A 114,082-nucleotide genomic window follows, 5' to 3' on the forward strand; every position below is an offset into this window, starting at 1 on the left:
CAGCGCGTGCCAGGCCTTGGACAGCGCCTGCCGGAACTGCTCGCCCTGATGTGCCGTGAGCTGGGCGACCATCCGATCCTCCAGCTCCTGTACCGGCCCGGCGCACCCCGTCAGCAGCTCGCGCCCCTCCTCGGTCAGCAGGATCAGCAGCTCGCGGCGATTCCGCGGATTGCGCTCCCGGCGGATCAGCCCGCGCCCCTCCAGGGAGCGCACGAGGTCGGCGATGGACTGCGCGGTGACGAAGGAGTCCCGGGCGAGCTGCGCCGCGGACAGGCCGTCGTGTCGCTCCAGGACCGTGAGCGCGGTGTACTGGAGTGCGGTGATCCCGTACGGCCTGACCAACTCGTCCAGGCGTGAGCGGACGACCAGCTCCACCTGCTTGACCATGTACAGCAGGGACGGGGGTGCCTTTGTCGCTGGGGTGCCGACCACGGATTCAGCCATGGATTCACCCTAGAGCATTGACAGGAAACCTGTCTGTAACGAGACTGCGGACCAGACGAGAAACCAACAGGAATCCTGTTGGTTGAAATCTTGGCAACGATGCTGAGGAGTGGCGATGACCGCCTTCGAGATCGAACCCGGCCGCCTGTTCGTCGGGGGCCGGTGGCGTGAGGCCGCCGACGGAGCGCGCACCGAGGTGGTCGACCCGTCCCGGGGCCGGGTCGTCACCACGGTCGCGGAGGCGGGCCCCGCCGACGTGGACGCGGCCGTCCGCGCCGCCCGCGAGGCCTTCGACAGCGGCCACTGGTCCGGGCTCAGCGGCCGCGAACGCGGCCGGATCCTGCACCGCGTCGCCGAGCTGATCCGCGAGAACGCCGACGAACTGGCCCAGTTGGAGAGCCTGGACGTAGGCAAACCCATCACCCTGTGCCACGCCGTCGACGTGACCAACGCGGCCAACGACTACGAGCACTACGCCGCCCTCGCCTTCTCCCTGGACGGCTCGACCCGCGACACCCCGCTCAACGCGCTCGCCTACACCAAGCGCGAGCCGCTCGGCGTGGTGGCCGCGATCACCCCCTTCAACTTCCCGCTGATCCTGGCCGGTTCGAAACTCGCCCCCGCTCTCGCGGGCGGCAACACCGTGGTCCACAAGCCCGCCGACGAGACCCCGCTCAGCGCCCTCTACATGGCCGGGCTGCTCCAGCGGGCCGGTGTCCCGGACGGCGTCGTCAACGTCGTCACCGGCGCCGGACCGGTCGCCGGCGAGGCACTGCTGCGGCACGCGGGCATCGACAAGATCGCCTTCACCGGCTCCACCGCCGTCGGCCGGCACGCCGCGAGCGTCGCGGGCGAGAACCTCAAGCCCGTGACCATGGAACTCGGCGGCAACGCGGCCCACCTCGTCTTCGAGGACGCCGACCTGGAGAAGGCCGTCGGCGCGGTCATCAAGGGCTTCGTCTTCAACACCGGCCAGTTCTGCATGGGCGGCCCCCGCCTGCTGGTCGCACGCCCCGTCTACAGCACCCTCCTCAACATCCTCGCCGACGCCGTCCCCGGAGTGCCGCTCGGCGACCCCCGGCTGCCCGAGACCGTCGTGGGCCCGATGGCGGGGGAGAGGCACCTGCGGAAGGTCGAGGAGTACGTCGACCTCGCCCGCAAGGAGGGCGCCCGCATCGTCTGCGGCGGCGAACGCCTCGACCTGGACGGCGGCTACTACTACAAGCCCACCGTCATCGCCGACCTCACCAACGACTCCCGGGTAGTCCAGGAGGAGATCTTCGGCCCGGTCCTCACCGTGCAGCCCTTCGACACCGAGGACGAGGCCGTCGAACTCGCCAACTCCACGCCCTACGGCCTGGCTTCGGGCATCCAGACCGGAAACCTCGGCCGCGCCCACCGCATCGCCGACCGGCTCCAGGCAGGCATCGTCTGGATCAACGACTGGGCGATGCTCGACCCCAACGTCCCCTTCGGCGGCGTCAAGGACTCCGGCTTCGGCCGCGAGTACGGCCCCGAGGGCCTCGCCGCCTACACCCGGACCAAGTCCGTCGTCGTCTCCCTCGACTGACCACGCCCACTTAGGAGTTCGTACGATGTCCACCACCACGCGCGCGGCCGTCGTCGAGTCGGGCGGCGCACCCTTCACCCTCACCGACGTCGAGCTGACCGAGCCTGGCCCGCACGAGGCACTGGTCCGGGTCGTCGCAACCGGCCTGTGCCACACGGACCTCGGCGCGGCGAGCGGCGGACTGCCCTTTCCGCTCCCCGGAGTTCTCGGTCACGAGGGCGCCGGGGTCGTCGAGGCGGTCGGCTCGGCCGTCACCGGTGTCGTACCCGGCGACCACGTCGTCCTGTCCTTCACGTCCTGCGGCGACTGCCGCAACTGCCAGGGCGGACACCCCGCCTACTGCGCGACCTGGCTTCCGCTGAACCTCATCGGCGGTCGCCGCGCGGACGGCAGCAGCACCATCAGCCGCGACGGCGAACCCCTCGGCGGGCACTTCTTCGGTCAGTCCTCGTTCGCCGAACGCGCGTTGGTCGACGAGCGCAGCCTGGTGAAGGTCGACCCGGACGTGCCGCTGGAGTCGATCGCCCCGCTGGGCTGCGGAGTTCAGACCGGCGTCGGTGCCGTCTGGAACGTCCTCAAGCCCCGGCTCGGCGACACGATCGTGGTGCTCGGTGCCGGAGCCGTCGGCCTGTCCGCGGTGATGGCCGCCGCGCTCACCCCGGCCACCCGGATCATCGCCGTCGACCGCGTCGGCGAACGCCTCTCGCTGGCAAAGGAGTTGGGGGCCACCCACACCGTCAACGCGGGCGAGGCCGACCTCGGCGAGACCCTCGCGGTACTGACCGACGGCCAGGGAGCCGACGGCGTCGTCGAGACCACCGGCAACGTCGGCGTCCTCCGCCAGGGCGCCGACGCGCTCGCCGCCCGGGGCACCCTGGTCGTCGTAGGGGCACCGCCGTTCGGCAGTGAAGTCGCCCTGGACGTCAACGGGTTGCTCCCCGGAAAGCGGATCGTGGGTCTCACCCTCGGCGACAGCGAGACGCAGAGTTTCATCCCGGCGCTGGTGCGACTGGTCAAGGAGGGGCGGCTGCCGCTGCACCGCCTGATCACCACGTATCCGTTCGCGGACATCGACCAGGCGGTGCGGGACATGAGCGCGGGCAAGGCGATCAAGCCGGTGCTCACCTTCTGACCTGTCCGGTTGGTCAGTCGACCGTCAGCACCAGCTTGCCCGCGGTGCGGCCGGTGGCGCCGAGCGCGTGTGCCTCGGCGGCATCGGCCAGCGGGAACGTCCCGGCGATCGTCGCGCGCAGCTTGCCCGCCTCGACGAGGTCCGCGATCGACTCCATGTCGGCACGGTCGGCGTCGACGAGCATCCGGACCGCCCGGACACCGAGCCGCTCGGCCTCCTCGTAGAAGTCCGGCTTGCCCATCGGCACGATGGAGACCACGATCCCGCCCGGACGCAGCACCCGCAGCGACTTGAGCGCGGTCTCACCGCCGAGCATGTCCAGGACGACGTCGACGTCCTTCACGGCCTCGGCGAAGTCGGTCTCCCGGTAGTCGATCACCTCGTCGACGCCGAGTTCGCGCAGGAAGTCGTGCTTGGCCGCGCTCGCCGTGCCGATCACATGGGCGCCGCGCGCCTTCGCGATCTGCACGGCCACATGCCCGACGCCGCCGGCCGCCGCGTGGATCAACACCCGCTGCCCGGGCTGGACTTGGGCGTTCTCCACCAGTGCCTGCCACGCGGTCAGCGAGACCAGGGGCAGCGCGCCCGCCTGGACGTGGTCGATCCCGGCCGGCTTGTGGACGAAGGCACGGGCCGGGGCGGCGACGTACTCGGCGTGCGAGCCGTGGCCCCACGGATAGGACAGCATCCCGAAGACCTCGTCGCCGGGTGCGAAACGGGCCACACCGACGCCGACGGCCTCGACGACGCCGGAGACGTCCCAGCCGAGGGTGAACGGCGGCTCGCCGAGGAAGCCGCCGGTGGCCCGGTGCTTCCAGTCGGTGGGGTTGAGCCCGGCGGCGCGGACCCGGATCAGGATCTCGTTGGCGCGCGGCGCGGGGCGCTCGACCTCGGCGACTTCGAGGACCTCGGGACCGCCGAGGGTGTGCTGGGTGATGACGCGCATGGTGTTCACAGTGCTCATGGTCAGTCAGCCTGCCGGGTCCCGCGCGACAAGGAAATGGCACGATGGCCAACCTTCGATAGAATCGTGCCATGCAGCATGTGGAACGGGTCGTGGTCCTGGCGCTCGACGGCGTCTACCCCTTCGAGCTGGGCATCCCCAGCCGGATCTTCGGCGCCGCCGACGGCCACTACGAGGTGCTGACCTGCACTGTCGACGGCCGTCCCGTACGCACCAACGCCGACTTCTCGGTCGCGGTGGAGCACGGCCCCGAGATCCTCGAAACGGCTGACACGGTCGTGGTCGCCTCCATGGCGACCCCGCGCATCCCCATCGGGCTGCCCACCGAGATCGCCGCCGCCCTCGCCCGGATCCGCCCGGACGCACGGATCGTCTCCATCTGCACGGCCGCCTTCGTGCTCGCCGCCGCCGGTCTCCTCGACGGCCGCCGCGCCACGACCCACTGGCAGGTCGTCGACAGCTTCCGGGCCTTGTATCCCCAGGTCGACCTGGACCCGGACGTGCTCTTCGTCCAGGACGGCCGGATGCTCACCTCCGCCGGCGCGGCCTCCGGAGTCGACATCTGCCTGCACATCGTGCGCACGGACCACGGCAGCGAACTCGCCAACAAGGTCGCTCGCAGCTGCGTCGTCCCGCCGTTCCGCGACGGCGGCCAGGCCCAGTACATCCAGCAGCCGGTGCCCGACTGCGGGGTCACCAGCACGGCCGCCACCCGCGACTGGGCCCTCACCCGCCTCGACGAGCCCCTCGCCCTGACCGACCTCGCCCGGCACGCCGGCATGAGCCTGCGCACCTTCGCCCGCCGCTTCAACGACGAGGTGGGCCTCAGCCCCGGCCGCTGGCTGATCCAGCAGCGGGTCGCCCGCGCCCGCGACCTCCTGGAGGCCAGCGACCTGTCGGTCGACCAGATCGCCGGCCGCGTCGGCTTCGCCACGGGCGCGTCCCTGCGGCAGCACCTGCACGCGGCGATCGGGGTCTCCCCGCAGGCGTACCGCCGTACGTTCCAGGAAGCCCGCTGAACCCCAACGTTTCGGCCCGCCCGTGCGTCGTAGGAACAAGACGCGAGGGGGAATGGCATGCGCAGAGGACTTGCAGGGGCCGCCGTGCTGGTGGCCGTGACAGCGGTGGGATGCGGCACCGCGGACGGGAACGACGTCGTGGTCGCGGGCACCCCGCCGGCCACGCCCTACGCCGGACCGCTGTACGTACCGGCCACCGGCTCCGACAAGTCGGGTGCCGCGGGCCGGGCGCTGGAGTGCGACGGCGCGATGTACGCGGGCGGCGGCGCCGAGACCTGGAGCAAGGGCGACGGCGGCAAGACCCCCGAGGGCGGCCTGCGGGCGTACTTCGACATGGAGCAGCCGGACGTGCCGCGCACGGGCTACCGCGTCGAGCGCAAGGCGGACGGTCGCGTCCTGTTCTCCTACGACGTCGACGGCCGCACGAAGGTCGCCGTCGTCGTCGCCAAGGACCGTAGCAACAGGCCGGGTTGGGGCCCGGAGACCAGCGCCTCCTGCGACCCGGCCGAACTCCCGGAGAGCTTCACCAAGGCGCACGGCTACGAGATCTGGACCGACAGGAACGGGAAACGCGTGCCGACCACAGTCGTGAGCAGTTCGGTCGGCGCCGCGCACTGCGACTGGCAGAAGGCGCACTTCCTGCAGACCGGCGAAGGTGAGAAGCGCAGGCTGTACGCCCGCGATCCGGACAGGGTGCTCCCGTCCGAGATGCTCACCGCCCCCTACGACGGTGACGTACGGATGCCCGCGAGCGCCCGTGACACCGGATATCGGTACCAGGACTGGCAGTTGTGGCTCACGCCCGACGCGTCGAAGGCCTACGTCCGCACGCCCGACGGCGTGGAGGCGTGGCCGTCGGTGAAGGACGGCCAGGCCTGTCAGTGAGCCCTCGTCACCGGCTCATGTGCAGGGCGACCAGCAACTGCCATACCTGGTCGGCGATTTCCTCCGCCGTGCCCTCCAACAGCCCGTGCAGCCAGTCGGCGAGGACCCCGCCGAAGGTCCCGGCGACGGCCGAGGCGACCAGCGGGGCGTCCGCCGCGCCCGCGAGTTCGCGCTCGCGGAGGCTGTAGGCGCGCAGGTCCCGGTGCAGGACCCGGCCGAGCGGGCCGCCGCCGCCCGGGCTCAACAGGGCGCGGTACAGGGCCGCGTGGGGGAGCAGGCCGGCGAAGAACTCCGGCAGCGCGGGCGGCGCGTGCACCGGGTCGGGCCGGCCGCGCCACGCGTGCAGTGCCTCCACGGCCTCCCGTACGACATCCGCGCAGGCGTCGACGGCAAGCGCTTCCAGGCCGTCGTAGTGGACGTAGAACGTGGCCCGGCCGACCCCGGCTCGGCGTGCCAGGGGGGCGACGCCGACTTCCTCCAGGGGGTGTTCGGCGCACTCGTCGAGGAGGGCCTGGCGCAGCCGTGCCCGGGTGCGGGCGGCCCGCCGGTCCTCGGGCTCGGCGCGGCTCACCGGGCGATCAGGACGGCGGCCAGGGCCAGCGCGCCGGGCAGCGCCTGGGCGAACAGGATGCGCCGGTTCGCCGTCACCGTGCCGTAGACGCCCGCGATCACGACACAGCTGAGGAAGAAGACCTGGGCGCGGAAGCCGGTCGGGTCGGCGGCGATCAAGCCCCAGACGAGACCCGCGGCGAGGAAGCCGTTGTACAGCCCCTGGTTCGCGGCGAGTGGCGCGGTGGCTCTGGCCAACTCGGGGTCGAAACCGTGCAGACCGCGCCCCGGCTTCTTCTCCCACAGGAACATTTCGAGCACCAGGATGTACAGGTGCAGCGCGGCCACCAGTCCGACCAGCACGTTCGCGAGCGTTTCCATGATCGATCGACTCCTCGTCAACTTGGACAGGTGTCTACTGTAACTGGACACATGTCCATGTTCAGACTTCTCGGAGAGTGACGGAACCCTCACTTCCGCACCGCCTTGAGGTTGATCTTTTACCGTTCAAACCCGATAAGCTCCCCTGCGGCGCAGCGAGTTGACGTGATCGTGACCGGTCGGCTCCTGGTGCGTCCTCGTGAGTGCGGTCTGTCCTCGCACACCCCCCTGTACGTTCGTGTCGCTTCGAAGGATGCAGATGGAACTCGCCACTCCGCCACCGGCGGCGCGGGCACCTGTCGCCTGGTACAGCTGGTGGCTGATGCCGCTGGCCTTAGGAGGCGGGACCGTCGCCGCCACGTTCATGAGCTCGGAGCGAATAGCCGCGACGGCGGCCGGAGCGGCGGCCACGGTGGCCAGTGCCGTGTGCGTGCGCCTGCTCGTCCGTACCCAGGCTCAACTGCGCCGTTCCGAAAGCGGTTTCCGCACCTCGCAGGCCGAGCACTCCCATCAGTGGCAGCAGCATGTGGCGGGCCTGGAGCGGAAGTTCAGCGCCGACCGCGCCACGCTGGAGGCGCAGCTGACCGAGCACGCCGGTGTCTACGAGACCCGGCTCGCCGACACCTCCGGCGCCTACGAGGCCCAACTCGCCGAGCAGGCACGGGCGTACGAGGAGCGGCTGACCGACCAGGCCACGTCCTACGAGGCGCAGCTCGCCGACCAGGCCGAGGTCTGGCAGGAGCAGCTGGCCCACCAGCTCGCCGCCGTGGCCCGCCTCGCCGACGAGCAACTCCCCGAGGCGCTCCAGCAGTTGCGCGCGGGTGACGCCATCGACGACCTGCTGCCGGTGACGAGCCAGTGCGCGAAGGTCAGCGCCGAGCTCCAGGCCGAACTGCGCAAGGTGCTGCGTCTCTCGCTCATCGGCGTCGAGGAGGAGTTCAACCGCTCCACCGCCGCCGAGCAGGCCGTCATCAGCATCGGCAACCGCATCCACGTACTGACCAGCAAGCTTCGCGGCCGACTGCACGAACTGCAGGGCGAGCACGGGCGGTTGCCCGCCGTCGCCCGCGGTCTGATGGAGCTGGACCAGGAGATCGGCCCCGCCGACTGTCTCGCCGCGAGCGTCGGTGTGCTCGGCGGCTCGGACCGGCCCGGCCGGCAGTGGCAGGAACCGCAGCGCCTGCTCAGCGTGGTCCGCGGCGGCATCGGCCGCATCAAGGACTTCCACCGCGTCGACGTACGCCATCTGCCCGAACTCGGCGTCGACGGCGGTCTGGTGGACCACCTCACGCTGATCTTCGCCCACCTCCTGGACAACGCGGCCCGCTACTCGCCGCCCACCGAGCCGGTCATCGTCTCCGGCAAGGAGGTGCCGAACGGCGTCGGCATCGAGATCCAGGACTCCGGCAAGGGCCTGAGCGAGGAGTCCAAGCGCGAGGCCGAGCACGCCCTCGCCGGCACCGGCGCGGGCCCCGGACTCGGCGGTGTCTCCGAGGACGCCAGCATCGGCCTGCGCGTCGTCGGCACCCTCGCCCGCCGCTACGGCATCCGCGTCACCTTCGCGGACTCGCCCTGGCTCGGCACCTCGGTGGTCGTCGTGGTCCCGCACAAGTACTTCAGCCAGCTGCCCGCGTCCGCCGTCACCGGCACCCCCTCGTTCCAGGCCGCCGCGACGGCCGCGACCGCGGCGGCGAGCCGCGGCACCGCCGTCGCCCAGGCTCCGGCGGAGACCGTCGAGGCGGAGGACACCACACCCGGCGGGCTGCCCAGGCGCCGTAGCAAGCGTGGCGAGACGGCTCGGCCCCAACCGGCCGGGCGGACCGGGGAGATGGCCGTCTCCGCCGTACCGCCCGACGCCTCCTTCACCGGCCTGGCGGCCTTCGCCACGGCCGGCCGGGAGGCCCCGGGGGAGGAACCGGCGTCCGCAGGCCGCGAGTTCACCGAGCACAGCACTGAAGAGAGCGACGAGTCCACATGACGCAACAGGGAACCGACGTGAGCTGGGCGCTCCGCGATCTGGTGGAGAGCATCCCGGAGATCCGCTTCGCCCTCGTGGCCTCCAGCGACGGCAAGGCGATCACCTCCTTCGGCGCGGAGGACCCCGACGACGTGGACCGCTTCGCGGCCGTGGTGGCCGGCCTGCAGGCGCTGGCCCAGCCCGTCGCCGAGCAGTTCCCCAAGTACGCCGGGCAGTTGCGGTTGGCGATGATCGAGGTCGACGGCGGCCATCTCTTCGTCGTCCGCGCGGGTGTGGAGACGTATCTCGGCGTGCTGGCCCGGGAGGGCCTCGACCAGGGCCTGCTCGGACACCAGATGCGGGACCTGGCCCGCAGGATGGGTGAACTCCTCGGCACCACCGCGCGCCTGGAGGAGCACTCTGGATGAGTGCTCCCCGCCGGCCAGTAGACCCCTCCGGTCTGGAGCGTTACTACGTCCTCACCGGAGGGCGGAGCGGACCGGGCGGTTCGGCGTCGAGCCTCGACGTGGCGACCCTCATCGTCTCCCGCGCCGCACCCGTACCGGGCATGCAGCACGAGCACGAAGAGATCCTCCGGCGCTGCCGCGAGCCGCTGTCGGTGGCCGAACTCGGCGCCCACCTCGGACTGCCCTTCAACATTCTCGCGGTGCTGCTGGCGGATCTGCTGGAGGCAGACCGCGTCGAAGCCCGTGACCCCATCCCGGCGCACGACGCCGGTCGCGGGCCCGACCTCGCGCTCCTTGAGGAGGTACTCAGTGGACTTCAAAGGCTTTGACCATCCCGGCTCCCCGGCCGGGGACGGGACCCGCTCGGTGAAGGTGATGATCGCCGGCGGTTTCGGCACCGGGAAGACCACGATGGTCCGCTCGGTCAGTGACATCAAGCCGCTCACCACCGAGGAGACCCTCACCCAGGCGAGCGCCGGCGTCGACCACCTCATCGGGGTGACCGACAAGACGGAGACCACCGTCAGCCTCGACTTCGGCAAGATCGGCATCAACGACGAACTGGTCCTCTACCTGTTCGGGACCCCGGGCCAGGAGCGGTTCTGGTTCCTGTGGAACGGCCTGTTCAAGGGCGCGCTCGGCGCGGTGGTCCTCGTCGACACGCGCCGCCTCGCCTCCAGTTTCCGGGCGATCGAGGAGATGGAACGGCAGGACGTCCCGTTCGTCATCGCGCTGAACGTCTTCCCCGACTCCCCGGAGCACCCGGTCGACGAGATACGGGACGCCCTCGACATCTCCCCGGACATCCCCGTCGTGGCCTGCGACGCCCGCGACCGCTCCTCCAGCCGTGACGTACTGGTCGCGCTGATACGGCACTTGAAGGAACGCTCGGCCGTCGTCGCACTGGAGCCCCGATGACCGACCAGACCTTAAACGGCCCCGATGCTCCGAGGGGTTGCCCTGTCGCCCATGGCTCGGATGACGACCTCACCCGGCTGTACGGGCCGGACGCGGCGACCGATCCGCGCGGCATCTACGAGCGGCTGCGCGAGCAACACGGGTCCGTGGCACCGGTGTTGCTCGAAGGGGACGTGCCCGCCTGGCTGGTGCTCGGGTACCGCGACAACCGGCGGGTGCTGGACAGTCCCCGGCAGTTCTCCCGGGACGCGCGGATCTGGCGGGACTGGCGGGAGGGGCGGGTCGCGGAGACCTCGCCGATCATGCCGATGGTCGGGTGGCGGCCGGACTGCGTCTCGCAGGACGGCGAACCGCACCGTCGGCTGCGGGGCGCGGTGACCGACGGGCTGCTGGCGGCGGCCGGGCGGGGTGTCCGGCGGCACGCGACTTACTTCGCCAACAAGCAGATCGACGCGTTCGCGGACGCCGGCCGCGCCGATCTGGTGGCGGACTACGCCGAGTATCTGCCGATGCTCGTCCTCACCCGCATCCTCGGGCTTCCCGCGGGGGACGGGAACCGGCTGGTCGAGTCCAGTGCGCAGGTTCTCAAGGGTGGGGAAGACGCCCTGCTGCACAACGACCGCATCATCGAGATCCTCGGTGAACTCGCCGAGCGCAAGCGGGCCGAGCCGGGTTCCGACTTCACCACCGCGCTGATCGAGCATCCGGCCGGGCTCGACGCGGAAGAGGTCGTCATGCATCTGCGGCTTGTGCTGATCGCCGCGCACACCACCACGAGCAACTTGCTGGCTCGGGTGTTGCAGCGGATCCTCACGGATGCGTCCCGGCTGTCCGGTCTGGTGAGTGGGCAGTTGACCGTCTCAGCCGTTGTCGAGGAAGTCATGTGGGACACCCCGCCGTTGGCCGTTCTGCCGGGGCGGTTCGCTACGGCGGATCTTGAGCTCGGGGGGCATCGGATCGAGGAGGGCGACCTGCTCGTCCTTGGGCTGACCGCGGGCAACGTTGATCCCGAGGTTCGGCCCGATGCGGGGGTGTCCGTGCAGGGCAACCACTCGCATCTGGCGTTCAGTTCGGGGTCGCACGAGTGTCCGGGGCAGAGTATCGGGCAGGCGATTCTTGAGGTCGGGGTGGATGTGCTGCTGCATCGGCTGCCAGGGTTGCGGTTGGGTGTGACCGCGGAGGAGCTGACTTCTACGGCGTCCACGTGGGAGTCGCGGTTGGACCGTCTGCCTGTTGAGTTCGCCGTGTGAGCCGGTCGTCATGTGTACGCGGCGGAGCCGTAAATCGATACAGCTCCGCGCCCCTGGAAGCAGGCGAGCTGCCCAGCCCTTGGCCGGGCAGCTCGCCCCCGTCTCAGACGGCCAACAGATCGTCCACCGAGCCCTTGCCCGCCAACTCCGCTTTCGCCGCCGGGCCTTCCTTCGCCGCCGTGTAGCGACCCGACACCAGCGCCCACTCGTAGTTGCCGTTGATCCAGTGCTGGATGGCTTCCACGCCCTGTCGCACCCGGAGGCGTTCGTCCTCGTTCAGGGCCAACTCGTCGCACATCTGGGGGACTTGGGCCTCCAGTTCGAGGTACTCGGTGAGGCAGGCGGTTGTCATCCGGTAGGCCTCTTCGGCTGCCGCTTCCCAGGACAGGCCGCGGTCCCGGTGGAGGACGGCTATCAGGTTGTGGCCGTCGCCTCGGCGGCGTTCGCGTTCGAAGGAGTGGATGTCGTTCATGAAGCCGATGGTGTCGGCGGCGAGGTCACGCATGCGTTCCATCAGCGGATGCGCCTGCACCTGGGCCGGGACCTCGAAGCCCCGGCTGCGTTCGCCGGCGTCGATGCTGTGGTGGATGCCGACCGTGCGGCGCCGGAACTCCGTGTACTCGTCGAGGTCCAGCGTGCCCGCGATGCCCCGCGCCGCCAGGTCGACCTCCTCGCAGTGCGCCACCAGGAACCGGCCCCAGGACGCGGCGAACCGGGTCCGCCAGGTCAGGGACATGCCATCCGAAAGGTGGTCCCAGACCTGCGCCCAGGCCACGGTGATCGGGCAGACCACCCGGGGCCTGCTGCCCGCCGGACGCAGCGGCGTGACGATCAACTCCCGTGCCACTTCCAGTATTCGGTCGGCGCGGTCCGGTTGGCTCGCATCGAACTGGTCGTCGAAGAGGAACGCCAGCGAGAACCAGTTCATCAGGACGACCATGTCCGCGGCCGACGCGTGCGGATAGGTGCGGGCCGCGGCCTGCGGGAGATCCCACGACCGGTACTCCTCGAACCCGGCCTGGCTTCGCACCAGGCCCATGTCCCAGATCCAGCGCAGATGACGGGCTCGGGCGTACTCCAGATGGTCACTGACGGGAGTGTCGAAGGGGAGGTCGAAGGTGACGTCCTGAGGCATGCGCTTCCTTTCGGGAGACGGAACACTGAGGCCCCCCACTGCGAGCGGGCGGTCCGTTCGACCGCCCGCGCCCTCGAACTACGCTTCGTGGTACGAAAGTTGGTCCCACAAGCGGTTACGAGGCTGCCCAGAGCCTAGATGATCTACACCGCGCCCCGATCGTGATCCCCGTTACTGCTCATGCCTCCTGAGCTGCGTACACTCCCGTCCCTCCCACATAAGTAAGCGCTACCTGCGTCTCCCCGATCTCCTCCGGCGGAGCGGCGAACGGATCGCGGTCCAGGACCACCAGATCCGCCAACGCCCCTTCCGCGATGCGGCCTGTGTCGTCCAGATGGTTCGCGTACGCCGAACCCGCCGTGTACGCCGTGACCGCCGCCGCGAGGTCGAGGCGCTCGCCCGGCAGGAACACCGGCCCGGCGCCCCCGGGTTCGACCCGGTTCACCGCGACATGGATGCCCTGGAGCGGATCGGGACTGCTCACCGGCCAGTCGCTGCCTGCGGCCAGCGTGGCCCCGGACCGGAGCAGCGCCCCGAACGGGTACTGCCACAAGGCCCGTTGGGGCCCGAGGAACGGAATCGTCAGCTCGTCCATCTGCGGTTCGTGCGCGGCCCACAGCGGCTGGATGTTCGCCACCGCGCCGAGGCGTGCGAACCGCACCACGTCGTCCGGGTGCACTACCTGAAGGTGCGCGAGGTGTGGCCGGGTGTCGCTCGGCCCGTTCGCGGCCCGCGCCGCCTCGACCGCGTCCAGAGCGTCTCGTACGGCCCTGTCGCCCAGCGCGTGGAAGTGGCACTGGAAGCCGAGCGCGTCCAACTCGGTGACGTACTTGGGCAGTTGGTCTGGATCGATGAAGCTGGTTCCCCGGTTGGCCGTCGCGCAGCCGCACTTGTCGAGGTACGGGTCGAGCAGGGCGGCCGTGCCGGTCTCGGCGACCCCGTCCAGCATCAGCTTCACGCTGCTCGCGCGGAATCGGCCGTGGCTCAACTCGTCCCGCCGCTGGACCAGTTCGGGAATCTGCTCGGCCCCGCGCTCCCGGTCCCACCACAGCGCGCCGACGACCCGCGCGGTGAGCGAGCCCTCCCTGGCGGCGGCGAGATACGCGTCCGAGGGATCGTCCATCCCGAGGAACTCGCCGACCAGCGCGTCCTGCCAGGCCGTGATGCCGAGCGCGTGCAGATGTCGTTGGGCGTGCAGCAGTGCGGCGAGTCGGTCGGCCTGGGTGGCCGGTGGCGTGAGGCGACCGACGAGCTGCATCGCCCCCTCCTGAAGCGTCCCGGCCGGTTCGCCGGACGCGTTCCGCTCGATGCGGCCGTCCGCCGGGTCGGGCATGTCCCGTGTGATGCCCGCGAGTTGGAGGGCCCGGCTGTTGACCCAGGCGCCGTGATGGTCCCGGTTGGGCAGATACACCGGCCGGTCCGGTACGACCGAGTCCAGCAGCTCCTTCGTCGGCGTACCACCCTCGAACGCCTCCATCGACCACCCGCCCCCGGTGATCCACTCCCGCTCGGGATGCGCGTCCGCGTAGGCCCGCACGGCGGCGATCGTGTCCTCCGCCGTCTTGGCCCGCGTCAGATCGCACTGGGTCAGCTCCAGCCCCGCCGGCACCGGATGCACATGCGCGTCCTGGAACCCGGGCAACAGCAACCGCCCGGCCAGATCGACGACTTGGGTACGCGGCCCGGCGAAGTCGTGCACCTCGGCATGGCCTACGGCGGTGATCCGGTCGCCCGTGACGGCCACGGCGGTCGCGGTGCGGCCCTCGGGGGTGAGGACATGGCCGTTGGTGAAGAGGAGGTCTGCGTGCATGGTTCGTATCCTTGCGGGGTTAGCGGGAGGTGGCGAGGAGCTGCGGCGCGTCGGCGTCGGTGCCTCGGCCCGAGTGGAAGTACGGGGACCTGCGCACCCACTTCGCCCACGCGGCGGCCAGGAAGCCGGACGCGATCATCGCCAGCGGGGTGAGCAGGAGGAACCAGCCGTTGTCCGCGCTGACTTCGAGGTGATCGGTGGAGGTGTAGAAGGACCAGCAGAGGTAACCGCCCAGTCCCAGCAGGGAGATGGCGCTCAGCGTGGGCAGGACGACCGCGCGCACGCCCTGCCGCCAGTCCTCCCGCAGGAGAGCGCGGAAGCGGACGGCGGCGGCCAGGGCGGTCAGGGCGTAGGAGAGCGCTACGACGATTCCGACGGCGTTCACCGTGGCCATGATCATGTCGGCGAGGCGGGGTATCACCAGCGCCAGTGCCGCGACTGCCGTTGCCAGCGCGCCGATCAGCAGGGTGCCGAGGGCAGGAGTGCCGTAGCGGGAGCTGACCTTGGACCAGATCGGGCCGAGGGTGCGGTCGCGGCTCATCGCGAACATGCCTCGGGCGGTGGGGATGACGCCCGCCTGGAGGGATGCGACCGCCGAGAACATCAGGGCGACCAGGGGGAGCGCGGCCAGGGGTTGGGAGGCGAGGCGGTCGCCGAAGTACGCCAGGCCCTGGGCGCCGTGGCCCGCCAACTCGTCCTCGGACAGCACCCGTTGGAAGGCGATCGAGCCGAGCAGGAACAGGCCCAGCATCGTCACCAGGGTGATGAGCCCGGCCCGGGACGCGTCGCGCGGGTCGCGGACCTCCTCGTTCACGGTGAACGCGGCCTCGAATCCCCAGTAGCAGAACACCGAGAGCAGCAGGCCCTGCGCGAGTGCCGACGCCGAGGGGATCGCGAAGGGGTCGAACCAGCTCAGGCTGAACGCGTGCGGGCCGGTGACGATGCCGTAGCCGCAGAAGCCGAGCAGGACGACGTACTCGAAGATCAGGAGTCCGGTCTGGAGGCGGGCGGCCGTGCGGACGCCGGTCACGGCGGTGAGGGTGACGGCGACGAGGATCACGATGCCCACGGCGGTCGTCTGTGCCGTCGAGCCCGGGTCGAGGGTGAGGCCGCCCGCCTTGTGCACTCCGGCCTCACCGGCGAGCTGGATCATGGCCGAGCCGGTGACCGCCGTGGTGTAGGCGAGGAACGCGATCGTCGCGACGATGTTCACCCAGCCGACCAGGAAGCCCAGCCACGGAGTGAGTGAACGGCCCACCCACACATAGCCGTTGCCCGCGTTCGGCTCGACCTTGTTCAGCCGGGAGTAGGCGCCCGCGATGCCCAGGATCGGCAGGAACGCGAGCAGCATGATGGCCGGCAGATGCAGCCCGACCACCCCGGCGGTCACGCCCAGACCGATGCCGATGCTGGTGGTCGCGGCGGTGCTGGACGCGGCGATGGCGACGCCGTCCAGCAGACCGAGGGACTTGCGCAGTGCGGGCCCCGACGGGGGTGGCGTGTCGATCATGGCGTGCTCTCCGCTCGCACCGGGGGGCCCGAACGGCCCCGGTGAACGCACATGAAACTGCCCGTGCCCTTAACAGGTCAACGGTGTTGTCGTAAGGTGCGGCCACCCGGACCCGAGCAGAAGGGATGGTCCTCTAATGAGCGAGCGTGTCGTGCCGGCCGCCGACCGGCGGCGCAGACGCCCCACCAAGCAGGGCGTCGTCCTGTCCGAGGAACTGATCGTCGAGACCGCCCTCAGACTGATCGAGGAGCATGGGACCGATGCCCTGTCCGTGCGCCGGCTCGGGCGCGCCCTCGGTGCCGACCCCAGCTCCCTGTACCGCTACTTCCGGCACACCGACGACCTGATGCTGGCCGTCGCGGATGAGCTGATCGGCCGGACGCTGCGCACCTGGCGGCCCAGCGGCGACTGGCGGGCCGACCTGCGGGACCTGGGCCTGCGCATGCACGCGGGCGCGCTCGCGCATCCGAGGGCGGCGGTGCTCAGCGCGTACCGGGTGACCGGGCGGGTGTACGAGATCCAGGCCGTGGAGGCGATCCTCGGGGTGCTGCGCGGGGCCGGGTTCCCCGACGCCGAGGCGGTGCGGATCTACCACGCCTACGTCGACCAGGCCCTCGCCTTCGGTGCCCTCGACTCCGCGAACACGGCCATGCCGAAGCCGGCCCGCGAGGCGGAGGCGGCCGTATGGCAGGCGACGTACGCGCGGCTGCCCGCCGACACGTACCCGCACATCGCGGCCACGGCCCGGCACCTCGTGGCCACCATGCGGCACAGTTCCTACCCGGCCGCCCTGGATCTGCTGCTGACTGCTGCGGGGGCGCGGCTCGCCGAGATCCGGGCGGCGGCGGAGGAGGGCTGAGCGGCAGACTGGGGCCATGACTCAAGAGCCCGCACGTACCGCGAAGCAGCGCCTGCAGGACACGCTCCGTCGGCTGGAGCACGACGAGGACGCCTGGGTCGCCACGGCCGGTGAGGACGGGGGAGCGCCCTATCTCGTTCCGCTGTCGTTCGTGTGGGACGGCACGACCCTGCTGTTCGCGACGCCGGCCGCGAGTCCCACCGGCCGCAACCTCGTCTCCACCGGCGTCGCCCGGCTCGGCATCGGGCCCACCCGGGACGTCGTGATGATCGAGGGCACCGTGGTGATGCTGACGCCGGCCGACCTGCCCGAGGAGGACGCCGAGATCTTCGCCTCGAAGACCGGCTTCGATCCGCGCCAACTGACCACGCCCTACCTGTACTTCAGGATCCGTCCGCAGCGGGTGCAGGCATGGCGGGAGGCCAACGAGCTGAAGGGGCGGGACCTGATGCGCGACGGGGAGTGGCTGGTAGCCGACTGAGCCCGATTGAGCCCGATCGCTATGAGGAGCGCGGGGCTTGTGAGGAGCGTGGGGCGAAGGCCGTCGTCGTGAACGTCGTCTTGTTCGCGGTCGTCGTGCCGTCGGTGATCCACCAGCGCGTGGGGTCCTCGCCGTAGGTGCCGAACTTCGCGTCCGCGCCCCAGTTCAGGACCAGTTCGTCCGTGCCGTCACCGTCGAAGTCGGCGGCTCCCGCGGGCCGGGCGTGCCGCCACGTCGCCGGGATCTTCCTGCCGTCCTCCGCGGCGGGCCCGTCGCGCAGGACCGTGGTCCGCCGGGTGCCGTCGATGAGCGTCGCGCCCTCGTACGTGCCGACGAGGATGCCGTCACGGCCGTCGCCGTCCGGGTCGGCGGACAGGTAGCCACCGGGCCCGTACGGGGTGCGCGCGGACTTCGGCGCCTCGGGGAGCCGGTACGTCACCGGTGCGCCGCCGGCGCCGGGATACACGGCGAGCGAACCGTCGACGTCGGCCGGCTCGGTCTCGTAGCCGGGCTCGTCGTTACGGCTGCCGTCGTCGCCGACCGCCACATCGCGCTGCCCGTCGCCGTCGAAGTCGCCGAACGCGTGGGCGTTGCCGCTCCTCAACTGCCTTCCGGTACCAGAGAGTTGGGAACCTCGATGGGCGGTGTGGAGCGTGTTGCCGGACTGCTCGCCGTCGCTCACCGCGTGCATCAGGAGCGAGGTCGCGCGGGGCGTGCCGGACGGGGCGATGGCGTCGGCGGTGAGATCGCCGTCCGCCCAGGGGAGGCTCGTGTCGGTGCGTGCGGGTGCGCCCGAGCGCGTGAACGGGCCGTACATCACCACCATGGACGAGTGGTTGTAGGCGAACCCGGCGAGGTCGTGGTGCCCGTCGCCGTCGAAGTCGCCGCGCACCACGGACTTGATGCCCAACGTCGTGGCGCTCTGCGGGAGTTGGACCGGTGTGGCGGAGGTCTTCGCCGTCGGTCCGCCCGGGCCGCCCCACGCTATGTACGGGAGGGTGCGCGGGGCGGTGATGTTGTTGTCCGAGGTCATCGCGCCCTGGACGGTGGTGACGAAGTCCGGGAAGCCGTCGCCGTCCAGATCGGCGGTGGTGAGGTCGGCGGAGGACAACGAGCCCTTCGGGGCGAGGAGTTGCCTGCCGGGTTCGGGCAGGCCCAGGTCGGCGCGGCGGTAGACCGTGCGTGTCGACGGGTCGAGGCCCTGGGCCGATCCGTAGACCACAGCGACGCGTTCGTCGGTGGCGCCCTCGCCGCCACCGACGACGATCGGCACCACGAGGTCGCGGTGACCGTCGCCGTTGATGTCGTCGGGGTCCTTGGAACCCTTGCCCGGAGCGGGAGTTCGGCTCGCGGCGGCCGTCGTCGGTCCTCCTGAGGACGGGGCCGGTCCATGGGCGCCGGTGCCGCTCCCGCATCCGCTGAGTGGAGCGAGCGCGGTGCAGAAGGCGAGGGTCACTACGGCGATACGGGGCTTCACCGGCCTCACTCTTGCATCCCGTGTCCCACCCGAACCAGGGGAGCCGTGCGGTTGTTGCAGGTTCGTTGATCGACTCCGGTTCTCGGCATCAACTGGCCGAACGGGGATATCCGTTGGGGGCGAGGCAACCGGACTCGACCCTTGCCCGCCTGAATCTTCGGAGGACCCATGGCATTGGTCAACGCTGGCTTCGTGGTGCTCGACGCGGTCGAGCCGGAGAAACTCGCCGTGTTCTACACGGAGTTGCTGGACGGCGAGCAGACGGACATCACCCTCGACCAGGTGGAGATCAGGGGCGCCGACGGCACCCGGCTGGCGTTCCGCCGGGACCTCAGCGCCACCCCGCCGAGCTGGCCCCGCGCCGAGAACAACCAACAGGTCCACCTCGACTTCCTGGTGGAGGACCTGGACGAGGCGGAGCGCCGCATCGTCGGACTCGGCGGCCGCCCGCTGGAGACCAAGGACATGCCGGGCCCGTACGAGGAGCGCGTGTACGCGGACCCGGCCGGCCACTCCTTCACGCTCCGCCCGGTACCGCCGACGGCCGCCGATCCGGCCTGAGCGACCTCTCTCCCGGCCGCCCCGGTCCCAACTGCCTTACTCCCGGCCGCCCTTGTCCTTCGCCGGCCAGATCCCGGTCGAGCGTTCGATGGCCTTCGCGCCGGTGCGGTCCGCCGCGCTGCGCGCCACGGCGAAGAGGGCGCCCTGGAGCGCGGCGGCGAGCAGGATCTCGGCCCAGCCGCGGTCCCGGTCCAGCGGGTCGGGGGCGTTGTCCTCGTGCCGTATCGCCTTCCACGTGGCGCGGAAGGCACGGCCGGCGAGGGCACCGCTCACCAGGCCCAGGACGAGGCCGACGGGCTGGTAGACGAGGGGGAGTTTCTTCTTCTTGATCTTGGCCACGCGGATCTCCTTCTGCGGACGAACGGGCGGGTCGGCACGGTCGCCGTCCCGACGGTGTCATCGAAACCGGTCCTTCGGTAGAGGGTGTGAGCAGCACCCTCAGGGGCAGTCGGCGTGGATGAGCGACACAGCTGCCGACCCTACGAAGGATCACCCGCCCGACCGTGACCGTGAGGCGGACCACGCATCCGACCGGAAGACCCGCGTCACCGTCCTCGTCGCGCTCGCCGCCAACCTGGTGATCGCGGCCGCCAAGGGCGTCGGGGGTCTGGTCGCGGGGTCGCCCGCGCTGCTCTCGGAGGCCGCGCACTCCGTGGCCGACAGTCTCAACGAGGTGTTCCTCCTCGCGGCCCTGCGCCGCAGCCGCCGTCCCGCCGACAGCCGGCACCCCTTCGGGTACGGCAAGGAGCGGTTCTTCTGGTCGCTGCTCGCGGCCGTCGGGATCTTCGTGATGGGTGCCTGTTTCTCCGTGTTCCAGGGGATCGAGGCCCTGCGCGACGGCGCCGAGGAGTCGTCCACCGGCTATGCGGTGGGCCTGATCGTGCTCGCCGTCGCCCTGGTCGTGGAGGGGATCTCCCTGCTGCGGGCCCTGCACCAGGTGCGCGCCCAGGGCGGTGGCATGGACGCGCTGCGCGACCCCGCGCTGCGGACCGTCGTGGCGGAGGACGGCACGGCCGTGCTCGGCGTGACCCTCGCCGTCATCGGCATGGCGCTGCACATGATCACCGGGCAGGTGGTGTGGGAGGCGTCCGCGTCGATCGCGATCGGAGTGCTGCTCGGCTACGTCGCCTACCGCCTGGGCCGTGACGCCCGCGACCAGCTCATCGGCGAGGCCGTCGACCCCGAACTGAGCGACAGGATCCGCGAGTTGCTGGCGGCGGAGCCCGAGATCGACAGCGTCGAGGCGCTGTTCACGATGCGGATGGGGCTCGACTCGACGATGGTCGCCGCGCGGATCGACCTGGTTCCCGGGATGGACAGCGAGCGGGTCGAGGAGGTCTCGATGCGCATCAAGCGGTCGCTCGGCGAGGCCGTGTCCGAGGCCGGCGAGATCTTCCTGGACATCACCGACCGGCCGGTGGAGGAGGCACGGAAAAGCCCCGCCGCGACGGGGGAGCGCGGCGGGGCCTGAACGTCGGATGCCCGACGGTCACCGGTTCATGCGCCCCGGAGACAAGAAAATCTCTCCGGGCCGGTCAGCCCCCGGTACTCAGCTTCCGGCGGCCGGTTCGAGGACGAACACGGGGATCTGCCGGTCCGTCTTCGTCTGGTACTCGGCGTACGGGGGATACGCGGCGACCGCCCGCTCCCACCACGCGGCCTTCTCGTCGCCTGTGACCTCGCGGGCCGTCAGGTCCCACTTCCCCGGTCCGTCCTGCAGCTCGACGTGCGGATCGGCCTGGACGTTGAAGTACCACACCGGATGCGTGGGCGCGCCGCCCTGCGAGGCGACGACGGCGTAGACCCCGTCGTGCTCGACACGCATCAGCGGGGTCTTGCGGATCTTCCCGCTCTTCGCGCCCACCGTCGTCAGCAGGATCACGGGCAGACCCGTGTCCATCAACGTCGTCCCCTTGGTGCCGCCGGAGCTCTCGTACAGCTCGACCTGGTCGCGTACCCACTGCGACGGGCTGGGTTCGTACTCGCCCTCAAGAGGCATGGCATTCGTCCCATCTCGCGTTCTACGGCTGTCTGGCACCGAGATTCAACACCAGCCGGTGCGTGATTCATCCATACCGCGACTCTCTTCGGCCATGCCCCCTCCACCGGGTGACGACCTCGGAGGTAATCGCACCGGAAGGACCTCTCCGGCACAGTCGGCACCCCGCACGACCACCGGCCGAGGGAGAGCGCCCGATGTCCACGACCCCGACCACCCGCACCGTCGTAGCCGACCTGCTGCACCGGATCGGCCACACCGAGCCGGAGGGCATCGCCGAGTTGTACGCCGAGCACGTCGACTGGCGGCTCGACTGGCCCGAGGACGAGCACGGCCGTCCCGCCACCCCGTGGATCCGGCACCGCGCCACCCGCGCCGACGCCGCCGGCCACTTCCGGGATCTCGCCGCCCACCATGTGCCGGGACAGGTGGGCACGGAGATCGAGCGCATCCTGGTCGACGGCGAGGACGCGGTGGTGCTCGGCGAGATCCGGCTGACCGCCAGGCCCACCGGACGGTCGTATCGCGCCAGGTTCGCCCTTCATCTGACCGTCCGGGACGGGCTGATCGTCCGTCACCACGTGTACGAGGACAGCCTCGCCGTGTCCCTGGCCTTCGCCCCGGCGGACGGCGGGACTCCGGTCGCGGGCGGGTGACGTTGGACCGGTCCCGCGACCGTGATCGTCGGGTCGGCCGGGGCCATCAGGTTCGGCCAGATTGTAGGCACCACCGATCTGGCCGAACTTCAGGTGGCCCCATAGGTGCCTCGGGCATCTAATGAAGATCGGCAAGACGCACTCTTCGTCTGCGAGGTCTTCCATGACGGATCTGACGGAACTGACGGATCTGACCGACCAGCCCGAACCCGTCTCCTTCCCACAGGACCGCACCTGCCCCTACCACCCGCCCGCCGGCTACGACCCCCTCCGCGGCGCCCGCCCTCTGACCCGCATCACGCTCTACGACGGCCGCACGGCGTGGCTCGTCACCGGGCACACCGCCGCCCGCGCACTGCTGGCCGACCAGCGGCTGTCCACCGACCGCAGCCGGCCCGATTTCCCCGCGACCAACGAACGGTTCGCGGCGGTCCGGAACCGCAAGGTCGCCCTGCTCGGTGAGAACGACCCCAAGCACCGCACCCAGCGGCGGATGATGATCCCCGCCTTCACCGTCAAACGCGCCACGGCGATGCGGCCCGACATCCAGCGGATCGTCGACGAACGGCTCGACGCGATGATCGCCCAGGGTCCGACCGCCGACCTGGTGCCCGTGTTCGCGCTGCCCGTTCCCTCGATGGTGATCTGCGCGCTGCTCGGCGTCCCGTACTCCGACCACGAGTTCTTCGAGGCCCAGTCCCGGCGCCTGCTGCGCGGTCCGAAGGCCGAGGACAGCCAGGACGCCCGCGATCAACTGGAGGCGTATCTGGGCGAGTTGATCGACCGCAAGCAGCGGAGTCCGGGTGAGGGGCTGCTGGACGAACTCGTCCGGGACCAGCTGAGCGAAGGGGCGCTGGACCGCGAGGAGTTGATCTCTCTGGCGATCATCCTCCTCGTCGCGGGCCACGAGACGACCGCCAACATGATCTCCCTGGGCACCTACACGCTGCTGCTCCACCCCGAGCGGCTCGCCGAACTCCGGGACGATCCAGGGCTGTTGCCCGACGCGGTCGAGGAGCTGATGCGGTCGCTGTCCATCGTGGACGGGCTGATGCGGCAGGCCCTTGAGGACATCGAGGTGGACGGCACGACGATCCGGGCCGGTGACGGCGTGATCTTCTCGGCCGCGGTCATCAACCGCGACGAAGACGTCTACACCGCCCCGGACACCCTGGACTGGCACCGGCCCACCCGCCACCACGTCTCGTTCGGCTTCGGCATCCACCAGTGCCTCGGCCAGAACCTCGCCCGCGCCGAACTGGAGATCGCCCTGCGCAGCCTCTTCGAGCGGCTGCCCACGCTGAGCCTGGCCGTCCCTGCGGAGGAGATCCCCTTCAAACCCGGCGACACGATCCAGGGGATGCTGGAACTCCCCGTGACCTGGTAAGAGGCTGCGCTCCATGCACACGGAAATCCACATCGACAAGGACATCTGCATCGGGGCGGGCCAGTGCGCCCTCGCTGCCCCGAGCGTCTTCACCCAGGACGACGACGGCTACAGCACGGTGCTGCCGGGCAAGGAGGACACCGACGACCCGATGCTCAGGGAGGCGGCACGGGCCTGCCCGGTGAGCGCGATCACGGTGTCGGACAGGGCGGTGGGCTGAACGGGCTGCTCCGTATGGGGGCGGGGCTGCTGGGTGGCCGGTTCCTGAGTGCGGTGGCGGGCGGGCCGGGCTGAGCGGTTCCTGAGGAGGCGGTGGCCGGCCCGTCGAGCCACTTCCTCCTGCCGCGAAGCCGATCCCTCCAGCCCGCCTGCCTCAACCCACCACCCCGAGCACCCCGACCTCGACTCCCCGCAACCCCTCCCGCCCCGCGACCACCTCGTACGCGGCAACTCGCCCGCCCTCGACCCGCACCCGGAGAGCCAGCAGCAACCGTCCCCCCGGCGCGACCACGATCCCCACGTCCCCGTCGACGAGGGCGACGGTCGCGAACCGGGTCCGGTGCCGCAGCAGTACCGTCCCCTCCGCGACCGCCCGCGCGCCGCGCAGCTCGGCCGCCACGCCCGGCGGCAACACGGCGGGGTCGGCGTACCGGACGACATCGGGGGCGAGTACGTCGAGGAGCGCGCCGAGGTCACCGCCCCGCGCGGCGGACAGGAACGCCTCGACGACCTCTCGGTGCCGGCCGAGTTCGGCGCCCGGCACCACCGGCGTGCCCCGCACCTTGTGCCGGGCCCGGCTGGCGAGCTTCTTCGCGGCGGGCTGGGACCGGTCCAAGACCGCCGCGACGCTGTCGAACGGCACCGCGAACAGGTCGTGCAGCACGAACGCGACCCGCTCCGCCGGACCCAGCGTGTCCAGCACCACCAGCAGCGCGAGCCCCACCGAGTCGGCGAGCACGGCCTCGTCCTCGGGCAGGTCGTCGGTGCTCGGCTCCGGCAGGTCGTCGCCGTAGGGATCCTCCCGCCGGGACGCGCGTGTGCGGAGCATGTCCAGGCAGATGCGGGAGACGACCGTCGTCAGCCAGGCGGTGAGGTTGTCGATGCCGTCGTCGCCCGTACGGCTGAGCCGCAGCCAGGTTTCCTGCACCGCGTCGTCCGCCTCGCCCAGCGAACCCAGCATCCGGTACGCGACCGCCCGCAGCTGCCCGCGCCGCTCCTCGAACCGCTCCGCCAACTCGTCGTGCCCCCGCATGGGTCACCTTTCCTCGCCGTGCTCCGTCACCTGTCCGACGAACCGGAACCGACCGAGGTGACCACACCATGCTGCTGCACATCGACTCCAGCGCCGACACGACCGCCGACTCCGTGACCAGGCAACTCACCGAGACCTTCGCGCGGACGTGGCGCACCGAACACGGCAGCACGGCGGACTGCCGCCACCGCGATCTGTCCGCCGCACCGGTGCCGCCGATCACTGCCGCCTACACCACCCTCGGCCGCCGTGTGGAACGCGAGGGGTTCGTCGCGCCCGCCAAGGTTCCCGCGCTGATCGAGAGCGCCGCCGAGCGGCACGAGTGGGAGCTGACCCTGCCGCTGATCACCGAACTGCTGGGCGCCGACACGCTGTTGCTCGGTGTCCCGATGTACAACTTCTCGGTGCCCGCGACCCTCAAGGCATGGATCGACCGCGTCACCTTCCCCGGTGCGCTCACCGACCCGGACACCGGCGAGAGCCTCCTGCGCCACACCCGCGTGGTCGCGGTCATGGCACGCGGCGGCGGATACGGCCCCGGCACCCCGCGCGAACACTTCGACTTCCAAATGCCGTACCTGAAGGCCTACTTCGGCAACCTGGGCGTACCGCCGGAGCACCTCCACCTCGTCGCCGCCGAACTCACCCGGGTCGATGTCCTGCCCCAGCTGGCCGGCCTGGAGGATCTGGCGGCGGCCTCGCTCACCCGGGCCCGTGCCACGCTCACGGCACTCGCCGCGGCCTGATCTCAGCGCGCCCGCGACAGCGCCAGGGCCGCCTCCCGCGCCTCCGCCGCAGGCTCCGCGCTCCCGGTGATGCCCGCCGTGACCATGGCTCCCTCGGCCAGCAGGAACACCTGCCCGGCGAGTACGTCGGGCAGTCCCGCGTCCGCCACGAGACCGGCGAGATAGTCGCGGAACGCCCGCTTGTGCGCCCGCACTTGGGCCACCACGCGCTCCGAGGTCGCGCCCAGTTCGCCGTACGAGTTGATCCACGCGCACCCGCGGAAATCGGCCTCGCGGAACCACTCCTCCAGCCAGTCGAAGACGGCCGGAATCCGCTCCTGCGGATCATCGTGCCGCGCGACATGTTCGGCGAGGCGTCCGCGCCAGCGCAGGTCACGCCGTTCGAGGTACGCCTCCACCAACTCCTCCTTGGCGGGGAAGAGTTGATAGAGCCGCTTGAGGGAGAGCCCGGAGGCGGAGCGGACGGCGTCCATGCCGACGGCCTGAACTCCCCGCCCGTAGAACAGCTTCTCGGCGGCGTCCAGCGCCTGCTCCCGGGCGACTGCGCTGTCCATTGAACGGGCCCCTCCTTGACGTGAGAACGTGCGTTCTCTACGTTAGCAGCCACCTGGAGAACGCACGTTCTCCATCGCGTCCCGTCCCGTCCCGCCCCGTTCCGCTCTGGAGACGACCATGGCCGACCGCCCTCCCCTCCCGCCCTTCACCCGTGAGACCGCCGCCCAGAAGGTGCAGGCCGCCGAGGACGCCTGGAACACCCGCGACCCGCAGCGGGTGGCGCTCGCCTACTCGGAGGACTCCGTCTGGCGCAACCGCGACACCTTCGTCACCGGCCGCGCCGAGATCGTCGGGTTCCTCACCGCCAAGTGGTCCCGCGAGCACGAGTACGCGCTGCGCAAGGACCTGTGGGCCTTCGACGGCAACCGCATCGCCGTCCGCTTCCAGTACGAGTGCCGGGACGCCGACGGGCAGTGGTGGCGGTCGTACGGCAACGAGCTGTGGGAGTTCGACGAGCACGGCCTGATGACCCGGCGCGAGGCCAGCATCAACGACCTGGCCATCGAGGAGAAGGCCCGCCGCGTCTTCGGCACCCGACCGGAGTCCGAGCGCGGCCACTCGTTCCCGCTCCAGTAGGCCCCTGATCCAGTGGTCCTCGCAGGCCGGACAGTAGGGTTCCCGGATGACCGAACCCGACGGAAAACCCTTCCTCTACGTCGTCGTCTGCGCCGCCGGGATCGCTGCCGACGTCGGCCAACTGATCGCCGCCGCGCAGGAGTTGGGCTGGGAGGTCGGGGTGATCGCGACCCCGGTCGCCGCGTCCGGCTTCTTCGACATCGCCGCCGTCGAGGCGCAGACCGGCCGCCCCATCCGGTCGGCCTGGCGCGTGCCGGGTGATCCGCGCCCCTTCCCGGCCCCGGACGCCGTGGTCGTCGCGCCCGCCACCTTCAACACCATCAACAAATGGGCGGCCGGCACGGCGGACACCCTCGCCCTCGGCACCCTGTGCGAGGCGTACGGCCTGGGTGTCCCGACCGTCGTACTCCCTTGTGTGGCGGACGCGTTGGCGGCCCACCCCGCCTACCAGGAGAGCCTGGTACGGCTGCGCGGGATGGGCGTCCGGTTCGGGGACCCGTACTCCGGTGAGGTCCAACTCGACGGTGGACGGCCGGAGTTCGGCTGGGCGAGGGCGCTGGACCTGCTCTAGCCGCAGGTCACGGTCGGCCCCGCCAGCATGCCCCCGGTGTACAGCGCCTGGCCCTGCGGCATCCAGTAGCCCAGCTTCGAAACCACCGTGGAACAACGGGACTTGAGGGCGACCCGGACCACCACCGTGTCCGGGTGCCCCGGCTGGAGATCGGTGAGCGCGCAGTCCAGGGCGTGCGGGAGCCGGTCCTGCGACGGGTGGCGGCCGACGAGCGGGTTGACGCAGCGCGGGTCGGACGTGGTCAGCTCCGCGCCCGTGCCCTCCTCCGCGATGAGCCCGAAGCGCGCGCTGCCGTCGCCCTCCTCGCTGTGCCGGTGGACCGTGTACGTCAGCATGGTCACGGAGTCGGGCCGCAGCGTGCTCCGGTCGACCTCGATGCCGTGCGTGACCTTCGGCCTCGGCGCGGTCAGGGTCAGCGTGGCGTGGACCGTGCCCTGCAGGTCCACGCCCTCGGGCGCGGAGCGGACGTGCACGGTGGCCGTGAAGGCGTACGTCCCGGGGCCCGGATACTGGCCCGACCCGGGCAATGTGCCGGACGCGGCCGTCCCGCCGTCCCGCTCGGCGGTCCAGGCGCCCGAGGTGCGGCACGTGTACCGGACGGCCGACCTGAGCTGTCCGCAGGTCGCGGGAGCCGAGACCGCCATGGTCGGGGTGCCGCTGCCCGCGCAGAGGCTGACGACGGCATGCTGCCCGTGCGCTCCGTGCAGGGTGCCCGCGGGCGCGCACAGGGTCGACGGCGGCTCGGGCGGGGACGGCGCCGGGTCCGTGCCGCCCCACGCGGGCGACACCAGGGCCAGCGACAGCACGGCCGCCCCCGTCAGAGTCCTCAATCTGGTCGAACGTCTCGGCACCGGGTTCCTCCCGTACGGCGACGACCGGCCGGGTGCCGGTCGCCTGCGCCGAGGATGCGGGACCCTGGCCGCCGCCCGGCCGCCCCACGCCGGGGGGCGGGGGCGGGTCACACCAACGCCGGACGACCTTCAGTGCCCCAGACGGACCCGCAGCTCCGGCTGCAGCAGCTCTCCATGCGCCTCGACGAGGTCGTCGCACAGGTCCCAGATCCGCTCGACCGGCAGGGCCGCCGCCGTCGCCGGGTCGGCCATCGCCGCGTGCCGGATGTGGCGCGGGTCGCCGTCCGTGGCCGCCCGTACCACCAGGTCGGTGACGGAGACGTAGGCGCTGTTGAGGGCCGCGCACTGCGGGGGCAGGGCGCCGATCCAGGTCGGCTGGACGCCCGACGCGTCGACCAGGCAGGGGACTTCGACGACCGAGTCGGCGGGGAGGTTGTCGATGAGGCCGCGGTTGGGGACGTTGCCGTAGATCGTGCGGGGTGTGCCGGTGACGATGCTGTGGATGATCTGCGGGGCGTACTCCAGCGTGCCCTCGACGGGGAGCGGGGTGCCGGAGGCGAGGGCCTCGCGGGTGCGGTCGTAGCTCGCGGTGTTCTCCTCGATGATCTCCAGGTACGCGCCGACCGGCAGCCGTAGCCGCTCGATCTCCTCGGGGTGGTGCAGATACCAGGGCACGTACTCGGCGGAGTGCTCGCTGGTCTCGGTGGGGTAGTGGCCGAGGCGGCGGTACATGTCCACGCGGACCCGGCGCAGGAGTTCGGGGTCCTTCGCGATCGTCTCGTCGAGGAGCGGGTAGAGGCTCTGCCCCGCTCGCTCCCAACGCAGCACCCAGGACTGGTGGTTGACGCCTGCCGCGAGGTACGAGACCTCCTCGAAGGGGACGTCGATCAGCTGGGACAGGTCGTGCATCGTCCAGTACACCGAATGGCACAGGCCCGTCGCTCTGAGGGCGGGGGCGATGCGGCTCAGGTAGAGGAGGTTCATCGCCATCGGGTTGGTGTAGTTCAACAGGTGCGCGTCCGGGCAGAGTTCGGCCATGTCCTCGGCGAGTGACCTGAGCACCGGGAAGGTGCGCAGCGCCCGGAAGATGCCGCCGATGCCGAGGGTGTCCGCGATCGTCTGGCGCAGGCCGTAGCGGGCCGGGACCGCGAAGTCGGTGCGGGTGGCCTCGTTCATGCCGACCTGGACGATGTTGACGACGAAGTCGGCGTCCGCGAGGGCCGCTCGGCGGTCGAGGTGCGCGTTGATCTCCGGCTCGGCGCCGCGTACTTGGGCGATGTGGCGGGCCGCGCCCTCCGCCGTCGCGAGCCGTTCCTGGTCGATGTCGTGCAACGCGATCCGGGCGCGGGCGAGTTCGGGGAACGCGAACAGGTCGGCGAGCAGGCCCTGCGTGAACACCACACTGCCGGCGCCCACGAAGGCGATCCTGACGTCGGTCATCTGGCTCCTCTGAGGGTGGGTCAACTATCGTGCGGGGCTCATCCCTTGAGGCCGCTCGACGTCAGCGACTGGATGAACGTCTTCTGCGCCAGCAGGAACGCCACCAGCACCGGCACCACCGTGATGACGTTGCCCGCCATCACCGCCGACCACTTGGTGTGGTGCTGTCCCTGGAAGGTCGTCAGGCCCAACTGGAGCGTGTACTGGGTGTCGTGGTTGATCGCGATCAGCGGCCACGACAGGTCGTTCCAGGTGGACAGGAACGTGAGTACGGCGACCGTGGCGAGCGCCGGCCGGGCCAGCGGCATCACGATCGAGAACAGCACCCGCAGCCGCGAACACCCGTCGATCCAGGCGGCCTCCTCCATCTCCCTCGGCAGTGCGAGGAAGAACTGCCGGAACAGGAACACCGCGAACGGCGTCACCAGCGACGGCAGGATCAGCGCGCCCAGCGTGTCGATCAGCCCGAACCACTTCATCACCAGGAACGTCGGGATCATCGTCAGCTGGAACGGCACGACCATCGTCGCCAGCATCAGCCCCAGCAACAGCCGCGACCCGGCGAACCGCATCCGCGCGAACGCGTACCCGCCGAGCGACCCCAGCAGCAGATTCGACACCACCGCCACCGACGCCACGATCAGCGAGTTGGCGAACCAGCGCGGGAACATTGCGTTGCCCAGCACATAGCGGTAGCCGCCGAGGTCAATCCCCTTGGGCCACAAGGCTGGTGGGAAGCGGTTGATCTCCGCGTTCGTCATCACCGAGCTGAGCAGCAGCCACACGAACGGCAGCGCGAAGCACAAGGCCAGCGGCGCCAGCACCAGATGCCACGCACTCACCCGCCGCGCCCTCATCGGGCCCCTCCGTCCGTACGGCCCTGCCGCCGCCGTACGACCCGCAGCGCGCCGCCCGCGACCAGCAGGGCCACCGCGAGGACGTACGCGGACGCGGCGCCGTAGCCCGCGGTGAACATCTGGAAGGCCTGCTGCCAGACGAAGTACACGATCACCGTGGTCGAACCGAGCGGGCCGCCCTTCGTCGTCACGTAGATCAGGTCGAAGACCTGGAGCGAGGTGATGAACTGCCACAGCAGCAGAAACACCGTGACCGGCGTGAGCGCGGGCAGCGTCACATGGCGCAGCACCTGTACCCGGCCCGCGCCGTCGATGCGGGCCGCCTCGACGAGTTCGGGCGGCACGTCCTGGAGCGCGGCCAGGTACACCACGACACAGAAACCCACCCCGCTCCACAGCGAGATCAGCACCAGCAGGTACAGCGCCTGGTCCGGGTCGGCGAGGAACCCCTGTGCGGAGATGCCGAGTTGGTGCAGCAGCGCGTTGGCGACGCCGAACTCCGGGTCGAGGATGAACGAGAACAGCACGCCCTGCGCGGTCGCCGACACCACGAACGGGATGAACACCAGCGTGCGGTACAGGCCGATGAGCCGGATCCGGCGGTTGAGGGCCAACGCCAGCGCCAGGCCGCCGACCAGGCTGAGCGGCACGTACAGAGCCGCGTACAGCAGCGTGTTGCCCACCGCCGTACGGAAGTTGGGGTCCTGCGCGAGAGCGCGGTAGTTGTCGAGGCCGACCCAGCGGCCGGGTGTGACCAGGTCGTCGGCGCGGAACGACAGCAGCAGCGACCAGACGACGGGCACGACACTCAGCCCGAGGATCACCACGACCGACGGACCGATGAACGCCCAGGCGGTGGACCGTTCTTGGCGGGCGCGACGGCGGGCGGCGCGGCGCGCGGCCTGAGCGGCGGCGGGCTGTGCGGGAAGGGTGAGGGCGCGGGGCAGTGTGGACATCGGGGTCTCCCGGAAGGGGGAAGTCACCTGGGGATCAGCAGGGCCGCGTCGGCCTTGTCGGCGCACGAACGGAGCGCCTTCTCGGGGGAGTCCCGGCCGAGCAGCACGGAGACGATCGCCTCGCCCAAAGCCTGCGAGATCTGCGGATACGCGGCGTGCACGGGCCGGACGCGGGCCGAGCGCAGGCTGTCGGTGAAGACGTCGAGACCGACCGTCCCAGCACTGTGCTCCCGCCACTCCGGCCGTGCCGCGGTGCCCGTGCTCAGCGGCAGCCCGCCCGCCGAGACGTCCCAACGGACGTCGTGGACAGGCGAGTTCATCCACTGCACGAACTCCACGGCCGCCCGGGACCGGGCTGAACCGTTGTCGAAGACCGTCCACGTGTCGGGCCCGGAGATGGTGACCGCGTGCCCGCTGTACGTCGGCAGCGGCACGACCCCGTAGTCGATCTTCGCGTTGATGATGTCGGGGAGTTCCCACGGCCCGGTGGCGACCATGGCCATCCGGCTGTTGAGGAACACCTGGTAGAGCTGTTCGCTGCCGGGCTTGGTGTCGAGGTACGCGCTCTTGTCGTGGCCGAGTCGGTCGAGCGTCCGGAGTGCTCGTACGCCCTGGTCGGCGAAGCCGATGTGCTTGCCGTCCGGTGCGACGACCTCGCCGCCGAGATCCCACAGCATCGGCCACAGCCGCCACACCGTGTCCTCGTCGCCGACAGCCGGCCAGCCGGTGCCGAAGACGCCCCGGTCGTGATCGGTCAACTGCCGTGCGGTGTCGGTGAATTGGTCCCAGCTCCAGCCGGGCTTGGGGTAGTCGATCCCGGCCTGCCGGAACAGCTTCCTGTTGTAGACGACGGCCAGCGAGTCGAGCACCGCGGGTGCGGCCCGCACCTGGCCGTTGACGGTGACCGCGTCCCGCACCGGCTTCCAGAACGTGTCCCACGGCGTCGGCCCGTTGTGCATCGCGGACGTCAGATCGACGACCCGCGGGCTGCGCGCCACGCTCGCCAGGTCCGAGCCGAAGATGTAGGCGATGTCCGGGTAGGAGCCGGCGGCGAGCGCTGCGGTCACCTTCTGGAGCATCGCGTCGGCCAACACCCCACCGCCACCCGGGTCCACGCGGATCGCGGGATGGGTCCGGTTGAACTCGGCGACCAGCGCCTCCACCGCCTTGCGGCCCGTGTCGACCTGCCCGTGCCACAGCTCCACGGTCACCCGGCCGTCCGCACCGACCCCGTCCGAGGCACCGCCCGCACAACCACTCGCGGCACCGATCGCGGCCGCCCCGAGCAGCAGCCCACGGCGTGACATCCCGTTCCTCATCACGGCCTCCTCACCGCACCTTGCGGACGTAGCCGGCGCTGCCGGGCGTCGACACGTCCATGTCCCGGCGCACGATGCTGAGCCGCCCGGCGAAGCCCGAACGGGCCCTGCGCAGACCGGAGTCGGAGTACTCGATGACGATGACCCGGTCGTCGAAGGCCTCGGCGTACTCCCCGCACTCGTCGTACTCGGCGCACTCCTCCGCGATCGCGAAGTCGAGCCCGAGCTTCTTCCTGAACCCCGCCAACTCCACGGTGTTCTTCTGGGCGATGGCCAGCTGCCGGGCGTGCGCGTGCCGGGAGAGCAGGGTGATGAAGGCGGTCGCGTCGTTCGCCGTCAGCAGGTCGCTGGAGCGGGTGTAGCTGTCGTAGTTGTCCGGCTCGACCGCGTCGAAGCCCTTGGCCGCGCAGCCGTCGATCCACCGGTCCACCCGCGCCGCCACCCGCTCCCGCTTCGCCGCCGTACCGATGTCGAGCAGCGCCTCGCCCCAGTCCTCGTCGACGACCACCTCGCCGTCCGCGTCCCGCAGCAGCAGGTCGGCGGGCCAGGAGGCGCGCTCGTCCGGCTGGGCCTGGAAGGCGTTGACGTAGCAGATGTTGTAGAGGCCGGGCGCGGGCGACGCCGTACGGTCGCGGCTGACGATCCGGACGCCGGCCGGCGGGGGATAGGCGCCGCCGATCTGGTAGTCGAAGGCGGCGTGCAACGGCGGGAGTTGGACCGTTCCAAGCGCCGAACGGGAGGCGCTCGCAGACGGGGTGGGGCTCTTCGACGGCGCCGCGCGGGGCGGGCTCGGCGAAGACGCCGGACGCGACGGGCTCTTCGGTGCCGCGCGCGACGGTTGCACCGGCGCCGAAGTGGTCGAGGTTCCGCACGAGGTCAGGACCGCCGCGGTCGCGACGGCGCCACTCAGGACCGCGGCCGTCCCGAGACCTCCGACGCGGGAGACACCCTTGACGGGCATGTCCGCTCCATCAATCGCGGGTACGACCCCGCCTCGGACCGGATGGAGCCGCGGTCCTGGCGACTGTGGCCGGGCTTGGAACCTGTCCGCTACCGGCTGGGCGCACCTCTGCGTACCGCGCCGCACGCGCGGGCACGTCCAGGATCAAAGCGCCCGGCCGTGCCGGCCGTCAAGGGTGCGCACATATCCGCGACTTCGAGTACTCACGAAGTCGTACGCTCCGAAGCGGTACCGAACTCGAAGGCAGGAGCAGCAACGATGCAGTACGTGAAGCTCGGTTCGACCGGCCTGGACGTCTCGCGGATCTCTCTGGGCTGCATGACCTACGGCCTCCCGGACCGCGGCACCCACGAGTGGACCCTCGACGAGGAGGCCTCGCGCCCGCTGATCCGGCAGGCGCTGGAAGCCGGGATCAACTTCCTCGACACGGCGAACGTCTACTCCGACGGCACCAGCGAGGAGATCACCGGCAGGGCGCTGAAGGACTTCGCCCGCCGTGACGAGGTCGTCCTCGCGACGAAGGTGCACGGCCGGATGCATGACGGGCCGAACGGCAGCGGCCTGTCCCGCAAGGCGATCATGACGGAGATCGACCACAGTCTGGAACGGCTCGGCACCGACTACGTCGACCTCTACCAGATCCACCGCGCCGACCCGCACACCCCCGTCGAGGAGACGATGGAGGCGCTGCACGACCTGGTGAAGGCGGGCAAGGTCCGCTACATCGGGGCGAGTTCGATGTACGCGTGGCAGTTCGCCAAGCACCAGCACATCGCCGAGCGGCACGGCTGGACCAAGTTCGTCTCCATGCAGAACCACTACAACCTCCTCTACCGCGAGGAGGAGCGCGAGATGCTGCCGCTCTGCGCCGACCAGGGCGTGGGTGTACTGCCCTGGAGCCCGCTGGCGCGCGGCCGTCTCACCCGGGACTGGGGCACCACCACCGAGCGCAGCAGCACCGACAACTTCGGCAACCGCCTCTACCAGGACGGCGACCGCGCCATCGTCGAGGCGGTCACCCGCATCGCCGGCGACCGGGGTGTCCCGCGCGCCCAGGTCGCCCTCGCCTGGCTGCTGCACCAGAGCACGGTGGCCGCGCCGATCGTCGGCGCGGCCAAGCCGCAGCACATCGAGGACGCCGTGGCGGCCGTAGAACTGGAGCTGAGCGACAAGGAGTTGGAGGAGCTGGAGCAGCCCTACACTCCGCACGCGATCAGCGGACACTCGTGATGCATATCAACAGGGCTTGCTCCAGGCCCTCTTGACGGACCGTCAGTGCGGGCCGGGCGGTGCGAACTCCGTGCCGCACGGCCCCGCTCCGGCGCTCTCCGCCAGCGGCACCGGCTCACCGCTCATCGAGATCGTGCGGTAGAAACTTCCGATACGGTCGGCCGAACGGCCCACGTAGTGTCCGATGAACGAACGGCGGAAGCGGTCCGCGCTGCGATTGGGCTGGGAGCCGTGCACCAGGCTGCCGTTGAAGAACAGGACGTCCCCGGGCGCCATGTCGACCGGCACGGCCGCGAGCCCCGGCGGCGGGGGCACGTACTCGCGCGCGAAGGACACCCCGGCGTCCGCCTCCTCCGGACAGAACACGTCCATGCGGTGGGTGCCGGGCACGACCTCCAGGCCGCCGTTCTCCCGGTCGATCTCGTCGCAGGCGATCCACGCGGCCACACACGTGCCCGGCTCGGCCCGCAGATAGAAGTTGTCCTGGTGCAGGGCCTGGCCGCGCGCCCCCGGCGGCTTGAAGTAGAACATGCTCTGCGCGGCCAGGACTTCCTCGCCGAACAGGGTCTCCAGGACGCTCCGCAGACGCGGTTCCAGGAGGAAACGCAGGGCCAGTCGGTTGATCTCGTGGGGGTGCAGCACCCTCGGGTGGGTCCGGAGGGGATCGTCGGAGACGCGCGGTTCGAAGTGCCCGGGCACCGGACCGGCCGCGTGCAGCGCCGTGAACTCCGCACAGAGCCGGTCGATTTCGTCGTACCTGAACAGTCCGCGCGCGATCGTGAACCCGTCCTTCTCGAACGCGCCGATGTCCGTGACCGTCATACAGACCTCCTCGGTGTCATGTCACACCACAGTGTCAGGAGGCAGGGCGTGTGCCTATTGGTTGGTCGTGAACTCTCTCGTCGGTGATGGCGTGGAAGTCGGCAACTCCCGTGACGCCAGTGACTCGTCCGGCAATGGGCCGGGCGACCGGAACATGACCTGGGAAAACCGGAAGAAAGGCCGTCCCCGCGCGCGACGCGCGGGGTGCGCCGGGCGGCCGCCGGTCAATGGTTTCGGGATTTCCCGTGTGGATACGGCGGCAATCCCATAACGGACCCGATTGACGAATCGTCAAATGGCAGGGGCCGGACCGCAATGCACAAAACGAAGGGAGACCTTGTTCCGCCTCGCTGACCTGTGCAAAGGTGTGCCTGTCGGCGCGCGGGCACATAGATGATTCCCCTCCGTGCGTTCGAGGCCGCTCCCGTACGTCACCCCCCTTGCTTCAAAAGAGCTCCCCCAGGCGGACGTTCGGGATGCCATCAATCGGACGGGTGGACTCTGTCGGCCCGTCGGCAGGGTCGCATACCCGCCGGTATGGACCGAATTCGCGTTTCACCTGGAGGAATGCAGCCGTGACGGACCCAGGTCCCTCGAATTCCCCGACTTCCGCTCACCACTTCGAAGTGACCGACGAGCAGCTCAGCGCCGAGCTGAAGAAGTGGACGGGGACGACGCCCGCGCTGCAACCCGTCGGCGAACTGCTGGACCGGCACTGGGAAGCGGCCTTCGCCTATGCGCGGCTGTGCACCGACGGACCGCACCACGCCGGAATGCTCACCACGGCCGCTTTCACCCGGCTCTTCGGGGAATCCCTGCGGCAGTCAGGACCGACCGCGGCCTGGCGCCCCCAGGTGCTGGTCACCGTCCGCCGTATCGCCGCGGAATGGGTCGCCGACCACCGGCAGGAAATGCTCCACCCCGATCTGCGCTGGGCGAGCGGCGACGGCGACCGCGGCGCGGCCCGGATGCTGCCCGTGCCCGAACGGCGGCTGCTCTCCCGGGCGTTCCAGCGGCTGCCCCAGTCGGCCCGCACCCTGCTCTGGCACATCGAGGTCGAGTCCGAACCCTTCTCGATACCCGCCGGACTGCTGGGCCTGGACGAAGAGGGCGCCGACATCGAACTCGGGCGCGCCCGCGGCCGGTTGCGCGAGGAGTGCCTCCAGGTCCACCGCGAACTCGCCCAGGACGACGAGTGCATGCGCTACATCCGGCTGCTGGACGTCACCTTCCGGCGCGGCGGCGCGGAGGTCGACCCGGACCTCGCCATGCACCTCAGCGTCTGCAAGCACTGCCGGTACACCGCCGACCAGTTGAACCAGTTCAACGCCGGACTCGGCATCGCGCTGGCCGAAGCGGTGCTCGGCTGGGGTGCGCGGGCCTATCTGGAGGTCAGGGCCGGCAGCCGTACGCTGCCCGCCGAGATGTCGTCCGCCTCGACCGAACTCGCGGTGCACCCCGGCCCGCGGCGCGGCGAACTCAGGTCGGCCCACAAGGCGGCCCGGCGCGTCCGCCGCCGCAATCTCGCCGTGGCCGTGCTGACCGTGAGCGGACTGGTCGTCCTCCCGCTCGTCCTGTGGTCCGTCGGCGGCTCCGGCGGCGACAAGACCACCACGGAGAACCAGGCCGCCGGCGCCGCCGGCACGGGCAAGGAATCCACCGACCCCTCCTGGGCCAGCAAGAACGACACCACCCAGGGCACGCTCAGCGGCCGGCTGCACAACGTCGAGTCCGGCCTGTGCATCGGCGTCGCCGGCAACAAGCCCCTCAAGGGCAACGAGGCCGAACTGCAGACCTGCTCCTCGGCGGCCGGCCAGCAGTGGTCGTACGAGACGGACGGCCAGCTGCGCAGCACCGCCGACCCCGGCCTCTGCCTCGACTCCCACCTCGCCTTCGAGGTGCAGCTCGCCCCCTGCACGGGCACGTCGTCGGCGACCGCGAAGAACATCCGCTACGACTTCACGCTCCAGGGCATCCTCGTACCGCGCTGGAACCAGGACCTGGCGCTCACCCCCGCCTCCACCGACGGCGGCGGCGCGCTCGTCCTGAAGAACCGGGCGGACGGCTCGGCGCAGCGCTGGGTCTTCGACACGTCGAAGGCCGACCCGCAGATGCAGGTCGTCAACTGGGACACCGACAGCACCGGCTCGCCGGCCCCCACGACGAAGAAGGCCGCCCCGACGCCCTCGAAGACGCCGACGGCCACGCCCACCCCCACGCCGAGCGCGTCGACCCCGCAGTCCACGCCGACGACCTCGGCCCCGACCATGGACTACTGCGACTACTACCCGTCGTACTGCCAGGGGAGCGGTCAGGGCGGCGGCTGGTCCGGAGGCGGCGGTTACGGCGGTGGCGGGTACGGCGGCGGGTACCACGGCGGCCGCTGAACCTCAGTGGTGCGGCGGTGGCGGAGGCGGCAGGGTCCCGATGCCCGGTGCCGCCTCCGGCCACACCAGCAGCACCGGACAGGGCGCGTGATCGACGGCGAACCGTACGGCGGGCCCGAGACTGTGCGGGCCGAGCCGGGCCCGGTCGCCGTCACGGGCCAGCACCAGCAGATCGGCGTCCCCGGCGGCGGCCACCACCTCACGCTCCACGCGCCCGGCCCGCTCCATCCGGGTGCACGGCCGCCCCAGCCGCTCGGCCGCCGCGTCCAGCAGCTCCGCCGCCGACGTACTGCCGAGATCCTCCAGCCGGGTCCCGGGATCACGCTGCGGACCACCCCGGCCGAGCAGCCCGGCGAACGCCCCGTGCGCGACACCGGGCACATCCGGCCCGCTCACATGCAGCAGCACCACCTCGTCCGCCTCCGGCGCATGCGTCCGTACGGCGTCCACACAGGCGGGCCATGTGCCCTCGACCAGCCAGGCGATCACACGCATTCGGCCTCCCTCGGTGTCAGAGAACCTGGAGCGACACCCACAGTGCCAGCACCGCCGGGACGAGCGCGGACGGCACGGCGAGCAGCCCCAGCTTCGTGAACTCCTTGAGATCCACGCCGTGTTCGTGCTGATGCACGATCCGCCGCCACAGCAGCGTCGCGAGCGACCCGGCGTAGGTCAGGTTCGGTCCGATGTTCACCCCGAGCAGCACGGCGAGCACGGCCTCGGGCCCGGACTGCGCGGTCAGCGGCAGCAGGACCAGCACCGCCGGCAGGTTGTTGATGAGATTCGCCAGTACGGCGGCCAGCGCGGCGATCCCGAGCAGCGCGGCGATGCCGGTCCCGCCGGGCAGCAGGTGCCCGAGCGCGTCGGAGAGCCCGTTGTCCACCACCGCCCGCACCACGATCCCGAGCGCCAGCACGAACGCGAGGAAGGACGGCGCGGCGGCCCGCACGACCGTGAGCGGGGTCGCCTGGCGCCGTAGCAGCGCCCGGCCGGCGAGGACGAGGGCGCCCGCCAGCGCGGCCCACGCCGGATCGATGCCGATCGCGGAGGTCAGGACGAACCCGGCGAGGGTGCAGGCGACGGTCGCCAGCGCGAACACCGGCAGCTCGGGCTTGTCACCGGAGACCGGCGAGGGAGCGGCCGCCGCGAGGTCGCGGGCGAAGAAGCGCCGGAACACCAGGTACTCGGCGCCGATCGCGACCAGCCAGGGCAGGACCATCAGCCCGGCGAAGCGGGTGAAGCTCAGGCCGCTCGCCGCGAAGGCGAGGAGGTTCGTCAGGTTGGAGACCGGCAGCAGCAGCGAGGCGGTGTTCGACAGATGTGTGCACGCGTAGACGTGCGGCTTGGGACGTACGCCCATCCGGGACGCCGTCGCGAACACGACCGGGGTCAGCAGCACGATGGTGGCGTCCAGACTCAGCACGGCCGTGATCACCGAGGCCAGCGTGAACACCGCCGTCAGCAGCCGGCTCGGACTGCCCTTCGCCCACTCCGCCATCCAGGCCCCGCAGGCCCGGAACAGGCCCTCCACATCGCAGAAGTGGGCCAGCACGAGCACCGCGGCGAGGAACCCGACCACCGGCCCGAGCTGCTCGGCCTCCGCCCGCGCGTGGTCGAGCGAGATCGCCCCGGTGGCCACGGCGATCCCGGCGGCCGGGACCGCCATCACCGCCTCCGGCCAGCCGAAGGGACGGACGACGGCCCACACGAGGACGGCGACGAGCAGGACGACGGACAGGGTTTCGGCGAGCGGGGTGTTCAGGGGACGGTCCTCCGGGACGCGGGACGTGGTGCCCGCCCCATGTAACCAGGCCGCGGCGCGCAACCCGTGATCAGGAACCCGTACCCGCGCTGAACACCGTCAGACGCACCGAGGACGAGTTGCCCGACACGGGCACCGCGCCGGCCGTCCACTTCACGTGCAGCGAGTCCTGCTCGTCGGGCGGGGTCACCGCGAGCCAGCTCGCGGTCGCCGTCTTCGCGCCGCTGACCTCCGGGTTGGAGAAGGTCAGGCCGGCCCAGGCGCTCTGCCCCGGCTTCAGCGTGACCGTGGTGGCGCTGCTGCCGGTCTCGCGCTGCGGGTCGTCGCCCAGCTGCGTGCCGGACGCGTTCAGGAACGCGGCGCCGGGATAGCCGCGGACCGTGCAGGTACGGCCCGACGAGTTGGTGAGGACGATCGGGAAGTTCTCCTGCCCGGCGCCCGGGTCGTTGGCGCCCACCTTCGCCCGCAGCTCGGAGGTGTGGCACCGGCTGCTGCTCGCGGTGCCGGAGTTGGTGCTCGTGCCGCCGGAGCCCGATGACGTGGAGGTCGAGGAACCCGACGAGGCCGAGTCCGAGCCGGTCGCGGTGTCGCTGCCGCTCGACGTGGAGGCCGGTGTGCCGGACCCGTCGGCCGAGGCGTCGCCGCCCGCGGGCGCGGCCGTACCCGACTGGGTCTGCGGGCTGCTCACCGTGCCGCTGCCGTTGTCGCAGGCCGTCGTCGTCAGACCCAGGACGGCGATCGCGCTCACGAGCAGGGCCGCCCGGCGCAGGGACTGGGACGTGTTCGCCATCTTCAACACTCCTGGTGGTTCACCGCACGCACTTCGGCGTGCCGACCGCGCCTCATGCGCCGTCACACTGGTCCGATACGGATGGGCGCCAAAAAGTTCGCGAGTCCGCCGGGATCTTTTCCTGGACTTGGGTTCCGACAGTGATCAGGTGACCCGCAGCGACCGGAGTATGCGCGCGGTCGCGTCACCGCTGTGCTGCCGGATCTGGACGTACACCTGGGGCTGCGCGGCGCCGCCGACCATGCGGAGCGCGGTCTCCGAGAGGGTGCCCGTGCCGCCCGAGCAGTCGCTCCAGGTGCGGATCGTGCCGCGCCAGGTGGCGCTCGAATAGGCGTGGCTGCCGTCGTAGTGACAGCCGGAGTGGGCGATGCCGTCCACCTCGGTCGTCACGCTGCCGTGCTCGCTCAGGCCGATGAACACGCCGTTCACGTCCGCCGACAGGTCCGGCCACTTCGACAGGTCGTCGGCGACGGCCAGCCCCGGCTCCTGCCCGGACTGCAGCCCGAGCGCCTGCGGGTTCCATCCCGAGTCACGCAGCTGACGGCCCCACGCGTCGGGCACCTCGGCCACGATCCGGCCGGTGCTGTCCTTGACCCGCAGTACTGATGAACTCCCCGACGACGAGGGCAGGTTGAGCACCGCGGCGGCCGCGCCGGCGGCCACCACGACGAACAGCCCCGCCATCAGCGCGACACTCCGGTGCCGACTGTGCGGCCTGTGCTGCTTGCGCGTGGGGGCAGCCTCACCGGCCAGCCGCTCCAGCTCCTCCGCGAACTCCCGCGCCGTCGGCCAGCGCTTCTCCCGGTCCGGCTCCAGCGCGCGGAACAGGGCCCGCTGGACGTCGGGCGACACGTCCGGGCGCAGCCGGTCCGGCCGTACGACCTGCCCGGGCGCGCCCGGAACCGTGCCGGTGAGCAGCTCGTAGCCGACCGCTCCCAGGCTGTACACGTCGGCGCGCTCGTCGATGCCGTACCCGGGCTGTGCCTGTTCCGGCGGCTGGTAGCCCGCTGAACCGGCGGCCAGGGTGAGGCCCGACCCCTGCGCCAGGCTCTTGGCCAGGCCCAGGTCGGCGAGCAGGACGCGGTAGCTGCCGTCCGGGGCGGTGCGCAGCAGCACGTTGGTCGGCTTGATGTCCCGGTGGACGATGCCCGCCTTGTGCAGCGCGGCGGCGCCCCGGGCGGCCAGCGCGGTCAGCCGCAGCGCCTCCGAGACGGGCAACGGACCGGCGGTGAGCAGATCGGCGAGGGTGCCGGCGTCGGCGTACTCCATGACGAAGTACGGCCGCCCGTCGGGCAGCTCACCGATGTCGTAGACCTGCACCACCCGGTTCGAGTCGGCCCGGCGCAGCAGCCGGGCCTCGGACAGGAAGCGGTCGACGATGTCGAGGCGGTGCGCCCAGTTGTCGGCGAGGACCTTCACGGCCACCGGGGCTTCGAGCACGTCGTCGTGCGCGAGCCAGACCGTGCCGAACGCGCCGGTGCCCAGGCGGCGTTCGAGTCTGTAGCGGCCGATCTGTTCGACGAAGTGCATGCGACTATCATGCCTGCTCGTAGACCGAGGCGGAGGAGTGGATCCAGTGCGGGACACGGTACGGACCGAGGAACTGGCGCGGCGGGCCGCGGCCGGTGACACGGGTGCCCTGGACGAGCTGCTGCGGTTGATCGGACCCGAGGTCCTGAGGCGGTGCGGGCGCTTCCTGCCGTGCCGCGAGGACGCCGAGGAAGCGGCGCAGGACGTACTGATGCAGGTCGCGCGGAAGATCGGCACGTTCGAGGGCCGCAGCCTCTTCAGCACCTGGCTCTACACGGTCGTCGCCAACGGCTCCCGGCAGAAGTACCGCGAGCTGAAGCGGCGGGCCGCCGAGCAGCCGGCCGTGATCGACGTGTCACAGCACGTCGACCCGCGCACCACGAGCGTGATCGCCGGGTCGAAGATCGACCTCCTGGAGGCGCTGGAGCGCCTGGAGCGGGAGCAGCCGAACCTGGTCGCGCCGCTGGTGTACCGGGACATCTGCAACCTGGAGTACGCCGACATCGCCGAGCGCCTCGGTATCCCGCTCGGCACCCTCAAGTCCCGGCTGCACGAGGCCCGCCGCCAGGTCAGGCCCTGGCTGACCGACCTCTCCTGAGCCGACCGGCCTCTCCTGATACGGCTCAGACCTCGTCGAAGAGAGAAAGCTCCGCCCAGATCGTCTTGCCGTCGGCCGTGTGCCGGCTGCCCCAGCGCTGGGTGAGCTGCGCGACCAGCAGCAGCCCGCGGCCGCCCTCGTCCCAGGTCTTGGCGCGGCGCAGGTGCGGGGCCGTGTGGTTGGTGTCGGAGACCTCGCAGATCAGCGTGGTCGCGTCATGGATCAGCCGGAGCCGGATGGGGTGCGCGCCGTAGCGGATCGCGTTGGTGACCAGCTCGCTCACCACCAGCTCGGCCGTGAACCCGGCCTCGCTCAGGTTCCACAGGTCGAGCTGTTCGACGACCTGCTTGCGGATCGGGGCGACGAGTGACGGGTCGGCCGGGATGTCCCAGGTCGAGACCTGCTCGGCGGGCAGTCCCTGGGTGCGGGCCAGGAGCAGCGCCACGTCGTCGGCGGCACCGCCCGGCGGGAGCACCGCGTGCAGGATCCGGTCGCAGGTCTCGTCCAGGGAGTCCGAGGGGGCGTACAGGGCGTCGAACAGCAGCCGCTGACTGTCGTCGAGGTCCCGCTCCCGGTTCTCGATCAGCCCGTCGGTGTACAGGGCGAGCACGGTGCCCTCGGGCAGCTCGAACTCCGCCGACTCGAAGGGCAGCCCGCCCAGGCCCAGCGGCGGTCCCGCGGGCAGGTCGACGGGCTCGGGCGGGCCGCCGGGCCGGATCATGACCGGCGGCGGATGACCGGCTCGGGCCAGCGTGCAGCGGCGGGACACCGGGTCGTACACCGCGTACAGACAGGTCGCGCCGACCTCGCCCGGGCTGCCCTCGCCGCCGGCCTCCGCGGACAGCCGTACGACGAGGTCGTCGAGGTGGGTCAGCAGCTCGTCCGGGGCCAGGTCGATGTCGGCGAGGGTGCGGACGGCCGTGCGCAGCCGGCCCATGGTGGCGGAGGCCTGGATGCCGTGGCCGACGACGTCCCCGACGACCATGGCGACCCGCATCCCGGACAGCGGGATCACGTCGAACCAGTCGCCGCCGACCCCCGCGCGTGCCGCCGGCAGATAGCGCGAGGCCGCTTCCAGGGCGGCCGTGCGCGGGAGTTTGCGGGGGAGCAGGCTGCGTTGGAGGGCGAGCGCGGTCTCGCGTTCGCGGGAGAAGCGGCGGGCGTTGTCGATGCAGACGGCGGCGCGGGCCGTGACCTCCTCGGCCAGCAGGACGTCGTCGTCGGCGAACGGGTCGAGGCGCCGGTACCGGGTGAGGACCGCCACGCCGAGGGTGACGCCGCGGGCCTGGATCGGTACGGCCATCGAGGAGTGGATGCCGTACTCCTCGACGCGCTTGCTGCGGGTGCGGTCCCAGGCGAGCCAGAGTTCCAGAGCCCGGCCCGAGGCGACGAGCGTGCGGCCCGCGACCAGCGCGTCGGCCTGCGGGGACTGCTCCGGGTACAGGTTCAGCTGGCCCGGTTTCGCGACGGCCTCGGGGCTGCCCTGCTGCACCGACTGGTGGGCGGCCCGGCGCAGTCGGATCGGCGCGGTGATCGCCCTCGGGGGCTCGCCGCCGTGCTCCTGCGGGTCCAGCAGGTCGATGCTGACGAAGTCGGCGAGCGCCGGCACACAGACGTCCGCGAGCTCTTGGGCCGTACGGGTGACATCGAGGGTGGTGCCGATGCGGACGCTCGCCTCGTTGACGAGTTGCAGCCGCTCCCGCGACAGGTAGTTCTCGGTGAAGTCGTGCGCGGCCAGACACACGCCCCGCACCCGCCCCTCGGCGTCGGTGATCGGCGCCATCCGGGCCAGCCACGCGTGCGCGGCGTCCTCGCCGCCGGTGCGCATGTAGATCTGGAAGTCCTCGGCGGTGCCGGAGGTGAGCACGCGCAGCATGTACTGCTCCAGCTCCGCGCTCTGCGTCTTCCCGCCGATCTCGGTGATCCGCAGCCCCCGGATGCGCTCCTCGGGCAGCCCGATCACGTCGGCCATCGCGTCGTTGACCCGGCTCAGCCGCAGCCGCTCGTCGTAGACCGAGATGGCACACGGCGACTGGGTCAGCGCGGCGGTCGCGAGGGGGTCCTCGGAGGCGCGGGGGCCGCCGCCCTCCAGCGGGGTCACCACGAGCCAGTCGCCCGGCCCGCCGTCGCGGGGCCGCCGGTGGTGGGCCAGCAGCCACACGGGCACGGCACGCCCGTCGCGGTGACGCAACGAGACCGTGCCGTCCCAGCGGGCACCCGTGATCTCGGGCAGCGCCTCGGCGCCGCCGGCCAGCAACCGCTCGGCCGGGCGGCCCACGACCTCGTCCGCGGTGTGGCCGAGGAGCCGCCTTGCCCCGTCGTTCCACTCCACCAGAGTGCCCGCGTCGTCGATGACAACCCGCGCCGTCGCGGCATCGTCGAACGGGTAGGCCGGTCTCATCGTCGCCACTCCATTGCGCGCACTCACAGTGAACAGACACGCCACTTGCGTTCCAGCCTAGTGCGTCATGGTCCCGCGCGGACGAGAACCCCCAGGGCCGGGGTCCGCGATGGGCAAGGGGGAAAACCGGTCGAAGTGGCCCACGGGACAGCTGTCCGCCCCCGCACCCTTGACGGCTCGGTGTGGCCCCCCGTCAGAATCTGTTCGGTCACGATCAGTTGTGAGTACTTCTGGGCCCTGATGAGGGAGAGCCGCCATGACGGTCACTCGCAGATCGGTTTTGATCGCTTCCACGGCCGCGCCGACGGCCGCATCACTCCTGTCCTCCCCGGACGCACGCGCCGCCGCGGCGGGCGTGTCCGGCCGCCGCACGGTCCCCCTCCGGGACGGCTGGCGCTTCGCGCTGGTCAACCCGGGCGGGATCACCGACCCGACCGGCGCCTACGCGGACGCCGCCGCACCGGACTACGACGACTCGGCCTGGCGCCAGGTCGCGGTCCCCCACGACTGGAGCATCGAGCAGACCCCCACCACGGCCTACGGCACGACCAGCGGCACCGGGTTCTTCCCCGGCGGCCTCGGCTGGTACCGGATCGCCTTCACCCTGCCGCCGGCCTTCGCGGGCAAGCGGATCTCGGTCGAGTTCGACGGCGTCTACATGGACTCGTACGTCCACTGCAACGGCACACAGGTCGGCCGACACCCCTACGGATACACGGGGTTCACGTTCGACCTCACCGACCTGCTGCACACCGACGGCACCACGGAGAACGTCGTCGCGGTGCAGGTGCGGAACCAACTCCCCAGCAGCCGCTGGTACTCGGGCAGCGGCATCTACCGCGAGGCCCGCCTCGTCATCACCGAACCGGTGCACGTCGAACGCTGGGGCACGTACGTCACGACCCCGGACATCACCACCGAGCGAGCCGTCGTACGGGTGCGGACGGCCGTGATGAACGAGTCGGGCACCGCGAGCGAGGTCGAGGTCCGGTCGCGGGTCCTCGACCCCGGCGGCCGGACGGTGGCCCGCGCCGCCTCCACGGCCACGGTCGCCGACCGCGGCACCGAGGACCATGAACTCGCCGTCCCCAAGCCCAAGTTGTGGGACATCGAGACCCCGGACCACCGCTACACCCTGGAGACCGAACTGCGGGTGGCCGGCAGGACGGTCGACACGTACAGCACCCTCTTCGGCATCCGCACCTACCGATTCGACCCGGACGAGGGCTTCTCCCTCAACGGCACGCCCACCAAGATCAAGGGCGTCGACCTCCACCACGACCAGGGCGCCCTCGGTTCCGCGATCAGCATCGACGCGGTACGCAGGCAGTTGAGCATCATGAAGTCGATGGGCGTCAACGCCTTCCGCACCTCGCACAACCCGCCCTCGCCCCAAATCATCCAGGCCTGCGAGGAGTTGGGCATCGTGATGATGGTCGAGGCCTTCGACTGCTGGCACACCGGTAAGACGACCTACGACTACCACCGCTTCTTCGACGACTGGTGCGAGCGGGACGCCACCGAGATGGTCCTCGCCGCCCGCAACTCGCCCGCCGTGGTGCTGTGGTCCATCGGCAACGAGATCCCCGACTCCACCGCCACCGCCGGACTGGCGATGGCCGACCGCATCATCGGCGCGATCAAAGCGGCGGACGACACCAGGCCGGTGGTCATCGGCTCGAACAAGTACCACGGGGTGCCCGCCAAGGGCTCCGCGGCCGACCTCATGCTCGCCAAGCTCGACGGACTCGGCCTCAACTACAACACCGCCAAGTCGGTCGACGGCCTGCACGCGGCCTATCCGGGCCTGTTCCTCTTCGAGTCGGAGTCCTCCTCGGAGACCTCGACACGCGGCGCCTACCAGGAGCCGGAGCACCTGAACACCGGTGAGAACTACACCCCGGGCAGACGCGACACCTCGTCGTACGACAACAACCTCGCCTCCTGGACGATGAGCGGCGAGTACGGACACAAGAAGGACCGGGACCGGAAGTGGTTCGCGGGCCAGTTCCTGTGGTCGGGCATCGACTACATCGGGGAGCCGACGCCGTACGACGTCTTCCCGGTCAAGGCGTCCTTCTTCGGCGCGGTCGACACGGCCGGCTTCCCGAAGGACATGTACCACCTCTTCCGCAGCCAGTGGGTCGGCGAGCCCATGGTCCATCTGGTGCCGATGAGCTGGAACCACCAGCCGGGCGACACGGTCGAGGTGTGGGCGTACGCCAACGTCGACACCGTCGAGCTGTTCCTCAACGGAAAGTCCCTGGGGGCAAGGGAGTTCGACACCAAGAAGACCACCGACGGCCGCACCTACCTGGAGACCACCGAGGCCACCGGCGACGACAAGACCTTCACCAGCGGGCCCTACCCGGGCAGTTACACCAGCCCGAACGGCAGCGCGGGCAAACTCCACCTGATGTGGGAAGTCCCGTACGAGCCGGGCGAGTTGAAGGCCGTGGCGAGCCGCGACGGGAAGGTGGTCGCTTCCGATGTGCTGCGTACGGCCGGTGCCGCACACGCCGTACGCCTCACGGCCGACCGCAAGTCCCTTGCCGCCGACGGCCGTTCACTGGTCTTCGTGACCGCGGAGGTCGTCGACGCCCACGGTGTCGTCCTGCCCGACGCGGAGGATCTGATCGCCTTCGAGGTGAGGGGCGGGTCCCTGGCCGGGCTCGACAACGGGCGGGAGGAGAGCGCCGAGCGCTACCAGGCGAGCACCCGAACAGCCTTCCACGGCAAGGCACTTGCGATCGTGCGATCCGGTACGAAGGCGGGCTCGCTGAAGGTGACGGCGCGGGCGGAGGGGCTGCGGACCGGGACGGTGACGGTACGGACGACGCCCGGGCGGGACGTGGCCACGACTTCGGCGCCGCGATTCGAGGCCGACCATCCTGCGCCGCTCAACTACCCCTACGCCGACGCGAGTTACTCGGGCCGCCCCGACACGCTCCCGGCCGCCATGCTCGACGGCGACACGGCCACGGGTTGGTCCAACGCCTTCGCGAAATCGGCGACGGCTCTGTTGCCGGCGTTCAGTGGTGCGCGTGCTGAGGACTGGGTGTCGGTGGACTGGGGGAGAGGGCGGTCCTTCGACCGGGTGGAGGTGTCGTTCACCGTGGACACGACGCACAGCCTGCCCGCGGCGGTGACGGTGGCGGTGTGGGACGGTCGCGCGTGGGTGCCGGTCGAGGGCACCGCCGTCGACTGGGCGACCGCTTCGGACGCCCCGACCGTCGTCACCTTCGGCGCCGTGCGCGGATCGCGGGTGCGGCTGACGCTGAGGAGTGCTCACCCCGGGACGGCTCAAGGGGCCTTCCGGATCAGCAAGTTGGAGGCACCGGCCGGATAGGGGACCCGTAGCCCGTCGACGATCCGGACGGGAACCTGTCAGCGGTCCGCGTGGGAATCCGGCCTGTCCGGACCGTTGACGGGATGTCATGTCTCGAACAGCATGGCCTGCGTCCGCAGTAAATGGGAGCGCTCCCGCGCCTGTGAGGGGCTCAGACGTGAAACGACGCAGCACGACCCTGCTCGCCGCCACGGCCCTCCTCGCGGCGGCGCTCACCACGCTCCCAGCCGGCCCGGCCGGGGCCGACGAGGTCGAGCAGGTCAGGAACGGCACCTTCGACACCACCACCGAACCCTGGTGGACGACGAGCAACGTCACCGCCGGCCTGTCCGACGGACAGCTCTGCGCGGATGTGCCGGGCGGCACGACGAACCGCTGGGACGCGGCCGTCGGCCAGAACGACATCACGCTGGTGAAGGGCGAGTCGTACAAGTTCGCCTTCACGGCGTCCGGTTCGCCCGAGGGGCAGGTGGCGCGGGCGATCGTCGGGCTGTCGGTGGCGCCGTACGACACCTACTACGAGGTCAGTCCCGAGCTGAGCGGGTCGGGCAACTCCTATGCGTACACGTTCACTTCACCCGTCGACACCACGCAGGGGCAGGTCGCCTTCCAGCTCGGCGGCGGCACGGACGCCTGGCACTTCTGCATGGACGACGTGTCGCTGTTGGGCGGGGTGCCGCCGGAGGTGTACGAGCCGGACACCGGGCCGCGTGTGCGGGTGAACCAGGTCGCCTATCTGCCCCGTGGGCCGAAGAACGCGACGCTGGTGACCGCGTCCACGTCCGTGCTGCCCTGGGAGTTGAGGAACGCGGCGGGTGCGGTGGTCGCCCACGGGCGGACCGTGCCGCGCGGCACCGATACGGCCTCCGGGCAGAACGTCCAGTCGATCGACTTCGGCTCGTATCGGGGGCGCGGCCAGGGCTTCACGCTGGTGGCGGACGGGGAGACGAGCCGCCCGTTCGACATCGGGACGGCCGCGTACGAACAGTTGCGCCTCGACTCGCTGAAGTACTACTACACCCAGCGCAGCGGCATCGGGATACGCGACGACCTGCGCCCCGGCTACGCCCGCCCGGCCGGTCACCTGAACGTCGCCCCCAACCAGGGCGATGCCGACGTGCCCTGCCAACCCGGCCTGTGCGACTACACACTTGACGTGACCGGCGGCTGGTACGACGCGGGGGACCACGGCAAGTACGTCGTCAACGGCGGTGTCTCCACCTGGGAGTTGCTCAGCACCTACGAGCGCTCACGCCTGGCCCGCACCGGACAGCCGGCCAAGCTGCGCGACGGAACGCTCGCCATCCCGGAGAGCGGCAACAAGGTGCCGGACGTGCTCGACGAGGCCCGCTGGGAACTGGAGTTCCTGCTCAAGATGCAGGTACCGGACGGCCGGCCGCTGGCCGGAATGGCGCACGACAAGGTCCACGACGAACAGTGGACGGGGCTCCCGCTGCTCCCGAGCCAGGACCCCCAGAAACGTGAACTGCACGCGCCGACCACCCAGGCGACGCTCAACCTCGCGGCTGCGGCGGCGCAGGCGGCACGTCTGTACCGGCCCTACGACCGGGAGTTCGCGGCGAAGTCGCTGGCCGCGGCGAGGAAGGCGTGGGCGGCGGCGGTCGCGCACCCCGCGGTGTACCCGGACCCGAACGACGGCATCGGCGGTGGCGCGTACCCCGACGACAACGCGACCGACGAGTTCTACTGGGCGGCCGCCGAGCTGTATCTCACCACGGGGGAACGGCAGTTCGCGGACTACATCGTCAACTCCCCTCTCAACACGGCCGACATCTTCGGCAGCCTCGGCTTCGACTGGGCGCGCACGGCGGCACTGGGCCGACTCGACCTCGCGACGGTCCCCAGCCGTCTGCCCGGCCGGGACAAGGTGCGCCGCTCGGTGATCGAGGGCGCGAACACCTACCTGACCACGCTGCGAACCCAGCCGTACGGCATGCCGTACGCGCCGCCCGGCAACCTCTACGACTGGGGTTCCAACAGCCAGATCCTCAACAACGCGCACGTCATCGCCACCGCGTACGACCTCACCGGTGCAGCGAAATACCGTGACGGCGCGCTCCAGAGCATGGACTACATCCTCGGCCGCAACGCCCTCAACATGTCGTACGTCACCGGCTACGGCGAGGCCAACTCCCATAACGAGCACAGCCGTTGGTACGCCCACGAACTCGACCCCAACCTCCCGAACCCGCCGCGGGGGACCCTGGCGGGTGGCCCCAACTCGTCCATCCAGGACCCGTACGCACAGAGCAAACTCCTCGGCTGCGTCGGCCAGTTCTGCTACATCGACGACATCCAGTCCTGGTCGACGAACGAGACGGCGGTGAACTGGAACGCGGCGTTGGCGTGGATGGCTTCCTTCGCGGCGGATCAGGGCTGATCAGCGGGACTGCCCGCGAGGGATCCGCCTATCCAGAAGGGCAGTGCCTTCTGGTCTTTGCTCAGTGAGCGTCGTATGGCGTTGACCAACCGCACCTGAGCTTGGGCGGGCGCCCTGTTGGCTCGGGCGAACTCCTCCTTGCTCAACGGGGCACTCGTCGGGTCGCGTGCCGGGTCACGGGCCGCCTGGTCGAGGAACTCCCCGATGGCCTTGCCGAAGTTGTCGATCTCCACCGCGACAGCTGCGGGGGCGACCAGACTGGCCCGGGTCAGGGCCGCGCTCCACTCGCTCCAGTCGTAGTCCCAACCCTGGCGGTCGGCGTGGGCCCGGCTGATGACCATCGTGAACTTCGCGTAGTGGCTGATCAGTTCCTGGTAGGCGAGCAACTGCTTGTCCCGTAGCCACTGACGGTCCTGGGCCCGGTGCGTGACGATGCCCCCGACCAGGACGCCGATCGTGGCGGACAGCGCCCCGGCGCCCGTTGTCACCAGTGTGTCCAGCAGTGCCACCGCAAGCCCCGTATTCCCCGTCGCTCGAACATCCGCGGCTCGAACCTACTGGTGACCGACTTTCGGGGACAACGCTCCGGCATGGCAACCGACCCTAGGGCTCGCGCTCCACGAGTTCCCTCGGTTGCTTGTGCGCGGTGAGTGTGTGGAGTTCGGCCTGGCTGAGCGGTCGGTGCAGTTCCACGTACTCGCCGTGCGGCAGGCGCTTGATCACGCCCGTCTCGCGGCCGTGCAACACCAGCTCCGTGTCCCGGAGTTGGAGCCCCAGGCAGATACGGCGGGTCACGACGAAGGCGACCGTCGGTACGACGAACACCGCCACCCGCACCGCCCACGTCACCGTGTTGATCGACAGGTGGAGGCGGGTCGCCACGATGTCGTTGCCGCCGCCGGCCAGGAGGATCAGGTAGAGGCTGATCCAGGCGACGCCGATGCCTGTGCGGGTGGGGCGGTTGCGGGGGCGGTCCAGGAGGTGGTGTTCGCGTTTGTCGCCGGTCCGCCAGGACTCCAGGAACGGGTACACGCCGATGAATACCAGGAGGAGCGGGAAGACGATGATGGGGATCAGCACCCCGAGGACCAGCGTGTGCCCCCACACCGTGATCTCCCAGCCGGGCATCACCCGCACCAGGCCCTCCGCGAACCCCAGGTACCAGTCCGGCTGGGCGCCCGTGGAGACCTGGTCGGCGCGGTAAGGGCCGTAGGACCAGACCGGGTTGATCGATGCCACCGCCGCGAGGAGGGTGAGGGCGCCGAAGACCAGGAAGAAGAAGCCGCCCGCCTTCGCGAGGTAGACCGGCATGAACGGGGCGCCCACGACGTTGCGTTCGGTGCGGCCGGGGCCCGCGAACTGGGTGTGCTTGTGGTAGACGACCAGGAGGATGTGGACGACCACAAGTGCCGCCATGATCCCGGGGATCAGCAGGACGTGGAGCGAGTAGAAGCGGGACACGATGTCGTGGCCGGGGTACTCGCCGCCGAACAGGAACATCGAGAGGTACGTGCCTACGATCGGCACCGACAGCAGCGCGCCGTCCACGAAGCGCATGCCCGTGCCCGACAGCAGGTCGTCCGGGAGCGAGTAGCCGAAGAGTCCCTCGAACAGGCCGAGGAACAACAGGGTCCAGCCGAACAGCCAGTTGAGCTCGCGCGGCTTGCGGAACGAACCCGTGAAGAAGTGCCGCATCATGTGCGTCAGCATCGCGGCGATGAACACCAGCGCCGCCCAGTGGTGCAACTGCCGGATCAGCAGCCCGCCCCGCACGTCGAAGCTGAGGTGCAGCGTCGAGGCGTAGGCGTCGGACATGCGGATGCCGTTCAAGGGGACGTAACTCCCGTGGTACGTCACCTCGTTCATCGACGGGTGGAAGAAGAGGGTGAGGTACACACCCGTGAGGATCAGCACCACGAAGCTGTAGAGGCAGATCTCGCCGAGCAGGAACGACCAGTGGTCCGGGAACACCTTCCGCAGGTACTGCTTGCCGACGGTGTGGATGCCGAGGCGGCCGTCGAACCAGTCGGCGACGCGTTCGCCCCGCGAGGGGTCGGGGGCGCCGGTCACTCGTTCTCCTCCTCGTCCTTGTGCACGTGCGTGAGTTTCTCGGGGTTGGTCACGATGTAGACCCCGGACACCTGGTCGCCCTCGGGCGTGAGGTCCATGACCATCACCGCGTACGGCGAGTCGCCCTCGAACAGCACGGCCGCGTCGTCGCCGTTGACGCGGCGGTAGCGCAGCTCCAGGTCCTGGGGGCCGCGGCGTCGGGCCGCGAACGAGTTGATGAGGCGGACGGCCTTGTCCCGTCCGTGCACCGGGCGCAGGCCCGCCGGCTTCCGGTTGCCCCCGCTGTCGGTCCACACCGTGACGTCCGGCGCGAGGATCTCCATCAGCGAGGCGATGTCCCCGCCGATCGCGGCCCGCACGAACCGCTCGGTCGCCTCCCGCCGCACCCGGGGATGCGCCTCGTACAGCGGCCGTCGCGCGTGCACATGGGCCCGCGCCCGGTGCGCGAGCTGCCGTACGGCAGCTGGCGTGCGGTCGATGATGTCCGCGATCTCGGTGTGGGCGTACCCGAACACCTCGTTGAGGACGAAGACCGCGCGCTCCAGCGGGGTCAGCGACTCCAGGACGACCAGCATGGCCATCGACACGGACTCGGCGCGCAGGGCGGGGTCCACGGGATCGTCGTCGGAGGGCTGGTCGACCAACGGCTCCGGGAGCCACGGGCCTACGTACGTCTCGCGGCGGCGGGTGATCGTGGCGCGGCGCTGCAGCGCGTGGTTGACGGCGATGCGGACGAGATAGGCGCGCTGGTTGGTGATGGTGTCGAGCGGGGAGCGCCGGGCGCGCGACGTCCAGGAGAGCCAGCTCTCCTGGAGGACGTCGTCGGTGTCGGCGACGCTGCCCAGCATGTTGTAGACGAGGCCGAACAGCAGCTCCCGATGGTCCATGAAGACGGTAGTCGCCTCATCGGTGACAGCGATCCCGGAATTCTCGGACATGTATGCGCCTCCCCAGTGGCGTGCTCACTACTGCGAGGGGTGGCGGGGCTCGGAATGTGACAGCCGACGGCCTGAATGTGACGTACGTCTCGGGAAATTCGCGCCGCGTCACACCCGTCGGCCGGTCGCCCTCTTGAACGCGAGTCCGACGTGCGGTCGGACGCGTAGTCGGATGTCCGGATGTCCGGATATAAGGAGTCGACATCGTGTTCAAGAAGTGGCACGGCAACCCCTGGGCGATTCTCATCACGCTCTCGCTCGGGTTCTTCATGACCCTCCTCGACCTGACGATCGTGAACATCGCGATCCCTCAGCTCGGCGAGGACCTCGGCGCCTCGCTGGACGAGATCCTGTGGATCGTCAACGCCTACACGCTGGCGCTGGCCGTCCTGTTGATCACCGGCGGGCGTCTCGGCGACCTGCGCGGCAAACGGAACCTGTTCGCCGCCGGAGTCGCCCTGTTCACCGTGGCCAGCCTCGCCTGCGGCCTCGCGCAGGACCCCGCCCAGCTCATCGGGTTCCGCGCGGTGCAGGGCCTGGGCGCGGCGCTGCTCATGCCGCAGACCCTGTCGATCATCGCCGAGGTGTTCCCGGCCGACCGGCGCGGTGTCGCGATGGGCATCTGGGGCGCGGTGGCGGGGGTGTCCGGCGCGCTCGGCCCGATCCTCGGCGGGGTGCTGATCACCCATCTGTCCTGGCGCTGGATCTTCTTCGTCAACCTGCCGATCGGCGCGCTGGTGCTCGTCCTCGCCATGGCGATCATCCCGGGCGCCCGGCGCACGGTACGGCGCCGCTTCGACACCCTCGGCGTCACGCTCGCCTCAACTGCCCTGTTCTGCCTGGCATTTGGGCTGACTGAGGGGCAGCGGTACGACTGGAACGCCTGGATCTGGAGCCTGTTCGGCGCGGCCGTCGTCCTTTTCGCCGGCTTCCTGCTGCACGAGCGCGGGCAGCAGAACGGCGAACCCCTGGTCCCCTTCTCACTGTTCAAGGACCGCGACTTCAGCCTCATCAACTTCGTCGGTGTCACCGTGTCGTTCGGCGTGGTCGGGATGTTCCTGACGCTGACGATCTATCTGCAGTCCGTGCTCGGCTTCAGCGCGCAGAAGGCGGGGCTCGTGCTGTTGCCCGTCGCCCTCGGTTCGTTCGTCATGGCCGGGCCCGCCGGGGCGCTCGCGGACAAGGTCGGCGGCAAGTTCATCCTGATGGGCGGGCTGCTTGCCTGGGCGGGTGGGCTGGTCTGGGTCGTCGGTGTCGCGGACGTCGGCACGGGCTGGTTGACCATCGCCTTCCCGCTGTTCCTCACGGGGTTGGGCGTCGGCTGCACCTTTGCCCCGATGGCCACGGAGGTCATGCGCAACGTCCCGCCCCGGCTCGCGGGCGCCGCGTCCGGTGTCACCAACGCGCTCCGGCAGGTCGGTTCGGTGCTGGCCGGTGCGGTGATCGGCGCGGTGCTCCAGGCCCAGCTCGCCTCGTCCCTGACCGAGCAGGCACGGGCTCGGGCCGGTCAACTCCCTTCCGCCTACCGGGAGTCGTTCGTCGCCGCGTTCTCCAAGGCGGAGTCCGACGTCGGCGCCGGGCAGCAGGGCGGTGCGCCGGCCGGGGTTCCGCAGGGCATCGCCGAGCGCATGCGTGTACTCGGCGGCCAGGTGTTCGGCCACGGGTTCGTCCACGCGATGGGGCCCGCCGTGTACGTCGCCGTCGCCGTCCTGCTGACCGGCGCGCTCGCGTGTCTCGCCGTACGACGACACCACGGGCCGTCCGCCAATCCGCATGCCCTGCCCATGTCCGAGCCCGAGCTGGAGGAAGCCGCACGATGACTATCGACTTCACACCCATGTACGCCTCCCACGACGCGTTTCGGCGTGACCTGGAGCGCCTCGCCGCGGCGGTCGCGGAAGGGCGGGCACACACCGGTTCTGTTCTCGCCGGGTGGGAGAACTTCAAGCACCAACTGCACGTCCATCACACCGCGGAGGACAGCGATCTGTGGCCGCGGGTTCGGGAACGGGTCGCGGGGCGTGTGCGGGACCTTGCGCTGCTCGATGACATGGAGGCGGAGCATGGGCGTATCGACCCGTTGCTGGACGCGGTGGACGCTGCGCTGGCTGAGCGGGCGTTCGAACTCCCCGATCTTGTAAGGGCGTTGCGGGCCACGCTCGACGATCATCTCAAGCATGAGGAGGACGGGGCGTTGCCGTTGATGGGGGAGGTGCTGACCGGTGCGGACTGGGGGGCCTTTACCGGGCGGATGCGGGAGACGCAGGGGCTGCGTGGGGCCGCGGTGTTCGTGCCGTGGCTCTTGGACGGGGTGTCGGCGGTGGAGCGGGAGCGGCTCCTCGGGGCCTTTCCGGCGCCGGTGCGGGTGCTCAACCGGGTGTTCTGGGAGGGGAGTTATCGGCGGCGGGGGCTTTGGGGCGGCTAGTGGGTGCGGGTCCGGTGGGCGCTGGTCGCGCAGTTCCTCGCGCCCCTAAGAGACCTGGCTCCGCCGGTCTCCGTGGGGCGCGCCCGCGCGGCGGAGCCGCATGTCGATACAGCCCCGCGCAACGGAGTTCACTGGTCCCTCAAGTCGCGTCGTGGAACACCAGCCCCAACGCGTGACGACTGCCGGAGCGTACGGTGCTCACCCCGTGCCGCATGCCCCCCGCCGACCAGCCGCGTTTCGTTTGCACCGGGCGGTCGCGGGTCGTGAACACCAGGCCGTGGCCCTGCCGTAGCGGGGTCGCGGTGCCCCGGGACTGGGCTCGGGCCCGCTGCTCGACCATCAGGAACTCGCCGCCCGTGTAGTCGGTGCCGTACTCGTCCAGGCCGATCACCACCTGGAGCGGGAAGACCAACTCGCCGAAGACATCGCGGTGGAGGGCGTTCCAGTCGCCCTCGCCGTACCGGAGGAGGATCTGTGCCGAACGGTCCTGACCCGCGGCGTGGCAGCGGGCGAGCCACTGGTCGAGGTCGTCGGGCCAGGGGGACGGGCGGTCCAGGCGGGCCGCCCAGTCCCGGGCGATCGGGAGCAGGTGAGGGTAGAGCGCGGCGCGCAGGGCGGCGATCGGTGCGGGGAGGTCGTGGGTGAAGTAGCGGTACGCGCCGGAGCCGAAGCGGTGGCGGGCCATGTCCACGGTGGTGCGGAACAGTTCCGGCTTCTCGTAGAGGGCTGCCAGGTCGTGACACTCGGCCGGCGTCAGCAACTGTGCGGTCGGCGCGCTGCCGTACAGGTCCAACTCCTCGGTCAGAGCTGACCAGTTGGTGTTCTCCGCGCGCCGCCGCGCCTCGGTGATGCGCATGACTTGCTCCTTTCGTCAGCCGAGCATCGGCTGCAACGCGCCCTCGTGGGTGAGCAGTTGAACCTTGCGTTCGACACCGGCGGCATAACCACGCATCGAGCCGTCCGCGCCGATCACCCGATGGCAAGCCCGCACCAGCAGCAGCGGGTTGGCGCCCAGGGCCGCGCCCAGTGCCCGGACCTCGGCGCGCGGTACGCCCACGCGTTCGGCGAGGGCGCCGTACGTCGTCGTGGTGCCGTACGGGATGTCGTCGAGGGCTTGCCAGACCCGTTGCTGGAACTCCGTTCCCTCGGCGGCGAGGGGGAGTTCGAAGTGGGTGAGGTGTCCGGCGAAGTACGCGGACAGCTGGCGGTTGGCCTCGGTGAAGGCCTGGTCGTCGCGTTCCCAGTCGGTGGGGATGCTCGGGTGGTCCGGCATGGTCAGGGTGGTGAGGGTGGTGCCGTCGGCCGACCTCTCGCCGGTCAGGAGCAGCTCGCCCACGGGGCTGTCGGTGAATGTGTAGATGGTGGTCATGGGGATGAGTCTGCTCCGGAACCGCGGTCGGGACCGGCGGGATTCGGACATGGAGGTGGGGCCCGCTCGGTACCGTCGGGCGTAGCTCTTGACCTGGGGGTATTTACGGGTAAGTACCCGGGCGGTACCGTGTTGGCATGCCAGCTCTCAACGTGGAGTTCAGCGACCGCGAGCTAGAGGACCTGCGGCAGATCGCCAAGGAACGTGGTACGTCGATGAAGGCTCTGGTGCGTGAGGCGGCCGCGGCCGACATAGCCCGGCACCGGGCACTGCAGGAGGGCGCCGAGGCCTTCCGCCGGTTCTTCGCTACGCACGCCGACGAGTTCGCCGCCGCGTTCCCCGACGACGAACCGTCGGCCAAGGGCGAGGGGCGGGTCGCCTGACGCATGCCCGTCATCCCTGCCATCCACATCGACGTGCCCTGGCTGCTCCAGCGCCATGAGGAAGTCCTGCCTGACCAGCCCACCATCAACGACTTCTCGGCGTTAGTCGCAGCCGTCGCCCGACACCGCGTCGACCCGCCCCGTCTCGGCATCGACTCCGACCCGGCCTGGCGGGCCACCGCCCTGCTGCACACCCTCGCCCTGCTCAAGCCGCTGCCCTCGGCCAACGCCCGCTTCGCCTGCGCCACGGCCGTCGCCTACATGTTCGTCAGTGGCGTCGGCATCGATCCGCCCTACGGCGCCCTCGTCGACCTCGCCCGCGATCTGATCTCCGGCAAGACGGATGTCTACGGCGCGGCGGACCGGCTGCGTTCCTGGCAGATCTGAGCGGCCGATCCGAGGGGCAGATCTGAGCGGTGGATGCGGGTGGCGGTTCTGAGCAACAGGCCTGAGCGGCAGCTCTGACGCCTCCGTCAGCGGTTCTCTGTCAGTGGTCCTCGTCCAGGCGGACGTTCTCCTCGTGCGGCCGCGGGCTCTCCTCGCGTGGGACGCCGTCGGACGCGGCGAGGCTGCCCAGCAGGCCCAGCAGTTCCGCGCTGCGGCTGCCCGGCTCGGCGTGGAAGACGACCAGGCTCAGGGCGTTCGTGCCCGGGATCTCGAACTTGTTCGACCGCAGCTCGAAGTCACCGACGAGCGGGTGGCTCAGGAGACTGGTCCGGCCGAGCATGGGCCGTACCTCGTGGCGGCTCCACAGCAGCCGGAAGCGGTCGCTGCGCACGGACAGCTCGCCCACCAGCTCCACCAGCCGGGGTTCGTCGACGTCGGGGCCGATGTGGCCGCGCAGGGTCGCCACGCCCTCGGCGGTCAACTCCTCCCAGTCGCGGCGCAGTTCACGCTCGGCCGGGTCGAGGAACACCGCCCGCAGCAGGTTCACGCCCGGCGTGTAGTTCGGGGACAGCGCCCGGCACAGCGCATTGGCCGCGAGGCAGTCCGTGAACCGGTTCTGCACATACGCCGGGTGTCCGGACCAGGTGTCGAGCAGTTCGCGGACGCTCGTCGGTACCGCCTCGGGCCGCCTGACCCGTCTGCGGGACACGGCCGGCCGCTCCGGCTGCGCGAGGCTCAGCAGATGGGCGGTCGCGGAGGCGTCCAGGCGCAGCACCCGGGCCAGCGCCTCCAGCACCTGCGCGGACGGGTTGCGGTCGCGGCCCTGCTCCAGCCGCAGGTAGTAGTCGGAGCTGATACCGGCCAGCAGGGCGACCTCCTCCCGGCGCAGCCCCGGCACCCGGCGCAGCCCGCCGCCGCTCAGGCCCACGTCCTCGGGCCGGACCCGCTCCCGGCGGGCCCGCAGGAACTCCCCGAGCGCGTTCATGCTGTCCACACCCACCACCGTAGGACCGAATCCGTCGAGGTGCGTGTCCCTGTCACTACCAGGAACATCCGGGTACTGCCTGCCCGGCCGCGACAGGCGCAGAGTCGATGGCAGGACCGAACCGTCCACCCCTCATCGAAAGGCGCGCCATCATGGCCGACACCGTCTCCGGCGGCACCCTCATCCTCGCCGAGGACCTCACCCTCACCCGCATGGGATACGGCGCCATGCAGCTCGCCGGCCCCCACGTCTTCGGCCCGCCGAAGGACCGCACCGAGGCGGTGGCCGTCCTCCGCGAGGCCGTCGAGCGGGGCATCACCCACATCGACACCAGCGACTTCTACGGCCCCGTCGTCGTCAACGAGATCATCCGGGAGGCCCTCCACCCCTACCCGGACGACCTGCGCATCGTGACCAAGGTCGGCGCCCGGCGCGGCCCCGACGGCAGCTGGATCATGTCCCGGCACCCCGAGGACCTGAAGGCGCAGGTGTACGACAACCTCCGCAACCTCGGGCTCGACGCGCTCGAAGTGGTGAACCTGCGGGTCGGCACCGATCACGGCGCCCACGAGGAGTCGATCGGGGAGGAGTTCGGCGCGCTCGCCGAACTGCGGAAGGCCGGGCTGATCCGGCACCTCGGGGTGAGCACGGTCTCCGCCGCCCAGCTGACCGAGGCCCAGGCCATCGCACCGGTCGTCACCGTGCAGAACCTGTACAACCTGGCCAACCGGGAGGACGACGCCCTCGTCGAGCGGTGTGCCGCGGAGAACATCGCGTTCGCCGCGTACTTCCCGCTCGGCGGCTTCACCCCGCTGCAGTCGCGGACCCTGTCCGAGGTGGCCGTGCGGCTGGACGCCTCGGCCCAACAGGTCGCCCTCGCTTGGCTGTTGCAGCGGTCGGCCACCACCGTCCTGATCCCCGGCACCTCGTCCCGTGCCCATCTGCGGGACAACATCGCCGCCGCGGACCTGGTGCTGCCCGCCGACGCGGTTGCCGCACTCGACACCATCGGTGGGGCCGGGGCCTGATGGAGGGAGGGCGGGGGTGGGCCGCCCCCGCCCTCGGGGCCGCCGACCGAGGGCGGGAGGAGCAGGGTCGGCGGCCGTTTGGCGCGGGAGAGCCGCCGTCCAGCGCGTGGCCTCCGAGAAGGGCCGAACCCAGTGGACCGCGGTGTGCCGTGTGCCGGGAGCGTGCGTGACGCACCGGCGTGTGCGCGTGGTTCACACGGGGCGCATGGAAAGTCGAAAGCCCGTGCTGGTGAACCGAGTTGTCACCGCATCTGACTTTCTTTCAATGGTATGGAAGTTACCCAAGTGCCTTGTTGGGTCGGGTGGGTTGTGCAAGGGTGAAACACCCGCGCGGGGAGTAATGCCCGGGGCTCATTGACCTGTTGATGAACCGAATCCGAGGAATCCACTCCGTGTCCATCCCGCATCCCCCTCGTCCTCCTTACCCGCCGCCGGACGGCGGGGCTCCCGAGGAATCCGACGAGACCCTGGCCGCCCGGCTGCGGGGCCGTCCGGAGGGCGAGGCCGCTCATTCCGTCGCGCTGCTCATGGCGCGGCACTGGCGGCCGGTCGAGGATTACGCGGGCATCTGTCTTGCCGCGGAGGGGTCCGTGCCCGCCATGGCCGCGGCGGCCGCCTTCCACCGGGTGTTCGACCGGCTGACGTTCGGCGAACACGGTGTGGCGCTGCGGCCCCGGCTGCTGCTGACCGTGCGCGACACGATCCGGGAGTGGGCGGCGGAAGAGCGGATATCCAGTGTTGTTCCCGATCTGGAGAATCCCTCCGGGGGCCGCGCCATGCGGGCCGCGAAGTCCATGACGCCCGAAAATCGCAAGCTGGCCGAGCGGTCTTTCCAGACCCTTCCGCCGTTCGCCCAGTGTCTGCTGTGGCACACCGAGGTCGAAGCCGAGTCGATAACCGTGCCGGCGGCCCTGCTCGGCATGGATACCGACAACGCGTCGGCCGCTCTCCAGCAGGCGCACGAAAAATTCCGCGAAGGCTGTGTACGCGCCCACCGGGAACTCGCGCCGACCCAGGATTGCCGCTTCTACAACCGCCTCCTCGACGTCCCGATTCGGCGCGGCGGTGGACTGCTGCCGGATGTCCAGCAGCATCTCGCCCAGTGCCGTTACTGCCGTTCCGCCGCCGAACAACTCAGCTATTTCGAAGGCGGGTTGGGCATCCTCCTCGCCGAGGCCGTGCTCGGCTGGGGCGCCCGCCCCTACCTCGCGTCACGGCCCGGTCGCGTCGGTCGCGACGCGCGGACGAGGACCGGCTCCCGGCACGGCGGGCACTCCGGCGGCAGCACGGGGCGGCACCGGCTGCTGTCCCGCATCCCCGCACCCGGCCGCCGTCTCATGGACGCGGCCCGGTCGGCACAGTCGTCCCGGTCGCCCCGATCGCTGTTCGTCGGCGTCGGCCTGATCGGTGCCGGGGTCCTCGCGACGGTGGTCGCCGTCGTCCTGTGGCCGGACCACAGCGGCGGCACCGCCGGTCCCGTCGCCTCCAGCACCACGAACAGTGGCTCTGGAAACGTGTCGTCATCGGCACCCGGCACGGCCAGGCTCCCCACCGCACCTCAGCAGACGCGGCTGCACAACGCCGCCGCCGACCTGTGCCTCGACATCCGGGGCACCGCGAAGGCCGGCGCCGGCGTCGTCCTGGCGGTCTGTTCGTCGGCCGGGACCCAGGAGTGGTCGTACGACACCGACGGGCTGCTGCGCAGTGTGGCGAGCCCCGGGCTGTGCCTGGACTCGCACGCGGACGCCGGTGTCGTCGTCCTCGGCACCTGCGCCGACGCGAAGTCCGAGCGCGGCAACGACGTCCGCTACGACCTCACCGTGCAGGGCGAGTTGCTGCCCCGCTGGAACTCGGAACTCGCGCTCACCTCCACCACCAAGGACCCGGGCGCCGACATCGTGCTCAAGGTCCGCGACGGCTCCACCGCGCAGCGCTGGCTGGCCGACTCGGTGACGGCCAGCCCCGGTTCGCTGTCGATCGCCGGCACGGGAGCCCCGTCACCGCGCCCCGCGAAGATCGCGGACCGGCTCAACTGACCACATCGGACGGCGACTTGCCGGTCAGGTAACCGGCGGTGTTCTGCACGGCGGCCAGCGCGATCCTGAGCACCGTCTCCCGGGTCACGCCGCCGACGTGCGGGGAGAGCACCACGGTCGGGGCCTTGAGCAACCGCAGGGCCGGGGTCGGGGGTTCGGGGTCGAAGACGTCCAGGCCGGCACCGGCGAGTGCCCCGGCTTCGAGGGCGTCCGCGAGGGCGTCCTGGTCGATCAGGGCGCCTCGCGCGGTGTTGATCACGAACGCGCTCGGCTTGAGGAGTGCGAGTCGCTCCGCGTTCAGGAGATGCCGGGTCCCGTCGGTGAGCGGTGCGTGCAGGCTCACGTAGTCGGAGAGGCGCAGCAGTTCGTCGAGCGGGACGTGCCGGGCGTTGCCGAGGCGGGCCGTCGTCTCCTCGGGGACGGGGCGTCGGCCGGCGTAGACGACGGTCATGTCGAACGCGGCCGCGCGGCGGGCGACTTGCTGCCCGATGGCGCCCAGTCCCACGATGCCGAGCGTCTTGCCGGACAGCTCGGTCAGGGATCGCTGCAGGCGGGGCAGCGCCCAGTCGCCCTCGACCAGTGCGGTGTGCGCGGGGACGAGTTGCTTGGCCAGCGCCAGCATCAGGGCGAAGGTCTGCTCGGCCACGTTCTGTGCCTCGGCACCGCTGGAACCGATGGTGCAGACGACGACCCCCTGGGCGCGCGCGGCGTCCAGGTCGACGTAGTCGAAGCCGTGACTTGCGCACTGCACCAGCTCCAACTCCGGTGCCGCGGCGAGGTGTTCGGCGGTCACCGGGGAGAGCGCGGTGATGACGACGTGGGCCGCGCGCAGGGCCTGCGGGTCCTCGTCGACCGTCTCGACGACGGTGACGTCCACCCCGTCGGGCAGCAGTGTCGCGAGTCCGGCTCCCGCGGTGCGGCCGCCCATGTGGGGTGGGACGACGGCCAGGACGTTCTTCGTGGAGGGCATGCGAAATCCTCGTCGGGGTGGGGGAGGCGGGCGGGCGTCCGTGCGTCAGGACCGGGTGGCCGACTCGACGAGTATCCGGGCCAGTTCGCGGGGCCGGGAGAACATCGGCCAGTGGCCCGTGTCCATCCGGACCAGCTCCCAGCGTCCGCTCGCGACCAGTTCGTCCGCCGGGGCCGGCAACTCGTCGCCGTCGAGCAGGCACTTGACGTAGGTGGCCGGGAGGTCGGCCAACGGGCGGACCAGGACTGCCGGTTCGGTGAGTGTGGCCCCCGGGTGCGGGGTCCCGTCGGTGACCATGCGGGTGATCTGCTCGTCCGTGAGATCCTGGCCCGCGTAGTCGGCCGGGTCCAGGGGCGGCCAGTCGCCGCCGTTCTCGTCGAGCGACTTCCTGATGAAGTCGCTCGGGAAGCCGTCCAGGAACGACTCCCCGTCGACCGGCACGCTCGCATCGACGAACACCACCCGCGCCAGCCGGTCGCCGATCCGCTCCGCGGCTTGACCGACAGGTACACCGGAGTAGCTGTGCCCGACCAGGACGACGTCCCGCAGATCGAGGCGCTCGATCTCGTCGACGATGTCCTGGACATGGGTCTGCTGCCTGGCCGGAACCCCCTGCTTCTCCGCCAGCCCGGACAGCGTCAGTGCATGCGCCTCGTGCCCGGCCCCGCGCAGCTCGGGCACCACCTCGTCCCACGCCCACGCACCGAGCCACGCGCCTGCCACCACCACGAATCGAGTCATGATCCCAACGTAACCGCCGGGTCTGACAACGACCTTCCCGGAACGGTCAGACCGCCCGCGCCACGGCCCGTACCGGCGCCCCGTCCGCGCCCGGCAGCCGCAGCGGGAACAGGAACAGTTCCACGTCCGGGATGCCCACCAACTGCTCCAGACCCGTGAGGTTCTCGGCGATCACCCCGCCCGCGCCGCACAGCACACGGTGCGCGGGCAGGCTCAAGTCGGCTGTCACATCGCCGGGTTCGGGCGTCGGATCGACACTCAGCGCGTCGACCGCGACCGTACGGACGCCCGCCGCGACGAGGGCCTCGGCCGTCTCCGGGGTGAGCCACGGGTGGGCGAGGTAGTGGTCGGTGCCCCAGCACGCCGACCAGCCGGTGGCCAGAAGGAGGAGGGACCCGGGCCTCAACCGCCTCAGCGCGGGAGCCAGCAGGTCGGGCGTGATCGGCGCCCGGTCCGGCAGCCCCCGCACGTCGGCCAGGACCGCGTGCCCGGCGAAGCGCTCCAACGGCAGTTCGTCGAGGCGGGGCCACGCGTCGTCCACGTGGTAGGGAGCGTCGACATGCGTGCCCGACTGCGAACCCATGTGCAGCTGAAGGACGTTGACGCCGTCCCGGGGTGCGCCCAGGGCGGGGGAGACCTCGACGGCCGGGTCACCGGGATACACGGGCATCCCGGTCACGACGGGCACCGACAGATCGATCCAGGCCGACATCAGCCGGCCTCGACGGCCAGGGCGGGCGCCTCGGTCGCCGCGCCGGGGCCGGTGATCGGCGGCACCGGGACCTCGACGGTACGGGCCAGCCGCGCGCCCTCCGGGCCGTACGCGGCACGGGGTTCGGGGAACAGCCGGAGCAGGCCCAGGAACAGCACGGCGGCGACGGCCAGCGACAGCGGCAGGCTGATGTCCACGCCGTTCGCCAGGTCGCCGAGCGGGCCGACGAACTGGCCCGGGATATTCGTGAACAGCACACCGACGACGGCGGCCACCCACCAGGCGGTCATGCCGCGCCAGTTCCAGCCGTGCGCGAACCAGTAACGCCCGCCGCGCTGACGGCGGTTGAAGACCTGGAGGGCGTCCGGGTCGTACCAGCCGCGCCGGGTGTAGAAGCCCAGCATCATCACGACCATCCACGGTGTCGTACAGGTGATGATCATCGTGGCGAAGGTGGAGATCGACTGCACGAGGTCGAGGCCGAAGCGCCCGATGAAGATGAACGCGATGGACAGCACACCGACCAGGATCGTCGCCTGCACCCGCGACAGCCGGGGGAACACCGACGAGAAGTCGAGCCCGGTGCCGTAGAGCGAGGTCGTGCCCGTCGACATGCCGCCGATCAGGGCCAGCAGACAGACCGGCAGGAAGAACCAGCTCGGCGAGATCGCGAGGAGTCCGCCCACGAAGTCCGGGGCGGCCGGGTCGACGTACTTGGGGGCCTTCGTGGCGATGATGCTCGCGGTCGCCAGGCCGAAGACGAACGGCAGCAGGGTCGCGATCTGGGAGAGGAACGCGGCACCGACCACCTTGCGGCGCGGGGTGTCCGCCGGGATGTAGCGCGACCAGTCGCCGAGGAACGCGCCGAAGGACACCGGGTTGGAGAGCACGATCAGGGCCGCGCCGATGAACGACGGCCAGAACAGCGACTGGGTCGCCGCGTCCGCCGAGGACGTGAAGACACCGGCGTACGACGGGTCGAAGTCACCGGCGAAGGCGATCGCGCCGAGCAGGAACAGGACCGTCGCGGACAGCACGGCGATCTTGTTGATGAACAGCATGAACCGGAAGCCGTAGACACAGACCGCTAGGACCAGGACCGCGAACAGCGCGTACGCGACGACGTAGGAGAGCGTGCTCTGCTCCAGGCCGAACAGTCGGTGCGCGCCGCCGACCAGGGCGTCGCCGGAGCTCCACACCGAGATGGAGAAGAACGCGACGGCCGTGAGGAGGGACAGGAACGAGCCGACGACCCGGCCGTGCACGCCCAGGTGCGCGGAGGAGGCGACCGCGTTGTTCGTGCCGTTGACCGGGCCGAAGACCGCCATCGGGCACAGGATCAGCGCGCCGACGACGACTCCCAGGAGCGTGGCCGCGAGGCCCTGCCAGAAGGAGAGGCCGAACAGGATCGGGAAGGCGCCCAGCACGCAGGTGGAGAAGGTGTTGGCGCCGCCGAACGCGACCCGGAACAGGTCGAGCGGGGTGGCGGTGCGGTCCGCGTCGGGGATGCGCTCGACGCCGTAGGTCTCGACCTCGGTCAGGGACTGGCTCGGCGCGGCGGGGGAGGGGGCGGGCTGCTCAGACAAGGGGGCCGAGGGGGACAAGGGGGCTCCAGCGGGGGACGGCGGTGGAGCGCGTTGTGGCGCGGTGGCGGAGGGGACGGCCGTTCACGCGCGCGGGGTGGGCGGGGTGAGCGGATGCCGTCCTCAGGGGGTCTGCCGACGGTATGGCCGGCCGTGACACCCGCACCAGAGGACGGTTCATCCATCTTCCGTGCCGTGGGTGGAGGAATCATCCACCGCTGTTCCTATGCGCTGTCGCCCGGGGCGTCCTCCGGTTCGGCGTCGGGGCCCTGGGCGCGGACCCGCTGGACGTGTTCGAGGGAGTCGCGCAGCTCGCTGAGCCAGTCGTCGGTGTGGCGCTGGACGAGGCGGACGCACCAGGCCAGCGCGTCGCTGCGGCTGCGGGCCACGCCGGCGGCGATGAGAGTGTCGAGGACCTGGCGCTCGGGCTGACGCAGCCGGGTCATGACGGGCGCGGCGATGTGCGTGAACAGGGAGCGTTCCCCGGCGCACTCCACCCCCCACGAGACCTTCCTGCGGAACCGGTGCTCGGCCTCGCGGGCGAGGGCGATCCGGGTCTCCCGGGTGCGCTCGCGGAACTCCTGCACGCGGCCCTGGACGGCCGCCTCCTTCTCGGCGTCCGAGACGCCCTCCGTGAGTTTGGGCGCGGGGATGCGGCCGATCACGGTGACCTCCTCGCGGTCGACCGTGACCTCGACCAGCTCCTCGAAGAGGTCGTCGGGCAGACGGCCGGTGAACCAGCCGCGAAGCTTCTCCTGCTGTTCTGTCGTAATCATGTAATGACGATTACTCGCGAGCAGAGCGAACGCAAGGGGCTGCGGCGGAGTGCGCCGAGAGCTGAAGCGGAATGTTTCGGGACTGTTTCAGGACGATTGGCGAGCACGGGTAAACCGGCCATCCGACCCGCTTCGGCGATCAAGAACCCCATGGTTACGGGGTTCGCGCGTTCGAATTCTGTGACTTCACGCCACTGATTCAACACGCAAGGTTACTGAAACCTGTGGGTGGGATGTGAGTTTCCGCGACGGACTCGGCAGAGTGGCGCCCGCCGGTCCGGCACCGACCGAGCGGGACCGGCACCTCCTCGAACCGATCGGATCATGATCGGTTCGTATCGAGCGGAAGGATGCACACAATGCGGAACACCGCGCGCTGGGCAGCGACCCTGGGTCTGACGGCCACCGCCGTCTGCGGCCCCCTGACCGGGTCCGCCCTCGCCGCCCACGGAGCCGGCCCGGCCGCGCTCTACGCCCCCTCGGCCCTGGTGCTCACCATGGGCCACGGCAATGACGCCGCCCTCGCCACACCGGAACGCGCGGTGACCCTCACCTGCGCGCCCACCGCCTCCGGCACCCACCCGGCCGCCGCCGAGGCCTGCGCCGAACTGCGCGGCGTCGGGGGCGACTTCGACGCCCTCACGGCCCGGGACGACGTGCTCTGCAACAAGCTCTACCGCCCCGTCGTCGTCACGGTCGACGGTGTCTGGCAGGGCAGACGCGTCTCCTACGAGCGCGTCTTCTCCAACGAGTGCGTGAAGGACTCCTACGGATACGGAGGCGTCTTCACGTTCTGAGAGACCGGGACCGCACGGTCTCCGTGAGCAACAGGGTGGGTCCGTAGCTGGGGAGTGCGTGCCCCTGTCGCGGAGTACCGCGGTCCCGCATCCAGGGGTCGGCCGGGCGGTGTGGGGTCGCCCGTGCCGGCCCCTGTCATCGTTGCGGCCGCTCGGCCTGCGAGGGCAGTACGCGCAGCGGCGGAAAGCGGCCGAGCAGCCCCGAGGCACGCAACAGCCGGTCGATGCGCGGCCCGTCGGAGACGATCTGCAGCCGCCCGCCCCGTTCCCTGGCCCGTCGCTCGGCCCGGCACAGCACGCGCAGCCCCGAGCAGTCGAAGAACTCGACGGGCCGCAGGTCCACCAGCACGTCGGGCTCGTCGACCGACGTCGCGGCGTCCAGATGTTCCACGACGAAGCCGGCCGTCGCCATGTCGATCTCGCCCGAGACCTCGACCACTGTGAAGGGGCCCCTGGACCGCGTACGGGCACAGGAGTTGGCCGCGGGACTGTCGCGTTCGTCCGCTTCCGCTGTCATGGCCGCTCCACCTCGGCACGGGACGCATTCGGTCTCGGTAGTTACCCCGGAGGAACCCCGAGCATCCCCGACACGCCGTCCGCAAGATCTGGTTCACTCGACATGGTGAACTTCGGTCAGAAAGGTTGACTTTCTGTCAGTAGGGCAGTGAAGAGGGGCCGCCGTCTCCCTGCGGACGGCGGCCCCTCGGTCTGTGCGGCTCAGGCTCGGGCGGAGCCGGTCACATGTGGACGACCGGTGCGGCGTCCGCCTCCTGCTGCGGAACCCCGCGACGGTAGAGCGCCAACGCGATCAGCGTGCCCGCGGCGAAGAAGCCCGCCGACCACCAGAACGCGGTGGTGTAGCTCTCGATCGTCGCCTGCGCCTGGACCAGCTTGCTGGACGCGTCCTTCCCGGCCAGGTAGTCCGTCGCGGCGCTCGCGGCCAGCGTGTTCAGCAGCGCCGTACCGATCGAACCGCCCACCTGCTGCATGGCGTTGACCGTCGCCGAGGCGACACCCGCGTCCTCGGCGGCCACACCGCCCGTGGCGAGCTGCATCGCCGGCGGCATCACCATGCCGAGACCCGCGCCGATCACGATCAGCTGCGGCAGGACATGGGTCGCGTAGGACGAGCTGGTCCCGATGTCGGTCAGCCAGGCCATGCCGACCATGGCGATGGCGAAGCCCAGCGGAATGACGACCTTCGGGCCGAGCCGCGGCACGAGCATCGTGGTGCCGATCTGCGCCATGACCATCAGGGCGCCGATCATCGGCAGGAACGCGACACCGGTCTTGGTGGGGCTGAAGCCGAGGTTCAGCTGGAGGTAGTAGGTGAGGAAGAGGAACACGCCGAACATGCCCGCACCGGTGATCAGCACGGCGAGGAACGAGGCGCCCCGGTTGCGGTCGAGCAGGATGCGCAGCGGCAGCAGCGGGTGCGCGGCGCGGTTCTGCCACCAGGCGAAGGCGGCGAGGAGTACGACGCCCACGATCAGGAAGCCCCAGGTCTGCGGTGAACTCCAGTCGTGCGTCTCGGCGTTGGAGAAGCCGTAGACGAGGGAGAACAGACCACCGGCGACCAGGACCGTGCCCGGCACGTCCAGCTTGGAGCCCGCGGCGTCACGGTGGTTGCTGAGCAGGACCCAGCCGCCCGCGAAGGCGACGAAGGCGATGGCGACGTTCACGTAGAGCGTCCAGCGCCAGTCGAAGGCGTCGGTCAGCACACCGCCGAGCAGCAGACCCACCGCACCGCCGGCGCCGGCGATGGCGCCGTAGACGCTGAACGCCCTGGCGCGCTCACGGGCGTCCGTGAACGTCGTGTTGAGCAGGGACAGCGCGGCCGGCGCGAGCAGCGCGCCCGCGACACCCTGGAGGGCGCGTGCGGTGACCAGCATCTCGAAGCTGGTGGCGGCGCCGCCGAGCGCGGAGGCGGCGGCGAATCCGACGACACCGGCGAGGAAGGCGGTCTTGCGGCCGAACAGGTCGGCGATGCGGCCGCCGAGCAGCAGCAGGGAGGCGAACGCCAGGGCGTACGCGGTGACGATCCACTGCCGGTTGCCGTCGGAGAAGCCGAGGTCCTTCTGGGCCGACGGCAGGGCGATGTTCACGATGGTGGCGTCGAGGACCACCATCAACTGTGCGACGGCGACGATCGCGAGGATCCACCACCGCTTGGAGGACGCGGACTGCGCCTCCTCGGCACCCGACCGGGTGTCTTCGGTCAATGTCTTCTGGGACATCGGGAACCACTCCAGGGAAGTCGTTCGGGGTTTACCAAAACGTAAACGAAACGGTTTCGTACACATCGGAGAGTAGACCACTTTCTGCGAAACGGCAACGTTTCGCAGAGGACGGGGAGCAGTCATGCGCAGTGGCGTGTTCGAGGTCGATGGAGCCGGGCTGTACTACGAGGTACGCGGCACCGGCCCGGCGCTGTTGATGATCAGCGGGGCCGGGGGAGACGCCGGCTACTACGACGGCATCGCCGAGACCCTTTCCGACGCATTCATGGTGATCTCGTACGACCGGCGCGGCAACTCGCGGAGTTCCGGCAGGTCACAGGCGCCGATGGAACTCGCCGTGCAGGCCGCCGACGCCCGCGCGCTCATCGCCGGTCTGGCCTCCGGCCGGGCGCTGGTCTTCGGCAACAGCGGAGGCGCGATCATCGGCCTCACGCTGGCCGCACTGCACCCGGAGGCGATGGCGGGCCTCGTCGCCCATGAACCGCCCGCCGTGAACGTCCTGCCCGACGGCGACCCCGGCCGCGGCTTCTTCGCCGAACTGGCCGCACTCTACGAACAGGGCGGGGCATCCGCGGCCGGCCGCCGGTTCGCGGAGACGACCCGCGGCGAGGGAACGTACCGCTGGCCCGCCGACCTCTGGAAGCGGTTCCTCGCGAACCAGGACCACCTCTTCGGCATGGAATGGCCCGGCTTCGCCGCCTTCCGGCCCGATGAGGCCGCGCTCAAGTCGGCCCCGTTTCCCGTGGTGTTGGGGGCGGGCGCGGAAGACCGCGGTACGTACTACGCCCGGCCGTCGATCGAGATCGCCCGCCGGATCGGCGTGCCGTGGGTCGAATTCCCCGGCATCCACATGGAGTTCCTGCGTGATCCAGCCCAATTCGCGGCTGCCGTACGGGTGTTGGCGACCGGGATGCACAGCCGCACGGGCGACGTCCCGCACCTCTGGCAGGGCGGCACCGCTCAGTGAGGCCCGAGCAGCTCCGCGACCAACACCCGCCGCAGCCACGCCCGATAGGCGTCCCGCGTCCAACCCCGGTGTCCGCGCAGGAGTTGATGCATGTGCGGTGACGCGAGGGCGTAGAGCGTGTCGGCGGCGGTGCGCGCGTCGAGGCCCGGGCGGAGGGCTCCGCGCGCCTCAAGCGCCGTGGTCAGAGCGAGATGCACGCCGTACGTCGCCTCGGCACCGGCGTCCGCCGACGCCCGCATGTCCGGGTCGGCGCCGGCCGCCTCGACGGTCACCATGATCAGGTCACCGGCGCGCTCCAGCAGGTCCGTGAACTGGTCGACGGTACGGCCGATCGCGCGCTCGGGGTCGGGCTCGTCCCGGATCGCCAGGGTCTCGGGGCGCTCCGGGACGGGCACCGGTTCCTCGTCCCCGGCGAGCGTGACACCCAGGGTGTGCCCGAACAGGGCCGCCTTGGTGGGGAACGCGTCGTACAGCGTGCGCTCGCCGACACCGGCCAGCGTCGCCACCTCCTTCATCCGCGTGCCCGTGTATCCGTTCTCTGTGAAGAGGCGGGCGGCCGCCTCCCGGATGCGGGTGCGGGTCGTCGCTGCCGCTTCGGCGCGCTTGGCCGAGCGGTAGGGCCTCTTCTGGTTGACGGGTTCGGGCATGGGGAGGAGTCTAGAGGAAATCGGCGCAGTCGTACTGCGGTGAAATGAGTGAGGAGCGTGAGAACCATGCCGGAGCTCGCCGGAATCCATCACGTGAAGATGCCCGTCACCGACCTCGACCGCTCACGCGACTGGTACGGCCGCGTGCTCGGTTTCAAGGTCACGTATGAGTTCCAGGACGCGGACGGAGTCGTGCGCGGGGTGGCGGGCGAGGTCCCTGGGCTCGGTGACTCGATGCTCTGCCTGCGCGTCAACTCCGAGGCGGCGCAAGGCTGTCAGGGCTTCGACCCCGTCAGCTTCGCGGTCCCGGACCGCGCCGACATCGAGGCCTGGGCCGCCCACCTCGACACCCTCGGCGTCCCGCACTCACCGGTGATCGAGGCGTCGATCGGCTGGCTGCTGGTGTTCAACGACCCGGACGGCCTCGACCTGCATCTGTACAGCTGGGCGGCGCACGGGGTGGACCACGGGGATGTTGCGGGGTACGGCCGCCCGGTCGCCTGAGGGAGCGCGCGTTCCGTGTTCCGGGTGCTGTATTCCTTGACTGGAATATAACCGGCGAGGCATATTGGGGTCATGTCCGACGCCTCGCTCTGGACCGCCCTCGCCGATCCCCACCGGCGGGCCATCGTCGGCCTGCTCCTGGAGCGGCCCCGGCCCGTCGGCGAGATCGTGGAGGCCTGCGGTCTGAGCCAGCCCAGCACGTCGAAGCACCTGCGGGTGCTGCGGGACGCGGGCCTGGTCCGGGTACGACAGGACGCGCAGCGCCGTGTCTACGCCCTCGACCCGGCCCCGATCGCCGAACTCGACGCGTGGCTCGCCCCTTACCGCGAGCTGTGGAACCGCAGCCTGGACAGGTTGGGCCGGCGCCTCGACGAGACGTCCGAGGATGACACCCCCCACCTCACTCCGAAGGACTGATCCGCCATGTCCGTCGACCTCACCGGTACGTATCTGACCCTGGACGACGGCCGCTCCGCCGTCCGTTTCAGCCGCACCTACGACCAACCCCTCGACCGCGTCTGGCAGTTCGTGACCGACCCCGACGAACTCGCCCAATGGTTCCCCTCACGCGCCGAGTTCGACCTGCGCCCCGGCGGGACGGTCACCTTCAGCGGCGACCCCGACATGCCCGAGCCGACCGGCCGCGTCCTTGCCGTCGACGCACCCCGGCACCTGTCCTTCGAATGGGGTGGCGACGAGCTGCACTTCGACCTGGAGGAGATCGAGGAGAAGCGCACCCGCTTCACACTCACCAACGTCCTCGGCGCCGAGAACACCGCGTCCCGCAACGGCGCCGGCTGGGAGGTCTGCCTGGCCGCGCTGGACGCGAAGACCCGAGGCGAGCGCGTCGAGGGACCGCACACCGGTGCAGGTGTGCCCTGGAAGGCGTTCTACGACGGCTACTTGGCGGCCGGGGTACCCTCCGGCGCGGTCGTGCCGGGCCTGGACTGACGTACCTTGGGCCTGCGCTGACCCGTGCCCGGCCTGGTGTGACCCGTCACGCCATCTGCCGCCGCACCAGCTCGTGCAGCCGCCCACCCGTGTCCGCCAACAGCTGTGCGGGCGGCCCCTGTTGGGCGACCTTGCCGTCCTCCATGACGATCACGCGATCGGCGTCGAGCACGGTCGACAGGCGGTGCGCGATGACGATACGCGTGGCGTTCAGGGCCTTCGTGCTCTCGATCACCGTCCGCTGGGTCTCGTTGTCCAGCGCGCTGGTCGCCTCGTCGAAGAAGAGGATGCGCGGTCGGCGGATCAACGCCTGGGCGATCATGAGGCGTTGACGCTGGCCGCCCGACACCGCGCCGCTGCCGGAGACGATGGTGTGCAGGCCCATCGGCATCCGCTTGATGTCCTCGGCGAGCCCCGCCATCTCGGCCGCCGCCATCGCCTCCTCCGGCGTGAACGGCTCGGTGCCGCAGATGACGTCCAGGATGGAACCGGTGAACGGCTGCGCGTGCTGGAGCACCACCCCGCACTGCCGCCGCACCGCCGACTGGTCGAGGGCGCCCAGGTCCTGGCCGTCGTAGAGGACGCTGCCGGAGACCGGTTTGTCGAAGCCGATGAGGAGGCGGAGCAGGGTGGACTTGCCGCAGCCGCTGGGGCCGACGATCGCCACGAACTCGCCCGCGCGGACATTGAAGGACACGTCGTCGAGGACGAGGGGGCCGTCGTCGGCGTAGCGGAAGGACACCCGGCGGGCCTCGATCGCGCCGGACAGTCGGCCGGGGCGGGTGCTCGCGGTGCGGACCTCCGGGGCCGCGTCCAGGACCGGCCTGATCTCCTCGAAGAGCGGGAGGGCGGACACGGCGGAGATGAAGGCGCCGGTGAGGCTGGTGACGGAGGTCAGGAGCATCGTCACCGAGGTGTTGAAGCTGAGGAAGGAGGCCGCCGACATCGAGCCGCGTGCCGGGCCCGCGAGGATCATGAACATCAGCAGGGTGCAGACCGGCAGGTACACCGCGCCCATCACCGTGGTGAGGTTCTTGATCCGGCCCACCTTCTGCTGGAGTTCGCGGCTGCGGGCGAACTCGGAGGCCCAGGCCGCGTAGGCGTAGTTCTCGGCCGCCGCGACGCGGAGTTTCGGCAGGCCGCGCAGGGTCTGGAACGCCTGGTTGTTCAGCTTGTTGTTGAGGACGACCAGCTTGCGCTGCCAGCGCACCTGCCACAGGCCGAGGCTCAGGAACACGGTCGCGATCACGACGAGCATGCCGATCGCCGCGAGCGCCATCGACGGGTTGTACCAGAACAGCAGGCCCAGGTTCATCGCGCCGACCGTCACCGACTGGGCGACGACGGGCCCAACTCCCGCCAGCAGACGGCGGATCGAGCTGATGCCCATCGCCGCGCTGGCGAGTTCACCCGTCGAGCGTTCGGTGAAGAACTTCGTCGGGAGTCTCAACAGCCGGTCCCAGACCGCCGGTTGGAGGGTCGCCTCTATTCGGCCCTCCAGGCGGAGGATGGTGAGGTTCTCCAGCAGCATGAAGGCCGCCGCCACCACACTCGTGATCATCACGGCCAGACAGACCTGGACGATCAGGTTCGTCTGGGCCTTCGGCACGAACTCGCCGAGCACCTTGCCCGTCGCGATCGGCACCAACGCGCCGATGGCGACCGTCACCAGCCCGCTGATCAACAGGTTCGTCAGGTCGCTGCCGGTGCCCTGCATGCTGAAGCGCAGCAGCCCGAACGGGTTGAGGCGCCGCTCGGGCAGCGGACGGTAGAACATCACCGCGCGCGGCTCGAACTCCTCCGCGTTCGCCTTCTCGATCGGAGTCTCGCGCCCGGTGGACGGATGTACGGCCACGTACCCACCGCGCCGCCACACCAACGCGACCGGCGCCCCGGACAACGCCCGATGGCCCACCAGCGGACCGACGTTGTCCCGCCACCAGCGCCCGTCGAGCCGTACGGCCCGCACCCGGACCCGGGAGGCGAGGGCGATCCGCTCGACCGGGTCCAGACGGTCGCTCTCGCTACCGCTCTGTGCGGGCTCGGCGAGGGTGATACCCGCCGCCTCGGCGACCAACTTGCAGACCGCGTAGGACGCGTCGGCGTCGGCTGCCGTGGTACGCCGTGCCGACGACTTGCCGATCGACGCCAGCAGGGTCCGGTCGGCCTGTGCGCGCACCGCCTCACCGGCCTTGATACCGGCGGCAGTTCGCGTCTCGTGGGTGCGCTCCAGCTGCTCGATCCACTTGTCCAGCGTGGACAGCAGCCGGTACTGCTGGTCGACCATGCCCTGCCAGACAGCCGGGTCCATCAGCAGATCGGCGGCGGCCTCCGCGCCGTACATCGAGCCGTACTGCACGCTGCCCGGCGGGACCTGCATCCAGAAGACGTCGTCGTCGGTGGGCGCGGCGGCCCGCTCGGTGGCCATCGGCGCCTGGAAGAGGATGGAGAGTCCGCGGCCGACACCGAGGGCGAGGGCGTGTTCGAGCGGGCTCGAAGTCGGGGGCACGTACTGGGGGTTGCCGTACTCGTCGTAGGACCAGGTCTGGGTGTCCGCGGCCTGGTACAGCTCGCGCAGGTTGATGCGGCGCACCACGCAGTCGCGCAACGGGCGGGCCACCAGGGTGTGTTGGGGTCCGGTGACCGGGCCGAGCAGCAGCGAGCCCGCCTCCAGGCGGCCGAGGTGGTGCCAGTGCCCCTGCTGTACGGCGTCCACCGCGAACAGGTCGATGGCGCCCGACGCGACCAGCCACAGCACCTGCGGGCCTTCGAGGTCGAGGCGGTTGAACCCGGCGCAGTCGATCGGCGTGCCCAGGTTTCCCAGCGCGCCGAGGACCAGGTCGCCCTCGTGAACGGACGTCATCTCAGCGCTCCTTGACCAGCGTGGCGTATGCGCCGCCGGCCGCCACCAGGGCGTCGTGCCGCCCGCGTTCCACGATCGTCCCGTGTTCGAGGACGACGATCTCGTCGCTGTCGCGCACGGTGCTGAGCCGGTGTGCGATCACCACGCAGGCGCAGCCGCGCTTGCGCAGGTTGTCCATCACGACCAGCTCGGTCTCCGCGTCCAGGGCGCTCGTCACCTCGTCGAGCACGAGGATGCTGGGGCGGCGCACCAACGCCCTTGCGATCTCCAGGCGTTGACGCTGACCGCCGGAGAAGTTGCGGCCGTCCTGCTCGACCCGGCTGTGGATGCCGCCGGGCCGCCGCATGACCACGTCGTACAGGGCCGCGTCCCGCAGCGCGTCCGCCACGGCCTCGTCCGGGATCGACGGGTCCCACAGCGCCACGTTGTCGCGGACCGAGCCCTCGAAGAGGAACACGTCCTGGTCGACGAAGGAGACGGAGGCGGCGAGGGCGCCGCGCGGGATGTCCTCCAGCCGGTGGTTGTCGATGCGGATCACGCCCTCCCAGGGCGTGTAGAGGCCCGAAATCAGCCTGGAGACCGTGGACTTGCCGCTGCCGGAGCCGCCGACCAGCGCCACCTGCTGGCCCGGGCCGACCGTCAGGTCGAAACCGGTGAGCAGCGGCTTGTCCAGCGGGCTGTAGCCGAAGGTGATGTTCTCCAGCTCGACGTGTCCCTGCAGTCGGCGGGTCGAATCGGCGCCGCCCGCACGGGAGTAGAGGGGATCGGCCTGGAAGTTCTCGACGTCCTTGAGGCGGGCCACGTCGGCCGCGAAGTCCTGGATGCGGCCCGCGACGCCGTTGAGCCGGGTGATCGGCGCGGTGAAGCGGGTGACGAGTGCCTGGAAGGCGACCAACAGGCCGACGGAGATGTGCCCTTCGACCGCCCGCATGCCGCCGATCCACAGGATCAGCGCGCTGTTGAGCGAGGCGAGCGTCGGGGCGACCACGCCCAGCCAGGCGCTCGGCACACCGAGCCGCTGCTGTTCTTCCAGGGTGGTGGCGTGCTGTCCGGCCCACTTGCGGAAATAGCCGTCCTCGCCGCCGGTCGCCTTCATCGTCTCGATCAACTGGAGCCCGGTGTATGCCGTGTTGGTGAGCCGGGCGGAGTCGGCGCGCAGCTTTGCCGTACGGGTCGCGCGCAGCCGGATGACGACCCGCATCGCCACCACGTTCAGCAGGGCAACACCTATGCCGACATAGGTGAGTTGGGGGTCGTACGTATAGAGGAGGAACGCGTAGAGCACCACGACCACCGCGTCCACGCCCGCCGCCGACAGGTCGCGGGCCAGGGTCTCGGCGACGGCGTCGTTCGACTGGAGGCGCTGCACCAGGTCGGCCGGGCTGCGCTGGGAGAAGAACGTCACCGGCAGCCGCAGCAGATGGCGCAGGAAGCGAGCGCTGGAGAGCGTGGAGGAGATGATGCGGCCGTGCAGCAGGTTCGCCTGCTGGAGCCAGGTCAGTGCCAGCGTGAGCAGCACGCAGGTGCCCATCGACGCGAACAGGACGCCCAGCAGGGACGTCTGACCACCTATCAGGAACATGTCGATGTAGGTCCGGCTGAGGGCGGGCATCGCCGCACCGACCAGCACCAGCAGCAGGCTCGCGAGAACGGCGGCGGGCATCGTGCCCGCGGTGCCGCGCAACCGGGCCGGCATCGCGCCGAGCACACCCGGCTTGCGGCCGCCCTTCTCGAAACCGTCGCCCGGCTCCATGACGAGGACGACACCGGTGAAGCTGGCGTCGAAGTCCTCCATCGGCACGAACCGGCGGCCCTTGCCGGGGTCGTTGATGTACACCCCGCGGCGGCCGAAGCGGCGCCCCATGCCGTCGTAGACGACGTAGTGGTTGAACTCCCAGAACAGGACGGCGGGGGACCGCACTTCGGCGAGGGCGGCCGTGTCCATCTGCATGCCCTTGGCCGTGAGGCTGTAACTGCGCGCCGCCTTCAGCAAGTTGCTGGCGCGGGAGCCGTCCCGGGAGACGCCGCAGGCGATGCGCAGTTCCTCCAGCGGGATGTGGCGGCCGTAGTGGCCCAGGACCATCGCGAGGGAGGCGGCGCCGCATTCGACGGCCTCCATCTGGAGGACGGTGGGTGAACGGACCGTCTTCGCGCGGCCTTTGGGGACCGGGCGTTTCGGCGGGGCGGAGCGGCGTCTGCTCCGGGTGTCCTGTGCGGGGCTCACGGCAGCAGCCAATCGAGGGGACGCTGATCGGCCAGCCGGATCGAGGCCGAGGCCATGGTCATGGAGGTGAGGGCGAAGGGGGGTCCGTCCTGGGACGACCACTTGTAACCGCTCTTCGTCCGCGCCGACTTGTCGAGCTTCACCAGCACGGCGACCGGCCGGCCCTTCTTGGTGAACTGCTCGCCGAGTTGGCTGTCCCCGAGGAACGCGGAGATCTGCTGCGCCGACTCGGCGGACCGGTCCACCGCCTTCACCTGGCCGCGCAGCACGCCGTACGTCTGCGTCGGGGCCGTCGAGACGGTCAGGTCGACGGCGGCGTTCGCGGGGATGGAGGCCGCGTTCTCGGCGGGCACGTACACCGTCGCGTACAGCGGGTCGGTGGCGTGCGCGACCTTCTCCACGGCGGCGACGTTCGCGCCGGTCTGGATGATCTGGCCGATGGTGGCGGCGAGCGCGGTGATCCGGCCCGCGGCGACCGTGCGCACGACGGAGTCGCCGTCGCTCGAACGGACCTTCAGGACAGGGGAGTTGGCGGGCAGCCGCGCACCTTCCTGGGCGAGGACGGCGGTGACCTGTCCGGCCACGGGGCTCTGCAGGATGTAACTGCCCTCCCCGTGCGTGAGGATGGCGGACGCGTTGACGGTCGACGCCACCGATCCGGTCACCGCCCACACGGACGCGGCGGCCACCACGACCACCGTCACGGAGAGCACGAGCCAGCCCTGCGGACGCGCGAAGCGCACCGGAAGATCGAGCTCTTCGGGCGACTGGAGCTTGGCGAGGGCCTGTTGGCGGAACTGCACGGGACTTCCCTCACCTAGGGGAGAGATCTTTTACGGCACCCGAAATCCCGGAGCCGGGAAGCGGCTCCGGGACTCGGTGTAACAAGGTGCGGTCAGAGACCGGCGACCAGGCCCGTGACCGGGGCCACGTTCAGGCCGGTGGTGCCCTCGACCGTGCCGATGACCGAGTCGACCAGGCCGGAGACCGGGACAACGCCGTCAACCAGGTTGGTGACGGTGCCAAGGGCGTTCACGGAGAGACCACCGGAGACGTTGTCGAGCTCGGCGTCGGAGATCTCGACGGTCTGGACCTGGGGGGTGGAGTTCATGGGGGAACTTCCCTTCATATGGATATTCACAAGGGGGGAGCGGCCCCCTCTGGGGACAGACGACGGCCGCGACCGCAGGCGCCGGGCGCCGTTTCCGGAGCCCTGGTGGCTCCTGCGGTGCGATGGATCAAAGCACGGTGCGGGTGGACGCAGCCAATCAAACTCCCGTCCCACCAGGGCACTTGAGCCCCAGGAACCCCGAACCGTGCAGGCGTGGGCACGAGGTGTCGGCGACTTCTTCACACGCTGCACGGCATCGCTCCGCGGGAGGGCTTGCGGCGCCGAAGCGGAATGGGGCACTCCCCACCAAAGGCGTTGCTGGGGGCGTGTGCATGTGCAGATCTGTCGCGTCCGGTGACTTCGTTGGGTACGCGCTGTGCAGATTCTCTGAAGCGAGGATTCCGCCCGCTGTCCTCGACGGACCGTTGCCGACCGGTCGCGTTCCGTGTCGGTCCGGGTGTGGATCGGGAGTGGACCGGGAGCGTGTGAACTGCCCACCCGCACGGGCAGGTTTGGGCGGCACCGATTCGATCAAGACATCCGCCCGCTCGCCGCGCACCGCACGGGCAGGGGCCGTTGCGCCGCAGGCACTGGCTCGCAGCCCCTTCGTACCCCTGCCGGGTCAGGGCTTGGACATGGCCGATTCCCGGTTTTGTAAAGGAAGTTGGGAAACGGAATTGAACGCGCCACGTGACACGTGCGTATCAACGGGCATCCAGGCGCCCCCCCCATAAGCCGCCGCCCGGCGGCACAGACCCCGGTCCCCAGGAGGTCGAGCAGTTTGAGTCACAAGCGAATTCCGAAGCGCAAGGCCGTTATAGCCGTCGGAGGTGTCGCCGCTCTCGGAGCCGCGGCGATCCTGCTGCCGAACGCCAACGCGTCCCAGGACAACTCGGCAGGCGCCGCCACCCCCAAGACTCTCAAGGCGACGGGCGCCTCCGACCTCTCCTCGCAGATCGCCGGACTGCTGGGTGACGCCTTCGCCGGGTCCTACTACGACAGCGCCACGCAGCAGCTCGTCGTCAACGTGATCTCGGGCGACAACAACAACGTGGTCGTGCAGGCGGAGAAGGCCGGCGCCAAGGTGCGCGAGGTGCAGAACAGCACCGCCGAACTCACCGCCGCCGCCCAGGTGTTGAAGACCAAGGCGACCGTCCCCGGTACCGCCTGGTCGGTCGACCCGAAGACCAACAAGATCCAGGTCCTCGCCGACAGCACCGTCACCGGCTCCGACTGGGACACCGTGCTCTCGACCGTCAAGAGCCTCGGCACGAACATGGCCACCGTCAAGAAGACCGCCGGCTCCTTCAAGACGCTGGTCTCGGGCGGCGACGCCATCTTCGCCCAGACCGACCAGGGCGGCGTGCGCTGCTCCCTCGGCTTCAACGTCACCGCGAGCGACGGCGCCCCCGCGTTCCTGACCGCCGGACACTGCGGCGTCGCGGCGAAGCAGTGGTCCGACTCGCAGGACGGCCAGCCGATCGCCACGGTCGACCAGGCCACGTTCCCCGTCAGCGACTTCTCCCTCGTGAAGTACGACGACCCGGCGACGCAGACCACGAGCGACGTCAACGTCGGCAACGGCCAGACCGTCCAGATCACCCAGGCCGAGGACGCCACGGTCGGCACCCAGGTCTTCCGGATGGGCTCCACCACCGGTCTGCACGACGGCACGGTCACCGGGCTCGACGCGACGGTCAACTTCCAGAGCGAGACCGACCCCAACGGTGTCGACACCGTCAACGGCCTCATCCAGACGGACGTCTGCGCCGAGGCGGGTGACAGCGGCGGCTCGCTCTTCACCCAGGACGGCGGCGCGGTCGGCCTCACCTCCGGCGGCAGCGGCGACTGCACCGCCGGAGGCGAGACCTTCTTCCAGCCGGTCACCGCCGCGCTGACGGCGACCGGTGCCACCCTCGGCGACGCGGGCGCGGGTGCCGGTGCGGGCGACACCGCCACGGCGGACCCGTCGGCGACCGCCGCGGACCCGTCCGCGACCGATGGCACCGGTGACCAGTCCGGAGCCGTGGACCCGTCCGCGACCGACGGCACGGGTGACCAGTCCGGAGCGGTCGACCCGTCGGCCACCGACGGCACCGGCACCGGTGAGGACCAGAGCGGCACCGGCCAGGACGCCGGCAACGGGGCCGACGACGGTTCGTCGCTCACCTCGAACCACTGATCCGACCCCTTCCATCAGGTCGGCGGTGGATCGGTCCGGCCCTCCGGCGGGAGGGCCGGACCGCCCTGCGTGCACGGCAGTTGAATCCGGTCCCGGCTACCGGGCCCGCAGCAGAAGCAGCGCCACGTCGTCGATCCGCTCCTGTGCGGCGGCACTGTGCCGCACCAGTTCGTCGGCGATCTCCTCCAGCGGCAAGTCCCCTGCCGCTGCGAGGCGTTGGCCCAGTTCGGCCAGGGCGTCCTCGATGTCGACGCCGGGTGACTCGATGAGCCCGTCGGTGTAGAGGGCGAGGACGGAACCGGGCGCGAGATCGACCTCCGTCGTCGGATAGACGGCGTCGGCGTCGATGCCCAGCAGCGGACCGCCCGCCAGGTCCAGCACCCGCACCCGCCCGTCCGGCCGGCGCAGCAACGGCGGCGGATGCCCGGCCCGCGCCATCACGGCCGTACCGCGCGCGGGATCGAGCCGTAGATACAGACAGCTCGCGAAGAGTTCGGAACCGAGGTCGATCAGCAGCCGGTTGGTGCTGCGCATGACCTCCTCCGGGGCCTGGCCGACGGTCGTGTACGCGCGGACGGCGGTCCGGATCTGCCCCATCAGGCCGGCCGCGGTCACGTTGTGCCCCTGTACGTCACCGATCACGGCCGCGAGTCCCTCGGAGGTCACCAGGTCGTAGAAGTCGCCGCCGATCTCCATCCCTTGAGTGGCCGGCAGATAGCGGGCGGCGGCCTCGATACCCGGCAGCGGCGGCAGCGAGTGCGGCAGCAGCGCCGCCTGCAGTCCATGCGCCAGCTGGTTCTTCGCGTCGTAGAGCAGCGCACGCTCCAGCGCCTGCGCGATCAGCCCGCCCAGACTCGTCAGCACGGCCCGTTCGTCCGCGGGGAAGACATGCGGCTCGCCGTAGGCCAGCACACAGGTGCCGACCGGGCGTCCGGACGCGATCAGCGGGAGATACGCCCACGCCGCGAACCCGTCGGGGGTGGCGTGCCGGCTCGGATACAGCCGTTCCAGCTCCTGCCGGGAGTCGAAGAACGCGGGCACACCGCTGTTCAGGGCGGCCGTCCCCGGTGTCGACCCGTTCAGCGCCATCCCGTCGAAGCGCTCCACGACATGCGGGTCCGGATAGCCGCGGTGCCCCAGCACATGCAGCCGCCCGCCCTGCGAACCGAGGACGACCAGCGCCTGGCTGCCCACGGCCGGGGCGACCTCGTCCGCGATCAGCTGCACCACGTCCTCCACCCCGACCGCCTCGGTGAGCGCCCCGGCCAGGCTCAGCACCTGCGAGATGGTCACCAGGCGCGACGGCCCTTCACCCGGCTCCGGTGCCGCCCGGCCCAGCTCCGTCACCGCCCGCGCCCGGCTGATCCGTACGCTCAGCCCGGTCGTGCTCGGATACATCCGGAACGACAGCCACTCGCCCGGCGGCCGCAGCGCCACGAACGACGTGACCTGCTGACTGAGCAGCGCGGCACGGTAACGGTCCTCGTACACCGGGTCGTTGAGCCAGGGCACCGCCGCCCACAACTGGGTGCCGAGCAGACTGCTCACCGACATGCCGAGCAGCTCCCCGGCCGCCGCGTTCGCGAAGCCGATCCGCCCGTGCAGATCCAGCGAACACAGCCCGTACGGCAGCCGGGCCACCATCCGCGCCGCCTCGACCGTCCCCAGCGTCCCGGCCACGCTCGCCGCGGGCCCGGTCGCGAGGAGATCGGGTTCCGCGCGCACCGGGTGCCGCTCCTCGACGGCACGCTCCAGCCGCACCGCGAGCCGGTCGCACGCGGAGGTGAGCTGGTCGCGGTCCCGGTCGGAGAGCACCGGCGGATGCGAACCGGGCCAGGTCACGAAGACCGAGCCGTAGACCGTCGACTCCGTGGCGATCGGCACGGCGGCCAGGGCGAAGGGGTACGGCAGCACGACCGCGATGCGCGGATAGTGGCGGGCCATGTCCTCCTCGCCACCGACCCAGATCAGCCGCCGCTCGCGCACCGCTTCGGCGACCGGGATCGGCGCGCTCAGCCCGACCCGCTCCCAGGGCGCCGCGAACGCGCGGGGCAGCCCGGCCATCACCGCCATCTCCAGCACCGGCTCGTCGGGCGTCAGCAGATACACCGCGCCCGAGTGCGCGTGGACGCCGTCCATCATCGCGGCCAGCGCGAGAGACAGCATCGGCCGCCCGACCGGCGCCTGCCGGGACGCCTGCCCGTCGGACACGCCGACCACCTCCTCGCCCGGCCGTGCGGTCCTGTTCCCAGTGATCAGGCTCCACCCTGGGGGCCGGACGCGCACGGCGAGCGAGACCGTTCCCCGGCGGTGGGGCGCGCGCTCGTACCCCGAAGGCCCCGGTCGTATACCCCCCGAATCGAAGCGCGCGGCGGCGTACGGGCGCCTCGCGTGCGCCCCCGCGCACCCTGTTGGCCGGATCTCCGGGCCCGCGCGCGGTCACGGTCGCGAACAATGGGGAACACGCGAAACCACCGTGAAACCGGCGAACGGCGAGTCGAAGGGACAGCAGTGATCCGGCTACTTCTGGTGCACGACGCGTGTCTGGTGCGATCGGTCCTCGCGGAGTGGCTCCGCCGCGAACCCGGCCTCGGGGTCTGGGACACCCCGTGGCGCACCGCACCCGGTCGCGTCCGGTCCGTACGGCCGGACGTCTGCGCGGCGGACCTCGACTGCGACGACGCGTACGGAATCCCGCCACTCGGCGAAGTGGGCCCGCGCGGCACCGGCCCCGCCCCGCCCGGCCTCCTCGTCCTGGCCACCGCGCACCGCCCCGGCCTGCTGAAACGCGCGTTGGAGGAGGGCGCGCTCGGCTACGTCGACAAGGCGAGCCCACCGGACCGGCTGGTGCACGCCATCCGGCGCGTCGCCGAGGGGAAACGTTTCGTTGACGACTCGCTGGGCTTCGGATTCCTCAAGGCCGCGGAGATGCCGCTGACGCGTCGTGAGCTGAGCGTGTTAACCCTGGCTGCCGAGGGCGCCTCCGTCGCGGAGATCGCCGGGAGCCTGCACCTGTCCCACGGGACCGTGCGCAACTACATGGCGGCCATCACCCGCAAGACCGGGGCCCGCAACCGCATCGACGCGATCCGTATCTCGCAGGGCGAGGGCTGGCTCTGACGACCAGCTGCCCACCAGTTCCCGATAGAGCGGGGAGCGACGGAGCAAATCGCTGTGCGTACCGAGCGCGGTCTCCCGCCCGTCCATGACGAGCACGCACCCGGCCCGCCGCGCGGAACTGATCCGATGCGCGACGACGACGAGCGCGGCGCCGCTCCGCTCCCGCCGGGCGAAGGCGCGTTCGGCGCGTTCCTCCGTCTCCGGGTCGAGGTGGCAGGTCGCTTCGTCGAGGAGGGCGAGCGGGGCGTACGACAGATACGCCCGGGTGAGCGCGATCAGCTGCCGCTCGCCCGCGGACAGTGCGGCCGGGTCGACGGGGGACTCGGGCCCGCCGAGGGTTTCGAGCAGCGGACCGAGCCCGACGGCTTCGGCCGCGGCCACCAGCTCCGCCTCGGGTACGGGGTCCGGCCGTAGATGGCCCAGGTTCTCGGCGAGGGTCCCACTGAAGACGTACGCCTCCTGGGGGATCAGCACGCGCTGGGCGACTGTCTCGGACACCGGCCGCCCGTACATCCGGATCGTGCCGCGTCCGGGCTTCAGCAGCCCGGCGGTGAGGGCGGTGAGCGTGGATTTCCCGATACCGCTCGGGCCTACGACGGCCAGGTGGGCGCCTTGGGGGAGGGCGAGGGTGAGGTCGCGGAGGACGGGTTCGCCGGCGGCGCCGTAGGCGAAGGTGACGGAGGTCAGGGAGAGGGCTGGGGGGTTGGGGTTGTCAGGGGCGGGTTCGCCGGCCGGTTGCGAGGCAAGGTGAGGGACGGTGGTCGGAGTGCCGTTCGGGTCTTCGACGGCCAGGTGAGTGCCTTGGGCGAGGGCGGGGTCGGCATCGCGAAGGACGGGCTCGTCCGGTGGTGGCGCGGCGAGGTCGGGGACGGAGGTCGACGCAGGTGCCAGGCGGCGCAAGACCACCGCGAGGCGGGAGCCGCTCGTGCCCAGGCCGTGGACCAGGTTCTGGAGGGCGGGCAGCAGGGACTGGGTGACGTAGGCGAGGGCGCCGACCAGGCCGCCCGGGGTGACGCCGTGGCCGAGGAGCCAGGGGGCGGTGGCGAGGAGCAGCACGATCGGCAACTGGCCGCCGATCGCGAGGGACGCCACGCGGAGGACGCCCCAGCGGGCCAGTGAACGGGCGGCACGCAGTTCGGCGTCGACGAGGTGTCCGGCGTCGGTGGCGACCCGTTCCTCGGCACCGGCCGCCGTGATGTCCCGCAGGCCGGGGCAGACGGTGCCCAGTCGGTCGGCGAGGGCCTCGTCGGCGAGGAGGAAGGTCTCCTGTCGGCGGGCCAGTGGACGCAGGGTCGCCGTGAACAGGCACACCCCGGCGATGAGCGGTGGCGCCACGACGAGAAGGAGCAGCGGATCGAGTGAGAAGAGCCCTGCCAGCGCGCCCACCGCGGTGAACAGGAACGACCGGGACACCATCACCAGCCCCGCGAAGGTGTCCCGGGCCAGCTCCACCTGCTGGGTCAGCCCTGACAGCGCCCCACCGTCCGCCTCCCGCACCCCGCGTGCGACGACCCGCTCCACGAGCCGGTCCCGGAGCGGTTCGACCAGATCGGCGACACCCCGATAGACCCGCCCGGTCCCGAACGCCCCGACGACGACCCCGATCCCAGCCACCCCGAGCCACGCGAGCCCGACCCCACCCCGCCCCACGAGAAACCCGGCATCCAGCGCCCGGGCGAGCCCGTACCCGACGAGGAAGGTCTGCCCGGTCTCCAGCACGGACCAGCAGGCGAGCCGCACGAGCACCGGCCGGCGGGCACGGAGGAAGCGGAGGCCGCGGCGGGGGATGGTGGCGGTGTTGTGCGGTGGGGTGGTCTTTTGCGGTTGGGCTTCGGGCGGCGGGAGTTGCTGTGGTCGGCGGTGGAGGAAACGGAGGGCGCGCTGGGGCGATGGCGTGGCCTCTCCCGACCGGGTTTCGGGTTGCGCGGGTTCTCGCCGTCGCAGGTGAAGGAAGTGCGGGCCGCGCCGAGGGGCACTGCTGCCCTCGTGGGGCCGGACAGGGCGCGGGGTTGCTTTCGGCCGGGCATCGAGCGGCGCCGGTTCCTGTCGCTGGCGCAGAAGGAAGCGGAGGCGGTGCTGATGGATGTTGTCGCCGCGCTGGGGCGCGGTGCGTCGCCAGGTGTCCGCCGACTCGGTATCTGGCGGCACCGAGTCCTGTCGTCGTCCACGCAGGAAACGGAGGCCACGCTGGGGGGTGCTGCCAGTGTCGTGGGACTGGGGGGATGGCATGGTCTCTGCCGACCGGGCTTCGGGCGGCGTGGATTCCTGCCGTCGGTGAAGGAAGCGCAGGCCGCGCCGAGGGGCGCTGCTGTCGGCGTAGGGCTCGGCGGGTCGCGCGGTCTCGTTCGGGTGGGCATCGAGCGGCGGTGTCGGTTCTTGTTGTTGCCGACGAAGGAAGTGGCGGTACTGATGGATGTCGTCGCCGGTGCGTCGGCGGGTCTCCGTCGGCTCGGTGCCGGGCGGCGCCGGGTTCTGTCGTCGCCCGCGCAGATCACGGAGGCCGCGTAGATCACGGAGGCTACGCCTACGGCCACCACCGTTGTCCTCGGTACCGGTGCGCCGTCCGGTATCGGCCGCCGGCGGGTTCGTTTCCGGGTGACCGCCGATGTCGTCGTGACAGGTGGGCGCCCCCTGGCAGACCCGATCGTCCTCGTTCGATATCGGCTCGTTCCGTCCGCCCGCCTGCTCCTCCCCGCCCTGAATCGGCGACCTCTCCCCACCTGACATCAGCCTGCCCCGCTCTCTGCGCCCCGAGGCTCTCCGGGCAATGCCCTCTCGGTACTCCCTGATCCCTCTACGCCCCGAGCCCCTCCCCGCCTGCTCCTCCCCGCACCCCCCACCCCCACGCCGATCTCATCCCCCTCCCCGAACACCCCCCGATACCCCGCCACCCCCCACAACTCCGCATGCGCCCCCACCGCCCGCACCCGCCCCTCGTCCAGCCACGCCACCAGGTCCGCGCGGGCCGCCGTAGCGGCGCGGTGGGCGATGAGGAGGCGGGTGCCTGTGGAGGCGGGGCCCGTGAGGGAGTTCGTGATGTGGTGTTCCGTGATGGTGTCGAGGCTGGAGAGGGCGTCGTCGAGGATCAGGACGCGGCCCTCGTGGGCGAACGCCCTTGCCAGGCCGAGGCGTTGGGACTCGCCGCCGGAGTGAGGGGCGTCGGCGACGGGGGTGGCGTAGCCGTGGGGGAGGCGGCAGATGAAGGCGTCCGCGTGGGCCTTTCCCGCCGCATCCCGGACTTGGGCGGGGGACGGCGACCGTAGGCCGAACGCGATCGTGTCCTCCATGGTCGTGCCGAGCAGGGTCGGACGGTCGAAGGCGTAGCCGATCGCGTCGCGCAGCGCGTCGTGGCGCAGGTCGCGGAGCGGGACCCCGTCGAGGAGGACCTCGCCCGCGTCCGGGTCGGTCAGGCGGCCCGCGATCGCCGCGAGGAGTGACTTGCCGGCGCCGGAGCGGCCGACGACGGCGAGGGTCGTGCCGCCGGGGATTACCAGGTCGATGCCGTCGAGGACGGTGCGTTCGCGGTGCCGGGTGGTCACGCCGCGTAGCTCCAAGTGGCCGGGTCCTGGCGGGAGTTGGCAGTGTCCGTGGACGGGGGCCGGTTCGGCGAGGATCTCGTCCAGGCGCCGGGTCGCTGCCTTCGCGCGGAGCAGGCCCGACAGTTGGCCGACGAGGACGCCTACGCCCGTCGCCAGCACCGCGTACCGGGACGCGGCCAGCACCTCGCCCACCGTGAGGACGTGCCTCGTCAGCTGGTAGCCCGCCACGGCTACGACGGCCAGTTGGAGGAGGGGCGCCACGGTGACCGCCTGCGCCGCGGCCCGCCCCTGCACCCGCCACATGCGGTGGCCCGCGCGGGACAGTTCGGGCAGGGGGCGCAGGATCCGTGCCGTCTCGCGGTCCGCCGCACCCGCCGCCTGGATCGTACGGAAACCGCCCATCGCCTCCGCGAGCGCCGACGCTATCCGGCCCTGGATCTGCTGGTAGCGCGTCACGCACTCCGACGTGTCCCGGGCGAAGGCGCGGAGGAGGAAGGTGAGGAGCGGAGCCCCGGCCAGGAAGACGGCCGCCAGCCACGGGTCGATCAACGCCAGTGCGACCACGCCTCCGACCGGTCCCGCCAGTGCCGCGAGCAGCGCGGCCACCGCACCCGGTGCCGTCCCGGCCTGCGCGGCGTTACCTACCAGCCGGGCCACCAACTCCCCAGTGCCGAAACGGGAGTTGGCACGCGGGCCGAGGGCCAACACATGCCCGGTGACGCGTCGGCGCAGCCATGCCGTCGAACCGGCGGTGACCGTCCCGTCGAGCACCGTCCCGCACGCGTCCAGCACTCCGATCAGCAGCACCAGCCCCGCGCACCCCCACACCCAGCGCGCCGCCGGGGCGTGCGCCAGCAGGTGGTCCAGGGTCCGGCCCAGCACGGCGGGCAGCAGCAGCGCGGCGGCCGTGGACGCCGTACTGACCGCGCCCAGCGCCACGCAGCGCACCCCGGCGGCGCGGACGGCCGACCGGAGCAGCGAACTGTTCACCGGGTCGCCCTCGGCATGCGTCGTCATACGGCGGTCCTTCGGGGTGACGTGACGTGGACCCCGGGCGGCCCGCCCCTCGTGTGAGGGGGCCGCCCGGAGCCGTGGGTTCACCGTGTCGTCAGAGACAGAGCAGAACGCTCGCCGCGCTGATGCAGGAGAGCAGGCTGACGGTGCTCGCGCCGCCGTCGTTGTGCTCGTCGGATTCCATCGTCTGCAGGTCGAGAAGTGCCATGAGATGTCCTTTCGTTGTGGGGACGGGGTGGTGGTGTCACGACTCCGTCAGATCGCGGAGCCGCGCTGAGTGGGCCGCCGGAGCGGCGGCAGGAAGGGCAGCCCTGGCATGGACCCGGCATCGCCGAAGGCCGCGCCGAGCGCGAGCAGGCACCCGGCGGTTCCGGTGCCCAGGTCCATGGACAGCCGCATCATCTGGTGCCCGGGGAAAGCGAGTTGGCCCTCGTACGACATCGCGAACCAACCCAGACCCGCGACTTGTTCGGCCAGCCTGTGGGCGTCGGCGCCCGGCGCGGTCGTCCGGGCGAGGTGCAGGATCATCCCCGCGCGGCCCTGGAAGAGTCCGGGCTGCGCGTAGAAGCGGGAGGTGGCGGCGGTGAGGATGCCGGCGCGGGCTCGCTCGAACTCTTCGTCCTGGTCCGAGACTTGGGCCAGTAGGTCGTCGATCACCATGCCCAGGCCCACGCTTCCGTCGCCGAGGTACGGCAGCGTCCGCCACCCCTCGTCGACCTCAAGACCGCCGCCGCGCTGCACGACACAGCACTCAAGGTCGCGGCGCAGGGCGTCAGTTGCCGCGTCGAGCAGGCGCCGGTCGCCGGTCCGCTCGTACTGCCGCAGCAGGAACAGCGCGGGTCCGCTCGCGCCCCGCAGCAGCCCGGCCCGCCGTCGGGGTGTCGCGGGGTGCGGTTCCGCGAGGCGTCGTACGAGGATGTCCGCGGCCTCCGCCGCCCGCTCGCGCAGCTCCGACTCGCCGGTGTCGGCGGCCAGTTGGCCCAGGACCAGGCCGAGGCCGGCCAGGCCGCCGTGCAGGTCGGAGGAGAGGTTCTGCCAGCGTTCCGCGAGGATGCCGGTGATCAGGTCGAGGGCGCGTTGGCGGTGGCCGAGCCGGTCGAGGACGTGGGCGACGCCCGCGAGTCCGTCGTACAGGCCGAGCGGGGTGCCGGTCGGGGAAGGGGCGGTGCGGTCCAGGAGCCAGCGCTCGCCCTCCTCGTAGCGGTCGGCGCCGGTCGCGTCGAGGGCGTACAGGACACCGGCCGCGCCGTGCGCCAGGCCGAGTCCGCCGCCGTCGGAGAACTGGGCCACGTCGCCCGGGAAGAGGCGGTCGTCCCGGTCCGGGGTCGCCGAGGCGAGGATCGCCTTGACCATCGAGTCGCGGCTGTAGGGCCAGTCGCCGGGCCGCACGAAGGCCGGAGCGACCGTGCTCGTGCCCCGGGTGATCTCCGCGACCGCCTTGTCCAGGAACTCCCTTGGCACGTCCGGGAATTGGCCCGCGATCACCTCGGCCAGGTGGGCCGCCTTGCCGCGGTCGACCACGAACAGCGTGGTCACCGGCAGGAACAGGGCGAGCCGCAGACAGGCCAGCGCGTACCGGTCGACGTCGACGCCCCGGCGGTCCGGCGGCGCGAAGAAGCCCGGGTGGGCGACGACTTGGCGGCCGTTCTCCTCGGCCGGGGCCGCCGCCTCGAAGTCGATGAGGAACACGGACTCCTCGTCGGGCGCGACGATGACGTTGAAGATGTGCAGGTCGTTGAAGACGATCCCGCGCGCGTGCACCGCCTCCATCGCCCGATCGACCGCCGCGTGGATCTTCAGCGCCCACGCCGTGTACGCGGCCACCGCCTCCGGGTCGGGGTCCGGGGTGAGCAGCGGATGCCGTTCCGCGAAGAATGAGCTGAGGGGGCGCCCCTCGACGAAGTCCATGGCCAGGAACCGGTGTTCACCCAGCAGGAACCAGTCCCGCACCTCGGGCACCACCCCGGTCCCGGCGACCCGCTCCAGCGCCAGCCTCTCGCGCTCCAGCCGGACGATCGCGTCCGCACCGTCCGAGGCGAGCCCCGCGTGCGGCCGCCCCTCCTTGAGGACGACCTTGCGCCCGTCCCGGGTGTCGGTGCCCGCGTACACCCCGCCGCCGTTCGAGAAGTGCAGCGCCTTCTCGATGCGGTACGGAAGGTCGCCCACCGTCGTGGTGTTGCGCGCCGCGAGATGGGGTTCCAGGAACGCCGGCAGCGTCACCCACTCCGGGATCTGGAAGGACGGCGCCCGCCGGTCCGGCACCAGCTGCCCCGAGCCGTCCCGCACCGCCGGCACCAGCGAGCCCCGCTCGTCGACGACGAAGGTGCGCGCGAACGCTCCGTAACGGACGTAGAGCGGGCCGTCGTACCAGCGGAGGTCGGTGAGGATGTACGGGCCCTCGAAGCCCTCCAGGAGTTTACCCAACTCGCTGAGGATCTCGTGGAGTTGGTCCTCGTCGGACGGGTAGACCGTGACGAACTTGCCGCTGGTGTCGCGGCCCGCGTACTTCGTGTTGCGCAGGTGGAGTAAGTGGGGGCCCGGGACGAACTTGAACGGGATGCGGCGCGGGACGCAGTAGTCCCACACGAGGGCGGCGATGCGGTCCGCGTTCGCCCGGGTGGCCGAGGCGTGGATCTTCCATCCCTGGGCCGGTCCGGGTAAGGGGCCGCCGTCCTCGTCGAGCGGGGTCAGCGTCAGCCAGTCGCCGATGCGGGCCGAGCTCCAGCCCTCCGGGACCTCGCGGCGCGCCGTGTCGAACAGGGGCGCGGCGGTGTCCGTGCCGGGCGCGGACAGGCGGTCCGGTGTCTCGTAGAAGTGTCGGTCGGCGAGCGCGTACACCTCGTACCGCTTGTCCATGGTCGTCCCCCTCCGTGGCCCGGCTCGAATCTCCCAGCCGGGCCACGGACGCGGACAGTCACGCCTGTCATGAGATCCCTGTGCGGTACGCACGCGTAAAGACTTGTTCGGCGCCTTTCGAGCCGGAAGTGGGTCCATCCGGTCCCTCATCTCCACGGAACGGTCACAGGGGCTGCGCAGTCGGCGCATAAGCGCTGTAATTGCGGACGTGGTCAGTGAGGGCGCTGAGGGACGCGGAACGCGAACGCTGCGTGCCGAACTTGCCCTCAAAACGCTCACCGTCGATCTCGACCCCCGCGAACGGCTGCGCCGCGTCCTCGAACAGGCCCTCGTCTTCGCCGGTGCGACCTTCGCCGGGGTGTACACACCGGGTGACGACGCCGACCTGCTCTGCCTCGTCGAGTCGGTCGGGGTGCCGCGGACCCTGTACGGGCTGCGGGACGGCTATCCGGCGGCCGGGGGATCACCGGTCGCCGAGGTGCGGCGGGCCGGGCACGCGGTGTGGCTCGGCCCCGAGGAACTGGCCGCGGGCGGTGACGCGCGACGGCTGCCGTCGGCGGAGTTCCACCTGGCGGCGCTGCCCGTGCGCGGCGACCGGGACGGCGGCTGTCTGCTCGCGGTCGGTGAACGCCCGGACGGCTTCGGCACCGAGGACCGCGAGTGCCTCGCGCTGATCGCCGAGGCCGTCGCGATCCCGGTACCCGCCGAGACGGTGGCGGGCGAGGACGTGGCCGCGGGCGCGTTCGACCTGGCCATGGACACCGGGCGGGTCGAGGTCGGCGGCGACGTCCTGGAACTGTTCGGGCTCGGCCCGGACGACTTCGACGGCAGGGTCGAGACCCTGCTCGGGCTGACCGTGCCGGAGGACCTGCCCTCGCTGATGTCCGTCGTCGAGGCCGACCACATGGCCATCGGCGACCGTGAGCTGGAGTTCCGGGTGCTGCAGCCCTCGGGGACGCCGAGGTGGCTGCGGCTGCGCGGCCGGCTCCTGCCCGGCGGTGACGGCCGCCCGGCCCGCCTCGTCGGCACCGTCGGCGCCGCCTCCCAGCTGCGCTCCGGCGTCAACGACGTGGCCCGCGTCCAGCGCCTCGCCGCCGCCCTCGCCATGGCCGGCACGGTCCGTGACGTCAGCCAGGCCGTGGTCGCCGCCCTGCGCAAACCGCTGCGCGCCGACCGGATCGCGCTCGCGGAACTGGAGGGCGACCGCCTCGTCGTCACCGTCCTCGACCCGCCCGAACCGGAGGCCTGGCCCGAGCTGTGGCGCCTGGAATGGCGCAGCGAATGGCCCGACGCGCCCGTCCGCACGATGCCCACCCTCGCCGCCGCCCTGCGCGACGGCCGCGCCGCGATCTGGCCCGCGGGCACCGACCTGGAACCCGCCCTCGCCCAGGTCGGACCCGGTGGCCTCGCCGTCCTGCCGCTGTCCGCCGGTGGCCGGGTGTCCGGTGCCTGTCTGATCGGCTGGGACGCCCCGCACGTCTTCGGCCCCGACGAACGCGCCCTGCTCACCGCCTCCGCCGGCCTCGCGGGCCAGGCCCTGATGCGCGCCCATGCCTTCGACGCCGAGCACGAACTCGTCGGCATGCTCCAGCGCCAGCTGCTGCCGCGCCGCCTGCCCACCCTGCCCGGCGCGGTCGCCGTAGCCCGCTATCTGCCGACCACGGCCGGTCTTGAGGTCGGCGGCGACTGGTACGACGTGATCCCGCTGCCCGACAACCACGTCGCCCTCGTCATCGGCGACGTCCAGGGCCACAACGCGGGCGCCGCCACCCTCATGGGCCAGATGCGCACCGCGCTGCGCGCCTACGCCGTCGAGGGACACCCGCCCGACGTGGTCGTCTCGCACGCCAACCGCCTGCTCATCGACCTGGAGACCGACCTCTTCGCCACCTGCTGCTACGTCGACGTGAACCTGGAGGAAGGTTCCGCCTGGTACGTACGGGCCGGCCATCTCCCGCCCGTCCTGCGGTACCCGGACGGCAGCACCGAGATCCCCTACGCGGACGGCGGACCACCGCTCGGCGTGGTGACCCAGGCGGACTTCCCCATGAGCCCGCTGCGGCTCCAGCCCGGCACGGTCGTCGCCCTCACCACCGACGGCCTTGTGGAGTCCAAGGAGGCCGACATCGACGAGGGCCTCGACCGGCTCGCCCACGGCCTCGCCGTCTCCGACCCCGCCCACCTCGGCCTCGTCGCCGACGCCCTGCTCGGCAACGCCCGCCGCGAGGACGACGTGGCCCTCCTCCTCATGCGCTACGACGGCCTGGCCACCCGCCCCCGGCGCGAGAACTGGACAGTGTGGCGCGTCCCCGAGGCCGCCCGGCACGCCCGCCGCTTCACCAAGCGCACCCTGCGCACCTGGGGCGTCACCGAGGAGACCGACACCATCCTGCTCGTGGTCTCCGAACTGGTCACCAACGCCCTGGTGCACACCGACGGGCCGGTCCGCCTCGACCTCACCCTCGTCAACCGGCGGTTCCGTGTCGCCGTCGCCGACTCCTCGCCGCGCACCCCGGTCAAACCCACCAGCATCGGCTGGGAGGCCACCGGCGGGCGCGGCATCCTCCTCGTCGAGGCCATGTCGGCGGCCTGGGGCACGGTGCCGGTGAGCGGCGGGAAACAGGTGTGGGCCGAGATCGCGCTCGACCCGTAGACGGCCGCACGGGTGCCTCCGCGGGCGCGTAACGGCAGGTCGGGACGGCCGCGCGCACCCGGCGTGATGGGGTCCCTGCTTGTGGCACACACCTTCGAAGAACTGGTCGAGAAGCAGCGCGCTGCCGACGAGGCGCGCGCCAGGGTCAAGGAGATGCGGGACGCCCTCGGTGCCCCCGCCCACGAACCCTGGACCGAGGCGCAGACCGAGACCTACGAGACCGCCTGGCGAGCCTGGCGCGATCTGGGCCGTGACGCGCAGGCCGCGGTGAGCGAGTATGCGAAGGACGAGGGCCTCGACCGGGCCGAGGTCCAGGCGGACGTGGAGCGCGCGGCGGGTGATATGTCCGGCCCGGCCGCCTCTTAGACACCTCCCGTCTCCCTCATCGTTGGCCGGTCGTAATAAACGAACATAGGGAGGAACGATGCATGTCCAAAGATGACGCTAAGGTGAAGCGATGAAGGCTCTCGTTCTCTCCGGCGGCACTGGATCCCGCCTGAGGCCGATCACACACACATCGGCAAAACAGCTCGTCCCGGTGGCCAACAAGGCCGTCCTTTTCTACGGGCTCGAATCACTCGCCGACGCGGGAATCACCGAGGTCGGCATCATCGTCGGTGACACGGCGGCGGAGATCGAGGAGGCGGTGGGTGACGGGTCGAAGTTCGGCCTGCAGATCACCTACATCCCACAGGACCGTCCCCTCGGACTGGCCCACGCCGTACTGATCGCGCGCGAATACCTCGGCGACGACGACTTCGTGATGTACCTCGGTGACAACTTCATCGTCGGCGGCATCACCGGTCTCGTCGAGGGCTTCCAGACCAACAAGCCCGACGCGCAGATCCTGCTCACCCACGTGCCCGACCCCCGCTCCTTCGGCGTCGCCGAACTCAGCGAATCCGGCCAGGTCATCGGCCTGGAGGAGAAGCCGGAGCACCCCAAGAGCGACCTCGCTCTGGTCGGTGTCTACCTGTTCACGCCCGCCATCCACGACGCCGTGCGCGCCATCAAGCCGTCCTGGCGCGGCGAGTTGGAGATCACCCACGCCATCCAGCAGCTGATCGACGACGGCGCCGACGTGCGCTCCTCGGTCATCCACGGCTACTGGAAGGACACGGGCAACGTCGTCGACATGCTTGAGGTCAACCGGACCGTCCTGGAGAGCATGGACCGCCGCATCGACGGCGAGGTCGACGACGCGTCCGAGACCATCGGCCGCGTGGTGATCGAGGAAGGCGCGCGCATCGAGCGTTCGCGCATCGTCGGCCCCGTCATCATCGGGTCAGGAACCGTCGTGAGCGACTCCTACGTCGGACCGTTCACCTCGGTCGCGGAGAACTGCAGGATCACCGACAGTGAGCTGGAGTTCTCCATAGTGCTGCAGGACTCGTCCATCGCCGGGGTGGGCCGGATCGAGTCCTCGCTGATCGGCAAGCACGTCGAAGTGACCCCCGCTCCGGGGGTACCCAGCGCCCACCGCCTCGTTCTCGGAGACCACAGCAAGGTGCAGATCCGTTCATGAATCTCCTCGTCACCGGCGCCGCCGGCTTCATCGGTTCCACGTACGTCCGCACGCTCCTCGCCTCGGACGCGGCTGACGCGCCCCGCATCACGGTGCTGGACAAGCTCACGTACGCCGGCACGCTCGACAACCTGGAAATAGGCCACCCGCGCCTGGAGTTCGTCCAGGGCGACATCTGCGACGCCGAACTGGTCGACAAGCTGATGGCCGAGGCGGACCAGGTCGTCCACTTCGCCGCCGAGTCCCACGTGGACCGCTCGATCAACGGCGCCGCCGACTTCGTCCGCACCAACGTGGTGGGCACCCAGGTCCTGCTGGACGCGGCCCTGCGCTACCGCACCCCGTTCGTGCACATCTCCACCGACGAGGTCTACGGCTCCATCGAGACCGGCTCCTGGCCCGAGACCCACCCGCTGGCGCCCAACTCGCCCTACTCCGCGTCGAAGGCGTCCTCCGACCTGCTCGCCCTGGCCTACCACCGCACCCACGGCCTGGACGTCCGCGTCACCCGCTGCTCGAACAACTACGGGCCGCACCAGTTCCCCGAGAAGGTCATCCCGCTGTTCGTCAGCAACCTCCTCGACGGCAAGAAGGTCCCGCTCTACGGCGAGGGCCTCAACGTCCGCGACTGGCTGCACGTCGAGGACCACTGCCAGGGCATCGAGCTCGTCCGCACCAAGGGCCGCGCCGGCGAGGTCTACAACATCGGCGGCGGCACCGAGCTCAGCAACAAGGAGCTCACCGGCCTGCTGCTCGAAGCCTGTGGCGCCGACTGGGACCGGGTCGAGCGCGTCGAGGACCGCAAGGGCCACGACCTGCGCTACTCCGTCGACTGGTCCAAGATCCACGACGAGCTCGGCTACCAGCCGCAGCACGACTTCGCCTCGGGCCTGGCCGACACCGTCGCCTGGTACCGCGACAACCGGGCTTGGTGGGAGCCCCTCAAGGCCCGGGTGGAGCGCGGCTGATGAAGTGGCTGGTCACCGGTGCCGGCGGGATGCTCGGCCACGATGTGCTGGAGGAACTCGCCCGCCGCGGTGAGCAGTTCGTCGGTCTCGACCGCGCCGCCCTGGACATCACCGACCCCGCGTCGGTGGACCGGGCGTTCGCGGAACACCACCCCGACGTGGTGGTGAACTGCGCGGCGTACACCGCCGTCGACGACGCCGAGACCGACGAGGAGCGGGCCCTTCGCATCAACGGCGAGGGGCCCCGGCTCCTCGCCCGTGCCTGCGCCGCCTCGGGCGCGCGACTGGTGCACGTCTCCACCGACTACGTCTTCGACGGCGAGGCCCGCAGCACGCCGTACCCGGAGAATCACTCCACCGCCCCGCGCACCGCCTACGGCCGGACCAAACTCGCGGGCGAGCAGGCCGTGTTGGAGGAACTGCCAGGAGCGAGCGCCGTCGTACGCACGGCTTGGCTGTACGGAGCCTGTGGGGGTAACTTCGTCCGCACGATGATCGAGCTGGAGGCACGTCGCGACACTCTCGACGTCGTCGACGACCAGCGCGGTCAACCGACCTGGACCGCCGACGTCGCCGTACGGATCGCCGATCTCGGCGCCCGTATCGGCCAAGTCGAAGGCGCGCACGGGGTGTTCCACGCGACCAGCTCCGGCGAGACCAGCTGGCACGGTCTCGCACAGGAGGTGTTCCGGCTCATCGACGCCGACCCGGAGCGTGTCCGCCCCACCACGAGCGCGGCCTTCGTCCGTCCCGCGCCCCGCCCCGCCTACAGCGCCCTCGGGCACGAGCGGTGGCGGGAGGTCGGCCTGGAACCGCCGAGGGACTGGCGGTCCGCCCTGCACGAAGCACTTCCTCACATCCGCAAGGAGATTTCTTCGTGAAACGTCATGAGTTCCTGCGGGGGCTCCACAAGTCAACCGCGAACCGCAACTACCTGGAGATCGGCGTCAACGACGGCCGCAGCCTGACGCTCTCCCGGGTGCCCAGTGTTGCGATCGATCCCGCGTTCAAGGTGGTCACGGAGATCCGCTGTGACGTCCACCTGGCCAAGGCGACCAGTGACGACTTCTTCGCCCGGGACAACCCGCTGGTGCACCTGCGCGGCGGCCGTCACCCGCTGCGTCAACTGGCCCGCAACCGCAGCCCGTTGGGCTGGTGGCGGACCGTCACGCTGGACCTGTCGTTCATCGACGGCATGCACCTGTTCGAGTACGCGCTGCGCGACTTCATCAACGTGGAGAAGCACTCGGACTGGGCCAGCGTCATCGTCTTCGACGACATGCTGCCGCGCAGCATCGACGAGGCCGCCCGGGACCGGCACACCGACGCCTGGACCGGTGACGTCTACAAGCTCATCGAGATTCTCAACCGCTACCGTCCCGACCTGGTGACGGTCCTGGTCGACACCCAGCCCACGGGCCAGCTCGTGGTCTTCGGCGCCGACCCCAGCAGCACCGTCCTCAAGGACAAGTACGACGAGATCGTCGCCGAGTTCGAGGTCCCGGACCCGCAGAAGGTGCCCGAGGCGATCCTGGAGCGCACCACCGCGGTGAAGCCCGAGGCGCTGCTCGATGCCGGCTTCTGGGGCCCCCTCGCCAAAGCGCGGGACCGCGGGACCAAGCGGTCCCGCGGCTGGGAGCCCCTGCGCCGCTCGGTGGAGCAGCTCAGCGTCAGTCGCTGAGCTGCCCACTCCGCAGTCGCTCGTAGTAGGCGGAGCAGTCCGCGTAGGACGGAAGAAGTCCTGACTGCTCCGCCTCTGCCAATGTCGGCGCCTCCGCGTCCTTGTCGGACAGCACCGGCTCGAAGCCCTCGGGCCAGGCGATGCCCAGCGCCGGGTCGAGCGGGTTGATCCCGTGCTCACGGCCGGGCGAGTAACCCGTCGAGCACAGGTACACGACCGTCGCGTCGTCGGTCAGCGCCATGAACGCGTGACCGAGACCCTCCGCGAGGAACACGGCGTGCTTGGTCTCGTCGTCCAGCCGGACGGCCTCCCACTGACCGAACGTGGGAGAGCCGACACGGATGTCCACGATCACGTCGAGGACGGCGCCGCGCACGCACTTGACGTACTTGGCCTGGCTCGGCGGCACGTCGGAGAAGTGCACTCCGCGCACCACACCCCGCCGCGAGACCGAGCAGTTGGCCTGGGACAGAGCCAGGTCGTACCCGGTGGCCTCGCGGAACTCCTCACCGCGGTACCACTCGTGGAAACTGCCCCGGTCGTCAGGGAAGACCTTGGGTTCCAGGACCCAGGCGCCTTCAATCCCCAGTGATCGCACGTTCTTCCGTCCTCCGACTTGCTCGGGCACTGCTGCTTGCTCGGGTACCGCGACTCGTTCTCGGGTACCGCTACTTGTTCAGGGCGCGCTTCAGCTTGCGCGCCACCCGGCGGGCCAGCCCGGGCTTGGGCTTGGCGGCCACCGGCTTCGGCGCCGGCTTGGGCTCGGCGGGCTTCGCGGCCTTCGGCGCCGCCTCCACCCGGATACCGCCGGCGTCACCGGTCAGCCGCACCGGCAGCGCCAGGAAACGCTGCCCGGTCGCGGCCGGGGTCAGGCACACCGACGCGTTCCACGCCGCGTCCTTCAGATCCGCGGCCGGCACCTCGGCGGCCAGCCGTGCGCCGGAGGACTCGGGGGAGACCACACCGGGCACGTCCAGCGTTGTACCGGACGACTTGTGGGTCAGCCGCAGGAGTACGTCGGTGCTGGCGGGGACGTAGAAGGGGAGCAGGACGCCGACGCGGGCGCCGGTGACCGTGAAGTCGCCGGGCTTGAGGTCGGCGAGGCCGAGGCGCTTGCTCGCCTTGTCGACGTCCAGGGAGAAGTTGCCGTGCGGCTCCGTGTAGTACGGGAGCATGACCTGGCCGGAGACGACACCGGCGTGCCCGGCGTTCTCGCCGTGCTGCGGGACCGGGCCGAGGCGGCACTCCTTGTTCCAGGAGCCGATCACGACGCGGACGTAGGTGTCCCAGAGGCCGCCGCCCAGCGGGGAGCCGACGGCCGCCGTGGCCGGGTCGATGGTGGCCGTGGCGTGCAGGACCAGCCGTACTCCGTCGCCATCGGCGACCGTCTCGTGCGAGAGCTGCACGGGCTGGAAGTGCGAGGCGGCGCTGGTGCGTTCGCGGAGGACGAGGTCGGCCGTCGCCTTCTTGAAGTTGGCGGTGGCGTCGGCCGTCAGCATGGCCGTCGCCTCGGCGAGGGTCTTCGGCTCCGGGTGCTTGGGAGCGGGGGCGCCCTTGGCCTCGAAGACCGCCGGCTTGCCGTCGATGACGAACTCGGCCTGGTAGTGGACGAGCAGCTTGCCGTCCCGCCACTCGATCTCGCCCGGGACCGCGGTCGGCTTGAGGGAGGCCTCCCACTCGGCGAGCTCGACGAGGTCGTCGTAGCGGTCGGCGGCGGCGAGGGCGGCGACGACCCGCAGCCGCGGGCCGAGACCGGCCGCGACACCGGGGCCGAAGCGCTCGGTCATGACACCGCGGATCTCCTTGAGGAGTTCACGGCGGTACTCGTCGGGGGCCTTCAGCAGCCGGCCGCCGCCGAGGCGCTCCATCATCTCCACGCGCAGCCAGCGCCGGAAGATCTTGTCACGGGCCGCACCGGGCTCGGTGTACTTCTCGACGACGTCGAGGGCCTCGCGCAGGTTCTTGAAGTAGCCGACGGGGTCGAAGCGTTGGAAGCCGGCGTTCGAGGCGTCCTCGCGCTTGATGTGGTAGTAGCAGACGTAGTCGCTGAGCACGGCGACGTTGTCCGCGGCGAGGTAGGCCTCCGTCACGAAGACGTGGTCCTCCAGGCGGCGACGCCCCTCGGGGAACCGCAGGTTGATGCGGTCGAGGAACGCGCGGCGGAGCATCTTGTGCGGGGTGAGGCTGTCCATCAGCGGCGCGGTCGCGACCGACGCGTGCGGATAGTTCTTGCGGAACAGCTCCACGGGTACGGCGCGGCCCTTGCCGGCCATCTTGCCGACGATCACGTCGGCGCCGTTGGCCACGCCGTACTCGTACATCCGCTCCAGGGCCTCGTCGCCGAGGTAGTCGTCGTTGTCGACGAACATGACGAACTCGCCCTTGGAGGCGGCGATCCCGACGTTGCGGGGCTTGCCCGACCAGCCCGACGCCTCCTGGTGGATCACGTGCATGTGGGGGTGCTCGGCGGCGATCTCGTCGAGCCGTGCGGGCGTGCCGTCCGTCGAGCCGTCGTCGACGAAGATCGCCTCGTACTCATCGTTGGGCAGCGACTGCCTGAGGAGAGAGGAGATGCAATCCTCGATATAAGGCCCTGGGTTGTACACAGGGACGACGACACTGACCTTGACCGACATCCGGCTTCTAGCCCCCTTGTTTGCGCCGCCCGTCCCCCGTAGTTGGAACGGCGCGGTGGGCTGATGCTAACCCGGTCTGTCTCGATGCCGCCCATTGGGCTGGTGTTGGGCAACGGTTTACCCGGCGTAAAAGGATGTCACCTCGCGTCGCGGGTCTTGGCCAGAAGTTCCAGGATGTCGGCGGTGGTGCCCGTTTCGCCGAGACGCGGGAAGATCCGCTCGATGCTGTGGGCGTGCGAGACGGTGTCCAGGTCGCTCATCGCGTCCGTGGCCAGGGTCACGTGATAGCCGTGCTCGTGGGCGGCCCGGGCGGTGGACTCCACGCCGATGCTGGTGGCGATGCCGGTCAGCACGATCTGCGTGATCCCGCGGCGGCGCAGCTGTACGTCGAGGTCGGTGCCGTGGAAGGCGCCCCAGTTCCGCTTGACGACGTGGATGTCGCCCGGGTGTCCGGCCAGCTCGTCGGCGATGACGTCCCAGCCCTCGGCGCGGGTCGCGCCACCGGGCCGCTGCTGCTCGTTGCGGCCGGGGACCGCGTCCGCGCCGTCGGCGGCGAAGGTGACCCGGACCAGCACCACCGGGAGGTCGGCGGCCCGGAAGGCGTCGGCGAGTTCGACGGTGCGGGCGACGACCTCGGGCCCGCTGTACGGCTGGGTCGGAGCGCCGACGATGCCGCCCTGGAGGTCGATCACGACGAGAGCGGTACGCGGGTCGAGGGTGGTGAGTGCCATGGGAGAGGCCTTTCAGGAGGTACGGGGGCTCAGACGGTCTTGGGTGTGAGGGTGCGCAGGGAACGGTCGGGCAGGGTGATCGCCAGGAGCAGCGCCGACCCGATCGCCATGAACAGGGCCAGGTCGTGCAGGCCCGGGGTGTCGGCGCGGTGCGGGAAGAAGGCCGCGGTAGCGGCCGACGCGGCCAGTGCGCCGAGGTACATGAAGGTGCGCAGCAGCCCGGCGGCGGACGCGATGCGCGCGGGCTCGGCCTGCCGGTACAGGGCGTTCTGCCCGGCCAGCCCGAGCAGGCCCTGCGGGATGCCGAGCACGGCACCGACGGCGAGCAGCGCCCAGACCGGACTGTCGGAGTCGATGAGGAACAACCCTGCGCAGCCGACGATCTGGATGGCGCTGCCGACGAGCAGCTTGGCGCGGATCGCCTCACGGCGCCCGGTGAGGGTCGAGACGCCGAGAGCGGTGGCCGACAGGGGCAGCAGGATGAGTCCGGCGGCGGAGGCGTGCAGGCCGCGCCCCTCCTCCAGCCACTGCGTATAGCCGTAGAGGAAGGCGTACGCGGTGGTGTAGCCGAGGAACTGGCGGACGTACGTGGTCACCAGGGGGAGGTTTCCGCCGAGGACGCGCAGGTCGACGAAGGGTTCCGGGACGCGGAGTTCGCGTTTCGCGAAGGCGACGGCCGCGGTGGCGCTGAGGACCGGGAGGTACCACTCGGAGAGCTTGGGGGCGGTCAGGAACATCATCAGCGAGACCAGCATGACCGCGAACAGGAGCATGCCGGGCGGGTCGACATCGCGCCGGGTGCCGGCCGTGTCCTTGTTCATCTTCGGGAGTCGCAGCGCGCCGAGGACGAGACAGGCGATGGACAGCGGCACGTTGACGGTGAAGATGGCGCGCCAGCCGCCGACGCCGATGAGGAAGCCGCCGAGCGTGGGTCCGATCACCGACACCGTCTGGGCGGAGACGGCGAGCGCGGTGAGGACACCGGCCGGGCTGTCCTTGCCGGTGCGCTCGGCCTCGCTGCGGGTCAGCTGCATCGCGGCCGGATACGCGGCCGAGGTGCCGAACCCGAGCAGGACACGGGCGGCGATCAGCACGCCGAGCGACGGCGCGAGGGCGCCCATGACTCCGGCGACGCCGACCAGGGCCGTACCGATGAGATAGAGACGGCGCGGCCCGTACATGTCGACCAGCCGCCCGATGACCGGCTGCCCCACGGCGGTGGCGAGATACAGCGCCGAGACCAGCCAGACGGTCTCCGAGGGCGGCGCCCCGAAGGCGATGCCGATGGGCACGAGGGCCACGGCGATCATCGAGGAGTTGATCGGGTTGAGAACGGAGCCGAGGACCATGGGCGCGATCAGGCGCCGGTCGAAGCCGGTGGGGGCGGGGCGTGTGGACCGTAGCGCCTGGGTGGGCTTCGATATCACTGCTCGGACAGCCGTTCCAACAACGTCAGCGCGTCGAGGATCGTCCGCCGTTCCGTCTCGGTGTACCGGTCCTCGAAGGCGCGCGCGAGCCACTCCTCGCGGACCTGCCGGTTGTCCTCGATCCGCTCGCGGCCGGCCTCGGTGAGGGTGACGAGTTGTCTACGGCCGTCCTCGGGGTCGGGGCTGCGCCGGATCAGCCCGTGCTGGTCGAGGGCGGCGAGGGTGGCGGCCATCGACTGCGGCCTGACCCCCTCGGCGGACGCCAGGGCGCTGGCCGTGGCCGCGCCGTTCTTGCCGACGAGCGTGAGCGCCGACTCCTGCGACGGGGTGAGGTCCTCGTCCGTCGCGACCTCGCGGATCCTGCGCCGCAGCCGGCTGAACACCACGCGCAGATCACGCGCGGAGCGGGCCGCGGAGTCGGAGATGTCCGCGGGAGTCTCGGTGAGCCGGTGATCCATGAGCCCCACCGTAAAACCGGCAGAGCAAACTGTCCAGTCACAACTGAACAGTCTTGGCTGTAGATCCTTGCGGAAGCGGTAACGGAAAGCCGCAACGACGCCACACCCCTAGGGTGAGACCGTGCGTCTGCTGCTCATGTCCGACACCCACCTCCCCAAGCGCGCCAGGGAACTCCCCGCGCAACTCCTCGCCGAACTCCCGCGCGCCGACGTCGTGTTCCACGCCGGCGACTGGGTCGACACGCCCACCCTCGACCTGCTGGAGAGCCACAGCCGCCGGCTCGTCGCCGTCCACGGCAACAACGACGGCCCCGAACTGCGCGCCCGGCTCCCGGAGACGGCCTACGCCGAGCTGGGCGGCCTGCGCTTCGGCACCATCCACGAGACGGGCCCCGCCCAGGGCCGCGAGGCACGCTGCGCGGCCCGATTCCCCGACCTGGACGTTCTGGTCTTCGGGCACAGCCACATTCCCTGGGATACGACGGCCCCGGGCGGGCTGCGCCTGCTGAACCCGGGGTCTCCGACCGACCGCCGTCGCCAGCCGTACTGCACGTACATGACGGCGACGGTGAACGAGGGCACGCTGACGGACCTCGTACTGCACCGGTTGCCGCAGAGAGGCTGACCGGGATCACCGGCGTTCGGTTGGCCGGTGCGAGGTCGACGCCGACATGCGGCGGTGCTCGTCACGGGTGCGCGTGTCACACGGACGGCACGCTCGCCGGTAGTCAGCTCGCCGCTCGGGCCCCCGGACCGGCCCAACTACCCATATCCCGGGCCTCGTTGCAGGGGACGGTCCGCGCCCCCTTCTGTCTGGGAGTGTGGGCATCGGGGCAACGACCGGGGCCGCTACGGCTGCCCCGACCCGCCCGCCAGGCCGGCCGGGTCACCCCGCCGGCCCCCGATGAATCGCTCCCGCCGCCCCCGTCAACGGCACCCCCGTCCCACCCCACCGCAGCGCGACGATCTCGGCCGCCACGGACACGGCCACCTCCTCCGGCGTACGCGCGCCGAGGTCGAGGCCGACCGGTGAGCGCAGGCGCGCCAACTCGCCTTCGCCCAGGTCGGATTCGAGCAGCCGACGCATACGCTCGTCATGCGTACGGCGGCTGCCCATCGCCCCGACGTACGCGGCCGGCCGGCGCAACGCCTCCTCCAGCAGCGGTACGTCGAACTTCGGGTCGTGGGTGAGGACGCAGATCACCGTGCGTTCGTCGGTGTCCGTGCCGTGCAGATAGCGGTGCGGCCAGTCCACGACCACCTCCACGCCCGCCGGGAACCGCTTCGGCGTGGCGAACACCGGGCGGGCGTCGCACACGGTCACCCGGTAGCCGAGGAAGTCACCGATCCGGGCCACCGCCGCGGCGTAGTCGATCGCACCGAAGACCAGCATCCGGGGCGGCGGCGCGAACGAGTGCAGAAACACGGCGACGGAGTCCTCACGCCGCTCACCGTCCGGGCCGTAGTGCCGCAACCCGGTTGCACCGAGAGCGAGTTCACCGCGGGCGTCGGCTGTGACGGCCACGTCCAGGCCGGTCGAACCGAGGGTGCCGATGACGCCGAAGGTGCCCGAGGTGCCAGCGCCGCCGAGGGCGCCGGGCCCACCGGCAGCGCCAACGCCCCCACCTACCCCCTCCGGCCAGACGGCAAGGGTCGCCCCCCGCACCGCCGGCCCATCGACCACCGTCGCCATCGTCACCGGCTCACCCGCGGCGACCGACCGCGCCACCGCCCCGAACGCGGGATCGATCTCAGGTGTGACAGGCCGTACCAGCACGGTGATCTCGCCGCCGCAGGTGAGCCCGACCGCGAAGGCGTCCTCGTCGCTGTAGCCGAAGGTCTCCAGGCGGGCCTCGCCGCTTGCGACGACCTCGCGTGCCAGCTCGAAGACCGCCCCCTCCACGCAGCCACCCGACACACTCCCCACGACCTCGTCACCCGGCCCCACCGCCATCGCCGCACCGGGATCACGCGGCGCGCTGCGGCTGACCGCGACCACCGTGGCCAGGCCGAAGGGGGTGTGTGCGGCGTACCAGCCGCTCAGCACCGGGAGAAGGTCACGCATGCTCGGCTCCTGTCACCGCCACCACCGCCGCCGGACGGCGCAAGCGTCGCATCCGGGCCCTGGCCTGCGCCGGAGCGCCACGCGCCCACCCCACCTCGCCGGCCCGGCGTTAATCCGTTGCCGCCGTACCCCCGCCCCTGCTGAACTACTGGAGACGAGTCAGCGACGACCGAGGAGCACTGAGATGCGCGCACCGTTCATGTCCGCCCAGGAAGGAAGGCCCCCCTCATCAAAGGACATGACTCCAGGTGCACTTGCTCAACCTCGGGATCCTCGCGCACGTAGACGCAGGTAAGACCAGCCTGACCGAGCGCCTCCTGCACTCGGCCGGTGTGATCGACGAGATCGGCAGCGTCGACGACGGGAACACCCGTACCGACACCCTCGCGCTGGAACGCCGGCGCGGCATCACCATCAAGTCGGCCGTCGTCTCGTTCCCGGTCGACGACGTGACCGTCAACCTGATCGACACCCCCGGTCACCCGGACTTCATCGCCGAGGTGGAGCGGGTGCTCGGCGTGCTCGACGGCGCGGTTCTCGTCGTCTCTGCCGTCGAAGGCGTCCAGCCGCAGACCCGCATCCTGATGCGCACACTCCAACGGCTGCGCATCCCCACGCTCCTCTTCGTCAACAAGATCGACCGACGAGGCGCACGCTACGACGACCTCCTCTCGGCGATCTCCGAACGGCTCAGGGCGGCCGTCGTGCCCATGGGTTCGGTCGAGGGGCTCGGGACCCGGGAGGCGGGATTCGTGCCAGGCCTCGGCCCGAGCGCACCCGCCGTCCTCGCCGAGCACGACGACGAACTCCTCACCGCGTACGTCGAGAACACCGTGACCTACGACCTTCTGCGCACGGCCCTCGCCACCCAGACCCGCCAAGTCCTCGTGCACCCCGTCTACTTCGGCTCCGCCATCACCGGCGCAGGCGTCGACGCGCTGATCACCGGCATCAAGGAACTGCTGCCGCCGGCCGAAGGCGATCCCCAAGGCCCGCTCTCCGGAACGGTGTTCAAGGTCGAGCGCGGCCCGGCGGGCGAGAAGGTCGCCTACGCGCGGCTGTTCTCCGGCACCCTCCGCACCCGCGACCGGATCACCTTCGGTGACACCGGTGGCATCCGCGAGGAGGGCAAGGTCACCGCGATCAGCGTCTTCGACCACGGTACGGACGTCGAGCGCGACTGCGTCCCGGCGGGCCGGATCGGCAGGCTGCGGGGCCTCGGCGAGATCAGGATCGGGGACTCGATCGGCGTACCCAGGAAGGCAGTTGAGCACTACTTCGCGCCGCCGACCCTCGAAACCGTCATCGTCCCGGGCCCGGACGCCGACCGGCGCGCCCTGCACCTCGCACTGACCCAGCTCGCCGAACAGGACCCGCTGATCGGCCTGCGCCAGGACGAGGTGCGTCAGGAGACCGCCGTCTCCCTCTACGGCGAGGTCCAGAAGGAGGTCATCCAGGCCACGCTCGCCGACGAGTTCGGGGTGCACGTCACCTTCCGCGAGACGACTCCGCTGTGCGTCGAGAGGCCCATCGGCACCGGCTCGGCGGTCGAGTTCAACAAGAAGGACCCGAACCCCTTCCTCGCCACGGTCGGTCTGCGCGTCGACCCGGGCCCGGTCGGCTCGGGCGTTCGGTTCGGCCTGGAGGTCGAGCTGGGCGCGATGCCGTACGCCTTCTTCAAGGCCGTCGAGGACACCGTGCGCGAGACACTCGGTCAGGGTCTGCACGGCTGGCGGGTCACCGACTGCGTGGTCACCATGACGCACTCCGGCTACTCGGCCCGGCAGAGCCACGCCCACCAGGGCTTCGACAAGAGCATGTCGAGCACCGGCGCCGACTTCCGCGGACTGACCCCGCTCGTCCTCGTCGAGGCGCTGCGGCGGGCGGGCAGTCAGGTGCACGAGCCGATGCACCGGTTCCGCGTCGAGGCTCCGGCCGACACCCTCGCCGCGCTGCTGCCGGTGCTGGCCGCGCTGCGCGCCGTACCGCGGACCACCGAGACGCACGGGTCGCTCTGTGTGCTGGAGGGGGAGGTGCCGGCGGCCCAAGTGCACGGGCTGGAGAGGCAGTTGCCGGGGCTGACGCGTGGGGAGGGCGAGTGGGAGAGCGCCTTCGACCACTACGCGCCCGTCGCGCACGGCACGGTCCCGGAGCGGGCGCGCACCGACCACAACCCGCTGAACCGGAAGGAGTACCTGTTGAACGTGGCGCGTCGGGTGGCCTGAAATGTGTCAACAAGGCTTGTGGCGCGCAAACTTACTCGCGAGTCAGAAGTGTTGACAGTGTCCGGAAATCACCGGACTGTAGTGGACATGACGAATATCCGGGCGCGTTTGATCGTTGTCCTGGTTGTCCTCTGCGGATTCCTGTCGGTGCTGGGCGCTGGGCCAGCAACCGCCGCCACCCCAACCGACTCCCTCTGGTTCGACGGCTCGGCGCTGACCGTCCAGAACGGCAGCTTCGTGGACAGCTACGGCCGCCAGGTCGTGCTGCGCGGCTACAACGTCTCCGGTGAGACCAAACTGGCGGAGAACGACGGTCTCCCCTTCGCCTCGGTCGCCGACGCGAAGAAGTCCGCGACCGCGCTGCGTGCCCTCGGCGGCGGCAATTCGGTCCGTTTCCTGCTCTCCTGGGCCTACGCCGAACCCGTCCGAGGCCAGGTCGACACCACGTACCTGGCCGCCGCCACCGCCCAGATGCAGGCGTTCCTCGACGCCGGCATCCGCGTCTACCCCGACTTCCACCAGGACCTCTACTCCAAGTACCTGTTCAACAGCGGCAGTTGGTACACCGGCGACGGCGCCCCCAAGTGGGCCGTGGCGCTGGGGAGTTACCCGCAGGAGTCCTGCGGGATCTGCCTCTTCTGGGGTCAGAACATCACCCAGAACGCGGCCGTGACCGAGGCGCAGTACGACTTCTGGCACAACAACTACGGCGTCCAGGACGCCTTCCTCGTCACCGCGCAGTCGACGATGACGTACATCCAACAGCACCTCACCACCGAGGAGTTCGCGGGTGTCGTCGGCTTCGACCCGTACAACGAGCCCTTCGCCGGGACCTACGACTCCGGTCAGACCAGCCGCACCTGGGAGCAGAACCTGCTCTGGCCGTTCTATGTGAAGTTCCGGGCGCGGATGGACGCGGCCGGCTGGAGCGCCAAGCCCGCCCTCGTCGAGCCGAACCTCTTCTGGAACTCCAACATCTCCAGCCAGGTGCAGGAGGGCGGACTCCTGGACGCGGGCACGCTCGGCTCGCGGTACGTCTTCAACACCCACTTCTACGACCAGAAGGCGATCTCCGGCATCCTGATGTGGGGCAACGCGGCCGACGGTCAGTACTCGACCGACTTCGGGACGGTTCGTGACCGGGCCGCAGCGGCCGGTACCGCCGCCATCGTCAGCGAGTTCGGGCATCCGCTGTCGGGGACGGTCTCCGGCAAGGCGCCCACCGTGCTCAAGGCGATGTACCAGGCCCTCGACTCCCGCTTGCCGGGGGCGAGTTGGTGGTCCAACCCGGCGGGCTCAGGGCCGGTCCTGTCCGGCACGCAGTGGCAGTGGGACATCTACAACGGCCGCCACAGCGAGCTGATGAACGACAACCCCGACAAGGTGCTCACCTCCGGCGACGCCTGGAACGACGAGGACCTCTCGGCCGTCAATATGACCGACTCCGGAACGGTGACACTCCGTCAGGACGCCCGGCTGCTCGACCGGATCTACCCGAGCGCGACCGCCGGCACCACGGTCGCCTTCACCTACGAGGACCGCTCCCGCGACGGCTCGACGACCCTGACCTGGAACCCGGTCCCCAGCTCCCTCCCGAACGTGTCCTCGCTGGTGGGCTCCGGCCAGTACGGCCTGCTGATGTGGCGCTCCAACAGCTCCACCGCCCCGACCGAACTCCACCTCCCGGCGTCCTTCCCGGCCGCGTCCACCACCGTGGTCTCCGACCTGGGAGCGATCTCGGGGGTCCCGGCGTACACGTCGTCCACCCCGATCGGCTACGCCAACGAACCGGGCGGCACCGGCAGCCACCGCCTCCTGCTCTCGGCCACCGGCTCGGGAACCCTGCACTACGCCCTGATCACCAACGGCGCGTCGAGCCCCTCCTCGACGCTGCTGAGCGCGGCCAAGTCCGAACTGGCCACGTGGGCGGCAGCGCACAGCTGAGCACCGAAGGGGCGCCGGTCTTCCAGGAGACCGGCGCCCCTTCGTCTTCATGTGAAGACATCCGAACAAATGCAAATTCGGAGTGAATTTGATGAGAAGTGAGGAAGGAGTGCTCTTTTCCGCAAGACCACGGACACGACAAGATGGCCGGTGGTCAACGAGACAGGGGTGTGACAGTGGCGGGCAGGCTCAAGGCGCCGACCGGTCGTTACGGCGGCAAGTCCGCCGAGCAGCGGCAGGTCGAGCGGCGCGGACGCTTCCTGGACGCCGCGCTCCAGCTGTTCGGCGACACCCCCGGCTACCGCGCCACGACCGTCGCCGCCCTCAGCGAGGCCGCAGGACTGTCCACCCGGCAGTTCTACGAGGAGTTCCGCAGCCTGGAGGACGTCCTGGCCGCCCTCCACCTCCAGGTCAACGACTGGGCCGAGGAAGCCGTCCTGGCCGCGCTGAGATCCGCGGAGGGCCTGCCGCTCGCCGAGCGGTCCACCGCGATCTTCCACGCGTACGCCGCGAACGTCACCGTGGATCCGCGCCGAATCCGCATCACCTTCGTCGAGATCATCGGCGTCAGCGCCCGGCTGGAGGAACAGCGGCTGGCCCGGCGTGCCCGCTGGATCAACCTCATCTGCACCGAGGCACGGGCCGCCGCCCAGCGCGGGGAGGCGGCGCGGCGCGACTACCGGATCGCCGCCGCGGCCTTCATCGGCAGCGTCAACGGCCTGCTCCACGACTGGAGCGCGGGCTGGGTGGACGCCACGCTGGACGAGGTCGTGGAGGAACTGGTCCGACAGCTCCTCGGGATCATGCAGCCGCCCGGCTGGAAGCGCTAGACCGAGTCGTCCGTGGCGTGCTCGTCCAGACGGCGCGCGAGCGCGCGTACGAGATCGCGCAGGGCGGCGGGACGTTCGATGACGAACGGGCGGTCGAGGGCGGCGAGGACCGGCGGGATCCACTCCAGCCGCTCGGCCCGGATCCGGACGTGCACCCATCCGGCGCCTTCGCCGGCCCCTGAATCGCCGGTCGCGGCAGTGGACAGGGTGGCGATCTCGGCCGGGAGCAGCGTGCGGATGTGCCGCACGCTGCCCCGGACGCGCAGCGACACGTCGTGGGTCCAGGGCGTGCGCGCGAGGCTGTCCAGCACCGTGGCCGCCGGGTCGAACTCGTCCGGGACGGCGAACGAGCCCGGCCGCACGCTCATGGCGGTGATCCGGTCCAGGCGGAAGGTGCGGACCTCCCCGTCGGCGGGATCGGCGCCGGTCAGATACCACCGCCCGGCGTGCGCCACGAGTCCGTACGGCAGGACGGTACGGTCGCTGCCGCGGCCCGTGCGGTCGGTGTAGCCGATCGCCACCGGCCGCCGATGGAGCGCGGCCTCGGCGAGTTCGAGCAGCACCCCCGTCTCCGGGGCGGTGGCGGTACGGGGCCGCGCGGTGAAGTCGGCCGTGTCCAGCAGGGCGTCGAGGCGTCGGCGCAGGGCGGCGGGCAGGACCCGCAGCAGTTTCGCCGTGGCACTCTCGCTCGCCGCGGCGGACGTCGTGACGAGCCCCGCCCTACGGCCGGCCAGCAGCCCGAGCACCACGGCCAGGGCCTCCTCGTCCGTGAGCATCAGCGGGGGCATCCGATAGCCGGGGGCGAGCCGGTAGCCGCCGTGGCGACCGCGCACCGAGTCGACCGGCACACCCAGTTCCAGCAGATGGCCGGCGTAGCGGCGGACCGTGCGTTCGTCGACGCCGAGGCGGGTGGCCAGGTCGGGGACGGTGCGGAGGCCGCCGCCCTGGAGGATCTCCAGCAGGGCGAGCACGCGGGCGGTCGATGTGGTCACTCCGGAAGTCTGCCTCGGATACCGGGCGGAAGCTGTCCGGTATCGGTCCTAGCGTGGGAGACGCCTCTTCATCCGGCACCGCCCACGACCTCCGACAGGAAGCCGCCATGAACTTCGTCTCGATCCGCGTCATCACCGACGACGTCGCCCGTCTCGTCGGGTTCTACGAACAGGTCACCGGCGTCACGGCCACGTGGTCGACCCCCGACTTCGCCGAACTCGTCACGCCCGCCTGCACGTTGGCGGTCGCGAGCACCCGTACCGTGGCCCTGTTCGGCACCGGCTCCGCACAACCCGCCGCCAACCGCTCGGTGATCACCGAGTTCCGCGTGGCGGATGTCGACGCCGAGTTCGAGCGCCTGGCGGACCTCGACTGCGAGATCGTCCAGAAGCCGACGACGATGCCCTGGGGCAACCGCTCGCTCCTCTTCCGGGACCCCGACGGCAACCTGATCAACTTCTTCACGCCGGTCACCCCCGAGGCCGTGGCGCGGCAGGAGCGCTAGCGCACCGCGTCCAGGGCGGCCAGCACGGGCGCGACGCCGTCCTCGGCGCGCACCCGGGCGCCGAGAGCTCGCGCGCGCTCGGCGAAGGCAGGTTCACGCGTGGCCCGTACGAGCGCGGCGGACAGGGAGTCGGCGGTCAGGCCGCGCAGTGGTACGGCAGCGGGAGCCACGCCCAGGGCGACCAGGCGCGCCGCCCAGAAGCCCTCGTCGAACTGGATCGGCACCGGCACGGCAGGCACCCCGGCGCGCAGCCCGGCCGCGGTCGTCCCCGCACCGCAGTGATGGACCACGGCCGCCATCCGCGGGAACAGCGCCGAGTGCGGAACCTCGCCGACGGTCAGGACGCCGTCACCGGCCGCTTCAAGGCCGCCCCAGCCACGCTGGATCACTCCACGCAATCCCGCCCGGCGCAGCGCGCGCACGATCTCGGCGCTCAGCCGCTCCGGATCGGGCACGGTGGCACTGCCGAGCCCCACGAAGACCGGGGCCGGACCGGAGCCGAGGAAGTCCCGTAGTTCCGGCTGGAGTTGGGCGTCGCCGTCGTACGGCCACCAGTAGCCCGCCACTGTGAGTCCGGGGCGCCAGTCGGCCGGGCGGGGCACGATCAGGGGGCTGAAGCCGTGGTGGACGGGCCAGTCGTGCCGTTCCCGGGACCGGAGCGCGGCGCCGGGTCGGGTGTGGGGGAGGCCTAGTCGGGAGCGGACCTCCGGTACGGCGGTGGTGAAGACGTGCTCCACCGCGCGGTTCACCCCGCGCCCGGCGATCCGGTTGCCGACCGCGCCCCAGGAGCCGCCCCCGAGCACCGGCGGCGCGAACTCCCCTGTCGGCGCGAGGGGTTGGAGATACACGCCCATGCTCGGCAACGACAGCCCCTCGGCGACGGCATGCCCCAGCGGCCCCAACGAGCTGGACAGCAACAGCACTTCACTCGCCCGGGCGGCGGTCAGCAGCTCGTCGGTCATCCGCCCGACCAGCGCCCGCGCCATCGTGACCACCTTCAGCAACTTGCCCCCGCCCGAAGCGCTGCGGTGCAGCCCGCGCCCCCGCGAGGACTCCAACTCGGCCCGGGGATCGACCGGGAGGGGATGGAAACCGACGCCCGAGCCCGCCACCAGGGGCGCGAAGCTCGCATGGGTGACGAGGGTGACCTCGTGGCCCGCGCGGACCAGGGCATGCCCGAGTCCGGTGTAGGGGGCCACATCGCCCCGGGATCCCGCCGTCATGATCGCTACGCGCACGACGGTCAGTATCGCGCCCG

The 114,082-nt window shown here is 70.8% G+C and carries 103 protein-coding genes and 1 pseudogene (1 of these 104 only partly in view); 49 read left to right on the plus strand and 55 right to left on the minus strand.

The features are described from left to right. Positions 1-444, minus strand: partial view of a MarR family winged helix-turn-helix transcriptional regulator gene (locus tag OG496_RS48765; RefSeq protein WP_405975483.1) — the 5' portion only. 6 nt of this gene lie to the left of the window's left edge; only the first 444 of its 450 coding nucleotides appear in the window; the start codon lies at positions 442-444; its stop codon lies beyond the left edge, outside the window. 115 nt (positions 445-559) lie between these two features. On the opposite strand from OG496_RS48765, the gene OG496_RS48770 reads away from it, so the two are divergent. After that, the gene (locus OG496_RS48770) at positions 560-2,014 is read left to right on the plus strand and encodes an aldehyde dehydrogenase family protein (RefSeq protein WP_405975484.1); all 1,455 of its coding nucleotides are present in this window, start codon (positions 560-562) and stop codon (positions 2,012-2,014) included. Positions 2,015-2,039: 25 nt separating this feature from the next. Continuing rightward, positions 2,040-3,146, plus strand: a complete 1,107-nt coding sequence (locus tag OG496_RS48775; RefSeq protein ID WP_405975485.1) for an NAD(P)-dependent alcohol dehydrogenase — start codon at positions 2,040-2,042, stop codon at positions 3,144-3,146. A gap of 13 nt (positions 3,147-3,159) precedes the next feature. Here the strand turns inward: OG496_RS48775 and OG496_RS48780 are convergent, their stop codons facing one another. Further along, positions 3,160-4,101 carry an NADP-dependent oxidoreductase gene (locus tag OG496_RS48780; RefSeq protein ID WP_405976855.1) on the minus strand — a complete coding sequence of 314 codons (942 nt, stop codon included), beginning with the start codon at positions 4,099-4,101 and terminating at the stop codon, positions 3,160-3,162. Positions 4,102-4,181: 80 nt separating this feature from the next. Here OG496_RS48780 and OG496_RS48785 point away from each other — a divergent pair, with 80 nt between their 5' ends. Next, positions 4,182-5,129 carry a GlxA family transcriptional regulator gene (locus tag OG496_RS48785; protein ID WP_405975486.1) on the plus strand — a complete coding sequence of 316 codons (948 nt, stop codon included), beginning with the start codon at positions 4,182-4,184 and terminating at the stop codon, positions 5,127-5,129. Between the two features lie 57 nt (positions 5,130-5,186). Further along, on the plus strand, positions 5,187-6,014 hold the full coding sequence (locus tag OG496_RS48790) for a hypothetical protein (RefSeq protein ID WP_405975487.1): 828 nt from the start codon (positions 5,187-5,189) through the stop codon (positions 6,012-6,014). A 7-nt stretch (positions 6,015-6,021) separates the two neighbouring features. Here OG496_RS48790 and OG496_RS48795 read toward each other — a convergent pair whose 3' ends face one another. Continuing rightward, complete coding sequence (locus OG496_RS48795) at positions 6,022-6,585, minus strand: TetR/AcrR family transcriptional regulator (protein ID WP_405975488.1); 564 nt, start codon at positions 6,583-6,585, stop codon at positions 6,022-6,024. Beyond that, positions 6,582-6,944: a DUF1304 domain-containing protein gene (locus tag OG496_RS48800; RefSeq protein ID WP_405975489.1), complete on the minus strand. Its 363-nt coding sequence runs from the start codon at positions 6,942-6,944 to the stop codon at positions 6,582-6,584. The genes OG496_RS48795 and OG496_RS48800 overlap by 4 nt, the downstream gene beginning before the upstream one ends. A gap of 259 nt (positions 6,945-7,203) precedes the next feature. On the opposite strand from OG496_RS48800, the gene OG496_RS48805 reads away from it, so the two are divergent. Genes OG496_RS48805 through OG496_RS48825 form a run of 5 tightly spaced genes read left to right on the plus strand, consistent with a single transcriptional unit; the run spans position 7,204 to position 11,536 of the window. Next, on the plus strand, positions 7,204-8,922 hold the full coding sequence (locus tag OG496_RS48805) for an ATP-binding protein (protein WP_405975490.1): 1,719 nt from the start codon (positions 7,204-7,206) through the stop codon (positions 8,920-8,922). Next, positions 8,919-9,329: a roadblock/LC7 domain-containing protein gene (locus tag OG496_RS48810; protein ID WP_019057749.1), complete on the plus strand. Its 411-nt coding sequence runs from the start codon at positions 8,919-8,921 to the stop codon at positions 9,327-9,329. Before OG496_RS48805 ends, OG496_RS48810 begins: the two co-directional genes overlap by 4 nt. Continuing rightward, positions 9,326-9,697, plus strand: a complete 372-nt coding sequence (locus OG496_RS48815) for a DUF742 domain-containing protein (RefSeq protein WP_366491626.1) — start codon at positions 9,326-9,328, stop codon at positions 9,695-9,697. Before OG496_RS48810 ends, OG496_RS48815 begins: the two co-directional genes overlap by 4 nt. Then, positions 9,678-10,286 carry an ATP/GTP-binding protein gene (locus tag OG496_RS48820; protein ID WP_366491625.1) on the plus strand — a complete coding sequence of 203 codons (609 nt, stop codon included), beginning with the start codon at positions 9,678-9,680 and terminating at the stop codon, positions 10,284-10,286. Before OG496_RS48815 ends, OG496_RS48820 begins: the two co-directional genes overlap by 20 nt. Next, the gene (locus OG496_RS48825) at positions 10,283-11,536 is read left to right on the plus strand and encodes a cytochrome P450 (RefSeq protein ID WP_405975491.1); all 1,254 of its coding nucleotides are present in this window, start codon (positions 10,283-10,285) and stop codon (positions 11,534-11,536) included. Before OG496_RS48820 ends, OG496_RS48825 begins: the two co-directional genes overlap by 4 nt. 103 nt (positions 11,537-11,639) lie before the next feature. On the opposite strand, the gene OG496_RS48830 is transcribed toward OG496_RS48825, so the two are convergent. The 3 genes from OG496_RS48830 to OG496_RS48840 form a co-directional block, all read right to left on the minus strand. Next, entirely contained in the window at positions 11,640-12,671 is a 1,032-nt protein-coding gene (locus tag OG496_RS48830) for a 7-epi-alpha-eudesmol synthase (RefSeq protein ID WP_405975492.1), read from the minus strand. Positions 12,672-12,849: 178 nt separating this feature from the next. Then, positions 12,850-14,481, minus strand: coding sequence for an amidohydrolase (locus tag OG496_RS48835; protein WP_405975493.1), 1,632 nt, complete (start codon positions 14,479-14,481; stop codon positions 12,850-12,852). A gap of 19 nt (positions 14,482-14,500) precedes the next feature. Then, on the minus strand, positions 14,501-15,991 hold the full coding sequence (locus tag OG496_RS48840; protein WP_405975494.1) for an APC family permease: 1,491 nt from the start codon (positions 15,989-15,991) through the stop codon (positions 14,501-14,503). A 136-nt stretch (positions 15,992-16,127) separates the two neighbouring features. Here OG496_RS48840 and OG496_RS48845 point away from each other — a divergent pair, with 136 nt between their 5' ends. Both OG496_RS48845 and OG496_RS48850 read left to right on the plus strand, forming a co-directional pair. Beyond that, entirely contained in the window at positions 16,128-16,850 is a 723-nt protein-coding gene (locus OG496_RS48845) for a TetR/AcrR family transcriptional regulator (protein WP_366491620.1), read from the plus strand. A gap of 16 nt (positions 16,851-16,866) precedes the next feature. After that, positions 16,867-17,331, plus strand: a complete 465-nt coding sequence (locus OG496_RS48850) for a pyridoxamine 5'-phosphate oxidase family protein (protein ID WP_366491619.1) — start codon at positions 16,867-16,869, stop codon at positions 17,329-17,331. Between the two features lie 19 nt (positions 17,332-17,350). On the opposite strand, the gene OG496_RS48855 is transcribed toward OG496_RS48850, so the two are convergent. Continuing rightward, positions 17,351-18,808: an FG-GAP repeat domain-containing protein gene (locus OG496_RS48855; RefSeq protein ID WP_405975495.1), complete on the minus strand. Its 1,458-nt coding sequence runs from the start codon at positions 18,806-18,808 to the stop codon at positions 17,351-17,353. A 168-nt stretch (positions 18,809-18,976) separates the two neighbouring features. Here OG496_RS48855 and OG496_RS48860 point away from each other — a divergent pair, with 168 nt between their 5' ends. Continuing rightward, positions 18,977-19,369 (plus strand): VOC family protein, encoded by a 393-nt coding sequence (locus OG496_RS48860; protein ID WP_405975496.1) that lies wholly within the window; start codon positions 18,977-18,979, stop codon positions 19,367-19,369. Positions 19,370-19,405: 36 nt separating this feature from the next. On the opposite strand, the gene OG496_RS48865 is transcribed toward OG496_RS48860, so the two are convergent. After that, positions 19,406-19,708: a DUF4235 domain-containing protein gene (locus OG496_RS48865; protein ID WP_405975497.1), complete on the minus strand. Its 303-nt coding sequence runs from the start codon at positions 19,706-19,708 to the stop codon at positions 19,406-19,408. Positions 19,709-19,826: 118 nt separating this feature from the next. Between OG496_RS48865 and OG496_RS48870 the strand changes: the two genes are divergently transcribed. Then, positions 19,827-20,840 (plus strand): cation diffusion facilitator family transporter, encoded by a 1,014-nt coding sequence (locus OG496_RS48870; RefSeq protein WP_405975498.1) that lies wholly within the window; start codon positions 19,827-19,829, stop codon positions 20,838-20,840. A gap of 78 nt (positions 20,841-20,918) precedes the next feature. Here OG496_RS48870 and OG496_RS48875 read toward each other — a convergent pair whose 3' ends face one another. After that, positions 20,919-21,368, minus strand: a complete 450-nt coding sequence (locus tag OG496_RS48875) for a nitroreductase family deazaflavin-dependent oxidoreductase (protein ID WP_366491614.1) — start codon at positions 21,366-21,368, stop codon at positions 20,919-20,921. A 197-nt stretch (positions 21,369-21,565) separates the two neighbouring features. Between OG496_RS48875 and OG496_RS48880 the strand changes: the two genes are divergently transcribed. The 3 genes from OG496_RS48880 to OG496_RS48890 all read left to right on the plus strand — a co-directional run bounded on the left by OG496_RS48880 (position 21,566) and on the right by OG496_RS48890 (position 23,631). Then, positions 21,566-22,024, plus strand: coding sequence for a nuclear transport factor 2 family protein (locus OG496_RS48880; RefSeq protein ID WP_405975499.1), 459 nt, complete (start codon positions 21,566-21,568; stop codon positions 22,022-22,024). Positions 22,025-22,187: 163 nt separating this feature from the next. Beyond that, positions 22,188-23,411 carry a cytochrome P450 gene (locus OG496_RS48885; RefSeq protein ID WP_405975500.1) on the plus strand — a complete coding sequence of 408 codons (1,224 nt, stop codon included), beginning with the start codon at positions 22,188-22,190 and terminating at the stop codon, positions 23,409-23,411. Positions 23,412-23,424: 13 nt separating this feature from the next. Further along, entirely contained in the window at positions 23,425-23,631 is a 207-nt protein-coding gene (locus tag OG496_RS48890; RefSeq protein ID WP_266865761.1) for a ferredoxin, read from the plus strand. A gap of 153 nt (positions 23,632-23,784) precedes the next feature. Here the strand turns inward: OG496_RS48890 and OG496_RS48895 are convergent, their stop codons facing one another. After that, on the minus strand, positions 23,785-24,663 hold the full coding sequence (locus tag OG496_RS48895; protein WP_405975501.1) for a sigma-70 family RNA polymerase sigma factor: 879 nt from the start codon (positions 24,661-24,663) through the stop codon (positions 23,785-23,787). 68 nt (positions 24,664-24,731) lie between these two features. On the opposite strand from OG496_RS48895, the gene OG496_RS48900 reads away from it, so the two are divergent. Then, complete coding sequence (locus OG496_RS48900; RefSeq protein WP_405975502.1) at positions 24,732-25,409, plus strand: FMN-dependent NADH-azoreductase; 678 nt, start codon at positions 24,732-24,734, stop codon at positions 25,407-25,409. Positions 25,410-25,411: 2 nt separating this feature from the next. Here OG496_RS48900 and OG496_RS48905 read toward each other — a convergent pair whose 3' ends face one another. Then, entirely contained in the window at positions 25,412-25,963 is a 552-nt protein-coding gene (locus OG496_RS48905; protein WP_405975503.1) for a TetR/AcrR family transcriptional regulator, read from the minus strand. Positions 25,964-26,081: 118 nt separating this feature from the next. On the opposite strand from OG496_RS48905, the gene OG496_RS48910 reads away from it, so the two are divergent. Together OG496_RS48910 and OG496_RS48915 are read left to right on the plus strand one after the other, a co-directional pair. After that, positions 26,082-26,540, plus strand: a complete 459-nt coding sequence (locus tag OG496_RS48910) for a nuclear transport factor 2 family protein (protein WP_405975504.1) — start codon at positions 26,082-26,084, stop codon at positions 26,538-26,540. A 46-nt stretch (positions 26,541-26,586) separates the two neighbouring features. Further along, entirely contained in the window at positions 26,587-27,111 is a 525-nt protein-coding gene (locus OG496_RS48915; RefSeq protein ID WP_405975505.1) for a flavoprotein, read from the plus strand. On the opposite strand, the gene OG496_RS48920 is transcribed toward OG496_RS48915, so the two are convergent. From OG496_RS48920 to OG496_RS48945, 6 genes are all read right to left on the minus strand, one after another. Then, positions 27,108-27,941 (minus strand): hypothetical protein, encoded by an 834-nt coding sequence (locus tag OG496_RS48920; RefSeq protein WP_405975506.1) that lies wholly within the window; start codon positions 27,939-27,941, stop codon positions 27,108-27,110. The genes OG496_RS48915 and OG496_RS48920 overlap by 4 nt on opposite strands. A gap of 150 nt (positions 27,942-28,091) precedes the next feature. Then, positions 28,092-29,402 (minus strand): alpha-glucosidase/alpha-galactosidase, encoded by a 1,311-nt coding sequence (locus OG496_RS48925; RefSeq protein ID WP_405975507.1) that lies wholly within the window; start codon positions 29,400-29,402, stop codon positions 28,092-28,094. A gap of 38 nt (positions 29,403-29,440) precedes the next feature. Continuing rightward, positions 29,441-30,259 (minus strand): carbohydrate ABC transporter permease, encoded by an 819-nt coding sequence (locus tag OG496_RS48930; RefSeq protein ID WP_405975508.1) that lies wholly within the window; start codon positions 30,257-30,259, stop codon positions 29,441-29,443. After that, on the minus strand, positions 30,256-31,215 hold the full coding sequence (locus OG496_RS48935; RefSeq protein WP_405975509.1) for a carbohydrate ABC transporter permease: 960 nt from the start codon (positions 31,213-31,215) through the stop codon (positions 30,256-30,258). Before OG496_RS48935 ends, OG496_RS48930 begins: the two co-directional genes overlap by 4 nt. 23 nt (positions 31,216-31,238) lie before the next feature. Then, complete coding sequence (locus OG496_RS48940; protein ID WP_405975510.1) at positions 31,239-32,534, minus strand: ABC transporter substrate-binding protein; 1,296 nt, start codon at positions 32,532-32,534, stop codon at positions 31,239-31,241. A 10-nt stretch (positions 32,535-32,544) separates the two neighbouring features. Then, positions 32,545-33,495 carry an endo alpha-1,4 polygalactosaminidase gene (locus OG496_RS48945; protein WP_405975511.1) on the minus strand — a complete coding sequence of 317 codons (951 nt, stop codon included), beginning with the start codon at positions 33,493-33,495 and terminating at the stop codon, positions 32,545-32,547. Between the two features lie 258 nt (positions 33,496-33,753). On the opposite strand from OG496_RS48945, the gene OG496_RS48950 reads away from it, so the two are divergent. Next, positions 33,754-34,725, plus strand: coding sequence for an aldo/keto reductase (locus OG496_RS48950; protein WP_405975512.1), 972 nt, complete (start codon positions 33,754-33,756; stop codon positions 34,723-34,725). Between the two features lie 42 nt (positions 34,726-34,767). On the opposite strand, the gene OG496_RS48955 is transcribed toward OG496_RS48950, so the two are convergent. Further along, entirely contained in the window at positions 34,768-35,547 is a 780-nt protein-coding gene (locus OG496_RS48955; protein ID WP_405975513.1) for a phytanoyl-CoA dioxygenase family protein, read from the minus strand. A gap of 575 nt (positions 35,548-36,122) precedes the next feature. Here OG496_RS48955 and OG496_RS48960 point away from each other — a divergent pair. After that, entirely contained in the window at positions 36,123-37,934 is a 1,812-nt protein-coding gene (locus OG496_RS48960) for a ricin-type beta-trefoil lectin domain protein (protein ID WP_405975514.1), read from the plus strand. Positions 37,935-37,937: 3 nt separating this feature from the next. Here OG496_RS48960 and OG496_RS48965 read toward each other — a convergent pair whose 3' ends face one another. From OG496_RS48965 to OG496_RS48980, 4 genes are all read right to left on the minus strand, one after another. Beyond that, positions 37,938-38,429 carry a universal stress protein gene (locus OG496_RS48965; protein ID WP_399389914.1) on the minus strand — a complete coding sequence of 164 codons (492 nt, stop codon included), beginning with the start codon at positions 38,427-38,429 and terminating at the stop codon, positions 37,938-37,940. Positions 38,430-38,445: 16 nt separating this feature from the next. Continuing rightward, the gene (locus tag OG496_RS48970; RefSeq protein WP_405975515.1) at positions 38,446-39,759 is read right to left on the minus strand and encodes an arsenic transporter; all 1,314 of its coding nucleotides are present in this window, start codon (positions 39,757-39,759) and stop codon (positions 38,446-38,448) included. A gap of 7 nt (positions 39,760-39,766) precedes the next feature. After that, the gene (locus OG496_RS48975; RefSeq protein ID WP_405975516.1) at positions 39,767-40,486 is read right to left on the minus strand and encodes a DUF4232 domain-containing protein; all 720 of its coding nucleotides are present in this window, start codon (positions 40,484-40,486) and stop codon (positions 39,767-39,769) included. 144 nt (positions 40,487-40,630) lie between these two features. Continuing rightward, positions 40,631-42,016: a serine/threonine-protein kinase gene (locus OG496_RS48980; protein ID WP_405975517.1), complete on the minus strand. Its 1,386-nt coding sequence runs from the start codon at positions 42,014-42,016 to the stop codon at positions 40,631-40,633. A gap of 46 nt (positions 42,017-42,062) precedes the next feature. Between OG496_RS48980 and OG496_RS48985 the strand changes: the two genes are divergently transcribed. Next, positions 42,063-42,614 carry an RNA polymerase sigma factor gene (locus OG496_RS48985; RefSeq protein ID WP_366491594.1) on the plus strand — a complete coding sequence of 184 codons (552 nt, stop codon included), beginning with the start codon at positions 42,063-42,065 and terminating at the stop codon, positions 42,612-42,614. Between the two features lie 25 nt (positions 42,615-42,639). On the opposite strand, the gene OG496_RS48990 is transcribed toward OG496_RS48985, so the two are convergent. Beyond that, positions 42,640-45,015, minus strand: a complete 2,376-nt coding sequence (locus OG496_RS48990; RefSeq protein WP_405975518.1) for a SpoIIE family protein phosphatase — start codon at positions 45,013-45,015, stop codon at positions 42,640-42,642. Between the two features lie 256 nt (positions 45,016-45,271). Between OG496_RS48990 and OG496_RS48995 the strand changes: the two genes are divergently transcribed. Together OG496_RS48995 and OG496_RS49000 are read left to right on the plus strand one after the other, a co-directional pair. Further along, complete coding sequence (locus tag OG496_RS48995; RefSeq protein ID WP_405975519.1) at positions 45,272-48,364, plus strand: glycoside hydrolase family 2 TIM barrel-domain containing protein; 3,093 nt, start codon at positions 45,272-45,274, stop codon at positions 48,362-48,364. Positions 48,365-48,521: 157 nt separating this feature from the next. Next, entirely contained in the window at positions 48,522-50,765 is a 2,244-nt protein-coding gene (locus tag OG496_RS49000; protein WP_405975520.1) for a glycoside hydrolase family 9 protein, read from the plus strand. On the opposite strand, the gene OG496_RS49005 is transcribed toward OG496_RS49000, so the two are convergent. The 3 genes from OG496_RS49005 to sigJ form a co-directional block, all read right to left on the minus strand. After that, positions 50,756-51,274: a hypothetical protein gene (locus OG496_RS49005; RefSeq protein WP_366491590.1), complete on the minus strand. Its 519-nt coding sequence runs from the start codon at positions 51,272-51,274 to the stop codon at positions 50,756-50,758. The genes OG496_RS49000 and OG496_RS49005 overlap by 10 nt on opposite strands. Positions 51,275-51,368: 94 nt before the next feature. Next, complete coding sequence (locus tag OG496_RS49010) at positions 51,369-52,835, minus strand: cytochrome bc complex cytochrome b subunit (protein ID WP_405975521.1); 1,467 nt, start codon at positions 52,833-52,835, stop codon at positions 51,369-51,371. After that, on the minus strand, positions 52,832-53,773 hold the full coding sequence (gene sigJ, locus OG496_RS49015) for an RNA polymerase sigma factor SigJ (RefSeq protein WP_405975522.1): 942 nt from the start codon (positions 53,771-53,773) through the stop codon (positions 52,832-52,834). The genes OG496_RS49010 and sigJ overlap by 4 nt, the downstream gene beginning before the upstream one ends. Before the next feature lie 206 nt (positions 53,774-53,979). On the opposite strand from sigJ, the gene OG496_RS49020 reads away from it, so the two are divergent. Beyond that, positions 53,980-55,593 carry a DHA2 family efflux MFS transporter permease subunit gene (locus OG496_RS49020; protein ID WP_405975523.1) on the plus strand — a complete coding sequence of 538 codons (1,614 nt, stop codon included), beginning with the start codon at positions 53,980-53,982 and terminating at the stop codon, positions 55,591-55,593. Next, the gene (locus OG496_RS49025; protein ID WP_405975524.1) at positions 55,590-56,198 is read left to right on the plus strand and encodes a hemerythrin domain-containing protein; all 609 of its coding nucleotides are present in this window, start codon (positions 55,590-55,592) and stop codon (positions 56,196-56,198) included. Before OG496_RS49020 ends, OG496_RS49025 begins: the two co-directional genes overlap by 4 nt. Before the next feature lie 139 nt (positions 56,199-56,337). Here the strand turns inward: OG496_RS49025 and OG496_RS49030 are convergent, their stop codons facing one another. Further along, positions 56,338-57,054, minus strand: coding sequence for a 2OG-Fe(II) oxygenase (locus OG496_RS49030; RefSeq protein ID WP_405975525.1), 717 nt, complete (start codon positions 57,052-57,054; stop codon positions 56,338-56,340). Positions 57,055-57,069: 15 nt separating this feature from the next. Then, positions 57,070-57,567: a methylated-DNA--[protein]-cysteine S-methyltransferase gene (locus OG496_RS49035; protein WP_405975526.1), complete on the minus strand. Its 498-nt coding sequence runs from the start codon at positions 57,565-57,567 to the stop codon at positions 57,070-57,072. Positions 57,568-57,704: 137 nt separating this feature from the next. Here OG496_RS49035 and OG496_RS49040 point away from each other — a divergent pair, with 137 nt between their 5' ends. Further along, the gene (locus tag OG496_RS49040; protein WP_019057811.1) at positions 57,705-57,950 is read left to right on the plus strand and encodes a hypothetical protein; all 246 of its coding nucleotides are present in this window, start codon (positions 57,705-57,707) and stop codon (positions 57,948-57,950) included. 3 nt (positions 57,951-57,953) lie between these two features. After that, on the plus strand, positions 57,954-58,337 hold the full coding sequence (locus OG496_RS49045) for a toxin Doc (protein WP_366491583.1): 384 nt from the start codon (positions 57,954-57,956) through the stop codon (positions 58,335-58,337). 100 nt (positions 58,338-58,437) lie between these two features. On the opposite strand, the gene OG496_RS49050 is transcribed toward OG496_RS49045, so the two are convergent. Beyond that, the gene (locus tag OG496_RS49050; RefSeq protein WP_405975527.1) at positions 58,438-59,331 is read right to left on the minus strand and encodes a helix-turn-helix domain-containing protein; all 894 of its coding nucleotides are present in this window, start codon (positions 59,329-59,331) and stop codon (positions 58,438-58,440) included. 143 nt (positions 59,332-59,474) lie between these two features. Here OG496_RS49050 and OG496_RS49055 point away from each other — a divergent pair, with 143 nt between their 5' ends. Both OG496_RS49055 and OG496_RS49060 read left to right on the plus strand, forming a co-directional pair. Beyond that, entirely contained in the window at positions 59,475-60,350 is an 876-nt protein-coding gene (locus OG496_RS49055) for an oxidoreductase (protein ID WP_405975528.1), read from the plus strand. 392 nt (positions 60,351-60,742) lie between these two features. Continuing rightward, complete coding sequence (locus OG496_RS49060) at positions 60,743-62,386, plus strand: RICIN domain-containing protein (RefSeq protein WP_405975529.1); 1,644 nt, start codon at positions 60,743-60,745, stop codon at positions 62,384-62,386. Here the strand turns inward: OG496_RS49060 and OG496_RS49065 are convergent. The 5 genes from OG496_RS49065 to OG496_RS49085 form a co-directional block, all read right to left on the minus strand. Next, the gene (locus tag OG496_RS49065; RefSeq protein ID WP_405975530.1) at positions 62,379-63,356 is read right to left on the minus strand and encodes a 2-hydroxyacid dehydrogenase; all 978 of its coding nucleotides are present in this window, start codon (positions 63,354-63,356) and stop codon (positions 62,379-62,381) included. The genes OG496_RS49060 and OG496_RS49065 overlap by 8 nt on opposite strands. Before the next feature lie 45 nt (positions 63,357-63,401). Next, positions 63,402-64,097, minus strand: a complete 696-nt coding sequence (locus tag OG496_RS49070; protein WP_405975531.1) for an alpha/beta fold hydrolase — start codon at positions 64,095-64,097, stop codon at positions 63,402-63,404. Between the two features lie 46 nt (positions 64,098-64,143). Then, the gene (locus OG496_RS49075; RefSeq protein WP_405975532.1) at positions 64,144-64,809 is read right to left on the minus strand and encodes a cyclase family protein; all 666 of its coding nucleotides are present in this window, start codon (positions 64,807-64,809) and stop codon (positions 64,144-64,146) included. Then, positions 64,809-66,395: a purine-cytosine permease family protein gene (locus OG496_RS49080; RefSeq protein ID WP_405975533.1), complete on the minus strand. Its 1,587-nt coding sequence runs from the start codon at positions 66,393-66,395 to the stop codon at positions 64,809-64,811. The genes OG496_RS49075 and OG496_RS49080 overlap by 1 nt, the downstream gene beginning before the upstream one ends. A 221-nt stretch (positions 66,396-66,616) precedes the next feature. Then, a complete protein-coding gene (locus OG496_RS49085) occupies positions 66,617-67,168 on the minus strand; it encodes a hypothetical protein (protein WP_405975534.1) in 552 nt (183 codons plus the stop codon). A gap of 359 nt (positions 67,169-67,527) precedes the next feature. Here OG496_RS49085 and OG496_RS49090 point away from each other — a divergent pair, with 359 nt between their 5' ends. Further along, positions 67,528-67,965, plus strand: coding sequence for a protease inhibitor (locus tag OG496_RS49090; protein WP_405975535.1), 438 nt, complete (start codon positions 67,528-67,530; stop codon positions 67,963-67,965). 136 nt (positions 67,966-68,101) lie between these two features. Here the strand turns inward: OG496_RS49090 and OG496_RS49095 are convergent, their stop codons facing one another. Both OG496_RS49095 and OG496_RS49100 read right to left on the minus strand, forming a co-directional pair. Then, a complete protein-coding gene (locus tag OG496_RS49095) occupies positions 68,102-68,482 on the minus strand; it encodes an STAS domain-containing protein (protein WP_366491575.1) in 381 nt (126 codons plus the stop codon). Between the two features lie 220 nt (positions 68,483-68,702). Continuing rightward, positions 68,703-70,202 (minus strand): MFS transporter, encoded by a 1,500-nt coding sequence (locus tag OG496_RS49100; protein WP_399389864.1) that lies wholly within the window; start codon positions 70,200-70,202, stop codon positions 68,703-68,705. Positions 70,203-70,326: 124 nt separating this feature from the next. Here OG496_RS49100 and OG496_RS49105 point away from each other — a divergent pair, with 124 nt between their 5' ends. Continuing rightward, entirely contained in the window at positions 70,327-71,172 is an 846-nt protein-coding gene (locus tag OG496_RS49105) for an alpha/beta fold hydrolase (protein WP_405975536.1), read from the plus strand. On the opposite strand, the gene OG496_RS49110 is transcribed toward OG496_RS49105, so the two are convergent. Further along, positions 71,166-71,819, minus strand: a complete 654-nt coding sequence (locus OG496_RS49110) for a TetR/AcrR family transcriptional regulator (protein ID WP_405975537.1) — start codon at positions 71,817-71,819, stop codon at positions 71,166-71,168. The two genes, OG496_RS49105 and OG496_RS49110, sit on opposite strands and share 7 nt — an antisense overlap. Before the next feature lie 66 nt (positions 71,820-71,885). Between OG496_RS49110 and OG496_RS49115 the strand changes: the two genes are divergently transcribed. The 3 genes from OG496_RS49115 to OG496_RS49125 all read left to right on the plus strand — a co-directional run bounded on the left by OG496_RS49115 (position 71,886) and on the right by OG496_RS49125 (position 73,274). Further along, positions 71,886-72,323 carry a VOC family protein gene (locus OG496_RS49115; RefSeq protein WP_405975538.1) on the plus strand — a complete coding sequence of 146 codons (438 nt, stop codon included), beginning with the start codon at positions 71,886-71,888 and terminating at the stop codon, positions 72,321-72,323. Between the two features lie 72 nt (positions 72,324-72,395). Further along, the gene (locus tag OG496_RS49120; RefSeq protein ID WP_366491570.1) at positions 72,396-72,740 is read left to right on the plus strand and encodes a metalloregulator ArsR/SmtB family transcription factor; all 345 of its coding nucleotides are present in this window, start codon (positions 72,396-72,398) and stop codon (positions 72,738-72,740) included. 6 nt (positions 72,741-72,746) lie between these two features. Beyond that, positions 72,747-73,274, plus strand: coding sequence for an SRPBCC family protein (locus OG496_RS49125; RefSeq protein WP_405975539.1), 528 nt, complete (start codon positions 72,747-72,749; stop codon positions 73,272-73,274). Between the two features lie 46 nt (positions 73,275-73,320). On the opposite strand, the gene OG496_RS49130 is transcribed toward OG496_RS49125, so the two are convergent. From OG496_RS49130 to OG496_RS49145, 4 genes are all read right to left on the minus strand, one after another. Further along, positions 73,321-76,137 carry an NHLP bacteriocin export ABC transporter permease/ATPase subunit gene (locus OG496_RS49130; protein ID WP_405975540.1) on the minus strand — a complete coding sequence of 939 codons (2,817 nt, stop codon included), beginning with the start codon at positions 76,135-76,137 and terminating at the stop codon, positions 73,321-73,323. Position 76,138: 1 nt separating this feature from the next. Then, positions 76,139-78,361 carry an NHLP family bacteriocin export ABC transporter peptidase/permease/ATPase subunit gene (locus OG496_RS49135; protein WP_405975541.1) on the minus strand — a complete coding sequence of 741 codons (2,223 nt, stop codon included), beginning with the start codon at positions 78,359-78,361 and terminating at the stop codon, positions 76,139-76,141. Beyond that, positions 78,358-79,164, minus strand: coding sequence for an HlyD family efflux transporter periplasmic adaptor subunit (locus tag OG496_RS49140; protein ID WP_366491566.1), 807 nt, complete (start codon positions 79,162-79,164; stop codon positions 78,358-78,360). The genes OG496_RS49135 and OG496_RS49140 overlap by 4 nt, the downstream gene beginning before the upstream one ends. A gap of 92 nt (positions 79,165-79,256) precedes the next feature. Further along, complete coding sequence (locus OG496_RS49145) at positions 79,257-79,472, minus strand: type A2 lantipeptide (protein ID WP_327399332.1); 216 nt, start codon at positions 79,470-79,472, stop codon at positions 79,257-79,259. A gap of 781 nt (positions 79,473-80,253) precedes the next feature. On the opposite strand from OG496_RS49145, the gene OG496_RS49150 reads away from it, so the two are divergent. Then, positions 80,254-81,654, plus strand: a complete 1,401-nt coding sequence (locus tag OG496_RS49150; RefSeq protein ID WP_405975542.1) for a S1 family peptidase — start codon at positions 80,254-80,256, stop codon at positions 81,652-81,654. A 96-nt stretch (positions 81,655-81,750) separates the two neighbouring features. Here the strand turns inward: OG496_RS49150 and OG496_RS49155 are convergent, their stop codons facing one another. Beyond that, on the minus strand, positions 81,751-83,874 hold the full coding sequence (locus OG496_RS49155; protein WP_405975543.1) for a SpoIIE family protein phosphatase: 2,124 nt from the start codon (positions 83,872-83,874) through the stop codon (positions 81,751-81,753). Positions 83,875-84,165: 291 nt separating this feature from the next. Between OG496_RS49155 and OG496_RS49160 the strand changes: the two genes are divergently transcribed. After that, positions 84,166-84,774 (plus strand): LuxR C-terminal-related transcriptional regulator, encoded by a 609-nt coding sequence (locus OG496_RS49160; protein ID WP_405975544.1) that lies wholly within the window; start codon positions 84,166-84,168, stop codon positions 84,772-84,774. A gap of 276 nt (positions 84,775-85,050) precedes the next feature. Here OG496_RS49160 and OG496_RS49165 read toward each other — a convergent pair. Continuing rightward, positions 85,051-86,190: pseudogene (locus tag OG496_RS49165) on the minus strand (ATP-binding cassette domain-containing protein); the annotation flags it as partial. A 444-nt stretch (positions 86,191-86,634) separates the two neighbouring features. Here OG496_RS49165 and OG496_RS49170 point away from each other — a divergent pair. Beyond that, complete coding sequence (locus tag OG496_RS49170) at positions 86,635-87,282, plus strand: hypothetical protein (RefSeq protein WP_405975545.1); 648 nt, start codon at positions 86,635-86,637, stop codon at positions 87,280-87,282. A 218-nt stretch (positions 87,283-87,500) separates the two neighbouring features. On the opposite strand, the gene OG496_RS49175 is transcribed toward OG496_RS49170, so the two are convergent. From OG496_RS49175 to lanKC, 3 genes are all read right to left on the minus strand, one after another. Then, positions 87,501-89,330 carry an ABC transporter ATP-binding protein gene (locus OG496_RS49175; protein ID WP_405975546.1) on the minus strand — a complete coding sequence of 610 codons (1,830 nt, stop codon included), beginning with the start codon at positions 89,328-89,330 and terminating at the stop codon, positions 87,501-87,503. Between the two features lie 91 nt (positions 89,331-89,421). Next, entirely contained in the window at positions 89,422-89,535 is a 114-nt protein-coding gene (locus OG496_RS49180; RefSeq protein WP_366491561.1) for a SapB/AmfS family lanthipeptide, read from the minus strand. 47 nt (positions 89,536-89,582) lie between these two features. Next, the gene (lanKC, locus tag OG496_RS49185; protein WP_405975547.1) at positions 89,583-92,183 is read right to left on the minus strand and encodes a class III lanthionine synthetase LanKC; all 2,601 of its coding nucleotides are present in this window, start codon (positions 92,181-92,183) and stop codon (positions 89,583-89,585) included. Between the two features lie 208 nt (positions 92,184-92,391). Here lanKC and OG496_RS49190 point away from each other — a divergent pair, with 208 nt between their 5' ends. The 6 genes from OG496_RS49190 (at position 92,392) to OG496_RS49215 (ending at position 99,010) form a co-directional block, all read left to right on the plus strand. Further along, positions 92,392-94,836, plus strand: coding sequence for a SpoIIE family protein phosphatase (locus OG496_RS49190; RefSeq protein WP_405975548.1), 2,445 nt, complete (start codon positions 92,392-92,394; stop codon positions 94,834-94,836). 81 nt (positions 94,837-94,917) lie between these two features. Next, a complete protein-coding gene (locus OG496_RS49195) occupies positions 94,918-95,202 on the plus strand; it encodes a hypothetical protein (protein WP_366491558.1) in 285 nt (94 codons plus the stop codon). 91 nt (positions 95,203-95,293) lie between these two features. Continuing rightward, the gene (locus tag OG496_RS49200; protein ID WP_405975549.1) at positions 95,294-96,361 is read left to right on the plus strand and encodes a glucose-1-phosphate thymidylyltransferase; all 1,068 of its coding nucleotides are present in this window, start codon (positions 95,294-95,296) and stop codon (positions 96,359-96,361) included. Continuing rightward, positions 96,358-97,329: a dTDP-glucose 4,6-dehydratase gene (gene rfbB, locus OG496_RS49205; RefSeq protein WP_019057837.1), complete on the plus strand. Its 972-nt coding sequence runs from the start codon at positions 96,358-96,360 to the stop codon at positions 97,327-97,329. The genes OG496_RS49200 and rfbB overlap by 4 nt, the downstream gene beginning before the upstream one ends. Further along, entirely contained in the window at positions 97,329-98,210 is an 882-nt protein-coding gene (gene rfbD / locus OG496_RS49210; protein ID WP_366491556.1) for a dTDP-4-dehydrorhamnose reductase, read from the plus strand. The genes rfbB and rfbD overlap by 1 nt, the downstream gene beginning before the upstream one ends. Further along, positions 98,207-99,010, plus strand: coding sequence for a class I SAM-dependent methyltransferase (locus OG496_RS49215; RefSeq protein ID WP_405975550.1), 804 nt, complete (start codon positions 98,207-98,209; stop codon positions 99,008-99,010). The genes rfbD and OG496_RS49215 overlap by 4 nt, the downstream gene beginning before the upstream one ends. Here the strand turns inward: OG496_RS49215 and rfbC are convergent. The 5 genes from rfbC to OG496_RS49240 all read right to left on the minus strand — a co-directional run bounded on the left by rfbC (position 99,000) and on the right by OG496_RS49240 (position 104,262). Continuing rightward, entirely contained in the window at positions 99,000-99,608 is a 609-nt protein-coding gene (rfbC, locus tag OG496_RS49220) for a dTDP-4-dehydrorhamnose 3,5-epimerase (protein WP_318020658.1), read from the minus strand. The two genes, OG496_RS49215 and rfbC, sit on opposite strands and share 11 nt — an antisense overlap. Positions 99,609-99,678: 70 nt before the next feature. Next, the gene (locus tag OG496_RS49225) at positions 99,679-101,646 is read right to left on the minus strand and encodes a glycosyltransferase family 2 protein (RefSeq protein ID WP_405975551.1); all 1,968 of its coding nucleotides are present in this window, start codon (positions 101,644-101,646) and stop codon (positions 99,679-99,681) included. A 137-nt stretch (positions 101,647-101,783) separates the two neighbouring features. Next, positions 101,784-102,377, minus strand: a complete 594-nt coding sequence (locus OG496_RS49230; RefSeq protein ID WP_366491553.1) for a hydrolase — start codon at positions 102,375-102,377, stop codon at positions 101,784-101,786. A gap of 29 nt (positions 102,378-102,406) precedes the next feature. Beyond that, complete coding sequence (locus tag OG496_RS49235; RefSeq protein ID WP_405975552.1) at positions 102,407-103,804, minus strand: MFS transporter; 1,398 nt, start codon at positions 103,802-103,804, stop codon at positions 102,407-102,409. Then, positions 103,801-104,262, minus strand: coding sequence for a MarR family winged helix-turn-helix transcriptional regulator (locus tag OG496_RS49240; RefSeq protein ID WP_405975553.1), 462 nt, complete (start codon positions 104,260-104,262; stop codon positions 103,801-103,803). The genes OG496_RS49235 and OG496_RS49240 overlap by 4 nt, the downstream gene beginning before the upstream one ends. A 121-nt stretch (positions 104,263-104,383) precedes the next feature. Here OG496_RS49240 and OG496_RS49245 point away from each other — a divergent pair, with 121 nt between their 5' ends. Continuing rightward, positions 104,384-104,887, plus strand: a complete 504-nt coding sequence (locus OG496_RS49245) for a metallophosphoesterase family protein (protein ID WP_405975554.1) — start codon at positions 104,384-104,386, stop codon at positions 104,885-104,887. 261 nt (positions 104,888-105,148) lie between these two features. Here OG496_RS49245 and OG496_RS49250 read toward each other — a convergent pair whose 3' ends face one another. Further along, on the minus strand, positions 105,149-106,327 hold the full coding sequence (locus tag OG496_RS49250; RefSeq protein WP_405975555.1) for an XdhC family protein: 1,179 nt from the start codon (positions 106,325-106,327) through the stop codon (positions 105,149-105,151). Between the two features lie 248 nt (positions 106,328-106,575). Between OG496_RS49250 and OG496_RS49255 the strand changes: the two genes are divergently transcribed. From OG496_RS49255 to OG496_RS49265, 3 genes are all read left to right on the plus strand, one after another. Further along, complete coding sequence (locus OG496_RS49255) at positions 106,576-108,552, plus strand: GTP-binding protein (protein WP_405975556.1); 1,977 nt, start codon at positions 106,576-106,578, stop codon at positions 108,550-108,552. 87 nt (positions 108,553-108,639) lie between these two features. Beyond that, positions 108,640-110,496, plus strand: a complete 1,857-nt coding sequence (locus OG496_RS49260; protein WP_405975557.1) for a cellulase family glycosylhydrolase — start codon at positions 108,640-108,642, stop codon at positions 110,494-110,496. Positions 110,497-110,672: 176 nt separating this feature from the next. Further along, positions 110,673-111,326, plus strand: coding sequence for a TetR/AcrR family transcriptional regulator (locus tag OG496_RS49265; protein ID WP_405975558.1), 654 nt, complete (start codon positions 110,673-110,675; stop codon positions 111,324-111,326). Here OG496_RS49265 and OG496_RS49270 read toward each other — a convergent pair. Continuing rightward, positions 111,323-112,318 carry a helix-turn-helix transcriptional regulator gene (locus OG496_RS49270; RefSeq protein ID WP_405975559.1) on the minus strand — a complete coding sequence of 332 codons (996 nt, stop codon included), beginning with the start codon at positions 112,316-112,318 and terminating at the stop codon, positions 111,323-111,325. The two genes, OG496_RS49265 and OG496_RS49270, sit on opposite strands and share 4 nt — an antisense overlap. Positions 112,319-112,425: 107 nt before the next feature. Between OG496_RS49270 and OG496_RS49275 the strand changes: the two genes are divergently transcribed. Continuing rightward, the gene (locus OG496_RS49275) at positions 112,426-112,824 is read left to right on the plus strand and encodes a VOC family protein (protein ID WP_405975560.1); all 399 of its coding nucleotides are present in this window, start codon (positions 112,426-112,428) and stop codon (positions 112,822-112,824) included. On the opposite strand, the gene OG496_RS49280 is transcribed toward OG496_RS49275, so the two are convergent. Continuing rightward, positions 112,821-114,047 (minus strand): glycosyltransferase, encoded by a 1,227-nt coding sequence (locus OG496_RS49280; protein WP_405976856.1) that lies wholly within the window; start codon positions 114,045-114,047, stop codon positions 112,821-112,823. The two genes, OG496_RS49275 and OG496_RS49280, sit on opposite strands and share 4 nt — an antisense overlap. Positions 114,048-114,082 lie beyond the last annotated feature (35 nt).

It is taken from the genome of Streptomyces sp. NBC_00988 (assembly GCF_045162645.1).
Lineage (GTDB): Bacteria > Actinomycetota > Actinomycetes > Streptomycetales > Streptomycetaceae > Streptomyces.

Bases quoted from the DNA above. Each gene is read 5' to 3' on its own strand.
- OG496_RS48770 (WP_405975484.1), top strand. From the start codon at position 560: ATGACCGCCTTCGAGATCGAACCCGGCCGCCTGTTCGTCGGGGGCCGG.
- OG496_RS48775 (WP_405975485.1), top strand. From the start codon at position 2,040: ATGTCCACCACCACGCGCGCGGCCGTCGTCGAGTCGGGCGGCGCACCC.
- OG496_RS48785 (WP_405975486.1), top strand. From the start codon at position 4,182: ATGCAGCATGTGGAACGGGTCGTGGTCCTGGCGCTCGACGGCGTCTAC.
- OG496_RS48790 (WP_405975487.1), top strand. From the start codon at position 5,187: ATGCGCAGAGGACTTGCAGGGGCCGCCGTGCTGGTGGCCGTGACAGCG.
- OG496_RS48800 (WP_405975489.1), bottom strand. From the start codon at position 6,944: ATGGAAACGCTCGCGAACGTGCTGGTCGGACTGGTGGCCGCGCTGCAC.
- OG496_RS48805 (WP_405975490.1), top strand. From the start codon at position 7,204: ATGGAACTCGCCACTCCGCCACCGGCGGCGCGGGCACCTGTCGCCTGG.
- OG496_RS48810 (WP_019057749.1), top strand. From the start codon at position 8,919: ATGACGCAACAGGGAACCGACGTGAGCTGGGCGCTCCGCGATCTGGTG.
- OG496_RS48815 (WP_366491626.1), top strand. From the start codon at position 9,326: ATGAGTGCTCCCCGCCGGCCAGTAGACCCCTCCGGTCTGGAGCGTTAC.
- OG496_RS48825 (WP_405975491.1), top strand. From the start codon at position 10,283: ATGACCGACCAGACCTTAAACGGCCCCGATGCTCCGAGGGGTTGCCCT.
- OG496_RS48830 (WP_405975492.1), bottom strand. From the start codon at position 12,671: ATGCCTCAGGACGTCACCTTCGACCTCCCCTTCGACACTCCCGTCAGT.
- OG496_RS48835 (WP_405975493.1), bottom strand. From the start codon at position 14,481: ATGCACGCAGACCTCCTCTTCACCAACGGCCATGTCCTCACCCCCGAG.
- OG496_RS48840 (WP_405975494.1), bottom strand. From the start codon at position 15,991: ATGATCGACACGCCACCCCCGTCGGGGCCCGCACTGCGCAAGTCCCTC.
- OG496_RS48845 (WP_366491620.1), top strand. From the start codon at position 16,128: ATGAGCGAGCGTGTCGTGCCGGCCGCCGACCGGCGGCGCAGACGCCCC.
- OG496_RS48850 (WP_366491619.1), top strand. From the start codon at position 16,867: ATGACTCAAGAGCCCGCACGTACCGCGAAGCAGCGCCTGCAGGACACG.
- OG496_RS48860 (WP_405975496.1), top strand. From the start codon at position 18,977: ATGGCATTGGTCAACGCTGGCTTCGTGGTGCTCGACGCGGTCGAGCCG.
- OG496_RS48870 (WP_405975498.1), top strand. From the start codon at position 19,827: ATGAGCGACACAGCTGCCGACCCTACGAAGGATCACCCGCCCGACCGT.
- OG496_RS48875 (WP_366491614.1), bottom strand. From the start codon at position 21,368: ATGCCTCTTGAGGGCGAGTACGAACCCAGCCCGTCGCAGTGGGTACGC.
- OG496_RS48880 (WP_405975499.1), top strand. From the start codon at position 21,566: ATGTCCACGACCCCGACCACCCGCACCGTCGTAGCCGACCTGCTGCAC.
- OG496_RS48885 (WP_405975500.1), top strand. From the start codon at position 22,188: ATGACGGATCTGACGGAACTGACGGATCTGACCGACCAGCCCGAACCC.
- OG496_RS48890 (WP_266865761.1), top strand. From the start codon at position 23,425: ATGCACACGGAAATCCACATCGACAAGGACATCTGCATCGGGGCGGGC.
- OG496_RS48895 (WP_405975501.1), bottom strand. From the start codon at position 24,663: ATGCGGGGGCACGACGAGTTGGCGGAGCGGTTCGAGGAGCGGCGCGGG.
- OG496_RS48900 (WP_405975502.1), top strand. From the start codon at position 24,732: ATGCTGCTGCACATCGACTCCAGCGCCGACACGACCGCCGACTCCGTG.
- OG496_RS48905 (WP_405975503.1), bottom strand. From the start codon at position 25,963: ATGGACAGCGCAGTCGCCCGGGAGCAGGCGCTGGACGCCGCCGAGAAG.
- OG496_RS48910 (WP_405975504.1), top strand. From the start codon at position 26,082: ATGGCCGACCGCCCTCCCCTCCCGCCCTTCACCCGTGAGACCGCCGCC.
- OG496_RS48915 (WP_405975505.1), top strand. From the start codon at position 26,587: ATGACCGAACCCGACGGAAAACCCTTCCTCTACGTCGTCGTCTGCGCC.
- OG496_RS48925 (WP_405975507.1), bottom strand. From the start codon at position 29,402: ATGACCGACGTCAGGATCGCCTTCGTGGGCGCCGGCAGTGTGGTGTTC.
- OG496_RS48930 (WP_405975508.1), bottom strand. From the start codon at position 30,259: ATGAGGGCGCGGCGGGTGAGTGCGTGGCATCTGGTGCTGGCGCCGCTG.
- OG496_RS48935 (WP_405975509.1), bottom strand. From the start codon at position 31,215: ATGTCCACACTGCCCCGCGCCCTCACCCTTCCCGCACAGCCCGCCGCC.
- OG496_RS48940 (WP_405975510.1), bottom strand. From the start codon at position 32,534: ATGAGGAACGGGATGTCACGCCGTGGGCTGCTGCTCGGGGCGGCCGCG.
- OG496_RS48945 (WP_405975511.1), bottom strand. From the start codon at position 33,495: ATGCCCGTCAAGGGTGTCTCCCGCGTCGGAGGTCTCGGGACGGCCGCG.
- OG496_RS48950 (WP_405975512.1), top strand. From the start codon at position 33,754: ATGCAGTACGTGAAGCTCGGTTCGACCGGCCTGGACGTCTCGCGGATC.
- OG496_RS48955 (WP_405975513.1), bottom strand. From the start codon at position 35,547: ATGACGGTCACGGACATCGGCGCGTTCGAGAAGGACGGGTTCACGATC.
- OG496_RS48965 (WP_399389914.1), bottom strand. From the start codon at position 38,429: ATGCGTGTGATCGCCTGGCTGGTCGAGGGCACATGGCCCGCCTGTGTG.
- OG496_RS48975 (WP_405975516.1), bottom strand. From the start codon at position 40,486: ATGGCGAACACGTCCCAGTCCCTGCGCCGGGCGGCCCTGCTCGTGAGC.
- OG496_RS48980 (WP_405975517.1), bottom strand. From the start codon at position 42,016: ATGCACTTCGTCGAACAGATCGGCCGCTACAGACTCGAACGCCGCCTG.
- OG496_RS48990 (WP_405975518.1), bottom strand. From the start codon at position 45,015: ATGAGACCGGCCTACCCGTTCGACGATGCCGCGACGGCGCGGGTTGTC.
- OG496_RS48995 (WP_405975519.1), top strand. From the start codon at position 45,272: ATGACGGTCACTCGCAGATCGGTTTTGATCGCTTCCACGGCCGCGCCG.
- sigJ (WP_405975522.1), bottom strand. From the start codon at position 53,773: ATGTCCGAGAATTCCGGGATCGCTGTCACCGATGAGGCGACTACCGTC.
- OG496_RS49025 (WP_405975524.1), top strand. From the start codon at position 55,590: ATGACTATCGACTTCACACCCATGTACGCCTCCCACGACGCGTTTCGG.
- OG496_RS49030 (WP_405975525.1), bottom strand. From the start codon at position 57,054: ATGCGCATCACCGAGGCGCGGCGGCGCGCGGAGAACACCAACTGGTCA.
- OG496_RS49035 (WP_405975526.1), bottom strand. From the start codon at position 57,567: ATGACCACCATCTACACATTCACCGACAGCCCCGTGGGCGAGCTGCTC.
- OG496_RS49040 (WP_019057811.1), top strand. From the start codon at position 57,705: ATGCCAGCTCTCAACGTGGAGTTCAGCGACCGCGAGCTAGAGGACCTG.
- OG496_RS49045 (WP_366491583.1), top strand. From the start codon at position 57,954: ATGCCCGTCATCCCTGCCATCCACATCGACGTGCCCTGGCTGCTCCAG.
- OG496_RS49055 (WP_405975528.1), top strand. From the start codon at position 59,475: ATGGCCGACACCGTCTCCGGCGGCACCCTCATCCTCGCCGAGGACCTC.
- OG496_RS49065 (WP_405975530.1), bottom strand. From the start codon at position 63,356: ATGCCCTCCACGAAGAACGTCCTGGCCGTCGTCCCACCCCACATGGGC.
- OG496_RS49070 (WP_405975531.1), bottom strand. From the start codon at position 64,097: ATGACTCGATTCGTGGTGGTGGCAGGCGCGTGGCTCGGTGCGTGGGCG.
- OG496_RS49075 (WP_405975532.1), bottom strand. From the start codon at position 64,809: ATGTCGGCCTGGATCGATCTGTCGGTGCCCGTCGTGACCGGGATGCCC.
- OG496_RS49085 (WP_405975534.1), bottom strand. From the start codon at position 67,168: ATGATTACGACAGAACAGCAGGAGAAGCTTCGCGGCTGGTTCACCGGC.
- OG496_RS49090 (WP_405975535.1), top strand. From the start codon at position 67,528: ATGCGGAACACCGCGCGCTGGGCAGCGACCCTGGGTCTGACGGCCACC.
- OG496_RS49095 (WP_366491575.1), bottom strand. From the start codon at position 68,482: ATGACAGCGGAAGCGGACGAACGCGACAGTCCCGCGGCCAACTCCTGT.
- OG496_RS49100 (WP_399389864.1), bottom strand. From the start codon at position 70,202: ATGTCCCAGAAGACATTGACCGAAGACACCCGGTCGGGTGCCGAGGAG.
- OG496_RS49105 (WP_405975536.1), top strand. From the start codon at position 70,327: ATGCGCAGTGGCGTGTTCGAGGTCGATGGAGCCGGGCTGTACTACGAG.
- OG496_RS49110 (WP_405975537.1), bottom strand. From the start codon at position 71,819: ATGCCCGAACCCGTCAACCAGAAGAGGCCCTACCGCTCGGCCAAGCGC.
- OG496_RS49115 (WP_405975538.1), top strand. From the start codon at position 71,886: ATGCCGGAGCTCGCCGGAATCCATCACGTGAAGATGCCCGTCACCGAC.
- OG496_RS49120 (WP_366491570.1), top strand. From the start codon at position 72,396: ATGTCCGACGCCTCGCTCTGGACCGCCCTCGCCGATCCCCACCGGCGG.
- OG496_RS49125 (WP_405975539.1), top strand. From the start codon at position 72,747: ATGTCCGTCGACCTCACCGGTACGTATCTGACCCTGGACGACGGCCGC.
- OG496_RS49130 (WP_405975540.1), bottom strand. From the start codon at position 76,137: ATGACGTCCGTTCACGAGGGCGACCTGGTCCTCGGCGCGCTGGGAAAC.
- OG496_RS49145 (WP_327399332.1), bottom strand. From the start codon at position 79,472: ATGAACTCCACCCCCCAGGTCCAGACCGTCGAGATCTCCGACGCCGAG.
- OG496_RS49175 (WP_405975546.1), bottom strand. From the start codon at position 89,330: ATGACGACGCATGCCGAGGGCGACCCGGTGAACAGTTCGCTGCTCCGG.
- OG496_RS49180 (WP_366491561.1), bottom strand. From the start codon at position 89,535: ATGGCACTTCTCGACCTGCAGACGATGGAATCCGACGAGCACAACGAC.
- lanKC (WP_405975547.1), bottom strand. From the start codon at position 92,183: ATGGACAAGCGGTACGAGGTGTACGCGCTCGCCGACCGACACTTCTAC.
- OG496_RS49200 (WP_405975549.1), top strand. From the start codon at position 95,294: ATGAAGGCTCTCGTTCTCTCCGGCGGCACTGGATCCCGCCTGAGGCCG.
- rfbB (WP_019057837.1), top strand. From the start codon at position 96,358: ATGAATCTCCTCGTCACCGGCGCCGCCGGCTTCATCGGTTCCACGTAC.
- rfbD (WP_366491556.1), top strand. From the start codon at position 97,329: ATGAAGTGGCTGGTCACCGGTGCCGGCGGGATGCTCGGCCACGATGTG.
- OG496_RS49225 (WP_405975551.1), bottom strand. From the start codon at position 101,646: ATGTCGGTCAAGGTCAGTGTCGTCGTCCCTGTGTACAACCCAGGGCCT.
- OG496_RS49230 (WP_366491553.1), bottom strand. From the start codon at position 102,377: ATGGCACTCACCACCCTCGACCCGCGTACCGCTCTCGTCGTGATCGAC.
- OG496_RS49240 (WP_405975553.1), bottom strand. From the start codon at position 104,262: ATGGATCACCGGCTCACCGAGACTCCCGCGGACATCTCCGACTCCGCG.
- OG496_RS49250 (WP_405975555.1), bottom strand. From the start codon at position 106,327: ATGCGTGACCTTCTCCCGGTGCTGAGCGGCTGGTACGCCGCACACACC.
- OG496_RS49260 (WP_405975557.1), top strand. From the start codon at position 108,640: ATGACGAATATCCGGGCGCGTTTGATCGTTGTCCTGGTTGTCCTCTGC.
- OG496_RS49275 (WP_405975560.1), top strand. From the start codon at position 112,426: ATGAACTTCGTCTCGATCCGCGTCATCACCGACGACGTCGCCCGTCTC.
- OG496_RS49280 (WP_405976856.1), bottom strand. From the start codon at position 114,047: ATGACGGCGGGATCCCGGGGCGATGTGGCCCCCTACACCGGACTCGGG.